The sequence below is a fragment of the Micromonospora phaseoli genome (assembly GCF_900109115.1).
GTDB lineage: Bacteria > Actinomycetota > Actinomycetes > Mycobacteriales > Micromonosporaceae > Micromonospora > Micromonospora phaseoli.
The window spans coordinates 604,151-700,632 of sequence record NZ_FNYV01000003.1; the positions used below are offsets into that span (position 1 = coordinate 604,151).

The window sequence follows — 96,482 nt, forward strand, 5'->3', positions numbered from 1 at the left end:
CGCCGCAGCAGCCACCGGCGGAGGGGGCGGGCGCACCACCGGGCAGGCCACCACCTCGGCCGGTCACCGCGACTGTGGAGAGCAGCTTGACCGTGTCGGAGTGTCCCTGCGGGCAGGCAGCCGGCTCGCCGGCCCGGGCCATCGGACGGTTGACCTCGAAGGTGTCGCCGCAGGCGCGGCAGCGGAACTCGTACCGGGGCATGGCATCAGGGTACGACCGGACCTGACGTTCGCGCCGACATGGGTGATACTCAACGGGTGGCAGACGGCGAAGAGCGCACGACCCTTCGGCCCCTCCGACCGGCCACGCCGCCCGCCGGTGACGGCGTCGACCCGGTCGGACCGGCGAAGAGGCTGCCCCGGCAGCGTCGGCCCTCGCGAGGTTCCGGCGCACCGGCCACGAACGCGCCCACGGCTGCCACTGCGCCTGCGGCCGCCACTACTCCTGCGGCCGCCACGGAGACCAAGGCGACCGAGGCTGTCACGGCGAGCACGGAGCCCACGCCGGAGACCAAGGCGACCGAGGCTGTCACGACGAGCACCGGGCCCACGCCGGACGGGCCGGTGCCGGACGGCTCCAAGCCAGACGGGTCCAAGCCAGTCGGGTCCACGCCGGACGGCACTTCGCCAGACGAGTCCACGCCGGACGGGTCCACGCCGGTAGCCCGGCGCCGCCGGGTGCGCTTCGCACACGCCGTACGTCTGCCGGGGCCACGCGCCGCAGCCCGGGCGACCCGCGACTGGTCGCGGCGGCCCAGCGGACGACTCGCCCTGCCCGGGGTTTTCCTGCTCGCCCTGGTCGCGGTGACCGCCACGGCCGGCGCGCTGCTGGTTCCGGCGACGCTGGGCGCACCGCGCCCGGTGGCGGCGGACGCCTCCGCCGACACCACCGCCGAGGCACCCGGAGGTCTCCCGCCCGCCGGCACGGCACCGCCGTTCGGGGACCTTCCGCCACCCACCGCGACGCATGCACCCGGCGCGACGCCGACCGGCCTGCCCGGCGGCACGGCGCCGGTCGGCGGGCGTCCGTCCGACGCTCTGGCCGGCTGGGCGCGTGAGGTCGGCACCAAGATCGGCATCGACCCGGTCGCCATGCAGGCGTACGGATACGCCGAGCTGGTGCTCGCCGAGACCAACGCCAGTTGCACCCTGAGCTGGACCACGTTGGCCGCGATCGGCCTGGTCGAGTCCCGCCACGGCCAGGCCAACAACGCCCGGCTCGGCGCGGACGGCCGGGCGGTCCCGGAGATCATCGGCCTCCCGCTGGACGGTCAGGGTGGCCGGATGCGGATCGCCGACACCGACCGGGGTGAGATGGACGGCGACACCACCTACGACCGGGCGGTCGGCCCGATGCAGTTCATCCCGACCACCTGGCAGGAGATCGGTGCCGACGCCGACAACGACGGCCGCAAGGACCCGCACAACATTCACGACGCCGCGCTGGCCGCCGGCATGTATCTCTGCAAGGGCGGCCGCAACCTCACCATCCCAGGTGACTGGTGGAACGCCATCCTGTCGTACAACGACGTCCGCAGGTACGCCCAGGAGGTCTTCGATGCCGCGAACCGGTACGGACAGGCGAGCCGCACGTGAAGTGATCGGCCGCGCACATTGGAGAACTGGACACTTCCCCCAGGCTGCCGTTGACGGCAAGCTAGACGGGTGATGGTGCGCGAGTGGGACCCCCGGACCGCGTCGTCCGCCGAGATCGCGTCGCTGCTGGACACGCTCAACGCGGTCCTGGCGGCCGATCTTCCGCAGGATCCGCCGTGGCGGGAGAGTTCCTTGCGGGAATACCTCGCCGAGGTGATGCCGGGCGAACGGCGGATCTCCTGGGTGGCCCAGCAGGAACCGGCCTCCGACGGCACCTCCGGTGCGATCCTCGGCCAGGTGCACGTGCTGTTGCTCGGCAACATCGGTGTCCTGGAGGTGCTGGTCCATCCAGCCTTCCGGCGCAACGGGCTCGGCCGTGATCTCGTCCTACGCGCCGCCCGCCGCGTCTACCAGGAGGGCTTCGAGTCGATCGGGGTGGAGGTGGTGGGCGACACTCCCGCCGTCGCCTTCTACGAGTCGCTCGGCTTCAGCCGGGAATACGTCGAGACCCGCAGCGTGCTCGACCTCTCCGGCGTCGACTGGTCCGAGCTGGCCGGCATGTCCACCGAGGTCGCCGCCGGCTATCAGATCCAGTTCCACCCCGGTGGGCCGCCGGATGAGCTGATGGAGGCGTACGCGCGGTCCAAGGCGGAGATCCGGGACATCGAGGACGGCGAGCTGCGGCCCAGCTCGTACGATCCGCAGCGGCTGCGGGACAGCCTCGACTGCCTGCATCGACGGGGCATGACGCCGTACATCGTGCTCGCCCTGCACGAGCAGACCGGTGAGGTGGCCGGCCTGACCGAGGTGGTCGTCCCGGCCCAGCACCCGACCCGGGCCGACCAGTACGACACCATCGTGGTGCAGGATCACCGCGGCTACGGGATCGACCGCGCGATCAAGGCGCGGATGCTGCTGGAACTGCGCTCGGCCGAGCCACAGCTGACCGAGGTGCAGACCTGGAACGCCCAGGCCAACGAGGCGATGCTCAAGGTCAATGCGGAGCTTGGCTACCAGACCGATCGGGACTGGTGCGAGTACAGCGTCGACGTGGCCGACCTGGTCCACCGGCTCGACGCCGGACGCTGAGCCGTCGGCGGGGCACCTTCAGTACCGGTACCAGGTTCGGGGATCCGGAGGCGGCGGAACATCGGCGTACCTGGCCACCCGCACCTGGACCGCTTCAGTAGCGCTGGCGGAGCAGCTGGGCAGCCTCGACAGCCCAGTAGGTGAGGATGATCTGGGCACCGGCGCGGCGGATCGAGGTGAGGGTTTCCAGCATCGTCCGGTCCCGGTCGATCCACCCGTTGGCGGCGGCCGCCTCGACCATCGCGTACTCGCCGGAGACCTGGTAGGCGGCGACCGGGACGTCCACGGCGGCGCGGACCGCCGCGACCACGTCGAGGTACGGCAGGGCGGGCTTGACCATCACGATGTCGGCACCCTCGGCGACGTCCAACGCGACCTCGCGCAGCGACTCGCGCAGGTTCGCCGGGTCCTGCTGGTAGGTGCGCCGGTCCCCCTCCAACGCCGACTCCACCGCGTCCCGGAACGGGCCGTAGAACGCCGAGGCGTACTTGACGGCGTACGCCAGCACGGCCACGTCGGTGTGTCCGGCCGCGTCCAACGCCCGGCGTGCCACCCCGACCTGGCCGTCCATCATCCCGGACGCACCGACCACCGCCACCCCGGCGGCGGCCTGGGCCACCGCCATCTCGGCGTACGCGGCGAGGGTCGAGTCGTTGTCGACCTCCCCGGCCGGGGTGAGCAGACCACAGTGCCCATGGGAGGTGAACTCGTCCAGGCAGAGGTCGCTCATCACCACGCTGGCGTCGCCCACCTCGGAGACCACGTCACGGATCGCGACGTTGAGGATGCCGTCCGGGTCGGTACCGCCGGAGCCGCGCTCGTCACGCGAGGCCGGCACCCCGAACAGCATGATCCCGCCGACGCCGGCCTGCACCGCCTCCACCGCCGCCTTGCGCAGCGAGTCACGCGAGTGCTGGAGCACACCGGGCAGCGAGGCGATCGCCCGCGGCTCGGTCAACCCCTCCTTGACGAACATCGGCGCGACCAGTTCGGCCGGGTCGATACGAGTCTCGGAGACCAGCCGCCGCATCGCCGCGGTGCGGCGCAGCCGGCGTGGTCGGATCTCGGGGTACGGCATGGGCCCTCCCTGACGACTACCGCAACAACGTGCGACTACCGGAACCTCAGCGCGGTCGGCCCCTGCACCTTCGAACCACGGCGCTGCTTCGCCGGCATCGCGGCGAGCTTCTCCCGCAGCTCGACGGCGTAGCCGGCGAGCGCCTCCACCAGATCGGGGACCGAGGCGTGCGGCGGCTGCACGTCGACCCGCAGGCCGAACTCCGTCGCCGTCTCCGCAGTCTTCGGCCCGATGACGGCAACAACTGTACGCGCGTGCGGCTTGCCGGCGATGCCGACCAGGTTCCGGACCGTGGACGACGAGGTGAACAGCACCGCGTCGAACCCGCCCGACTTGATCGCGTCGCGGATCTCGGCGGGCGGCGGAGCGGCGCGTACCGTCCGGTACGCGGTCACGTCGTCGACCTCCCAACCGCGCTCGGTGAGCCCGGCGGCGAGCGTCTCGGTGGCGATGTCGGCGCGCGGCAGCAGCACCCGGCCGACCGGGTCGAGTACCTCGTCGTGCGGGGAGAACTCGGCCAGCAGCCCTTCGGAGGACTGTTCCCCGGCGGGGATCAGCTCCGGCTGGATACCGAAGGCGCGGACCGCGTCGGCGGTCGCCTCGCCGATACAGGCGATCTTCACGCCGCCGAAGTGCCGGGCGTCCAGGCCGTGCTCGCCGAACTTCTCCCAGACCGCCCGTACCGCGTTCACCGAGGTGAAGATGGTCCAGGCGTACCGGCCGTCGACCAGGCCCTTGACCGCCCGCTCCATCTGGGCCGGGGTACGCGGCGGCTCCACCGCGATCGTCGGCACCTCGCACGGGATCGCCCCGTAGGCGCGCAGTCGGGCGCTCATCGCACCGGCCTGCTCCTTGGTGCGGGGCACCAGCACCTTCCAGCCGTACAGCGGGCGGTTCTCCCACCAGCTGAGCTTGTCCCGCTGGCCCACCCCTGCACCGACGGTCAGCACGACCCGACCGGTGAAGCCGAGTGCCGCCGCGACGAACGAATCCACGCTCGACGTGGTGGTGTACTGCGTCTCGCCGGTGCCGTCTCCGGTCACCCCGACGTCGGTGTTGCCATCCACCCCGGCGGCGAGCAGCCCGTCGCGGATCGCGGCGAGGTCACCGGCGTCGACCGCCAGGGCCAGCGAACCGCGCTGCACCGCCGCGGCCAGCGCGTCGAAGTCCAGGGTGCTGACGTCCTCGACGTCGGCGGCGGTACGCACGCCCGGCAGCGGCACACCCGCGTAGGTGGCCACTCCCTCGGCCTGCCCGACCCCGGGCACCACCTCGAAGTGCGCGGCGGTACGCGCCACCGCCTGGACCTCCTTGACCACCGAGTCGTGGCCGAACGGGTCGCCGGCAACCAGGTGCACCGCGTTCTGCCCGGAACGGGCGGCCGAGATCAGCACCTTCGCCACGTCGCCCGGCGCGCCCTCCGCCGGAGTGAACTGGGCGTCCTGCCTGGCTTCGGCACGGACGACGTCGAGCAACGACTCGGGGACCCCCCGGTCGTACACCACCTGGTCGGCGTCGACCAGGGCGTCGTGCGCCCGGCGGGTCAGCAGGCCCGGGTCGCCGGGTCCAGCCCCGACGAACGCGATCCGGCCTACGGGCTTACGGGTGCGGGTCATTCTGTGCTCCCAAATTGCTGGGTCCCCAGGCCGTCGTGTGCTTGCGGGCCGAGGATCGAGTCGGCGCCGAGTTCGAGGAGTTCGGTGGCGAGTGCCTTGCCGATCTCCGCCGCGTCGGCGGGCGTACCGGTGCGGGACAGCCGGATCTCGCGGGTGCCGTCCGGGCTGATCACCGCCCCGCGCAGGTAGATCTCATCGCCGGTGTCGCCTTCCGCGACCTCGGCGTAGGCGGCGACCGGGGCGGAGCATCCGGCCTCCAGGGTGGCCAGCATCGCCCGCTCCGCGGTGACCGCGGCGCGCGACGGTGCGTCGTCGAGCAGGGCGAGCAGTTCGACCAGGTCCGGGTCGTCGGCCCGGCACTCCACCGCCAGGGCACCCTGGGCGGGTGCCGGCAGCATCATCATCGGGTCGAGCGTCTCGGTGATGGCGTCGGTCCGGTCGATGCGGGCCAGACCCGCCCGGGCCAGCACGACCGCGTCCAGGTCGGCCTCCGGTCCGAGCACCCGGCCCAGCCGGGTGTCGATGTTGCCCCGGATCGGGGTGACCGACAGTTGCAGGCCCAGCGCGTGCAGCTGGGCGATCCGGCGCAGGGCGCCGGTGCCGACACTCGCGCCGGGAGCGAGCTCCGCCAACGTCTTCCCGTCCCGGGCGACGAGCGCGTCGCGCGGGTCCTGCCGCTGCGGCACCGCGGCGATGTGCAGCCCCGGCGCGGGCGCGGTGGGCAGGTCCTTGTACGAGTGCACGGCGAAGTCGATCGTCCCGGCTACCAGCGCGTCACGCAGCGCGGAGACGAACACGCCGACACCGAGCCGGTGCACCGGGGCGTTGGAGCGGTCACCGGCGGTGACCACCTCGACCAGTTCGACGGGACGTCCGGTGCGGGCGGTCAGCGCGTCGGCGACCTGCCCGGACTGGGCCATCGCCAGTTTGCTGCCGCGGGTACCGAGGCGCAGCGGGGCGCTCGTGACGGCACTGGGTTGACGATTCGCTCGCTGCCGCTCGCTCATCGCTCACCTCCGATGGGTGGGGTGATGTCGGGCACGGTGTCGACCGGGGAGGTCTGCGGGACCTGGAGATCGAACAGTTCGCGTAGCAGGGCCGCGTACTGGTCGCCGCCGGGCTCGGCGGCGAGTTGACGGACCCGGACGGTCGGCTGGTGCAGTAGCCGCTGGACCACCCGGTGCACGGTACGGGCCACCTCGGCGCGCTGGTCGTCGGTGAGGTCGGGACGGCGCTGCGCGAGCCGACGCAGTTCGGTGGTGACCACGTCGTCCGCCCGGCCGCGCAGGGCGGCGACGGTCGGTGCCACGTCGGCGCCGCGCAGCCAGGTGAGGAAGGACTCGACCTCGCCGGCCACGATCCGCTCGACGGCGGCGGCATCCGCGGCGACCGGACCGTCGGCGAGCAGCTCCACCATCCGGTCGATGTCGATCACCTCGACGCCGGGCAGCTCGGCCACTCCGGGGCCGACGTCGCGCGGTACGGCAAGGTCGAGCAGGACCAGCGGCCCGCGTCGGGTGTCGCGTCCGGCCACCGCCGCGGCGACCACCTCGCGGGTGAGGACCGGCTCGGTCGACGCGGTGGCGGCCACCACGATGTCCACCGTGGAGAGCGTGTCGGCCAGCTCCGCCATCGGTCGCGCGCCAGCGCCGTATGACTCGGCGAGCCGGACGGCCCGGTCGGTGCTGCGGTTGGTGACGGTCAGCGGGCCGGCGCCGAGTCGGGACAGCGTGGCCACCCCCAACGAGCCCATCGCCCCGGCTCCCACGACCAGCGCGGGACGGTCGGTGAGGTCGTCGTCGAGATGGCCGGCGGCCAGCCCCAGCGCGGCGGTGACCACGCTCTGGCCGGCCCGGTCGATGCCGGTCTCGGAGTGGGCCCGCTTACCGACCCGCAGCGCCTGCTGCATCAACTCGTGCAGCAGCCGGCCCGCGGTGTCCGCACCGCTGGCCCAGTGGTACGCGTCCCGAAGTTGACCGAGGATCTGCGCCTCGCCGATCACCATCGAGTCCAGGCCCGCGGCCACCCGGAAGACGTGATCAACGGCGGCCGAGTCGAAGTGCACGTAGAGGTGGTTGGCCAGCGCGGCCGGCTGGCAACCGGCCTGCTCGGCGAGGACGGCGCAGATGTCACCGAGACCACCGTGGAAGCCGGACACCGCCGCGTAGACCTCCACCCGGTTGCAGGTGGAGACGAGGACGGCCTCACTCACGTACGGCTGTGTGACCAGGCGGTCCAGGGTGCGGTCGAGCCCGCTGGGAGGCACCGCGAGCCGTTCCAGGGTGGCGACCGGTGCGGTGCGGTAGGACGCGCCGACGACGATGAGTTTCACGTGCCGATCGCCTCCTGGCTCTCGGTGACCGCGAGACCGCCGGGCAGGGCGGTGAGGGCGGGCCCACCGGCCGCGGGGAGCGCGGTCAGGGTTGCCTTGCGGTGCTCGTGGAACGACAGGATCTGCAGCTCGATCGCGAGGTCGACCTTGCGCACGTCGACCCCTTCGGGGACCGAGAGCACGCACGGCGCGAAGTTCAGGATGCTCGTCACACCGACGGAGACCAGCTGGTCGGCCACCCGCTGCGCAGCCGCCGCGGGAGTGGCGATGACGCCGATCGCGATGGACTCCTCGGCCGCCACCCGGGGCAGCTCGTCGACGTGCCGGACGATCAGGCCGTTGATCTCCTCGCCCACCCGTTCCTGGTCGGCGTCGAAGAGAGCGGCGATCCGGAAACCACGGCCGGCGAAGCCGTCGTAGCCGGCCAGGGCGTGACCGAGATTACCCACGCCGACCAGTGCCACGGCCCGGCGCTGGGTGAGGCCGAGCACGTACTCGATCTGGTCGATCAACAGCGCCACGTCGTAGCCGACGCCCCGGGTGCCGTACGAGCCGAGCTGGGAGAGGTCTTTGCGGAGCTTGGCCGAGTTCACCCCGGCGGCGTTGGCCAGCCCTTCGCTGGAAACCGTTTCGTGACTGGTTTCGGCGAGATTGTGCAGGGCACGGAGGTACTCGGGGAGCCGGGCGACCGTCGCCTCGGGCAGGTCCGGGAGCGCCGGTACGGCACCGGCGCGGCCGGGCGCGCCAGGGTGACGGTGCTGACTCATGAGACTCCGTGCGGTGCGATCCTCGACCAACTCCACCGGTCGGCCATTTCGGGACTCCCGCTGGCGACCGATATTGCCGGCTGTGCTAGCAGGGCGCGTCGGAATTACAGAGTAGGCGCTTGTGAAGACGTGCACAAATCGCGATCTTGTCGGCACGTCCCGCGCCCCCACCAGCCCCTCCATCTCGCAAGATCGACAAATCCCCTGTCCGACCACCGCGCGATTATGACTCAATTCCGACTTCTCTGACCAATCACACGCGCCCGTCCACCGCCTCCACTGCGGTTGATCATGAGGCTGCTGCCCGGGCCGGCCGGGCGGCACCGCGCCGATTTCATGGTCAACGGGAGGTGGCGGGTGGCGATGGGGTGAGGGGAAAGGTGAGGGCCAGGTGGACGGCCTTGGTGAGGGTTTCGGCGACCGGGTGTCCCGACGCCTCAAGACGGGCCTGGTCGGTGAAGCCGCCGGCGTAGAGGACGGCCCGACCGCCGACCGAGAGCGCGGCGTCGGCGTCGTCGATCGAGTCGCCGATCAGCACCACCGAGCGGCCGTCCACGCCCAACTCGTCCAGGTGCCGGGCCAGCGACTCCGCCTTGCGGTCGCCGCCGACCTGCGCCCGCAGCCCGTCCACCCGGGCGAATCGTCCGGCCAACCCGTACGTCCGGACCGCAGGCACCAGCTCGTCGTGGAACCACATGGACAACAGCGACTGGGTACCCGGCCAGGCCGACATCGCGTCGACGGCGTCGTGGGCCAGCTCACAGGTGGTGAGCCCCACCCGGTACGCGTCATGGAAGACCCGGTCCAGCCGGCCGAACGCCTCGTCGTCCACCGCCCGCCCGAGTACCTCCGCGTAGTAGTCCGCGATCGGCCGGCGGAACCGGACCCGGTGCTCGTCCGCGGTGACCGTGGGCCCGCCCTCGCTGGCGAACACCGCGTTGGTGCAGGCCACCACCAAGTCGAGATCGTTGAGCAGGGTGCCGTTCCAGTCCCACACCAGGTGGGTGCGCGCAGGGGTCATCGCCGCACCCTATCCAGACACCTCAGAGCTGCGGGGTGGTCAGATCCCGCAGCAGTCGTTCCTCCTCGACCCGCCAGTACCCATGCTCCTTGCCATCCAGCAGCACCACCGGCAGCCGGTCGCCGTACTCGCGTTCCAGTTCGAGGTCGCCGCTGACGTCCCGCTCGGTCCACCGGTCGCCGGTGACCGCAACCACTCGGTCGAGCGCCGCCTTGGCGTCTTCGCACAGGTGGCAGCCGGGTCGGGTGATCAGGGTCAGGCGGGGCTCACGCATCGGTCTCCTCCGTCGTGCCGGCCGGTGCCGGCTGCTCGGTCTCGGGTGGGGATGCCGGGGACGGCACGGTGGGCAGTACCCAGTCGGCGGCGTCCGGCCGCGGCCGGAGCAGGGTCTTGCGTACCTTCCCGATCGCCGAACGCGGTAGGACGTCGACGAACTCGACACCGGTCGGGCACTTGAATCTGGCCAGGTTACGCGCGCTGTGAGCAATCAACTCCGGGCCGGTCACCCGGGCCCCCGGCACCGGCACCACGTACGCCCGCACAGTTTCCCCGGTCCGCGGGTGCGGCACGCCCACTACCGCCGACTCCACCACCGCCGGATGCGCCGAGAGCACCAGCTCCACCTCGTGCGGGTACACGTTGAAGCCGTTGACCAGAATCAACTCGCCCAGCCGGTCGACCAGGTAGAGGTCCCCGTCGGCGTCGGCGTACGCGACGTCACCGGTGGCCCACCAACCGTCGGCGTCCGCCCCGCCCATGCCGTCCGGCCAGTAACCGGAGAAGAGGTTCGGTCCCCGCACCACGACCTGACCGGGGTCGGTGCCGGAGGCCGGATCGGAGAGGTCCAGTTCGTCCGGGTCGTCGTCGGGCGCGGCGACACCGTCGCGCCACTGCTCGACCCCGTCCGCCCCGACCAGCCGCACCTGCACCCCGGGCAGCGGCCGGCCGATGGAGCCGGCCTTCGGCTCCCCGCCGACCAGGGTCGAGGTGAGCACCGGCGCGGTCTCGGTCAGGCCGTACCCGATGTGCACCGGCCGCCCGGCGGCCTCGGCGAAACGCGCCGCGTCCGCCGGTTCCAGTGGCGCCGCGCCGCAGACCACGACCCGCACCGCGGCCATCGCCGCGACCAGGGTGTCGGCGGGCGCCCGGGACCAGGCCTGCACCATCGACGGTACGCCGACCAGCACGCTGACCCGGTGCCGGGCGATCTCCGCGAGCGCCGCCTCCGGACCGGGGTCGTCCACGAGCACACCGGTCGCGCCATGCTGGATCACCGCGCCCAGTCCGGTGTTCAGCCCGTACGCGTGAAACAGCGGCAGTGCCAGCAGTACCGTGTCGTCCGGGCCGACCACCGGCGGGGCGATCCGGCCGATCTGCTCGTGGTTGGCCGCCAGCGCGCCGTGCGAGAGCATCGCCCCCTTGGGCCAGCCCGACGTGCCCGACGTGTAGAGCAGCATCGCCAGGTCGTCGGCGCGCCGCAGCGGAAACGCCTGCTCTCCGGCGGCCGTGGGCGGGGTGGTGTGCACCGTGTTCAACGCGGGCAGATCCGCACTGGCCAGCAGGTCGCGGATCCGTTCGGTACCGATCAGCACCGACGCGCCCGAGTCGACCAGGACGTGCCGCAGCTCGCGCGCGGTCAGGCCCGGGTTCACCGGCACCGCCGTCAACCCGGCCCGTAGCGCGCCGAGCAGGCCGATCACGAACTCCGGCGAGTTCGGCAACGCCACGGCGACCCGGGCCGGCGGTTCGGTGGCCGGCACGTCCGACACCGCCTGGGCCAACGCCCGAGCCGTCCCGGTCACCGCCACGTCCAGTTCGGACCAGGTGATCGTCCGGTCCTGCCAGTGCAGCGCGGGCTTGCCGGCGTGCAGCCGCGCCGCCCGACGGAGACGGTCGGCGAGGTTGGGCCCGCTGGCTGCGTCTGGGTCCTGCACCATGGCTGAGTCTGGGTCCTGCACGGTGGCTGAGTCTGGCACAGCGTGACCCGCCCGGCCATGCCCTGCGGCCGTCGGTCGGCGTCGTGGTCCGTCACGCCCGTCCGCGAACCGTCCGGCGACGGCGGAACACAGTCCCGTACACGGAACTTCCGCAGGGTCACCGACGGTGCGGGACGGACGCGGTGCGGCATCGCCGCCAGTGTCGGACCGGGGCGTTCGGCCGACCTCCAGCGACCCCGGCCACAGCTGGTCGATCCCGGCCCCCAGCAGGGCTAACAGTGATTCCACCACGGAACAGCCGGGCGCTCGATTGTCAACCACACCCGACGGACAAGCGGTCCGCCAGGTGTGCGACACGTCGGGAAATACTTTGGCCCTGTGTAACGGACTTGCCACGCGCGGGTGACGTTGGCCCTATCATCACTCGGGTCGGCTCACCCCATTTGCCGTGAGTCGACACCCCTCAGCCCGAGGAGGCCCCCGTGCCGTTGAGCGCATTGGACCAGCACCTCAAGGGGATCTGCCGCCCGCCGGCACATCCCGCCGCCGCTCTGCCCGACGGTCACCCGCCCGGGCAGTCGGTCGTCGCCCGCGCGGCGACGACCGAGGGAACGGAGGCGGCGCGATGACCGCCTTCGGCTTCGCGGAGCGCCCGGTCGGCCTGACCGGTCCGGCCGCCCGCAACCCGGTCAACGAGCGCGGCGGCGTCCACGGCCCGCAGGACACGACGGGCAACCTCACCGTCCGGGGCGAGAGCGCCGCGCGGCGGGTGGGCAGCCGGCCACACCAGAACGAGCCACCACATCGACCATCGGTGCCGGGCGGGAACGCCAAACCCGCCGGCGGTCGGGTCGCCTCCCCCAGCCGGCCGACGATGCCGGCTCAGGCCCGACGCAGCGGAGACGCACCGGTCACCGAGGTGTCGACCACCGAGACCGCGGTGCTCCCGGCCGTGACCAGCCCGGCCGACACGTCCACCGGGTTCCCGAGCCGACCCGACCCGTCCGATCCGGCCACCGAGGTCTGGACCCTGGTCGAACGCGCCCAGGCCGGTGAGGCCGAGGCATTCGGACTGATCTACGACCGCTACGTCGACACCGTCTTCCGCTTCGTCTACTTCCGGGTCGGCAACCGCCAACTCGCCGAGGACCTCACCTCCGACACGTTCCTGCGCGCCCTCAAGCGGATCGGCAGTTTCACCTGGCAGGGGCGCGACCTCGGGGCCTGGCTGGTGACCATCGCCCGCAACCTGGTCGCCGACCACTTCAAGTCCGGCCGGTACCGGCTGGAGGTGACCACCGGCGATGTGCTGGACGCCGACCGCGAGGATCGCGGTCCGGAGGGCAGCCCGGAAGCGGCCGTCGTGGAGCACATCACCAACGTCGCGCTGTTGACGGCCGTCAAACGCCTCAATCCCGAGCAGCAGGAGTGCATCGTGCTCCGCTTCCTGCAGGGCTTCTCGGTGGCGGAGACGGCCCGGGCGATGGGCAAGAACGAGGGCGCGATCAAGGCGCTGCAGTACCGGGCGGTCCGCGCCCTGGCTCGGCTGCTTCCGGACGGCTTCCAGCCGTAGCGCCGACACCGGCACAGTCGCCGCCATCGGCCGCCGCACCTGGCGACCCGGCCCACCTCATGGTCGGAAAGCGATCACTTTGCGTAATTTTCGACACCGGCCCGCCCGTAACCCGCCCCCGGTTTGGCGCGTTTTTCCGGGTGCGACCGGTAACAGGCCGGGAACACCCGGGCCCTCCGGATGACCTGCGACGGAGCCGACGACGGCCTTCGCCGCGGTGTCACGAGGTCATCGGTCGCTGGCGGTAAACGCGGCCAACCGGCCGCGCCCAGCGAGAGGAGGTGCCACGGTGGACAACGCCCTCTTCTCCCGCCGGCGCGCCGAGCGCTTCGCGCAGCTCTTCGACGAAGCCAACGGCGGCCGGCGCCATCACGTCCGATCGCGGGACGACGACCAGCTCGCGCCGCTGGTCATGCTCGGTCAGCGGCTCGGGGCCAACCCGCCCGCGGCCGAGGTCGATCCGGAATTCCGGACCGGCCTGCGGGCGATGCTGCTGGCCACCGCCGTCCGGGAGGGCATCGGTGTTGCACCCGCCGCCGCGTCGGCACCGGAGAAAGCGACCTCCGGACGGGGCTCGCTACTGCCGGCCGTCACCGCCCGCCGGGCCCGCGCCCGCGGCGCGATCCTGGTCGGCATCGCGGGCGGCGCCATCGCTCTCTCCGGCATCTCGGCCGCCAGCGAGAACGCCGTACCCGGTGACGCGCTGTACGGGATGAAGCGCGGCACCGAACGAGCCCAGCTGGCGCTCACCAGCTCCGAGATCAGCCGGGGCCAGCTCTTCCTCGACTTCGCCCGCACCCGCCTGGCCGAGGCGTCCTCGCTGCGGGGCAACGGTGCCGGATACCGGGCAGTGCTGGACGACATGGACGCGGACACCCGGCAGGGGGTACGCCTGCTGACCGGAGCCGCCGCCCAGCGCTCGGATCCCGCGGCGCTGGACGCGGTCGACGCCTTCCTCACCCGGCAGCGGCGCTCCCTCGACGCGATCGTGGACACCGGCTCCCGAGCGGACCGGGTCCGCACCGCGCAGTCGCTGGTCCTGCTGGAATCGGTCGAGCGTCGCGCCGACGCGCTGCGCGCGACCATCGCCTGCGGCAAGCAGGCCACCACGGCCAGCGACGACCTCGGCCCCACCCCCGGCACCTGCCCCTGAGTCAACGACCCGCCGCCGGCCCCGCCCGACACCGTGTGGTGCCTGGGCGGGACCGGCGGCGGTACAGCCGGCAAAGCCCGTCAGTAGTCGTCGCCGCAGGAGTGCCCGGCGTTGCTGCCGATCGGCACGAACGCGATGGTGTCGAAGGCGACCGCGTCGAAGTTCCGAGTGAGCATCGTGCCGACGTTGTTCAGCTGCACCTGCGCGCCCCGGCCCAACTCGTAGGAGCCCAGGTACACCCACTTGTCCTCGCCGAGGTTGGCGGGGTTCGGGTTCGGGATGCCGCCGGGTAGCGCCCAGCCGGCCTCCTCGGCGAGGTTGAGGGCGCAGGTTCGTTGCTCGCCGATCGTGCCGGTGGTGATCAGATACGAGGCGTTGTGGTAGTCGGCACCGTGGCTGGGCACGTGGGCGACGATGTCGTAGCGGGCCCGTTCGCCGGGCACGAGGTCGAGGTTCGGCGTCCACGACCCGACGATCCGGCGTTTCGGGTTGCTGCTGTTCACGTACGTGAACCAGATGTGGCCCTTGTAGCCGGCACCGATCTGGTGCAGGTCGATTTCGGCGTACGGTGCCGTGCCACCGCCGGCCGGGAGGCCCCGCCGGATGGTGAACTTGCCGTCGGTGGCGCCGATGTCGCATCCGAGGTTGTACTGCCCGGTGTCGTTCAGCGAGTAGACCATCGACATCCGCTTGTTCGTGTTGCGGTTGCCGTTCTTGTCGCCGGTGAAGGTCTCGCAGTTGCGCGGGTAGATGCGCTTCACCCCGGGCTCGGCCGCGCCGGCCCCGTAGCTGAGTTTCTCCCGGGCGCACTCCTCGAACAGGCAGTTGCCCGAATTCGCCACGCCGTGCCACCAGCAGACCTCGGAGTCCGCCGGGCAGCCGTTGGTGGCCGGCGAGCAGCTGTTCACATCGGGGTCGCAGAACGCATACCGGTCCGGGATGGACAGCACCTTGGTGAACCGTGCCGGGTAGTTGGGCGAGTTGCTGCTGTACTCCGGATGCGAGTACGCCTCGGACATGATCGGGAAGCCCTTTTGCTGTGGCGTCTCCACCCAGCCCATGATCCGCTCCGGGTACGCCCAGTCGTTCGGCCGCTCAGCGTCGGCCATGGTCGCGCGCAGGAAGGGTTCCCGGTTGGCCGGGTACCTCGGGTTGGCGGGGTTGTTGAACCACCCGATCCCGAACTTGCCCTTCTGCAGGTCGGTGTTGCGCCGGTCGTACGGGTAGTAGCCGCTGTTGTAGGCCCAGACGGCGAGGAACCAGTTCTCCACCCAGGTCGGGTCGTTGTTGTTCATGTAGCTCTTGTGCGCTTCGAGCTCGCTGTTCATCTGATTCCACTTTTCGATCAGAATGTTCAGCCCGGCGGCGATGTTGGCCGCGTAGTCCACCGCGATCGCCCGACGCTGCACGTCGGTGAAGAGGTTGTTCTCCGTCTGCATCCCGTCGGTGACCTGGCCGATCCCGTACCCGCAGTCGGTCTTGCTGTAGTCGATGACGTCGAGGTTGTCCTCGTTGCCGTAGTAACTGGAGATCAGCGGGTTACCGGTGTCGCCGGGCACGACCCGCCACGACGCCTGCGACAGGTTCGTCTCCTGAGCCAGGACGGCGAGCATGACCTGGGCCGGGACCTTACCGCCACCGGCGAGCTGACGCCGTGGGAAGAGGCCCTGCGGCTGGTACGCCGGCAGGCCCGCCTTCAGGTAATTTGCCGGCCGGGTGATGTTGAGTCGCCCGTGTACCGCCTGGTTGACCGCCCACTCGACCATGTCCGGGCTGGGTTGCAGCGGCTGCACCCGGGGATCGTTGCGCGGGACGGCGCAGGTCGGGGTCCCGATGTCGGCCGCGGCCGCGTTGGTGCGAGCCTCCGCCGTACCGGAACCCAGTTCGACGTCGAGTGTGGGTGCCAGTGAGGTGTCCAGCGTGTGCACGGCCGCCTGGCCACTGACCGTCGCCCGGACGGCTACCCGTACGCCGCCGGCGTCGGCCGGGTCCGCCGGGCTCAACGGCTGCCCGACCGAGCGCATGCTCTGCTGGGTGACCACCTCTTCGGCGATCAGATGCCCCTCGGCGGAGAGGGCCCGCACCTGGCGGTCGGCGGCAAGGACGCTCAGCTCTGGCGCGGTGCCACGCATGCTGGCCTTCCCGACCAGCACGTTTCGACCGCCGCGCTGCCCGAACAGCTGGAGCCGGTTCCGAGGACCAGTCGCGGTGACGGCCAGCTTGCCGTCGCGGAACCGCTGGGCGACCGCCTGCTCACCATCCACGCTCACCAGGTCGATGCCGCTGCCTGCGGTGGCCTGCACGGCGAAGGGTTGACCCTGCGGCCGGGCCAGCCGGCTGATCCGGCCGGCGGCGTCGACGCGTACCAGCTGACCGCCGAGGATGCCGTAGTCGCCGTCCGACGCCGGGGCGGGCGTGGTGAGCTGGCCGTCGACGCGGCGGGTTTTGGTCACCCGGCCCTTGGCGGCGTCGACGGTCAGCAACTCGGTGGAGAGGGCGAAGTCGTCGCCCACGGATCGGGTGAGCAACGCCCGGTCGCCGGGACCGCAGGCCGGGTTGAAGTAGGCCAGTTCGACGCCGGTGGCCACGTGGGTGGCCTTGCCGGTGGCGATCTCCACCACCGCGGCCAGCGCGCCGGAACGGGAGAGTTCCGGCTTGTTGGCGGCCTTCTTGGGCGCGAAGACGGCGACCGCGTACCGGCCGGAGCCGGTGACGCAGACGGCACCGGTCCACGGGCCGACGTCGAGTGAACTGGAGGTCAGGGTTGCCAGGGTGGACCAGCCGAAGGCGTCGGACTCCCGGGCCACGTAGAGGTGGTACCCGTCGGTGTCGCCGGCCCCGGTCACCAGCACGTCGGTGGACTTCCGCCAGGCCTTGCCCAGCGCCTCGTCGGGTGCGGTGAAGGCCGCCGGGGCCGCTGGGCGCTCCGGCTCGACCGCACCGGCCGGCGTCGATACCTGCAGGCCCGCGGCCGGTATCACGACCACAGCGGTCGCGGCCGCGATCCAGCGCCGCAATCTTTTCTTCAGTGCACGCACGATTCCCCCGTAATTGCCACTGTGAATTCCCATGGACTGCAGCCGTGGCAGGTCAGCGCCACGAAGTGCACGCGTTGTAGCCCCCGGACGGAAGGTCCATGTCCGGGTCGGTCCCCTTGTGGCTGCCGCAGAACTTGACCGACTGCTCCCAGTCGACCATCGGCGTGGTGTAGTTGCCGGCGCTGCTCATCTGGAAGAAGTCCGCCTGGACGTTGACGCCGCCGTACTCGGGCTGCGTCCAGAGCTGCGCGAAGAGGAACCCGTAGAGTTCGGGGGCGTTCAACTCACCCCACATGGCCTTGCAGGCCGGGCTGAACCACAGGTCACCGCGCGGTGGTTGGCCCACATCCGGGTCGTTGAGGGTGAAGCCGTTGATGGCGAAGGCACCGGCCGTGCAGCCCTGTGCGGCTGCCATCTTGCCGTTGCAGGTGGCTCCGACACAGCTTGCTGCGGCAGCTGCCGGAGCGGCCGGAACCAGGACCAGGAGCCCGACCAATAGAAAGGATAAATAGGACATGTGCGCGCGGAAGCCGCTCACGTTTCCCCCGTGTGATTGACCGCGTACCAGACATCGAAACCCTTGCAGATTTCACTTCCTCACGCAACGTTGACCGCACCCGGACCCAGTGCTAGCTTGGCCCGGCCGAAGGGTCCTCTGTGGCCACGGCCGCACGACGACGGGGGTCACGCATGACAGGCCAGATCGGGGCCGAAGCACGCCGGTCACCGAGATTCGGGCGCGGCGGAACAGCGCTGTTCGTAGGACTGATCCTGCTGATCACAGTCGCACTCGTGCTCGTCGGAGCACGGTGGCTCGGCGACCGGGACGACCAGGCGGGCACCGCCGGGCCGGCATCGTCCACCCCCGCTCCGGCGGCCGAGAACCCGCCGGCGTTGGAACCCACGCCCGCAGCCGAGCCGACCGAACGACCGTCCGCCGCGCCGCTACCGCCCATCCCCGGGACCACGGTGGAGACCGTCGCGGCCAGTTGGCGCAAACGTTGGGACAGTCCGCCGAAGGCCTTCGCCCGGGGCTACGACACCACCGCTGCCATGCCCGGCACCGGCCTGCGCACCCGGTACGGCGTACTGAAGAGCCCCAGCGGCGACGGCACGGCCGTGGCCACCCTGTTCTGCATGGTCGTCGAGGGGAAGGTCACCGTCGATGACCGGTTCCTCAAGGCGGTGGTCGACGCGTGCCTCGCGCCCGCTCTGCGCACGGGGGAACGGGCGACCCTGCTGACCTGGCTGGCCGAGCAGGACTACTCGGACGACGTCTACGCGCAACTGCCGCTCACCCGGTTCGACGCCAGGGTGGTGGCGGTACGGGGCAGCTTCTCGGTACACCTGGAGTCTAAGGGCCGAACGGGTCCGGACGGCGCTCCAGCAACCGGTGCAGGGTCTGCTGGATAGTCTCCCGCACCTGGTCGGCGAGGTTGAACACGACCAGCGGATCGTCCGCGGAATCCACCAGATGAGCCGTCGGGATCGGCGGGCAGAACTCGATCAGCCACTTGCTCGGCAGCGGCACCATGCCCAGCGGCCCGAGCCAGGGGAAGGTGGGCGTCACCGGGAAGAACGGAAGCTTGAGCAGCCGGGCGAGCGGCTTGATGTCGGCGAGCATCGGATAGATCTCCTCGCCGCCCACGATCGCGACCGGGATGATCGGGGTGCCGGTGCGCAACGCCGCCGAGACGAAACCGCCCCGACCAAAACGTTGCAGCTTGTAGCGCTCCGCGTACAGCTTGCCGATCCCCTTGAAGCCCTCCGGGAAGACGCCCACCAACTCGCCGCCGCGCAGTAGCCGCTCCACGTCGGGATTGCAGGCCACGGTGCCGCCGGTCTTGCGGGCGATCTCGGAGACCACCGGCATCCGGAAGACCAGATCGGCGCCGAGCAGCCGCAGATAGCGGTGGGCCGGATGCTCGTGGTGCAGGGCGGTGGAGAGGATCAACGCGTCCAGGGCGACGGTGCCCGAGTGGTTGCCGACGATCAACCCCGCGCCGTCGGCGGAGACGTTCTCCAGACCGCTGACCTCGGTGCGGAACCAGTCCCGGTAGAGCCGTCGCAACAGCGGGTGGAAGACCGCCTCGGTCAGCTCCGGGTCGAAGCCGAACTCGTCCACCTCGTAGTCGCCGGCCAACCGCCGGCGCAGGAACGCCAGGCCACCGGCGACCCGCTGGTCCCAGACGTCGCCCGGCTGGTCCGCCGCGGCCGGCGCGGACGGCCCGGCCGAGCGGTGCCCGTTGCTGCGCGCCGGGTCCGCGTCGGGCACGACCGGCGGCGGTACGGCGTACCGGTCGTCGAGACCTGCCTCGTCACGCTGCTCCTCCGGCTCGGTCACGACCGCTCCCGAACCGCGGCGCGGACCTGGCGGATGCGGTCGAGCACCAACTGCTCGGCGACGGCCAACTGTTCCCGGGTGACCACGGCACGACCGCGGTGCGCGCGAATGAAGTCGTCGAACGCCGCGGCGGTCGAGCGGGGAGTGAAGCCGTACTCACGCTCCAGCCGGGAGATGTCCACCACCCGCCCGTGCACGAAGAGGTCGACCTGGTCGAGGCCGTAGCGGCCGAGGCCCATGGTCCGGGCGAGCGCGACGGCACCGGACACTCCCGGCTCCAGTACCGGCACGGCGATGCGGCCGGCCCGACGGATCGCCTGGGACAGGGCGAGGACCCCGGGCCCGGCCACGTTGTAGGTGCCCGGATGGTCCTCGACGACCGACCGGTGCAGCACCTCCAGCGCGTCGTCGAAGTGCAGGAACTGCAGCCGGGCGTCCCGGCCGAAGATGGTGGGCACCACCGGCTGGGCGAAGTAGCGGGTCAGCGTGGTGTCCGCCGTCGAGCCGATGAACGGCGCGAAGCGCAGCACCGTCGCGGTGACGGCGCTGCGCCGACGGCGGAAGCCGCGGACGTACCCCTCGATGTCGAGGATGTCGCGGCCGAAACCGCCGCGCGGCACCTCGCGCGGCTCGGTCTCCTCGGTGAAGACAGCCGGATCCCGGAACGACGCACCGTAGGCGGCGGTGGAGGAACGGAGCACGATCTTGCGCAGCCGCGGCGCCCGCTGGCAGGCGGCCAGCAGCTGCATGGTGCCGATGACGTTCTGCTCCTTCATCGCCGCCCGGCCGCCGTGCTGCGGGTCCGGGGCGCTGACCAGGGCCAGATGCACCACGGTGTCCACGTCCAGGTCGGCAAGGAGACCACCGACGGACCCGGCGTCGACACGGATCCGTTCGACCTGGTCGAGCAGGCCGCCGACCTCCGGCCCCGGCTCGGGCAGGTCGATGCCGATGACCCGGTCGATCCGCGGGTCGGCGGCGAGCCGGGCGGCGACGTGCGCACCGAGATATCGACTGACCCCGGTCACGACAACAACCCCCGGAGGGCTCTGAGAGCCACCGGGGGTCATGTCTGACGCCTTCCCCGGCAGCTGAGATCGAGCCGGGGCAGCCACGGCCTGATCACTGAGCCTCCGAGGGTCGACAGTTTGGCGAGCGACGGGTGCCGGGCCGCAGCCCGGCGGCCGTCACTTGCCGAGACGGCGACGCTGGACGCGGGTCTTGCGCAGCAGCTTGCGGTGCTTCTTCTTAGCCATGCGCTTGCGGCGCTTCTTGACCACCGAGCCCATACGAAAGCCTTTCGATGCAACGTGCGGCGCGACCGGTAGGACGCCACGAAACCGAGGCGTCGGCGACCGCTTGCGGACAGGAACCGGACCGGCGGGGTGGGCGGCGGAGCGCACCAGCGGTCACGATCAGAGTCCAGCGTAGCGGGGATGGGTCAGCAGGACCAACGCGCCCCCTGCCGATAGCCCTTCACCGGGGCTGCCGCGACCCCGGCCCGCCCCTGGGTCAGGCGGTCTCCTGGAAGGCGCCGCGGAGATACTCGTGCACCGCGTGCTCGGGAACCCGGAACGACCTGCCCACCCGCACGGCGGTCAGCTCACCGCTGTGCACCAGGCGGTAGACCGTCATCTTCGACACCCGCATGACCGTCGCCACCTCGGCGACGGTCAGGAACTTGACCTCCGACAGCCGACCGTCGGACTGCGACCCGGCCATGGCTCACCCGACCCATCCCATGCCCGGCGCGTGCCGCCACACGGGTGTTCCCGCACGGCCGGCGACGCGCGTGTTACCAGTACGGTAGCGGGACGGCTGTGACCGGCGCGATCCCTTCCTGCAACTGATCATGCCTCGAATCCGGTCTGGAGGCGAAAAACCCCTGGTCGGGTGCCTTAGCCGGATTTTCCGGAGCGATCAACCTCGGCCTCGGGTATCGCCGTCGTCACTCAGCGCGCAGTGCGACCACCGGATCGAGCCGGCCGGCCCGCTGGGCGGGCACCACCCCGAAGACGATTCCGACCGCCGCCGACACGCCGAACGCCAGCGCCAGCGACCACCAGGTGACTGCCGCCGGGATCGGTGAGAGGGCGGCCACCAGCAGCGCGCCACCCACGCCGAGCGCCATCCCGGTCAGCCCACCGACCGAGGTCAACAGCACCGCCTCCAGCAGGAACTGCACCCCGATGTCCCGGGGGCGGGCGCCGACCGCCTTTCGCAGCCCGATCTCCCGGGTCCGTTCGCGTACCGAGACGAGCATGATGTTGGATACGCCGACCCCGCCGACCAGCAGCGAGATCCCCGCGATGGCCGCCAGCACGCCGGTCAGGATGCCGAGGATGTCGCCCAGCACACCGAGGATCTGCTCCTGGGTGACCGCGCTGAACTCGGTACCCGGATGGCGGCCGTTCAACTCGGCCACGATCCGCTCGCCCAGCTCGTCGATCCGCTCCCGGTCCGGTGCCTTCACCGCGATCGCGTCGACCCGCTGGGTGCCGTACAGCCGCTGCGCCGCCGTCACCGGGATGTGCACCTCGTCGTCCCGGTCGACGCCGAGGCTCTGCCCCAGGGGCACGAAGACGCCGATCACCCGGAACCGCACCCCGGCCACGTTGATCTGCTGGCCGACCGCCTCACGGTCGGGGAAGAGAGACCGGGCGACCGAGTCGCCGAGCACCGCTACCCGCCGGCCGGTGTCCACGTCGGAACCGGTCAGATATCGGCCCCGGCCCAACTCCCGGGCGAAGACCGTGGGGGTGGTCTCCAGCACCCCCTGCACGGTGGTGAAGTCCTCCCGGTTCCCGGCCCGGACGGTCGCCCCGGAGGCGACCGTCACGGCCACCCGGCTCGGGTCGCCGACCACCCGCCCGACCGCGTCCACGTCCTGCAGGGTCAGTGGCGAGACCGCCGGGGCGGAGCCCACGTCGAGCCGCCCCGGCACGACCAGCAGCAGATTGGAGCCGAGGCCCTCCACCTGCTGTTCGACCCGCTGTTTGGTGCCGGTACCGATAGCCACCAGCAGCACCACGGAGGCCACCCCGATGACCACCCCGAGCATGGTCAGCGCGCTGCGCATCCGGTTGGCCCGCAGCGCGTCCCACGCCACCCGCCACGCCTCGGCGAGCCTCACCGGCCACCCCCGCCGTCAGCCGGCCTCGCCTCGCCCAGGACACTCGCCTCACCCGGGAGAGCTGCGCTGTCGGCGACGACCACGCCGTCCCGCATCGCGATCCGCCGCCGCGCCCGCGCCGCCACCTCCGCGTCGTGGGTGACCATCACCAGCGCCACCCCGGACTCGGTGTTGAGCCGTTCCAACAGCTCCAGGACGGCGGCACCGGTGGTGCTGTCCAGGTTGCCGGTGGGCTCGTCGGCCAGCAGCACGGTCGGGTCGGTGACCAGCGCCCGGGCGATCGCCACCCGTTGCTGCTCGCCACCGGAGAGCTGGTTCGGCCGGTGGTGCAGCCGGTGCCCCAGGCCGACCCGGCCGAGCATCGCGGCGGCGCGCTCGCGCCGCTGTCGGGCACCGACTCCCCGGTAGACCAGCGGCAGCGCCACGTTGTCCACCGCCGAGGTACGCGGCAGCAGGTGGAACGCCTGGAAGACGAAGCCGATGGTCTCGTTGCGCAACCGCGCCAGCTCCGGCGGGGAGAGGGTGCCCACCTCTCGTCCGCCGATCACCAGCCGACCAGCGGTCGGCCGGTCGAGCCCGCCGAGCAGATGCATCAGCGTGGACTTGCCCGACCCGGAGGGACCGATCAGCGCCACGTAGTCGCCGGCCCCGACGGTCAGCGACACGCCCCGCAGCGCGGGCACCGACACCCCGTCCAGTTGGTACGTCCGGGACACGTCGACCGCCTCGATCGCCGGAGCCCGGCTCACCCGACCTCCTGGCCCTCGCGGACCTGGTCGGTGCCACGGATCACGATCCGGTCGCCGGCCTGCACCCCGTCGACGATCTGCACCAGGTCCTGACCCTGGACACCGATGGTGACCACCGCCCGGTCGGCCCGGCCGTCGCGGACCAGCCAGACCGTGTCCCGCCCGTCGGCGGAGAAGACCGCTGACGCGGGCACCGTCACCGCGTCCGCCGCTTCCCGGACCCGCAGCCGCAGCACCGCGTTCATGCCGGGACGCGGGGCCGGCGCGGGCTCGGCCTCACCGAACCGTCCGGCGCCGAGAGCGAGTCGGACCCGGTAGCTCACCCCGCCCCGTGCCGAGGTGCTGGGCAGTACGTCGATCGAGCGGACGGTCGCGTCGTACGTGGCACCGGTCACCGCGTCCAGCTCGACCGTGCCGGTGAGACCGACCCGGACCAGCAGCACGTCCGTCTCGTCCACCTCGGCCAGCAGTCCCAGCTCACCCGTGTCCACCACGGTCAGCACCGGGGTGCCGGCGGTGACCCGGCCACCGACCGGGACGGCGGTGTCCACCCCCGGCGGCGGGCCGGCCGGCGCGGCGCCGAGCGCCTCCGGGCCGATCCCGGCGGGCAGCGCACCCGAGTCGAGCAGTCCGGCGAGCGCACCCGCCGAGGAGCCGCCGGCGCTGACACCGCCGGGCTGCACGACCCCGGGGATCGGGGCGCGCAGGGTCAGCGCGTCGACCGTCGCCTTCGCCAGGTCGTACGCCTGCTGCGCCTGGAGCCGTTGCGCGGTGGCGAGCGCGCCGACCGCGGAGTTCAGGTTGCGTACGCCGCGTTGCACCTCACGTACCGCCCGGTCGGCGGCGCGAGCGGCGGCGGCGTACTGCCGCTGGGCGGCCTCGACCTGTTTGGTCAGCGCCTTCCGCAACTCCGGATCGCTGATCTTCGCCGCGGCGGCGCGGGCGGCGGCGTGCGCCTCGCCGGCCGCTCGGTCGGTGCCCCGTAGGGAACCCGCCAGGTCACCGCCGCCACCTCCACCGCCGGCCCGCTTCGCGGCGTCGAGCGCGGCCCGCGCCTGACGGAGCCGCTCCCGTGCCGACGGTGAGTTGATCACGGCGAGCACCTGGCCACGCTTGACCCGCTGGCCCGGCTCTACCCTAAGGCGGGCCAGCGTGCCGTCGGCCGGGGCGGTGAGGGTCGCCGCGGCCCGGGCCGTGACCGTGGCCGGCGCGTCGATCTCCTCGGCCACGGCGGCTCGCGCGGCCGAGGCGAGCGTGATCGACGGCTCGTCACCGCCACACGAGGCGGCGGTGGTGAGCGTCAGGACGACGACGGCGAGCAGGGCGGTGAGCAGGCGGGGCCGCGTGGCTGCGAGCAGCCGCGGCGAGTCGGTGCGGCGCACCCGACACATGCTACGAGCCCGCGTCGACTCCGACGACGAAGCCCCGCCCGGTCAGCGCACCGCAGCCCGGATGTACGCCACGCACTTCTTGTGCAGGCTGGCCCAGGACTCGTCGAAGATCTCCTCGGAGGTCTGTGCCGGCACCCGCCGGTCGTGCACCACCGCCTTGACGAAGGCGAACAGCCGTTCCTCGCCGAACCGGTCGATGAGGTACTGGGCGGCGAGGTACGCGATGCCGTAACTGCCGGTCACCTGGTCGTCCGAGGTGTCCTCGTCGGGGATGAGGGAGTCGAGCTTGCCGTCCCAGTCGCCCTTGACCAACCGCCGGGCGGAGTCCAACCCCTCGTAGCGGGCGACCGACTGGCCGTCGACCGCCGCGAGTTCCGCCACCCCTTCGACCAACCACCATGTCGAGTCGTCCGAATAGTCCCGCTTCTGCGGCAGCGAGGCTGCGTGTGCCAACTCGTGCCGGAGCACGCTGTCTAGGCCGGTTCCGTAGTCGAAGCTGTCGGGCGCGAGCGCGATCTCGTAGTGGCCGCCGCCGACGTTGATCGCGTACCCGGCGCTCCACTCCGGATGGTCGCCGCCGTACCACCGCTTCCACTCCTGCTGGCCCGCGTAGAAGATCCGGTACCGGTCGGGTGCGGCACCGCTCACCGCGTACCCGTCGGCCACCTTCGCCGCCGCCTCGGCGCGCTTCAGCAGGCCGGGCAGCCGGTGACGGTACGCCGGCACGGTGGCTACCACCGTTCGCCTGCCCACCTTGGAGACCAACTCACTGACCTCCCAGGGGAGGCTGCCGGGTTGTCCGTTGGCCCGGTCGCCGTAGGACGGCGCGGTCTTCGACTTGCCGAGCGAGAGCAGGCGGGGCTCTGCGCCGTCGCGCCACCGGGTGTCGACGATCAGCGGGCTGGGGTTGCAGTCCGGCACCACGAAGCAGTAGCGGAACTCGACCGCCAGCCGCCACTCACCGGCTTTCCCGGCCGACGTGGGCAGGCCGTTCGCCCGGGCCTCCCACTGGGTGACCCGCAGTGCCCGGAGCGAGGCGAAGCGGCGACGCAGGTCGGTACGCACCGCGGCGGCTTCCGCGACCGCCAGGAAGCCGGACCGGTCCCCGCCGAGCAACGCCGCGGCCTGCCGGTCCAACTGCGCGGTGATCCGCTCGGCGACCTGCCGCGCGGCGATGGTGGTCGGGTTCTCCGACGGCGAGGCGGCCGTGGCGGGCGTCCCGACGTTCCCGCCCCGCAGTCGGTCGGCCAGCAGCACCGCGGGCACGCCACCGGCCAGCAGCAGCACGACCGCGACGAGCGCCGACCACAGGGGCCAGCGTCGGCGCCGACGCCGATCGGGCACCGCCGCTGCTGCCGGCACCGTCTCGCCTGCCGTCGCATCGGTCGGCATCCCATCGGTACGTGTCGTGTCGGTCGGCATCGGATTGTCCCCGGCCGCATATCCCCCGTCGGTCACCGGCGCAGGCTACGGCTCCGGCCGGGTCAGCGGAATAGGCCCCTCCGCCGAACTGTCCCGGCTGCCCGGATGTCAGCCCGTACCGCTCAGTGCGGTGGTGGGCCAGGAGCGGAACGCGACACCAAGGGCGGCGACCATCTGGTCGAAGGAGTGGTCCACCGCGCGGGGCAGGCCGAAGTCACCGGTCGCCTCCAGCGAGACGAAGCCGTGCACGGCGGCGCGGAACATCCGGACGGCGTCCACCGCTGCGTCACCGTCGATTCCGTATCCCCGCAGGATGGCGTAGACGACGCCGACCGCGCGCTGCCCCGCGGCCAGGTGCGCCGGGTCGGCCGGGTCCGGCACCCGCTGGGCGGACAAGTATCGGCCGGGGTGCCGGCGCGCGTACGAGCGGTACGCGGCGGCGACGGCCCGCAGCGCGTCCTCGCCGCTGCGGCCGGCGGCGGCCGTGGTCATCTCCTCGGCGAGCTCGGCGGTGGCCAGCGCCGACAGCTTCTGTGCCAGCGCGTCGGCCCCCCTGACGTGCTTGTAGAGGCTGGGCAGCGCGACGCCGAGCCGGTTCGCCAGCGCGGCGAGGGTGAGCCGGTCGTACCCGACCTCGTCGGCGAGCCGGGCCGCCTCGTGCACCACGACCTGCGGGGTGAGCCCGGCCCTAGGCACGATCGGTCACCGCCAGGAAGTCGACCAGTTCGGCCAGCATCGCCGCCGGCCGGTCGGCGTGCGGATAGTGCCCGGCATCGGCGATCATGCGCGCCTCGGCGACCTCGAAGAGCCGTCGGGCGGCCCGGGCCTCGGCGGGCGGATCGGGAAAGTCGGGATCCTTCGATCCCATCAGCACCAACACCGGCTGCCGCACCAGCGGAGCCTGGGCGGTCCAGTGTGGCTGGACCGGGACGATCACGCCGCGCACCGGCGCCATCCGGCCGGGGCGGCGCAACGCGGTCACCATCTGCTTCCGGTACTCCGCGTCGTCGGCCGGACGATGCACCGGGAAGAGCGTGCGGTGGAACATCCCGAACAACCGCGGGCTGCGCAACACCGCTGCCTGGGCCAGCCAGATGAGGGGGTTGAGCTTGCGCTGCTCGACGAACGCGCCGACCAGCACGATGCCGCCGACCCGTTCCGGCGCTTCGGTGGCGGCGAAGACCACGGCGGCCGCGCTGGACGAGTTGCCGACCAGGACGGCCGGACCGTCACCAAGGTCGCGGACCACCGCGAGCAAATCGCCGCCCACCTCCGCCGGGGCGTACGACGGCCAGCCGGCGCTGGAGTCGCCGTGCCCCCGCACGTCCACCGAGGCCACCCGGTAGCCCGCATCGACCAGCAGTGGGATCAGGTGGCGGTAGGAGTGACGGTTCTCCCCCATGCCGTGCGCCAGGACCACCAGCGGCCCCCGCCCGTGCACCTCGTACGCGATCCGCCCGTCGTCCCGCCCCACAAAGCTAATAGCCATAGCCAAGAAGCTAACCCCATTAGCCAAATTCGTCAAGGGCAGGACGTCGGGCCGCCTCCCGCAGGGTCGGCGGCCCGGATCCGGACGAGTTACTTCTTGGACGTGAGTGCGCGGGCGAAGAACGCCAGGTTGGCGGGGCGCTCGGCGAGGCGACGCATCAGGTAGCCGTACCAGTCGTCGCCGTAGGGCACGTAGGTCCGCACCGTGTAGCCCTCACCGCTCAGGCGGGCCTGCTCCTCCGGCCGAATGCCGTAGAGCATCTGGAACTCGAAGCCGTCGTGACCCCGATCGAACCAGCGGGCCCGGTCCTCGCCGATGGCGATCAGGCGCGGGTCGTGGGTGGCCAGCATCGGGTAGCCGTCACCGGACATCAGGATGTTCAGGCAGCGGACGTAGGACTTGTCGACCTCGCGGGCCGACTGGTGGGCCACCGACTCCGGCTCGGAGTACGCCCCCTTGCACAGCCGCACCCGGGACCCGGCCGTGGCCAGCTCGCGGCAGTCCGACTCGGTCCGCCGCAGGTACGCCTGGAGCACCGCCCCGGTCGACGGGAAGTCCTTGCGCAGCTTGGCCAGGATGTCGAGGGTCGAGTCGGTGGTGGTGTGGTCCTCCATGTCCAGCGTGACGGTGGTGCCCGCGGCCTCGGCGGCGACACAGATGGTCCGGGCGTTGTCGTAGGCGAGCTGCTCGTCGAAGCTCTGCCCGAGCGCGGACAGCTTCACGCTCACCTCGGCGGCGGGCGTCAGCCCCGCCTCGGCGAGCATCCGCAGCAGGGCGAGGTACTCGTCCCTGGTGGCGGTCGCCTGCTCTGCCGTGACGGTGTCCTCACCGAGGTTGTCGAGGGTGACTGCGAGACCATCGTCGACGAGTTCGCGGGTTGCGCGCAACGCGTCGGTGGTCTTGGCGCCGGCCACGAACCGGCGCACGACGTCCCGGGAGAACGGGGCCGTCGCGACGAGCCGCTCGACCCGGGATGACCGGGAGGCGGCGAGGATGACGGAACGGAGCATGAGCCGAGCGTAACGCCCGTCCGACCCGCCAGCGCACGCCCGCCCAAGGTGCAAGGAGGGGCCCCCTTTTAACACTTCTGCGTGAGAAGGGAACCCCTCTATACCTGAGGCGTTAACAGGGGGCCCCTGCTTACACCAGCCCGGGGCGGCGCGCCTGGCACGCATCGGTTACAACGATGACGTGGAAAACCGCCCTCGACGCCGACTCCGGTCGGCCTCCGTGCAGCTCGGCGCGCTCACTGCCCTGGCGCTCGCCCTCTCCGGCTGCAACATGACCTCCGACGACGACGATGACGACTGCGCCCTCGGCCCGACCGGTGGCGGTGACACCGTGGCCCTGGCCATGCGAACCCCGGCACTTGCCACCGGCACCGCCACCTACCGGGGCGCACCGGAGCCGGTCGGGGCGACCGTACCCGAGCGGGGCGGCTTCGGAACCCATCTCGCCTCCTGCGGCGGGTGAGCGTGCGCCGCGAGCAGATGACCCCGCGCCCCGGCTGGGACGCCACCATCCGCGAGCAGGGCCTGGTGTACGTCGACACCGAACTGCCCGACGGCGGAGTGATGTCGTACTGGGACGAGAGCGCGGCGTACGCCTTCGAGCTGGACGAGGTGCTGCGACTGGAGGAGGCCACCGAGGAGCTGCACCGGATGTCGGTGGCCGCCGCCGAGCACGTGGTGGCCCGCGACCGGTACGCCGAGTTCGGCATTCCCGCCGTGGCGGCCGAGGCGGTCGCCCGCTCGCTGCGGGAGAAGCCGCCGACCCTCTACGGCCGCTTCGATCTCTGGTACGACGGCAGCTGGCCGCCGAAGCTGCTGGAGTACAACGCGGACACCCCGACCGCGCTGGTCGAGGCGAGCATCATCCAGTGGTACTGGCTGGAGCACACCCGGCCGGAGCTGGACCAGTGGAACAGCCTGCACGAACGGCTGGTCGCCGCCTGGACGAAGATCGGTGCGGGCCTGCACGACCGGCGGGTGCACGTGGTCTGGTCCAACGAAGAGGAGACCGGCGAGGACCACATGACCGCCGGCTACCTGGCCGAGACCGCCCGCCAGGCCGGGCTGGACGTGGAACTGCTGCCGATCCAGGACATCGGCTGGGACGGCCGGCGCTTCACCGACACCGCAGACCGGCCGGTCACCACCTGCTTCAAGCTCTACCCGTGGGAGTGGATGCTCACCGAGCCGTACGGGCCGCTGGCGCTGGAGCCCGGCACGCCGACCACCTGGATCGAGCCGGCGTGGAAACTGCTGCTGTCCAACAAGGCGCTGCTGGCCGTGCTCTGGGAGCTGTATCCGGGCCACGAACTGCTGCTGCCGGCGTACCTGGACTCACCGCGCGGGATGTCGGAGTACGTCGCCAAGCCGCTGCTCGGGCGGGAGGGCGCCGGGGTCCGGATCGTCACCGCAGGTGGGGAGATCACCAATCCGGGCGACTACGGTGACGAAGGCTTCTGCTACCAGGAGTTCCGGGCGCTGCCCGAATTCGCCGGCAGCCGGATGGTGCTGGGCAGCTGGGTCGTCGACGGCGAGTCGGCGGGCGCCGGGCTCAGGGAGAGCGCCAGCCTGATCACCGACGGCTACGCCCGCTTCCTGCCGCACTACATCGACGCGTCACGCCCCGGATGAGTCGTCTACCGTTGGAGGCGTGAACTTCGACGCGTACGCCCGGACCGGGGTTGACCTCGTCAACGCCCGCCTGGACGACCTCGACGACCTGCGGGCCCTCTTCTCCGACGACCACGAGTGGATGCGTGACGAGGTCGCGGAGCGGGACCTGACGACCTTCCGGCGGGCGCAGAAGCGGCTGCGTGACGTCTTCGACTACGGCACCTCCGGGCGGGACTCCCGGGCTGTCACCGAGCTGAACGCGCTCCTGGAAGCGTTCCCGGTGCAGCCGCGCATCTCGGGGCACGACTCCAGCGACTGGCACATGCACGTCACCAGTCGGGGCGCCTCGGTCAGTTCGGAATACCTGGCCGGCGCGGTCTGGGGCCTGTCGGTCTGGCTCTGCGAGTACGGCAGCGCCCGGTTCGGCGTCTGCGCCGACGACCGCTGCGGCAACGTCTACCTGGACACCTCGTCCAACTGCTGCCGGCGGTTCTGCTCGGAGCGGTGCGCCACCCGCTCGCACGTGGCCGCGCACCGGGCCCGTAAGCGGGCCGCCGTGCCCAGCCAGCCGGACCCGCTGACGCCGGTTTCCTGAGCTGCCGCCCGACCGGGCCCGCCGCAGATCAGACGTCGACCGGGGACGGGGTGTTGAGGTGCTGGCGGGCAAAGGCCAACGCCTCGCGCAGGTCCGCCTCGCGCACCTGCTGGCTCTTCGCGCCCCGGGTGGTCACCTCCACCGCCACCGAACCGGAGAAGCCCCGGCCGGCCAGCGAACGCAGCAGCTCGGCGCAGGGCTGGTTGCCGCGGCCCGGCACCAGGTGCTCGTCGCGCCCCTCGCCGGTGCCGTCACCCAGGTGTACGTGTGCCAGCCCGGTGCCCATCCGGTCGGCCATCTCCAGGGCGTCGGTGTGCGAGGCAGCGCAGTGTGACAGGTCCAGCGTGTACGAGGAGTAACCGCTGTCGGTCGGATCCCAACCGGGCACATACGGGACGAACTGGCGACCGGCCATCCGCACCGGATACATGTTCTCCACCGCGAACCGCAGCCCGCCGAACTCGCCGGCCACCCGGTCGAGGCCCTCGGCGAAGTTGCGGGCATAGTCCCGCTGCCAGGTGAACGGCGGATGCACCACGACGGTCGGCGCCCCCAACGTCTCGGCCAGCACTGCCGCCCGGCGCAGCCGCTCCCACGGGTCGGTGCTCCACACCCGCTGGGTCACCAACAGGCAGGGCGCGTGCACGGAGAGCACCGGCACGCCGTAATGGTCGGCCAGTCCCCGCAGCGCGCCGGCATCCTGGCTGACCGCGTCGGTCCAGACCATCACCTCGAGCCCGTCGTAGCCGAGCGCCGCGGCCAGCTGGAACGCCGCCGCGGTCCGTTCAGGGAAGACCGAGGAACTGGACAGAAGGACCGGGACGCGGGTAGTCACACCACCGAGGGTAGCCGGGGATCACACCGGCGCCAGTTGGTCCAACCTGCTGAGGATCACGCCCTCACGCAACGCCCAGGGGCAGATGTCCAGGGAGTCCACGCCGAGTCGGCGCATCACCGACTCGGCGACGACGGCACCGGCCAGCACCTGGTGGGCACGGCCGGCGCTCACCCCTTCCAGCTCGACCAGCTGCACCGGGGGGATGTGCCGGATGAAGCCGAGCACCTGCCGCAGCCCGGCGCGGGTGAGCCGGCGCCGGGCCCACAGCCCGGCGCCACTGGGCGCCGCGCCGGCGAGCCGGGCCAGGGTACGGAACGTCTTGGAGGTGGCCACCGGGCGTTCCCACCCCACCGTGAGCATCCGCTCGACCACCGGGTCGAGCAGGCCGTCGACGTACTGTCGCAGCTCGTCCACCTGCTCCGGAGTGGGCGGCGCGGTGCTCTCCGGATCGATACCGAGCCGGTCCCGGGTCAGCCGGCCGGCACCCAGGGGCAGCGACACCGCGACGTCCGGATCCTCGTCGATGCCGGCCGCGATCTCCAGCGAGCCGCCGCCGATGTCCAGCACCAGCAGCCGCCCCGCGGACCAGCCGAACCAGCGCCGGACCGCCAGGAAAGTCAGCCGCGCCTCGTCGGCACCGGCGAGCACCTCAAGGCGTACGCCGGCGGCGTCCCACACCCGGGCCAGTACTTCGGCGGCGTTGGTGGCGTCGCGCACCGCGGAGGTGGCGAAGGCGATCAGGTCGTCCACCTTCAGCCCGGCGGCCGAGGTGCGGGCCAAGCTGACCGCCTCGACCAGGGCGTCCGCGCCGGCCTCGGCGATCGCGCCGTCCGGGCCGATCTGCTCGGCGAGCCGCAGCACGGTCTTTTCCGAGTGCGCCGGCCACGGATGTGCCCCGCGGTGGGCGTCGACCACCAGCAGATGCACCGTGTTCGAACCGACGTCGAGAACACCCAGTCGCATGGGAGAACCCTAGGCCAACGGGTTCACGCCACTTGCCTACCCGCCAGGCGCACCACGCGTACGCTGGGCCGAGTGACAGCGCAGATCGAACTTCGCGTGCTCGTGGACGACCCGACCGACCCACGCAGCCGTGAGGTGCCGCTGGATTTCCCCCGGGAGTGGATCGAGTTCGTCGACCCGGCGGACGAACGGCACCTGGTCCGGGCCGACCTGACCTGGTTGCTGTCCCGGTGGACCTGCATCTTCGGCAAGGGCTGCCACGGCATCATCGCCGGCCGGGCCGCCGACGGCTGCTGCTCGCACGGCGCGTTCTTCACCGACGCCGACGACGAGAAGCGGGTCCGCGCCGCCGTGAAGCTGCTGACCCCGGCGACCTGGCAGCACTTCCGGCGCGGCGTCAAGAACTGGACCGCCAACGACACCGTGGACGGGACGAACCCGGCGCGTCGCACCGCCACCCAGAGCGAGGACGGCCCCTGCGTCTTCCTGAACGACGCGGACTTCCCGGGCGGGGGCGGCTGCGCGCTGCACGCCCAGGCCCTGCGCGACGGGGTGCACCCCCTGGAGTACAAACCCGATGTGTGCTGGCAGCTGCCGATCCGCCGGGACCAGGATTGGGTGAAGCGGCCGGACGACACGAAGGTGCTGGTGTCCACGTTGGCCGAGTTCGACCGGCGGGGCTGGGGTGCCGGTGGGCACGACCTCGACTGGTGGTGCACCTCGTCCACGGACGCGCACGTCAGCGCCGAGCCGATGTACCTCTCTTACCGTCCGGAGCTGACCGCCCTCATCGGCGAGGCCGCGTACGCGAAACTGGCAGAGCTGTGCGGGGCGCGGACCCGGCAGGGCATGGTCGCCCCCCACCCCGCTGACCCCCTCTGACAGCGACACTTCACCGGGCGCCCGGTACGGCTCGGCTCAGGGCTCGAACTTGTACCCGAGGCCACGCACCGTGACGATGTGACGGGGAGCGGACGGCTCCGGCTCGATCTTCGAGCGCAGCCGCTTGACGTGCACGTCCAGGGTCTTGGTGTCACCCACGTAGTCCGCGCCCCAGACCCGGTCGATCAACTGGCCTCGGGTGAGCACCCGGCCCGCGTTGCGGAGCAGCAGCTCAAGCAGCTCGAACTCCTTGAGTGGCAGCTGCACCGACCCCCCGTCGACGGTCACCACGTGCCGCTCGATGTCCATCCGGACCGGGCCGGCGGCCAGCGTCGGGGCACCCGACTCGGGCGCCTCCGGGCTCTGCCGCCGCAGCACCGCCCGGATCCGGGCCACCAGTTCCCGGGGCGAGTACGGCTTGGTCACGTAGTCGTCCGCGCCGATCTCCAGGCCGACCACCTTGTCGATCTCGCTGTCCCGCGCGGTGACCATGATGATCGGCACGTGCGAGCGCTGGCGCAGTTGTCGGCACACCTCGGTGCCGGACATCTCCGGCAGCATCAGGTCGAGCAGGACGATGTCGGCGCCGGTCCGGTCGAACTCGGTCAGGGCCGACGTACCCGTGGCGGCCACGGACACCTCGAACCCCTCCTTCCGGAGCATGTACGACAGGGCGTCGGAGAACGACTCCTCGTCCTCGACCACCAGAACGCGACTCAACGGCGTTTCCTTTCCATCCGGGCCGGACCGGGCGGAGCCCGGTCTGATCCATTCGGGTCGGACCGGGCGGAGCCCGGCCTGATCCATCTTCGGTCAGCCCTGCCGAGGCTCGGCCGAACCGGCGTCGATCCCAGCAGGTGACAGTGTCGCCAGAAGGTCGTCCGGCGGTCGGGCGGGCAGCCGGAGGGTGAACGTCGACCCGCCACCAAGAGTGCTCGCCACATCCACCCGGCCGCCATGGTTGCTCGCGATGTGCTTGACGATCGCCAACCCGAGACCGGTGCCGCCGGTCAACCGGGAGCGGGCCTGGTCGGCCCGGTAGAACCGCTCGAAGATCCGGTCCACGTCGGTGGGCGCGATGCCGATGCCCTGGTCCGCGACGGCGATCTCCACCTGTTCGCCGGCGGCTCGGGCGGTGATGCGTACCGTCGTCTCCTCGCCCGAGTAGTTGACGGCGTTCTCCACCAGGTTCGCCACGGCGGTGGCCAACTGGCTGTCGCTGCCGTACACGGTCAGCCCCCGCTCGGCCTCGACCGTCACCTCGATCCGGCGGGCCGCGGCGGCGGTCCGGGTCCGGTCGACCACCTCGGAAATCACCCAGTCCACCGGGACCGGTTCCGGAGCCGGCTGCGGTTCGGCCCCCTGGAGCCGGGTCAGCTCCAGCAACTCCTGCACCAACCGCCCCAGCCGGGTCGACTCGTGCTGGATCCGCTCGGCGAATCGGCGGGCGGCGACCAGGTCCTCGGAGAGGTCCGGACGCCCGTCACCGGCCGGTCCAGTGGCGTCGAGCAGCGCCTCGGCGAGCAGTTGCAGCGCGCCGATCGGTGTCTTCAGCTCATGGCTCACGTTGGCCACGAAGTCGCGCCGGACGCGGGCCAGCCGGTGCGACTCGGTCACATCGGCCGCCTCCACGGCGACGTAGCCGTTGCCCAGCCCCATCGCCCGCAGGTGCACGCCGAGCGGGTTCTCCCCGGCGTTGTCGCGCCCCCGGGGCAGGTCCAGCTCGATCTCGCGCCGCACCCCGGTACGCCGTACCTGCCCCGCCAGGGTACGGATCAACGGGTGCGCGGCGATCGAACCCGGCCGGCCGCCGGTGCGCAGCAGCCCCATCGCCCGTGCCGCCGGATTGACCAGCACAGGGACATCCTCGGCGTCGAGCACCACGACCCCCGCGCGCAGCGAGTCGATCGCGCGGCGGCCGAGCCCGACCTGCACTTCGTCGACGATCGCGTGCCTCCCCTTGGCGAGCCGGAAACCCGAAACGATCCGGGGCAGCCACAGGCCAGCGGCCACCCCGACCACCAGGGCCGCGGCCACACCCACTGTCACCGCCCACGTCACCCGGCGATCGTATGGTCATTGTTCACCCGGCTACCGGCCAGAACGGGACGAAGCACTCTCACTTTCAGGAAAGTTCACCTCCGTGTCCGGCGTAGTTCATCCGCGTTCACCTCCGGTCCTCCCGGTAGCCCTAGTTTGAGCGGCGGACCTGCGCAAACCCCTCGCCGGCCAGACAGCCGGCGCCGACGGACAGGACGTGAGCATGCGCGACGAGTTCCGGGCCGAACTTGAAGCCGTCAGCCAGCTACTGGTGGAGATGGCCGAGGGAGTACGGGAGGCGCTACGCCAGGCGACCCGGGCCCTGCTCGCCGCCGACCGCCGGGCGGCCGAGTCGGTGATCGAGCAGGATGCCGAGATCGACGCGCGCTACCGGCAGGTGGAGGAGCGGGTCTGCGACCTGCTGGCCCGCCAGGCACCGGTCGCCGGCGACCTACGTGCCATGATCACCGCACTGCACGTCGCCGCCGACCTCGAACGGATGGGCGACCTGGCCGACCACGTCGCCAAGACCGCGCTGCGCCGGCACCCGTCGCCGGCCGTGCCGGCCGAGCTGCGGCCGGTCTTCACCGACATGGCCAACATCGCCGACCGGATGGCCGAGAAGATCGCCTCGGTGCTGGCCCACCCCGACGCCGACCTCGCCGCCGAGCTGGACAGCGACGACGACGCGATGGACGAGCTGCACAAGGGCCTGTTCGGGGTGCTGCTCGGCGCGGACTGGCCGTACGGCGTGGAGACCGCCATCGACGCCACCCTGCTCGGTCGCTTCTACGAGCGCTTTGCCGACCACGCGGTCAACAGCGGCGAGCACGTGGTCTACCTGATCACCGGTGAACCCGTAACCCCCGCCTGAGGTGCAAGGAAGGGCCCCCTGTTAACGCCTCGCGTATAGCAGGGGGCCCTTCTTAACAACGAACGCCGGTGGGTCAGCGGCCCTGATTCGCCACCGCGGCGGCGGCCTTCTTGGCGGCCTCCGGGTCAAGGTAGGTGCCGCCCAGGGTCTGCGGGCGCAGCAGCGGGTCCAGGTCGTAGCGCAGCGGAATCCCGGTGGGGATGTTCAGCTTCGCGATCGCCTCGTCACTGATCTGGTCCAGGTGCTTGACCAGCGCCCGCAGCGAGTTGCCGTGCGCGGCCACCAGCACCGTGCGGCCGGCCAGGATGTCCGGCACGATCGAGTCGTACCAGTACGGCAGCATCCGCTCCACGACGTCCTTGAGGCACTCGGTACGCGGCATCAGCTCGGTCGGCAGCAGCGCGTACCGCGGATCGCCGACCTGCGACCACTCGTCGTCGTCGGCGATCGGCGGCGGAGGGGTGTCGTACGAGCGGCGCCAGAGCATGAACTGCTCCTCGCCGTACTCGTCGAGGGTCTGCTTCTTGTTCTTGCCCTGCAGGGCGCCGTAGTGACGCTCGTTCAGCCGCCACGACCGGCGCACCGCGATCCAGTGCCGGTCGGCGGCGTTCAGCGCCAGCTCGGCCGTGCGGATCGCGCGGCGCATCACGCTGGTGTGCACCACGTCCGGCAGCAGGTCATGCTCGCGCATCAGCTCACCGCCGCGGCGCGCCTCGCTCTCCCCCTTCTCGGTCAGGTCGACGTCGACCCAGCCGGTGAAGAGGTTCTTCGCGTTCCAGTCGCTTTCGCCGTGCCGCAGCAGGACCAGCGTCCCGACGGTGGGCCCCTCGCTAGCTGTCATGCCGATCATCCTGCCGCAAGGCCCGCCGGGACGCGCGGGAAGGGTCGTGACGACCACCACGTGGAAATCGGGGTGACCCCGATTCCGGCGCACCACTAGGTTGTAAGGATCACCTAGATGACCAGGCATTACGAAACGGGGGCGCCGGCGTGGGCGCGATGCGGGGTTGGTTCCGGGACACCACAGGTGGGCTACCTAGGACCTTCTGGTACCTCTGGACCGGCACGCTGATCAACCGGCTCGGCTCGTTCGTCCTCGTGTTCCTCGCGATCTACCTGACTCAGGAACGCGGCTTCTCCGCCTACCAGGCCGGCCTGGTGCTCGGCATGTGGGGAGTGGGCGGCGCCGTCGGCACCACGGCCGGCGGCACCCTGACCGACCGCTGGGGGCGGCGTCCCACTCTGCTCACCGCCCACCTGGGCGCGGCCGCCATGATGCTCGCCATGGGCTTCGCCCGCGACCTGTGGACGGTCGCGGCGGGCGCCCTGCTGCTCGGCCTCTTCGCCGAGGCGGCCCGACCGGCGTTCGGCGCCATGATGATCGACGTGGTGCCCGAACGGGACCGGCTCCGTGCCTTCTCGCTCAACTACTGGGCGATCAACCTCGGGTTCGCCTGCGCCGCGGTGCTGGCCGGATTTGCCGCACAGGCCGGCTACCTGCTGCTCTTCGTGGTGAACGCGTCCACCACGGTGGTCACCGCACTGATCATCTTCATCAAGGTGAAGGAAACCCGTACGGTCACCGTCAGCATGCCCCGGGGCGGCGCCCCGGCCGGTGCCCTGCGCACCATCCTGACCGACCGGGTGTACCTGGGATTCGTCGCGCTGAACCTGCTCGGCGCACTGGTCTTCCTCCAGCACATCTCGATGCTGCCGATCGCGATGGCCGACTCGGGCCTGAGCCCCGCCACCTACGGCTCGGTGATCGCGCTCAACGGTGTCCTGATCGTGGCCGGCCAACTCTTCATACCCAGGCTGATCAAGGGCCGCAGCCGGTCGCACGTACTCGCCCTGGCCGCGATCGTCATGGGAGTCGGCTTCGGGCTGACCGCGTTCGCCGACGTCGCCTGGTTCTACGGGTTCACCGTGCTGATCTGGACGCTCGGCGAGATGCTGAACTCGCCGTCCAACGCCACCCTCATCGCCGAACTCTCCCCCGCCGAACTGCGCGGTCGCTACCAGGGCGTCTTCTCGCTCTCCTGGCAGCTGGCCGGGGCAGCGGCCCCCATCCTCGGCGGCCTGGTGCGCGAGCAGGCCGGCAACGCGGCGCTCTGGTTCGGCTGCGCCGCGATCGGCGTGGTGATGGCAGTCGGCCACCTGCTGTCCGGGCCGGCCCGGGAGCGACGCGCCGTAGCGCTGCGTACCGCGGGCGCCGCGCCGGTGGTGACGGTCCAGTCGACCGCACCGCAGCCCGCCGCGCCTCAGGCGGCCGAGCCGGTGGCCACCACCGGAGGGTGACACCGCCCCGGCACGCCTGGCCTCCCACCGCTCAGGCAAGATCTGTTAGGTAACCGAACAGATTGGGAGGTCGGAGTGCGGGCCGCAGCGCAGCACGACCGCCCGGCAGCCGGGGGGCCACGGCGCTGGCTGACCGACACCGCGGGCGGGCTGCCCGCCACGTTCTGGTACCTCTGGGCCGGCCTGCTGATCAATCGGGCCGGCGCGTTCGCGATGCTCTTCCTGTCGCTCTACCTGACCGCCAGTCGGGGTGCCAGCGAATCGCTCGCCGGCCTGGTCGTCGGCGCCTACGGCGCCGGCGGGGCGGCCGGCGTGCTGCTCGGCGGCGTCCTGGCCGACCGCTGGGGACGGCGTTCGACGCTGCTCGCGGCACACCTGGTCACCGCCGTCCTGATGGTCGCGCTGGCGCTCAGCCAGCACCTCGGTGTGATCGCGGCGCTCGCCCTGCTGGTCGGCGTCACGCACTCGATGCCGAGCCCGGCCTTCGTCGCGGCGATCGTCGACGTGGTACCCGAGCACCGCCGGTCGCGCGCGTTCAACCTGCAGTTCTGGGCCTTCAACCTCGGCATGGCAGTGGCCTCGCTGCTGGCCGGCCTGCTGGCCGAGGCGAGCTATGTCGCACTGTTCCTGGTCGACGCCGTCGCCACACTGGCCACCGCCGCACTCATCGCCTGGAAGGTCCCCGAGACTCTCGGCACGCGTGGCACGACACCGGCTCCACCGGCGACGACGCCCACCGGCACGCTGCCGACACCACCCAGCGGCACGCTGGTTACCTCGCACATCGACGCACGCCCGGTGCACCGGCGGCCGGGGCTGCACACCGCGTTGACCGACCGGCACTTCATGACCTTCGTGGGGCTGACCTTCATCCTGGCCGTACTGACCATGCAGGCATCGACGATCATGCCGCTGGCGATGCGGGCGGACGGGCTGGGGCCGTCCGCCTACGGCACGGTGGTGGCGCTGGGCGGGGTGTTGATCGTCCTGGGGCAACTCTTCGTACCCCGGCTCATCGACCGTCACCGCAAGGCCCACGTGCTGGCCCTCTCCACCGCGCTGCTCGCCGTCGGCTTCGGTGCGCTCGCCGCCGCCGACGTCCTCCCGTTCTACCTGGTCGCCTGCGTCGTCTGGACGGTTGGCTCGATGCTGGCCGCACCGCCCAACGCGCAGATCAACGCGGACCTGGCGCCGCCTGTCCTGCGGGCCCGCTACCAGTCGGTGTTCTACCTGGCCTTCCCGGCGGCGTCGTTCGTGGCACCCACGCTCGGCGGGTTCAGCCTGCAGCGGTGGGGCGACGGGCACTGGCTGCTCGTCGGTGCGCTGGGCCTGCTGGCCGCCGGCGGACACCTGCTCGCCGGGCCGTCCCGGGAACGGCGGGTGGCCGCCCTGCGCCGCCAGTTGGCGGAGCCGGTCGAGCCGTCGTTGGCCACTCGCGCCTGAGTCGGGTGACACGCCGATGTGCCCGACACGAAGCGTGCCGGGCACATCGGGCCGTACGACCGGCGGCGGCGGGCGGCACTCACCCCCGTAAGCAACGCCCGCTCGCGCCGCCGGTCCAAACAGGTGGGCCACCGTCCCCCAACGGTGTCGGTCCACCCGTCCCCCGACGCCTCACCCGGTGCACGGATCTGATCGATCCGCCGCTCCCCCGAACGGTTCCGAGCGTGGCGCGGTTCAATAAAGTTAGTTCGGCCCGCCGTTCCGATTCAACCTGATCGGCTGTCTCGCCCGTCACAGCGACGGGTTTCGGTCCCGGACGGCCAATCACGGGCCCTCGCTCACCGCCAACAGCGGGTACCCGGACGACATTCCCGCAAACCTCTCACCCGTCCTCCCGATCGGGTGATTCGGTCCGGAAGAAGTTGCTCTGCCGGCCGTCGCGCAGCTGCTCCTGGTAGATCAGGTTCAGCCGGCGGAGATCGAAGGTATGGAACCACTCGTCCCAGGTGATCTCGCGTACCCGGCTGCTCTCCCGATAACCCGGAATGTTGAAGGTGAGCACGCCGGCTCGGCCGTCCCGCTCGGTACCGTTGATCGTCGCCGGCTTGGCGCCCCGCTCCCGGGCCCAGCGCCGGATGACGTCGTGGTTGGTGGTGACCAGGCTGCGGCCGGGACGCTCCGGTCGGTCCTGGACCGAGGAGATCACCTGCGACGACCGGACCGACCGGGAGGTCGACCGGCCGGTCGACGGGCCACCACTGCGGGCCGGCGCCGCCTTGGCCGCACCCCGCGGCGCAGCGGCCCTGCGAGCCGGCGCCGCGCCCGCCGTGGACTTACGGGCCGCCGTACCCGCCGTGGACTTACGGGCCGCCGTGCTTGCCGTGGCCTTCCGCGGGGCGGACTTGCGCGCTCCCGTCGTGGACTTGCGCGCCGCCCTGGTCGTGGACTTGCGCGCCGCGCCCGCCCGCGTACCCGAAGTCTTCGTGGCGCTGGCGCGGCCGGCCGGTCCGCTGCTCCGGCGTCCGGCACCGCCCGACCGGAGCGCCTTCGCCAGCGTCTTCACCAGCTCCGGCTTGCGCAGCGCGGAGATGCCGGAGACCCCGTACCGGCGCAACTGCCCCCTGATGTCGTCCACACGCATCTGCGAGATCTCCGACTCGGAGATCCGCGCCGTGTTCGGGCCTGCGTTGCGGCTCTGCCGCTTGGTACCGGTCGCGGTCCCGCCGCGACCCGAGCTGTTTCGCTGAGCCATCAGTGCTCACGCTCCTCGACACTCGTGTCTCGGCGCGGCGGGTCCCAACGCCGCACCGCGCGGTGCGGCTTACCCGTCAGGGACGGTCCGAACCTCCATCGGACGGCGAATCGACCCCGGGCTGCGACGGCTCGAACAGGTGCGCGAAGGCGGCAAGGTTGGCCGTGGACTCGCCCCGCTTGACCCGCCACTCCCACTCGCGTCGGATCGAGCTGCCGAAGCCGATCTCCAACATCGTGTCGAACGACTCGTCGGCGTAGGTCAGCACCGCGCCGAGCAGCCGATCCAGCTCGTCGGCGTCGACTCCGGCGGGGTTGACCCGGCCGGTGAGGTAGACGTCGCCGACCGCGTCGATGGAGAACGAGACCGCGTACATCTTGGCGTTGCGCTGCAACAGCCAGGCCCACAGCTCCTCGCGGCGCTCGTCCGGCTGGCGCATCACGAAAGCCTCGATCCGCAGGGCGTGCTCGCCCACGATCAGGTTGCAGATCGTCTTGAGCTTGTGGGTGCCGGGCAGGGTCACCGCGTACGCCCCCGGGCCGGTGGACTCGCAGGCGAGCTCCCGCTCCGCGCAGACAGACTCGATCAAGGTCCCGAGGTCGCTCATCCGATCAACTCTACGGCCAGCCCCGCCACACCGCCCGATCGTCGGCAGCCGGCGTTGCCCGGCGTTAACAGGGGGCCCTTCCTATACACCAGGCGTTAACAGGGGGCCCTTCCTTACTCACCAGCAGCGGGAGGTGGCGAGTTCGGCGGCGAAGCGCGCCCGGTGCGCGGCGATCGCCTCGCCGTAGACGGTGAGCAGGCCGGTGGCGGTGCGGTGCCAGGAGAAGTTGCGGGCATGCCGGGCGGCGCCGACGGACAGCTCGGCCCGACGCGCCCGATCGGGCAGCAGACGGCCGAGCGTACGCGCCCAGTCGACCGGGTCGTGGCCGCGCACCAGCACGCCGCTGACCTGGTCGCGTACCGCGGTGACCAGGCCGCCGACGGCTGCGGCCACCACGGGCGTGCCGCAGGCCTGGGCCTCCAGCGCGACCAGACCGAAGGATTCGTTGTACGACGGCACCGCGATCAGGTCGGCCGCCTGGTACAGCAGGGGCAGGTCGGCACCGGTGAGCGGCGGCAGGAAGTGCAGCCGGTCGGTGACTCCGAGCGAGGCGGCCAGCTCGATCAGGGCGGTCGGCCGGTCCAGCCCGCTGCCGCTGGGGCCACCACAGATCACCACCGCGACGTCACGGGCCAGCGCGGGATCCCGCTCGCGCAGCGCGGCGATCGCCCGAATCAGCACGTCCGGCGCCTTCAGCGGTTGGATCCGTCCGACGAAGGCCACCAGGTGACCTCGGCTCGGCAGGCCCAACCGCGCACGGGCGTCGGCGGCGGCGCGGTCCCGGTCGCCGGGTACCGGACGGAACCGGTCCAGGTCCACGCCGGGCTCCACCACCGCCACCCGGGTCGGGTCGGCGTCGTACCGGCCGATCAGGTCCCGCGCCTCGACCCGGGTGTTCGCGACCAGCCGGTCCGCCTCCGCGACCACCTGCTCCTCGCCGATCACCCGCGCCTTGGGTTCCGGCCGGTCTCCGGCGGCGAGCTGCGCGTTCTTGACCTTGGCCAGGGTGTGCGCGCTGTGCACCAGCGGCACCCCCCAGCGATCCTTGGCCAGCCAGCCGACCTGGCCGGAGAGCCAGTAGTGGGAGTGGACGAGGTCGTAGTGGCCGGGTGGGCGGGCCGCCTCGGCGCGCAGCACGCCGGCGGTGAACGCGCAGAGCTGCCCCGGCAACTCCTCCTTGGTCAGCCCTTCCAGCGGACCGGCCATCACGTGCCGGACGTGGACTCCGGGGGTCACCTCCACCAGGGGTGGCAGGTCGCCCGAGGTGGCCCGGGTGAAGATCTCGACCTCGACGTTCGCCTCGGCCAACCGCCGGGCGACCTCAAGGATGTAGACGTTCATCCCGCCAGCGTCTCCGGTGCCCGGCTGGTGCAGCGGCGAGGTGTGCACCGAGAGTGTCGCGATCCGCCGGGGTCGCGGCCACGGCAGGGAGCCTCGCTGACGACCGACACCGGTGTGCTGTTCCGCCACGTCCGCTCCCTTTGCCACGGTTGATGCCGTCTCGCACGACCGGCGCTCCTGCGTAAACCTCCACGCCGGATGTCATCTTCCCGATCGGCCGCGGGAAATACGTCGGCCAGACCCCTGGGCGTGACCGACCTCATGTCGACGGCGCCGCTCGGGGACCGAGGGCGGGGGGTGAGAATGGCCCGATGAGTCGTGTCGCCGTCGTCACCGGAGCGTCCAGCGGAATCGGCGCAGCCACCGCCCGGCGGCTCGCCGCCGAGGGTTTCCACGTCCTGGCCGCCGCGCGGCGTACCGACCGGTTGACCGATCTGGTCACCGAGATCACCGCTGCCGGCGGCGCCGCCACCGCGGTGGCCTGCGATGTCACCTCCGACGAGTCGGTGGCCGGCCTCGCGCGGGCCGCGCAGCAGGCACCCGGGTCAGTTGCACTGCTGGTCAACAACGCCGGCGGGGCACGCGGGCTTGATCCGGTGGAGTCCGGGTCGGTCGCCGACTGGCAGTGGATGTACGACGTCAACGTGCTCGGCACCCTGCGGGTCACCCAGGCGCTGCTGCCGGCGCTGGAGTCCTCGGGCGCCGGCACCATCGTCGTCGTCTCGTCGACCGCCGGCTTCACGGTGTACGAGGGCGGCGGCGGCTACACCGCGGCCAAGCACGCACAGACCGCGATCGCCGGCACGTTGCGGCTGGAGCTGTGCGGACGTCCGGTCCGGGTGATCGAGATCGACCCGGGCATGGTGCGGACCGACGAGTTCGCCCTGGTCCGCTTCCAGGGAGATGCCGACCGGGCGGGTGCCGTCTACGCCGGGGTCGCGGAGCCACTGGTTGCCGAGGACGTCGCCGACTGCATCGCCTGGTGTGCCACCCGCCCGCAGCACGTCAACGTGGATCGGCTCGTCGTCCGTCCGCTGGCCCAGGCCGCCCAGCACAAGGTGCACCGGACAAGCTGAGCCGGATTCCACGATGACCACGCGGACGCCCCGGCCGATCGGGGTGGCGACCCGGGGAACCACCGGCCCCAACCGGCTGCGCCGGGTGGACAACTGGATGGTGGAGAGCTGCGCCGAGGCGCTGCGGTCCGCACCGGACCCGCTGGTGGTCGACCTCGGCTACGGCGCGACCCCGGTGACGGCGGTGGAGCTGCGCGCCCGGCTCGCCGCCCGGGTCCGCGCCGACGTGCGGGTGGTCGGGCTGGAGATCGATCCGGTACGCGTCGCCGACGCCCTTCCCGCCGCCGACCCACCCGGGCTCACCTTCGTCCAGGGCGGCTTCGAGCTGGCCGGTCTGCGCCCGAGGCTGGTCCGCGCGTTCAACGTGCTGCGCCAGTACGACGAGAGCGAGGTGGCCGGCGCGTGGGCCACGCTCGTTGCGGGCCTCGCCCCGGGCGGGCTGCTGGTGGAGGGCACCTGCGACGAGTTGGGCCGCCTCGGCGGCTGGGTGCTGCTCGACGCCGACGGCCCGCGCTCGTTGACCCTGGCCACCCGGCTGGCCTCCCTCGACAATCCGGCCGAACTCGCCGAACGGCTACCCAAGGCGCTGATCCACCGCAACGTGCCGGGCGAGCCGGTCCACGACCTGATCCAGGCTCTGGAGGGGGCCTGGCGGACCGCCGCCGGCTATGCCCCCTTCGGCCCTCGTCAACGCTGGCTGCAGACCGTGGCCGCCGTCCACGCCCAGGGCTGGCCCATCCTCGACCGACCCCGCCGCTGGCGCCTGGGCGAACTCACCGTCGCCTGGCCCGCCATCGCCCCCACCTGACCGTTGTTGACCAAGAAGTTCGCGCCTGGATCCCGCACCCGGTGAGACGCAAACTTCTTGATCAACTCGATCAGCGGGGTCAGAGGGTGCAGTTGATTAGGACGGGTTCGGGGTGGAGGGGGACGGCGAAGCGGGCCTGGACGGTGTCGCGGATCTCGCGGGCGAGGGTGATCAGGGCCTGGGTGGTGGCGGTGCCGGTGGGATTGGTGAGAGCAAGGGTGTGCTTGCTGGAGATGGCCACTCCCTCCGGGCCGGGGTAGCCCTTGCCGAAGCCGGCCTTGTCGATCAGCCAGGCCGCGCTGACCTTCACCATGTCGCCGGTACCCGGCCACGCCGGTGGTTCACCCAGGTCGGCGGCGCGCTGCCGCAACATCTCGTACGCGGCCCCGTCGAGCACCGGATTGGTGAAGAACGAGCCGACCGAGCGAGTGTCCGGGTCGGCCGGGTCGAGCACCATGCCCTTCCCGGCGCGCAACCGCAGCACCGTGTTCCGAGCCTGGGCCAGCGGCACCCGGTCACCGACTCCGACGTCGAGTGACCGGGCCAGCTCCGCGTAGCGCACCGCGCCGGAGCGCGGCGAGCGGGTCAGCCGGAAGTCCACCGAGAGCACCACCCAGCGCTCGCTGTACTTGAAGATGCTGGAGCGGTAGGCGAACCCACAGTCCGCGGCGGCGACCCGCCCGACGGTTCCCGCGGCGCGGTCGTAGACCTGCACACCGGTGATGGTCTCGGCGACCTCCTGCCCGTACGCCCCGACGTTCTGGATCGGGGTGGCACCGGTCGAGCCGGGAATGCCGGACAGGCACTCCACCCCCGACCAGCCGTTGCGCACCGTCGCGGCGACCAGGTCGTCCCACGGCTCGCCGGCCTCGACCCGTACCGTCACGGTCTGCTCGTCCTCGGCGATCACCCGCAGGCCGCGCGAGCGGACGAGGACCACGGTGCCCGGGAAGCCGACATCGCCGATGACCACATTGCTGCCGCCGGCGAGCAGGAGGATCTCGGGGCCCGCCTCGCGTACCCGGGCGACGATCTCCTCGGCGCTGGCGGCGGTGACGATCCGGCCGGCCGGTCCGCCCAGGCGCAACGTGGTGTATTGCGACAGATAGTCCGTGCTGGCGGGTTGCGCGGCGGCACTCGGCTGGGCGTAGACGTCGGACACGCCCTTCACCCTAGGCTGAGGGGTAGCCGTGACACTCACTGGTGGCGCGGTCACCCCCGGGAGGATGGCGATGAGCAGATTGCACGGCACCAAGGACTTCTGGATCGGGGCGCTCCGGGCGGAGGGCCTGGCGTTCGCCGCCGCAGTTGCCGAGGCACCGCCTGAGACACCCGTGTTGTCCTGCCCCGGCTGGACGGTGACCGACCTGACCCGGCACCTCGCCGGCATCTACCAGTGGGTACGCGACGTGGCCGGCGCGGGTGCGGCCACCACGCCCCAACAGAGCCGGTCGCGGCCGGTCGAGCCGGTGCCGGGGGTCGCCGCCGTGCAGCAGTGGCAGCAGGCGTACGACGAGCTGATGGCGCTCTTCGACACCCTCGACCCGGAGGCACCGGCGTGGAACTGGGCGCCACAGCCGAAGAAGGCGGCCTTCTGGCCGCGTCGGATGGCCCACGAGACGGCGGTGCACCGCTGGGACGCCCAGCTCGCCATCGCGGCCGGCGAGCCGATCGAGGCGAAGCTCGCGGTCGACGGGGTGAGCGAGGTGCTGGACACCTGGCTGCCGGCCGGCCGGCGGATCGCGACCGGCCCGTTGCACGGGGTGGTCCGGCTGTCCGCCACCGACGCCGACCAGGAGTGGTACCTGCGGCTGCGCGGCGAGGGGGTGGCCCTGCTCGACACCGGCACGATCCTCGACCACGACGACCACCACGCCCGGGTGCACGTCAGCGGGACGGCGAGCGACCTGCTGCTGGCGCTCTGGGGGCGGGTCAGCTTCGACACCCTGACCGTCGCCGGTGACCGCGCCCTGCTGGACGGCGTCCGCACCGGCTGAGCCGCACACCGGTCCAGCACCTGCTGAGCCGCGCACCGGTCCGGCACCGGTCCGGCACCGGCTGAGCCCTCAACCCGTGGCCACGAGCGGCCCCTCAGGCGAGGCCCGCTCGTGGCCATTCTGTGACCCTCCCGTGAGAGCGCTCTCTTGACACCGGTCCCGGGCGGGCCGCAGGCTACGTGAGAGCGCTCTCAGACTCATCCCACCACCACCATCCGACCTGAGAGGGGTCATCACAGATGGGCATTTTTCCGCGCCACCGCCTCGCGGCGGTCGCCCTGGTCGCCACCGGCGCCCTGCTTGCCACCAGCGGCTGCGGCGGCGGCAGCGAGGACGCCGGGGACGGCACGATAACCCTCACCGTCGACGTCTTCGGGCAACTCGGCTATGAGCAGCTCTACCAGCAGTACATGGACGCCAACCCGGGCGTGAAGATCGTCGAGCGGGGCACCGGCGGCAACCTCGACGAGTACTCGCCGAAGCTGACCCAGTGGCTCGCCGCGGGTAAGGGCGCCGGGGACGTCGTGGCCATCGAGGAAGGCCTGATGGTCGAGTACAAGGCCAACCCGGACAACTTCGTCAACCTGCTCGACCACGGCGCCGGTGAGCTCAAGGGCAACTTCCTCGAATGGAAGTGGAACCAGGGGCTCACCGCCGACGGCAAGCAGCTGATCGGGCTCGGCACCGATGTCGGCGGCATGGCCATGTGCTACCGCACCGACCTGTTCGCCCAGGCCGGCCTGCCCACCGACCGTGAGGAGGTCTCCAACCTCTGGCCGACCTGGGAGGACTACATCACCACCGGCGAGAAGTTCAAGGCCGCCAACACCGGCGCCTCGTTCCTGGACGCAGCCACCAACACCTTCAACACGATCGTGCTCCAGACGGCCGGCAACGCGCAGGGTTACCACTACTACGACACCAGCGACAACCTGGTGGTGGACAGCAACCCGGCGGTGAAGCAGGCCTGGGACACCACCATGAACATCATCAACGCCGGCCTGTCGGGCAAGTACGGCTCCTGGTCGGAGGAGTGGGTCTCCGCCTTCAAGCAGGCCAAGTTCGCCACCATCGCCTGCCCCGCCTGGATGACCGGCGTGATCGAGGGCAACGCCGGGCCGGAGGCGAGCGGCAAGTGGGACATCGCCCGGGTGCCGGGCAACGGCGGCAACTGGGGCGGATCGCACCTGGCCGTGCCCCGACAGAGCAAGAACCAGGAAGAGGCCATCAAGCTGATCAAGTTCCTGACCAGCGCCGAGGGCCACATCGGCGCCTTCAAGGCCAAGGGCCCACTGCCGTCCTCGCCGCAGGCGCTGGACGACCCCGCCATCACCGAGGCCACCAACGCGTACTTCTCCGAGGCGCCGGTCGGCAAGATCTTCGGTGAGGGCGCGAAGACCCTGAAGCCGGTCTACATGGGCCCGAAGAACCAGGCCGTACGCACCGAGGTGGAGAACGCGGTCCGCACCGTCGAGCTGGGTCAGCGCAACCCCGAACAGGGGTGGCAGGACGCCATCACCAACGCCAAGAAGGCCGCCGCCAAGTAGCCGGCCCGATGGTCCCCGACCCCGCCGCCGATCCAGCCCGACCGCGTCCGAGCGACGCAGCCGGTGACCAGCCCTGGATCGGCGCGGGGCGGGGGCGTGGAAAGGAGTCAACGGGTCATGGCGTTGCAGCTCGACACGCGAGGGCCGGCCACGCCGGCACCGCGTGACACCCGCCCGTTCCGGGCCGGCCGGCTGAGCCGGATCGACACGAAGTACTCGCCCTACCTCTACATCGCACCGTTCTTCGTGATCTTCGCGATCTTCGGGGCGTGGCCGCTGGCGTACACCTTCTGGGTCTCGCTGCACGACTGGGACCTGCTCGGCAGCAATCCCACCTTCGTCGGCGTCGACAACTACACCCAGCTGCTGGCCGACAGCGACTTCTGGCACTCGGTGGTCAACACCCTCGGCATCTTCGTCATCAGCACCGTGCCGCAGCTGCTGCTGGCGCTCTGGCTGGCCAACATGCTCAACCGGCAGCTACGGCTGCGCACCGGCTGGCGGATGGCGGTGCTGGTGCCGAACGTCACCTCCACCGCCGCCGTGGCGATCGTCTTCGGAGTTCTCTTCGGCCGCGAGTTCGGCATGATCAACTGGATGCTCGATCTGGTCGGGATCGACGGCATCGAGTGGAAGTCCGACCGGTTCGCCTCCTGGGTGGCCATCTCGGCCATGGTCGACTGGCGATGGACCGGGTACAACGCCCTGATCTTCCTGGCCGCCATGCAGGCCATCCCCCGCGACCTCTACGAGGCCGCCGCCATCGACGGCGCCAACCGGGCCCGACAGTTCTGGACCATCACCGTGCCACTGCTCAAGCCCACGATCATCTTCTGCGTCATCATCTCCACCATCGGCGGGCTCCAACTGTTCACCGAGCCCCGGCTGTTCCACTCCGGCACCAACGCGATCCGGGGCGGGCCGATGCGCGAGTCGCAGACGATGACCATGTACATGTTCGAGAACGCCTTCGCGCCGTACTACAACTTCGGCTACGGCTCCGCGGTGGCCTGGCTGCTCTTCGCCCTGATCGCCATTGTGGCGGCGATCAACGTACTGATCATCCGCCGGCTCGGTGCCGGTGCCCGGCCGGACACCGGCAGGCGCAAGGGAGGTTCCCGATGAGCGAGCGCAGCGAGCGAATCATTCGGCTCAGTGCGGTGGTGCCTCGTCGCGGTGCCGAGCTAAGCGAGGTGACGCGATGAGCCGGCTGTGGCGGGCGAGCCCGCTGACGTACTTCGCACTGATCGCCGCGACGGTCCTGTCGGTCTTCCCGATCTACTGGATGTTCGTGGTGGCCAGCCGCTCCAGTGACGCGATGGGACAGCTGCCGCCACCGATGACCCCCGGCGGCAACCTGGGCGCCAACATCTCCCGGCTCTTCGCCAACACCGACGCGTACTTCCTGACCGGCCTGATCAACTCGGCGATCGTGGCCATCACGGTCACCGTCTCGGTGGTGTTCTTCTCCACCCTGGCCGGATTCGCCTTCGCCAAGCTGCGCTTCCGGGGCCGCAACGGACTGCTGATGATCATCATTGCCACCATGATGGTGCCGACCCAACTCGGCATCATCCCGTTGTACATCCTGATGACGAAGCTGAACCTGAACGACCGGCTGCCCGCGGTGATCCTCCCGGCACTTGTCACCGGCTTCGGGGTGTTCATGATGCGCCAGTACGCCGGCCAGGCGGTCAGCACCGAGCTGATCGAGGCGGCCCGGGTGGACGGCTGCGGCACCGCTCGGATCTACTGGAACGTGGTGCTGCCGGCGCTGCGGCCGGCCGCCGCCGTACTCGGCCTGCTCACCTTCATGACCACCTGGAACGACTTCCTCTGGCCGTACGCGGTACTCAACGACCCGGAGAATCCCACCGTGCAACTGTCGTTGCGGGCCCTGTCCGACGGCTACTACCAGGACATGTCCCAGGTCTTCACCGGTACGGCCATCGCCACACTGCCCCTGTTGCTGGTATTCGTCCTGTTCGGCCGCCAGATCATCGGCGGGATCATGGAAGGTGCGGTCAAGGCGTGACTGAGCTCCGATTTCCCGACAATTTTCTCTGGGGTGCGGCCACGGCGGCGTACCAGATCGAGGGGGCGGCCCGCGACGACGGGCGCGGCAAATCGATCTGGGACACCTTCAGCCACACACCCGGCAGGGTGTACGCGGGGCACACCGGCGACGTCGCCTGCGACCACTACCACCGGTACGCCGACGACATCGCGATGATGGCCGAGCTGGGGTTGCAGGCGTACCGCTTCTCGACGTCCTGGCCCCGGATCCAGCCGGACGGCACCGGGCCGGTCAACCCGCGCGGCCTGGACTTCTACGACCGGCTGACCGACGCGGTGCTGGGCCGGGGCATCGACCCGATCATCACCCTGTACCACTGGGACCTGCCGCAGAACCTGGAGGATCGGGGCGGCTGGACCAACCGGGACACCGCTGAGCACTTCGCCATCTACGCCGCCGCCGTGTACGCCCGACTCGGTGACCGGATCGGCACCTGGACGACGCTCAACGAGCCGTGGTGCTCGGCGTACCTCGGCTACGGCAACGGGGTGCACGCACCCGGGGTGCAGGATCCGGGCGCGGCCTTCAGCGCCGTACACCATCTGCTGCTCGCGCACGGCCTGGCGACCCAGGCGTTGCGCGCGGGCGGCGCCGGCCGGGTCGGCATCACCCTCAACCCCGCCGACGTACGCCCCGCCGACCCGAACAGCACGGCCGATGCCGCCGCGGCACGCCTGGTCGACGGCCTGCACAACCGGATCTTCCTCGATCCGCTGCTGATCGGCGGATACCCGGACGACGTCCGGGAGCACGTTGCCCGGATCGTCGAGCCCACCTTCGTGCAGGACGACGACGAGAAGATCATCGCCGCCCCGATCGACCTGCTGGGGATCAACTACTACGCGCCGACCTACGTCGCCGGGCGGCCGGACGGCGCCGGTGGCGGCGGCGCCTACCCCGGCACCGAGGGTGCGGTGCAGTTCCTGGCGCCGGTCGGTCCGCTGACCGACATGGGCTGGATGATCGAGCCGGCCGGGCTGACCCGACTGCTGGAGCGCATCGCCACCGACTATCCGGCGGTACCGCTGCTGATCACCGAGAACGGCGCCGCCTTCCCGGACAAGGCCGCCACGGACGTGACCAGCCCGGTGCAGGACACCGACCGGATCGCCTACCTCGACGGCCACCTGCGCGCGGCCCACGCGGCCATCGCCCGGGGCGTCGACCTGCGCGGCTATCTCGTATGGTCATTGCTTGACAACTTCGAGTGGGCCGAGGGGTACCGCAAGCGGTTCGGCATCGTGCACGTCGACTACCTCACCCAGCGGCGCACACCGAAGTCCAGCGCCCGGTGGTACCAGGAGGTGATCTCCCGGAACGGGCTGTGAAGAGGTGGTGGTTACGCCGATGACGGGGGCACAGCGGCCCACACTGGAGGCGGTGGCAAGACGGGCCGGAGTGTCCCGGGCCACCGTCTCCCGGGTGGTCAACGGGTCGACCACGGTCGCCGAGCCGATCCAGGAGGCGGTCCGCCAGGCGGTCGCCGAACTCGGGTACGTGCCGAACCTGGCCGCACGTACCCTCGTCACCCAGCGGACCGACTCGATCGCGCTGGTCATGCCCGAGGAAGCCACCCGGGTCTTCTCCGACGACCAGGTCTTCCCCGGGATCATCCGGGGGGCCGCGCAGGAGCTGGAGGCCGCCGACAAGCAGCTGGTGCTGATGCTGGCCGGCTCACCGGCCGGGCACGAGCGGGTCGAGCGGTACACCACCGGCCGACACGTCGACGGGGTGCTGTTCGCCTCGCTGCACGGCGCCGACCCGCTGCCCGCCAGGCTGGCCGCGCTGGGCATTCCGGTGGTGTGCAGTGGCCGCCCGCTCGACGGTGCGGACGTGCCGTACGTCGACGTCGACCAGGTCGGCGGGGTCACCCGGGCCGTTCGGCACCTGATCGACAGTGGCCGGCGCCGGATCGCCACCATCGCCGGCCCACAGGACATGGTCGCCGGGATCGAACGGCTCACCGGTTACCGGGACACGGTGACCGCCGCCGGACTGCCCGAGATGATCGCGGTCGGCGACTTCACCCGCGAGTCCGGTGCGGCGGCGATGCGCCAACTGCTCGCCGCCCATCCCGACCTGGACGCCGTCTTCGCCGCGTCGGACCTGATGGCGCATGCCGCGATGCGCACGCTGCGCGAGGCCGGGCGGCGGGTGCCGGAGGACGTGGCGGTGATCGGCTTCGACGACATCGAGACCGCCGCGTACACCGACCCGCCGCTGACCACCGTCCGGCAGCCGATCGTCGAACTCGGCCGGCAGGGCACCCGGCTGCTGCTCCGCCTCGCCGCCGGCGAGGCGGTCGAACCAGCCCTCATCCTCCCCACCGAATTGATCATCCGCGACTCCGCCTGAGGTGTAAGGAAGGGCCCCCTGTTAACGCCTCGCGTAGTAAAGGGGCCCCCTGTTAACAGCAGCATCGGCTTATTTCGTGGCGATCGGCGGCCGGGCTGGCTAGCCTGCGGCGCATGCCCGAACCCGTCCGGTTGCTGCCCGTACCCGCGCTCACCAGCGTCGCCCCGTACGCCTATCTGGCCAGCGTGGCACCCTCCGCCAGCCTCATCTTCACCGCTGGCGCCTGCCCGCTGGACGCCGAGGGGCGGACCGTCGCCCCCGGCGACCACGCGGCCCAGGCCCGGCAGGTGGTGGCCAACCTGGAGACCGCGTTGCGCGCCGCCGGCGCCACCCTCTCCGACGTGGTCAAGAGCACGGTGTACGTGGCTTCGTCGGAACGGGCCGATCTGCTCACCGTGTGGCAGGTGGTACGCGACGCCTTCGGCGACCACGACGCGCCCAGCACCCTGCTCGGGGTCGCCGTGCTCGGCTACCCCGACCAACTCGTCGAGGTCGAGGCGGTGGCCGCGGTATCGGCCCGCTGATCCAGGGCTGTGATGTTCGGCATTTCATCCGTATTACGCCCCCGCCCCGCCCGACGCGGCCGGATCCTCCGAACAGGAGGCTGCCCCTGCCGTCGGGCCACGCTGACAGCGGTGGATCCCCTACATCGACCACCTCGTCACCGGTAGGGCCGTCGGCCCGGCGTTGTCCAGGCCCATATCCGGTATGTACCGTGGGGCGCGTCATGCGCAGGGTTCGTGGCTCGATCCGTGGGGGAGTCGAACGGTGCCCACCGAAGCAGTGTCCAACGTGGCCGATCCACACCCACGCTTCCCGGGTGCTGCACCGCAGCCGAATCGCTCGACCCGCGGCTGGCAGCTCACCGGAATCAGCACACTGGCCGGCGCGATAGCCCTGACCGCGATCGCGGTCCCGTCGTTGCTGGCCACGGAGGAGCAGCGGCCGGACGGGGTCGCCGTCCCCGCCGCCACGATCACCCCGACGGCGCCGGCGCCATCGGCCTCACCCAGCGCCCCTGCCACCTCGGCGGGCCCGACCAGGCAGAGCACCGGGCCGGCGTCGGATCCGAGTACGCCGGTCAGCGGTCCGGCCGCGAGCACGCCGGCCAGGCCGGCTCCGGCACCACCGCCAGCATTGCCCTCCGGCACTCCGGGCCGCACCACCGAGCCTCCGTCGTTCCGCCCGGTCAGCGTGGAGGCCGAAGACCCGGGCAACGTGCTCAGCGAAGGGGCCGGCATCGCCACCTGCCCCACCTGCGAGGGCGGCGCCCGGGTCCGCTACATCGGCAGGCTGACGGCAAACCTCACGACGGCCGCCGCCGGCCGCCGCACGGTGACCGTCACGTACCAGGTCAAGGGGGACCGCAGCCTGATGATCTCGATCAACGGTGCGGCGCCGACCACCCACCGGCTCAGCGGGACCGACTGGGACACCCCCCGCACCTTCCGGTACACCGCGACCATCCCGGCCGGGCAGGTCAGCATGACCTTCTACAACGACACCGGCCCAGCCCCGGACATCGACAAGATCACCATAAGCTGATCCTGCCTGATGAGCCGATTCGTCGCGTACGTAGCTCTCTGCCGGGCCATGCTGCTCGGCAGGTTAGCGCTAACACTGGCGGCGGTCGGCGTCGGTATCCGGCTCGCCGACGACCCCTGGCAAACCGTCGGCACCCTCTCGCTGATCACCATCGCCACCACCGTGCAGGTCACCGTGTTGAGCCGCTGGCCCAGCATCATCCGATGGCGGTTGGGCTTTCTGGTCGTCGACGCAGCCATCATGATCGCGGTACTGGTGCTCAGCCAGGGCAGCGTCGCCTTCTTCTGCTACGCCGCCGGCTTTGCCGCGCTCACCGGCGCGCTGCTGAGCACCCGCGCACTACCGCTCTGGATCGCCGACGCCGGTCTCGGGCTGGCCGTGGCGACGCATCTGCTCCGCACCGATCCGCCGGCGGACTCCGTCACCGCACCGTTCGTGCTGGCATTCCCGATGATGAACGTCGTCTTCGGGTACGGCGCTGCGGCCCTGACCGCGGCCCTGACCCGCTACCTCGACGCCACCGTCGCCGCGGTGGCCGGCGCGTACCACTCGGCGGCGGCCTCGGAGCGGGCGCGGTTGGCGCGCGAGCTGCACGACTCGGTCGCGAAGACGCTGCGTGGTGTCTCGTTCGCCGCCATCGCCCTGCCCACCCTGCTACGCCGCCAGCCAGACCTGGCCGAGGAGCTCGCCAGCACCGTCTCCGCCGGTGCCGACACCGCGATCCGGGAGGCCCGCGAGCTGCTCACCGGGCTGCGCCGGGACCCGCTGGACCGGCCGCTCCCCGAGCATCTGCGGGAGCTGTGCCGGGACTGGACGCAGCGGGCCGGTACCCCGATGCAGCTCGACGTCGCCGACGTAGAGGAGCCGACCCCGGCGGCCCGGTACGAGTTGACCCAGATCACCGCCGAAGCGTTGGAGAACGTCGCCCGGCACGCCGAGGCCACACTGGTCCGGGTGAGCCTGCGCGAATGGGAGGGGCACGTGGAGCTGACCATCTCCGACGACGGTGCGGGTTTCGCACCGCCCGTCGAACTGACCGCGCTCTCCACCACGGGCAGCTTCGGCATCATCGGGATGACCGAGCGCGCTCAGGCGGTCGGCGGCACGTTGCGGCTCGACTCGCAGATCGGAACGGGCACCAGGGTGGTGGCACGGGTACCGCTTCCGGCCACCGCCACCATGGCCCCATCCGGCGGACGACGACCGTGATCGAAGTCATGATCGTCGATGACAATCCCATCGTCCGGATGGCCCTGCGCGGCTATCTCGCCAGCGCCGAGGACGTGACCGTGGTCGGTGAGGCACCCGACGGACGGAGCGCGGTGACCATGGCAGCGCGGCTCCGCCCGGACGTGACCCTGCTGGACCACCGGATGCCGATCGCCGACGGGCTCAGCGTGGTCAGCCAGCTCACAGAACACTCGCGCATCCTCGTCCTGACCAGCGACGACGCCGACGAGCTGATCGCCGGGATGCTCCGCGGTGGAGCCCGCGGCTATCTGGTGCACGGTGAGTTCGACCCGGCCGAGTTGCTGCGCGCGGTCCGGGCCGTGGCCAGCGGACAGGGCTGGCTCTCGCCGCGCAGCGCCTCGGTCACCATCTCGGTACTCCGCGAACAGGCCGCCCGCGACGAGCAGGACGCGGAACGGATGCAGCACGCCCAGGCCCGGCGTGCCGGCTTCGGGCTGACCCCGCGCGAGCAGGAAGTGATGGCGCTGCTCTGCGCCGGGAACTCGAACGCGGCGATCGCCCGCCGCCTGCTGTTGACCGAGAAGACAGTGAAGAACCATCTCGCGAACATCTTCACCAAGTTGCACGCCACCAACCGCACCGAAGCGGTGGTGCGCTGGACGGGCCGCCAGTAGGCCCACAAATATCGCCCATCCGGTGTCCGCCGGCTGAACGTCGTGGGGTACGCCGCCGTCGTATGGACGACGGGCCCTTCCGCCCGGCAACATCGCCCGGATGGGGTAGCCATGAGGGAGCGATCGGCGACCGGCCGATGAGGGACGCCAGGAACCAGCCAGGTAGCCACACCGGCCGCGACACCGAGCTGGTCACCGCGCTGATCGCCCATCCCGGCGCGGCGGAACGGGCCACGCTCGGCGCGGCCCTCGACTCCGACGAGCGGATCCGGGTCGTCGCCGGTGCCGGTGCCGGCGACAGCGACGCCGCGATGACCCTGACGCGCCAGCTGCGCCCCAGCGTGGTCCTGCTGGACGACCGGGTCACCGCGCCCGGGGACCGGGAGTTGGTCCGGACGCTGGCCCGATGGTCCCAAGTGATCATCTTGACCGCCGCCACCGAATGCCCGGCGATCACCGCGCTGCTCCGCGACCCGGTGCGCGGCTGTCTGGTGTACGGCCAGTTCGAGGCCGCCGACCTGCGCGGTGCCGTCCGCGCGGTCGCTGCCGGACTGGGCTGGCTCTCACCGGTGGCGGTCGCCGCCGCGAGCTGGCAGCTGCGCGGCGGTCGGCGGACGACTGCCGCGACCCTCACCAACTGCGGTGACCCTCGCGGACCGGCCGGTCACGGGTGAGGCGGTCAGGACACCAGCTCGTCGACCCGGTCGAGGACTCCCCGCGCGGCCCGCAGCGCGTAGAACGAGCGCGACCGCACCGTCCCCTCCGGGATGCCGATCCGGTTGGCTGTCTCGGCGACCGAGGCGCCACCGTAGTAGAGCTCGACCAGCACGGCCCGGTGCTCCGAGGTGAGCTGCCCGAGCGCGTCAGCCAGGGCGAACCGGTCGACAATCTCCTCGAAGGCGTTCTCCGGCGACGGCATCCAGGCCACGTCCACGCCGTAGATCTCCGTGGGTCGGGCAGCACGGGCCCTGGCCGCGTCGATCACCAGGTGCCGGGCGACGATGAAGAGCCAACGGCGTACGGTGTCCGGCTCAGCCGGCAGCTCCGCCAGCCGGCGCCACGCGCGCAGCATGGTCTCCTGGAGCAGATCCTCGGCGAGTTCACGCTGCCCCCGGGTCTGCCGCAGCAGAAAGGCGTAGAGCGGTTGCGCGTTCGCCGCGAAGATGGCCCGCATCCTGCGCACGGCGTCGACATCGCCGTCCGCGTCGGCGGCGGTGTCGTACGGCGGGCGTACGTCGATGGTCACGGCGGTCGCCCCCTCCGGGCCCGGATGATCTACGCGGTGCAGTGAACGCTAGCGACCGCCCGGCCCGGTACGCCTGAGGCGAAGGGCCCAGTACCACCCGGCGTGGTCCCGGTGCGCTCGGTTGACCGAGGACCCGAGTTCCCTCACCGCCGACCGCCCGACCGCCCGACCGTCGATCTCAGTCGACCGGGAAGTGGTCCTCGACCTCCGGTCGCTCCTTCGGTCGGTGCGACCCGGTCTTGCAGCCCGCGAAAGGACCGTTGGGGCTACGCAGCGTCTCCATCGTCGGCCAGAGGTAGCTCTGATGCCACGTCGCCGGGTCGGACGCCTGCGCCTTCGGGCCGGTCCGCTCCTGCCAGGCGAGCCAGAGCCCGTGCAGGTAGGCGATCGCTTCCTGGTGTTCCCACCAGCGGGGGCACCAGGGCGAACCGGAGCTGACCTCCCCGCCGTACACCGGCAGGAGAAGGTCCTCCACCCAGCTCGAAAGCCGGCGAAGCTCCTCGGTGTACTCCGCTCCGTCGAGGTAGAGGATGAAGAAGGGCAGGTCCTGCCCGTCGGGCTCCGGCTCGTCCTGCGGGGCCGGTGGAGCCGGTATCCGGTCCAGGTCCGGCTCACCGGCCACCATCGGGTACGTCATCGCAGCTGCTCCACTTCGTGCCTGGGTCGGTGTCCAACTCGTTCGGCTCGGCCGGGGAACCCCGACGCGGGGCCTAACATCGCAGGGAGCTCTCGGCGCCGGGATCGACGCCCAGCCGGGCGGCGAACCGCCTGTACGCGTCGACCCGAGCCTGAACCTGAGCGGGGTTTCCGCCGCCGCACTCCAGAGCACCGTTGATGCTCCGGATGGTCTCGCCGAACCCCCCGCCGCCGGTGATCGCGTCGTGCGCGGTCACCGTGCCGGCGCCGCGCTGGGTCATCCAGAACCAGAGCGCGGTCTGCCAGGCCACCGAGGCATCGTCCTTCACCAGATCCGGCTCGTTGAGCAGGTCCAGACCGAGTGCGTCGCCGGCGGCCTTGTAGTTCGTGTTCCAGCTCAGCTGGATCGGCCCGCGGCCGTGGTAGGCGGTCTGGCCGGCGGGGCATCCGTACGGCTGGCCGGTGTCGCAGTAGTTACCCCAGGCCGCCTGGTTGATCTCCTCGACGTGCACCAGGCCACCCGACTCGTGGTCGATGTTGGCGAGGAAGGCGGCCAGTTCCCGCTTGCGGGTCTGCTCGTCGCCGGTGCCGGCGAAGGTGGGGAACTTGCGCATCGCGTCGGTGAGGCCGGCGTAGCTGTAGAAGGAGTTCCGGCTGGGAAACATGGCGTCGAACGCGGAGGCGCTCAGCAGCGCTGCCCCGTCGGCGTCCGTGTCATCCTCCGAACCGTCCTGCGCCGGCAGGGCGGTGGCGGAGGCCGAGGGCTCCGGATCGTCGGCGTCGGACTCGCCGTCGCCGGTGTACTTCGCGAAGAGGCCACGAATCTGGAACGGGTAGCTGCCCAGGGCGAGCACGGGCATGCCGCCCTGGGCCTTGACGGCTTCCAGACCCATCTCCCAGGCCATCAGGGTCAGGGTGAGGTGGTCGCCGACCACCTCCTTGTCGTCCAGCAACCGCCTGATCTCGTTGGCCAGATGGCAGAAGTACCGGGCGTGGGCGTGGATCGAGTCCTCGGCGTCGAGCACGGATGCTTCGCCGCTGTCGTCGTCGTCCTCGCCGTACTCGTCGAACACCTCGGACGTCAACTGGGAGAGCCCCTTGCGGCCCTGCGGGCCCTCCTTGTCCGCGTCGAATGCGGACGCGTAGTCGATCTGCGCCGCGATGATCACGGGAGTGAGCAGGTCGCATTTCCTGGCGGCGGCCCTGATCGGTGCGACCAGGTCCTGGTCCGGCACGTTCGTCGCGTCGAAGGTGCCCCGGCCGTCTCCGCCGGCCAACTCGATCAGCGCGTTGGTGCTGGTGGGCGACTCGCTGCTCTCGGAGGAGTCGGGCGCGGACGAGGTCATCTGGGACCCGCCGGCCATGGCGAAGATGATGAGCAGGATGATCAGGGCCAGCGTCGCCAGCACCACCAGCGGGAACATTCCGACCACCGAGATGACCAACCAGAGCAGCTGCGCCGAGTCGGGCTTGGTCAGCGACTTCGTCGCCTGCCCGGCAGCCTGCATCTTCTTCAGGGCCATGACGCTCAGCCGAACTGGCGTGATTCGCGGCGGCTCCATCTCGCCGCGGCGCGTTCGGTGATGGCCTGCACCTCGGCCCTGGCCGCTGCGGAGATCACCCCGGCACCGGGCTCCTTGTACCAGGGCCGCAGCCGGATCAGCGCGGGCCGCACGCCGGTGGCCAGCAGCAGGGCGGTGCCCTTGGGCAGGGCCCGGATCTTGTCCGCCGGCAGCACCTGCTCCTGCCGGTACGACACCGACCGCGACGAGCCCTCCTTGGACCGCGAGTAGCTGGGGGTACGCACGTCGTGCTGGCCAACCAGCTTGGCGACCTTGTCGACGAAGTCGGCGTCGTCCAACCCGGCACCGAGCAGCTTGATGGTGGCGGCGCTCCACAGCGCGTCCATCCCCGGCTCGCCCCAGACCCGCACCCCCTGCCGGTAGCTCTGCAACAGGGTCACCACGCTGATGCCCCGCGAGCCGAGGTGGCTGTAGAGGTCGGGCAGGTCGGAGATGCGGCAGACGTTGGCCGCCTCGTCCAGGATGGCGGTCATCGGCGGATCCAGCCGGCCGCCCATCCGCTCGGCCGCGACCACCCCGGCGCGGATGATGGCGTCGGCCAGCCCGGCGATCACCCCGGCGGCGGAACCGCCACCGTCCTTGGAGAGCAGGTAGAGGGTGTCCCGGCCGAGGACGTGCTCCTCCGGAATGAACTCCGGACGATTCGGGTCGGGGCTGACCCAGGCCAGGATCTCCGGATCGAGCAGGCAGGCTACGCACTGCCGGGCGGTCTCGTAGATGCCGTCGCGGGTCTCCACGGCACCGCGTACCGTGCCCTGCAACTGGTCGGCCATCGCCGTCATGTCGACGTCGCGGAGCAGGTCGACCGGGGTGCGGTCGGCCGGGTCCGCGAGCCAGGACAGCAGCTCGTGGATGGATGATCCGCTGCGTGAGGCAGCGAGGAAGAGCGCGGTCAGGGTGTTCTGGGCCGCGGCGATCCAGAAGTCCTTCTTGGATGAGTCGTCGTTGACCGAGCTGACGAAGTGCCCGGCCAGTCGACGGGCGCCTTCGATGGTGTCGCAGCCGCTGAGCATGTCCCACCACATCTCACGTTCGGTGTACGCGATTCCCTGGGGGTCGAAGGTCCACACCCGGCCGACCTTCGCGCGCTCCTGCCGGGTCACGGTGAACACGTCGGACTTGTTCGAGGTCAGCAGGACCGCCCCGGGGGCACGCAGCACCCGTGGAATGGCGATTCCGGTGGACTTGCCGGCCCGAGGTGCCATCAGGTCGAGTTCGACGTCCTCGTAGGAGGAGCGCAGCTCCGGCCCGGCGGGCATCAGGTCGCCGAGCAGGTTGCCGGTGTCGTCGGCGCTCAGCCGGGCCACGTCCTTGAGCGACGGCCGCAGCTCGCGGGCGCGGGCCTCGCGCCCCTTGCCCATCATGCCGCTGAGTTCGGTCGGGCGGGCGAGACTGCGGGGCTCCCGGAGTCGGCGGACGATGCCCCGCACGAGCATGACCAGCGGGCTGCTGCCGAGCAGGACCAGCGTCACCGTCGCCCCGTAGACCAGGTACGGCGGCACCCCGGGCCAGAGCCTCCCGGTGTTTCCGGTGACCATGCTGCCGTAGGCGTCCAAGGTGAACGGCGCGGGTTGCCAGCCCTGCCCGGTCAGCGCGGCAGCGAACGCGCCGCCCAGCCAGAGCAGCCCGAAGACCACCAGGTTGAGCAGCGCGAAGCCGGGAATCAACCAGGGCAGGTACTCGTTCCCGATCCCACCTTGGCGGCTCATCGCTGCCCCGCCTCGTGGTGCTCCTGCTCGGCGCCCTGGTGCGGTGCCACGCCGACTGTGTTGGGCAGGTCGCCTCCGGTCACCGCGCGCACCACTGCGGCCCGTTCGGCCCGCAGCCGTTCCGCCTCACCATTGGCGACCCAGCGGGTGTTCGTGTCGTGCAGGTGGCGCTCGGCATCGGTGATCGCGACCCGGATCGGGATTCCGGGACGACCACCGACCTTGATCAGGAATCGGCCCCGGCCCGGCGGCTCCTCGTTCCCACCCTCCTGGGCCCAGCCCGGCGGCGACGACCAGGACGAGACCAGCTCGATCTCGCGCCGGGACAGCCCGACCACCCGCCCCAGATCCTCCATCTCCGCCTTGGGCAGCCCGGCGCAGGCCACCATGCCGGCGCGCTCCACGAAGCCTCGGGCCTTGGCCTTGTCGGCCTCCGACCCCAGCGCCTCGGCGTCCTTCAGGGTGTGGGTGATCTTCGCGTCGGCGAGACCGAGGGAGCGGTTCAGTCGGGTGAGCGCGTCGATCCGGTCGACGATGCCGGAGGCCGCGCGCAGCGGTCGCCACAGCTCGTCGAGGACCGTGAAGAACCAGCGCCGGGGCGCCAGCCCGGCGTCGGCCAGGGCATGCGAGGCGGCCACCGTACCCAGGCCGTCCGACCAGGCCGCGAGCATCGCCGCGGCGGTCAGCTGGCCGTCGGCCTCGCCGATGCGGGAGATGTCGATGCAGACGGCGGTGGCGTCCGGGTCGATCCGGGTCGAGGTCTCCGAGGCGAAGGTGTCGCCGAGCGGACCGTCGAGGATGCCCAGCAGCGACCGGTGCAGCGGATCGACGGCGTCGCGGTAGCGCGACTCCTGACCACGGTCGAGCGTCACCTGCCGTACCCGGGGCGGCCCCTCCTGCAACACGCTGAGCAGTTCGGGCAGCCGGAACGTCTGCCCCTGCGGGGTACGCTCGCGCAGGTGCCGCAGACAGGCGGAGAGCACCGACTGCTCGTGGTCGGTGATCGGCACCCCCCGGACGATGGTGAGCAGCGCCGCGACCATGTTGAGGACCCGACCGTGGGTCTCGGCGGCCAGGGCCTGCCCCGCCTGGCCGCCGATCTTCGCGGCGGCCAGGCCCATGGCGCCGGGGTCCAGGATGTTCAGCCCGCCGACGCCACGGGCGATGGAGATGACCTGCCCGCCGAGGGCACGGACAGTGTCCGCGTAGTCGGGTTTGAGGTCACCGAGCACCAGTGGCACGACGCCCTGTGCGCTCAGCCCGATCAGCATCCGGTTGATCAGCGTCGACTTGCCGAGGCCCGGCATGCCGAGCATGAACAGCGACGGGTTGGAGATGTACCGGGCCCGGGTGAACCAGTTGAGCGGGTCGCCGCAGACCGTGGCGCCGGTGTGGATGTGCTGGCCGAGCGGGACCCCGGTCATCGGTGCGCCGGAGCCGGAGGCGAAGGGCCAGAGTCCGCAGGCCTGCACGGTGGTCGCCCGCCACATGGTGGGCGGATCCAACGCGGCCACCCGACCACCACCGAGGGCGTACGAGCCGCGGTGCGGCACGTTGTCGTCCGCGTTGGCCCGGGCCAGCCGCCGCAGGTACCGCTGCTCGGCCGCCTCCTGCTGGGCCTGCCGCCGACGCGCCCGCCGCAGCGCCCGGGGAGTCTGCCTGCCCGTCTCGTCGGTCTCCCGGTCCTGCGTCTCGGCCGCCGGCACCACCAGATCCGACATCGCGGTGGCCGCTCCGGAGGCGCTACGCGGCCAGCCCGCACCGAGGTCCAACAGGCGGGTACCGTCGGTGGGCGTCACAGCGCCTCCTTCAACTCGTGCGGCACCATCGTCTGCTCCCAGGGCAGGATGCCGACCGGAAGTGCGCAGGAGAACGCGGCGGCCTGCATCCGGTCGGCCGGACGCATCGCGATGCGGGTGGCACCGAGCAGGTTCCGCATCGTCACGTCGGCGTCACGTACGTCGGCGACCGAGTCGACGGTCAGCGTCACCAACATCGAGAACTCCACCAGGCCCGCGCCGGAAGCCTCCTCCGCCGCGGTCTGCTCGGCGGCCTCGATCTCGGAGATCGCGCGGGCCCGGACCAGGCCACGGGTCGAGTTCGCCATGAACTGGGCAGACCGGCGATCCGATTCGACGATCTTGGCGGAGGTCGCCGGGTCGATCGGGCGGTAGACCAGCGCCACCCGTTTGCGGCGGATGCCCAGCGCCGGGTCCAGCAGGCTGCGCAGCACGCCGGATCGCACGGTGCCGCGCGGCGCCAGGGTCAGCAGCCAACTGCGGGAGACCCCGGAGTCGTGCTGGTAGTGGGTTACCGTCTCGACGGTGGCCGCCGGCCCGGCGTCGGCCCACTCCAGCCCGGTGCCGCCGTGCTGGGCGCGCACGTCGAGCACCTCCGCGGCGACGTCCGGATCGTAGGCGACCCGGACGACCTCGGCGATCCGCTCGGCCGACAGCGGCTCCGCCGAACCGCCGCCCGCCGCGACCAGCCCACCCAGTACGCCCGGTAGCCGCAGCGCCAGGTCGGCGAGCATCGTGTCGTGGTCGCGCCGGGCACCGCCGGGTGCCGAGTAGGTGAGGGTGAGGAAGGTGTTCATCTCCGACGACGCGTCCGGGTACGTCAGCACCACCTCCTCCATCACGGCGCGGGCGGCGGGTGGAGCGTCCGGGGAAATGCGAGCCAGCACCTCGGTGGCGAGGCGGGTGCCCGGGTCCGGCGCGGTCTCGATGACCACGGATGCCCCACGCAGCCCGGGCTCGTGCGACAGCCGGGACAGCCACTCACCCCAGAGCGCCACCCAGGTGTCCACCTGGTCGGGGTCGACGAGCGACCCGCCGTCCGGCTCGCAGCTCAGCACGATGGTGTACTGGTTGCGGTTACGGTGGTAGAGCACGCCGAAGGGCCGGTCGTACGGGTCACGCCCCTCCATCATGGTCACCCGGCTCAGCAGTCCAGGCGGCCGGAACCGGCCACCCGGCCGCGTCGACAACGGCCCGGAGGCGTACAGGTGCTGTCCCTTGGACTTGCGGCGCAGCCAACCGATCCGGACGGCGGCCATGTCGTAGACGTTGCGGCCGTCGGCGGTGCGGATCGCCAGCGGTCCCAGCATCACCGCGAACGGGAGCCCCACCACCAGGGCCGCGTTCAGGGAGACCATGGAGGAGATCAGGACCAGCACGAGCGCGCCGAACAGGCCGACGGTACCGACCAGGCCCAGCGAGCCGAGCCCGGCCTTACGGGGGCGACGCCAGTTGCCGTACGTCGGTGTCTTCATGGATTCCGCGGTCGTACTCATGATGGTCTTTCTCCTTGTCCCAGCATCAGCTAGTCACGGTCGGGATCGGGGAGCGCACCGCTGGCGATGTTCCCGGCGTGCTGGTGGGTGCTGGCCGCCACCTTCGCGCTCTTCTGCACCACCGAGGCCGCGACACCGACTGTCGAGGCCACGACGCCGGCCGCGCCCCGGGCCAGTTGTCCGGATCTCGACCCGCCACCGGAGCCACCGCCGGACCCGCCATCGGACCCGCCGCCTGACCCGCCACCGGAAGCGCCACCGGAGCCGCCGGCGGATCTGCCACCGCTGCTGGATGGCCTGCCCCCGGAGCCACCGGCCGACTGGCCGCCGCCCGCCGGTGAGCCGCCTCCACTCGGGCCTCGGGACTTGCCGGCCGACGCGGCCGAGGCGGCACCGCCGGCGATCCGCTTGGCTCCACTCGCCACCGCGCCCGCGCCGGCGGCACCGGCGGAGACGCCCGCGCCCACTCCGTCGCGTGAGCCCAGGCTCGCCATCGCCGGTACGACCAGCCGCATCAGCGCGGGCAGCGCGACGGCGGCCATCAACAGGACCGCGGCGCCGGCGAGCTTGTAGTGCTTGGAGTTGTCGGTGCCGTCCATCTCGCCGGTGGCACCGATCATGGCCGCGCCCGAATACATGATCAGCCCGACCACCGGTTTGAACGCCAGCCAGGCGACCATCCAGGCGATGTGCTTACGCCACCAACCCCCGCCCCACTCGGACATCGAGGCCGCCGCCGCCAGCGGCAGAGTGCCGGTGAGCAGCACCATCACCCCGAGCCGGATGTACATCAGGATGACGTGGATGCAGCCGGCGATCAGCAGCAGCAGGCCGATGATGATCAGCAGGAAGGCGGTGAGCCCGTCCGTGCCGCAGTTGGCGATCAGCTTGAGCTGCGCCTTGATGCCCTCTTCGTAGAGGTGGTCGGAGTAGGCGTCCGCCTCGCTGGCGAGCCAGTTGGCCACCCACCACGCGGCACTCACCGTCAGCACCATGCGGACCAGGCCCATCAGCGCCACGACCATCGGCTGGCCCTTGCGTTCCAGCGCCATCCGGAAGGCCGCCGCGAGCAGCGACGCAACCGCGATCGTCACGACCAGCCAGTTGGTCTGGAGCTGGATGCTGTCGTTCAGCGTCTCGTCACCGATGGTGGGGATGTCTCCCAGGTTGGCGAAGAGTTCGACCGCCGCACCCAGGATGGCGCTGGCGATGTCGCTGAGAATGCCGTCGATTCCCCGCTCGAAGAAGCCGACGACCTGTCCTATGGTGCCGATGTAGACGGCGTCACCGGTGGCGCACTCCACATCACACCTCGTTCCACAGCACGAAGCCGACGAGGGAGACGACGGGGTTGACCCGGCTGTACAGGCCACCGGAGTTCAGCGGCCGGAGCTGCCAGTCCACCCCGTTCCAGTCGACGATGTAGTCGAGGGACACGTAGACCACGCCCGCCTGCCGGACCAGGACCCGGACGGTGGCGGTCTTCGGCGAGTACTTCAGCACGAGGAACCCGGCCAGCGCGTTGGCGGTCTGCACCGGCCCGGTCTCCGGCATCGACGCCCGCATCGCGTCGAAGTAGTCCCGCCCAAGGCCGGGGACGAGTTGCTGGTCGCTGACCGTACGCCAGTCGGGGCCACTCATCTGGCGGCTGATGGTGTGCGCCGCCATGACCGCCCCCATCGGGGTGTGCGCGAAGCACCAGAGCAGCGGACCGGTGGTCTTCAGCGGCCCCGCCGAGGCGGACAGCGGGGTTTCCGCCCCGTTGAGGGGTCGCCAGGTGACATCCCGTGGCGCCTCGCTCGGGAGCCGTTGCCCGGAATCATCGGTGCGGCAGCCCTGTGGCCGGGATCCGTCCGGGTCCAGGGGGCCGATCACCGGCCCGGCGGCGGCTGCGGCGCCAGGGGCGTCCCGGCCGCCACCGAGCGCCGCGACCGTCCCGGTGCAGAGCGCGAGAGCGAGAAAGGCGGCCGACAGCTGCCACCGGCGGTGCTGCCAGAACGGCCTCTCCTCGTCCACCTCGTCGTCGGTGGCGAATCTCAGTCTCATGGCACCTCCCTGTTTCGACGGCCTGCAACCGGTCAGCGGATCAGTCAGAGCCGCCCTCTTCGGAGGGGAAGATCCAGGTGACGATCGGTCCAGCCATGGCGACCAGGATGCAGCCGCCCAGCACCATGCCCAGCCGGCTCATGTGCTCCGAGCTCTCGCCGCGCTTGTGCGAGATGGCCATCACCGCGCCGGTGATCAGGATCCCGACGACACCGGCGGCCGTACCTCCCCACGAGATCAGACCAAGCACCTGGGAGACCCGATCGGCGAGACCGTCTGGCAGTTCGCCATCGGTATCCGGCGTCGGCACCTCGACGCCCAGGTTGCCCGGCGCTCGGAGCACGGCAGGAATCCGCAGGATCGCGCGGTAGTAGAGGTCGGAGGGGATCATGTGGGTCTCCTTCGGAGATCGGGGCGATCGTTCTTCCACTCGGGCCGGCATTCGGCCCGGTCGGGTGTCAACCGGTGAGGTCGAGCCAGGCGATGAGCGGGCCTGCGGTGGTTGCGATCAGGCAGGCCGCGAGGACGAGGGCGATGTGCTTCATGTACTCGGTCCGCTCTTCGAGCGCACCACGACGCAGCTGCGACGCCAGCGTCGCGCCGGTGATGAGCACGCCGGCCACGGCGGCAGCACTCACCAGCCACGCCATGAAGTCGAGCAGCTTCGAGACCGCCTTCTTCTTGTTGCTGTTGATCGTGTATTCCTCGATCGCCGGCGGAGAGAACTTGAGGCTGTTGATCGGAGAGTCACACTCGAACTTCCCGGCGTGCACAGCCCCCGAGATCGTGCAGCTGGTCGCCCCGGTGATATCGACGTTGTCCTTGGTGACCGACTCGCCGGTGAGACCGGTGTGCATCTCGATGTCGATCTTCACGGTGTCACCCGACTTGTACGGGGCGGACAGGTTGAAGGATCCGTTCGGCGAACCCTTCTTCCCGCTGCATATGCGGTCGCTGCCGTTGCCGCGCGGTCGCGCCATGGTGGTGGTGGTCTTCAGGCAGAGCGTGTATAGGTAGGCGGCGCCGCCGCCGTGGATCCGCACGGTGTAGCTGTCCTCGGCCGCCATCGCCGCCGAGGGCATCGTCATGCCCAGCCCCAGCAGGGCGATGACGACGGCCACCGCGCTCCGGACGGCCCTGGTCACGGCGCTCTCCGTCGCTCGACACGCGGGCCCACCACCGTGGACAGACGGGAGAGTTGCCGAGGCGGTCGCTTCGGCTCCTCGCCCACCCGGTACGACGGGATCCACGGCAACCGGTACACCGGGGCGATCGACCGCAACAGCCGGATCCGGCCGAGCAGCGGCGACGGAAGCCCACCGGGAGCATCGGCGATCAGGACCACACCGACCAGCCGCATCCCGGCCGGATGCCGGCCCTCCCGCAAGGCGTTCAACGCACGGGAGACCGCCCGCAACCCGTCCAGGTTCGTCCGCCCGACCACCATGACCCGGGCAGGTTCGGCGAGGGCCGGGTCGGGCCAGCGGCAGCCGATGTCGGTGCCGCCCAGCAGCCGGGTCAGCGTGGTGGCGCCGGCACCACCGTGGGCACCGATCCAGCCGATGCCGTCCTCGGAGAGGCTGTCGCGCCGCCAGGCCCGGCCGTCGTCGTACGCCCGTACGCCGACCAGATCGCCGGGCAACGACCTTCCGACTGACACCCCCGGCTGCGGTACCGCCACGGAGCCCCTGCCCATCTGCCTCGCCTCCTTCCCTGCTCGCCGCTGCGGTCACCCGGCCGTACCACCGGCCACTGGTGACGGCCGCTTAACGGCGCTGTCGGGCCCTCGGTTCAGGACGAGTTCCGAGTTTTTTCTTGGCCCGCCCGGCGAACCCAACGGCGTCGCGCCCGTAGAACCGGTGGACCCGACCCGGAGGAGACCGATGCGCCCACCACCAGCACGCCAGCACGAAGCCGTACGCAGTCCGACCTCCCGACGTCGGCCGTGGTCGAACACGACCCCACCGCCCGCGGTGATCGCGACAGCCGCGGCGCTCGCCAGCGTCGGTCGCGCGCAGCGCCCGGAGCCCACCGCGGCGCTGACGCCGGCCAACGAGAGTCGGCTGGTGGCGCAGCCACCGATCCGGGACGCGGAGCCGTCCAACGCCGAGCGCGATTCCGCCTGGGCCCGCGCCAACCAGGCCCGCGGCCTCGCCGCGAAGGAGTACCTCGACGAGCGGGCCACCCCGACCGGGCATCCCGCCGCCGGGAAGGAGTCACGCGAGCGGCACTGGACCGCAGCAGATCACTCTCGCTGGCGAAGGTTGGCCCTGGCCACCCCGGACGTCCCCCGGTTCGCCTCGGCGGCGCGACTCACCAGCGTGCGCAGCGCCGGGGCGAGAGGCCAAAACGGCCCGGTCCCTTCGCCCGCCGCAACCCACCGCCGCCAGGCACGCGTCCGGTGAAGCCGGTGGTGCGTGCCTGCGCAAGGCCCCCGGATGCCGGTGAACTGGCATCCGGGGGCCTCGTTGGGTGGATGTGCTCCCCGCCGGGTGGTCGTGAGCGGACCGCAGTCAGGGGTTCCGGTCCGTCGTCACTTACGCACCTTCTCCTTCTTCTTCTCCTTTTCTTTCTCCTTCTTCGGCACCGGAGGCGAGTTCCGCGACGAGCTGGCGATGGCGGGCGGGGCAGAGCGCGCACTGCGCACCGATTCCAGCGAAGCCGATCTTGCCGATACGACCGAGGCTGCCTGTGACACCTGCGAACGAAGCGATTGGAGCTCGGCAGTCATGGCAGCGTGCTCGCCGCCCTTGGCCTTCGCCGCCGAAGGCTTGGTTCCCCATTTGGCGACCTGGACCGCCATCTGCGCCACGTCGATCGCGAACTTCGCCTTCATCATGTCGTCGCCGGACGTACCCACCAGGTCCAGCGCTGTCCGGCCGACCGAAAGGGCGAACCCCGCCATGTTGGCCGCGATGTAGGCAGGGTGCTTCACCTCCCCCTTCCGGTACGCATCGAGGCCCGAGTACGCCGCAGTGCCCAGGTTGGTGATGGCGTTGGTGATGTCGATTCCGTACTGGGCTTTGTCGCTCTGGAACTCGTAGTCGTTGATCGCAGAGGTGAAGGAAGTGACCGTGGTGATGAAGTTGCTGATGTCCTCGACCGTGTTGGTCGAATCCGGATGGGCCTTTTCCAGCAGGCCCTTCACGCTGTCTCTTAGCCACTTCGACCACGCCCGGGTCTCCTGCGAGACCGGAGCCTGCGCCTCAAGATCTTGGGTTTCCATTGACCTACCTCTCGATCAGGGCGGATCCTCGCCCGATTGACGGGTGCAGGTGGCGTCGACGAGCGTCGACAATCCTCGAGGCGCGGAGACTTCCCTGTTTCGATCCGGCTGCTCGCGCCGCCTCTTGCCGCGATGACGGACGTGCCACCGTCCCGGTTCACCGGTCCGGCAAACTTTCTTTGCGCGCCGGCCGCGATGGTCAGCAGGTCTCCACGGGGAGCCGAGGCAGAGCAACTGGGTGCGACGGCCCTGCGGCGGTCAGCGCGGCGAAGCCGGGCCCTGGGCGATCGGTGCGGTCACGATCGCGGAGCCGTCGACCAGCCCGACCGTGATGAACGACAACTGGTCGACCGGCAGGGACGTCTCGCCGGCCACCTCCTGCGGCCCGGCGGAGGCGGTCCAGTCCCGCACGACGTGCGTGGCGCCGTCGCGGGTCACCGCGAAGAGGCGGTACCGAAGGCCCTGCCGTAGGCCGGTGGCGGTGATCCGGATCGTGGCGCTGCCCTGGTCGCCGACGGTGATGGTGACGGAGAGGCTGGCGCCGTAGCCGGGCGCCTCCCCCGAGGCGGTCAGCACCGGATCGGGCGACGCCGTCCACTGGTTGACCGCGACCACGCCGCCGGCCAGCGCCAGGACCAGCGCTGCCGCGCCAGCCCAGACGGCCCGGCGGCGGCGCCACGAGGCGGCCGTCGATCCCGGGCGTGAGTTGGTCGGACGCCGGCCGGGCGGGCGGCTGCCGGCCGGACGGACCGGGCCGGCGTCAGCAGTGGACGCGGGACCACCAGCGGTTTCAACGGCTCCGGGCGCGGTGTCGGTGACATCCGCCGAGGCCGACGCGCCGGATCCGGAGACGTCCCGATCCACGGCGGGCGACGGCGCCGGCAGCACGGAATCCACGGCAGGCGACGACGCAGGCAGCACGGGATCCACGGCGGGCGACGGTGCCGGCACTATCGGATCTGAGGTGGGCAGCGCCCAGTCGGCGTCGCCCAGCCCGGCCAGCCCGGCGACCGAGGGGCCGATCGCGGCCGCCTCGTCGAGGCAGTGCCAGCAGCCGGCGAGGTGTTCCTCGAACGATTCGCGCTCAGCGTCGTCCAAGGCCCCCATCAGGTAGAGGGCCAGCCTCTCCTGCTCGGCCGTGGCGTGATCCCCGCCTGCGCGCATCCAGCCCTCTCCTCAACGGGTCGGCACCACGCGGTGTTCACTGGTCTGGGGCCCGGGACGGCCTGGCATCAGGACGACTCGGTAGAGCCGAGCGCGGCGTGTAGTGCACGCACCGCGTAGAAGGCTCTGGACTTCACCGTACCCTCGGGTATCCCCAGACGCACCGCCGCCTCGGCGACGGATGCACTCCGGTAGTACATCTCGTGGAGCACCGCACGGTGCTCCGGGCTGATCTTCGTCAGCGCGAGGCGGACCGCGTGTACGTTCACCACCCGATCCATCTCGTCGTCCGTGGTGGGTACCCGGTTGAGGTCCGGCAGGCTGACCTCCGGCGGCCGGGCCTGCCGGGCCCGCATCGCGTCGATCGCCACGTGCCGGGCCACCGTGTAGAGCCACGGCGCGATCTTCGACGGGTCGGCGGCGAGCTTGTCCGCGTGCCGCCAGGCGCGTAGAAACGTCTCCTGCACCAGATCCTCGGCGAGATCCTGCTGCCCGAGCAGCAGGCGGGTGAGGAAGCGGTGCAGGGGCCGATGGTATTCGGCTACGACCTGTCGCAGCAGGGTCGCGGCGGCGGACGACTCGACGGTGGCACTGTCCGAGCCAGCCGACTCGTTGGGCACCACCGACACAGACCGCCTCCCTGCCGGACGGATCGCACCCCACCGGCCGAGTGAGCACGACACATCCCTGCCCCCACGGCCCCGACCCGCAGCATAGCCGCACTGTGGACATGCTGCCCCTGGCAGGGCGGCCGTACGCCCACCAGCCAGCCGGTCATCGCGGCGGCGGGCACCGGCCCGCGCCGATCGCTCCTGGTCAGCACCACGAGCCTCCCTTGTCGACAGTGTCCTCACCCGGGCTGTCCCCGATGCTGCATCGGGAAGCCGCGCGTTGCCCCATTGACGGCCGGCCGACCCGGCCGGTTCAGTCTCTGCTGGAATATCCCAAGAAAACCGCGGCGGACCTGAACGCCGGGCGGTGGAGCAACGTCACGAAGGTGTCGCCACGCCGAAAGGGATGGCCCGTGACAACCGACCTCGTACCCAACAAGTTCACCTTCGGGCGGACGCCACGCAGAGTACTGGCGGCCGTCCTGGCCGCACTGGCGGTGCTCTCCGCCGTCCTCGCCACCATCAACTGGAGTGTCGCCTCGGCTCGCGACGACACGATGGTCGGCGATCCGGTGAGCCAGACGCAGATGACGGCCATCACTGCCGCCGCCCGGTCCTGTCCGATGCTCGAACCGGCCAGGATCGCCGGGCAGCTGATGGCCGAATCGGGTCTGAACAACCGGGCGCGGCAGACCGCCTCCGGCGGCAAGGGCATCGCCGGCCTCGACGACGAGGACTGGAAGGCGTGGAAGCCCTGGCCGGACGCCCGGCGAGCGGACATCTCAGCGAGCATCCTGGCGCTCGCCCACCAGATGTGCGACCTGAGCGGTCAGCTACGCCTGGCCGGCATCAACGATGACCCGTGGCGTCTCTCGGTGGCCGCCTTCCACACCGACCTGTCCACGGTCATCGAGGCCGAGGGGGTGCCCGCCGGTGCGGTCGAGTACGTCGACCAGGTAAGCGGCTACGCCGGGTACTACGGCAAGCTGAAGCAGTTCGGCGGCAGCGGTGAGCTCACGCCGACGCCGCAGCCGGCCAACGACGCCAAGGGCGTACCCGCCGAGTACGTGCCCCTCGTCGTGGCGGCGGGATCGGTGTGCGAACAGGTGACCCCACCGATGATCGCCGCACAACTGATGGCGTTGTCCGGATTCGACGCCAACCTGCTGGGTCCGGCCGGGCAGCGGGGTGTCGCGCAGTTCCTCTCCGAGGTGTGGCAGGCGTACGGGCCGGCTGACGGCTCGGCCTGGGATCCGGCGGTGGCGGTGCCGACCGTCGGCGTCGCGATGTGCGCTCTGGTCTCCGAACTGTCAGGTCTCGACGGTGACCCGTACCTGCTGGCGCTGGCCGCCTACCACAACGGCCCGACCGCCGTACGGCAGACTGCCGGCAAGCTCGACCAGCCGACCGAGAGGTTCCTGCGTGCGGTGAAGGCGCTCACCGACCTCTACGTGCTCGACACCCGGCTCGGCAGGCCCACAGCGCCGGCACCCGCGCCGACGACCACGGCTCCCGAGCCGAAGAAGAGCGAGTCGACAGCCACGCCGACCACCAATCCGGCACCGCCGACCGGTGGCCCGAAGCCGACCACCGCCGCACCCAAGCCGGCCACCGCCGCACCGAAGCCGACCACCGCCGCACCGAAGCCGGTCCGGCCGTCCGGCATGAAGCAGATCTACCACCCGCGTACCGGGCGATGCATCAGCTCCGGCAAGACCGGCGACGGGACGCGGCTGTTGTTGAAGCCCTGCACGGAGGACCCGGCCCAGTGGTGGGACTTCCGCACGGACGGCACGATCCGCGCCCGTGGGCTCTGCATGGACATCGCCTGGGCCGGTTCCACGGACGGCACCGCGATCCAGGTCGCCGTCTGTAGCGGCAACCCGGCCCAGTCGTGGCAGTTCAACGACAAGGGCGGCATCATCAGCAAGCTCAACGGCAAGTCCGTCGACGTCGACATGACCGTCAAGAGCGCCGACAAGCCACTTGAGCTGTGGATCTACGTCGGGAACGCCGAGCAGACCTGGCGGAAGCGGTAGCCGAAAGCGCAGCACGGAAACGGGGTACGGGCGCTTCGCCCGTACCCCGTTTCCGTCGGTTCCTCAGGTGCCGGTCAACCGAGGGCTCGACGACGCCGGAGCTGGAGCGTCAGGAATGCACCGCCGCCGATCATCGCCAGGCCGAGCAGGACCAGCGCGCCCATGCCGCCGCCTCCACCGCCGCTGTCCGCACCGACGCCGACCGGGCGTTCGTCCTCGATCGGGCGGGCGACCGACGCGGCCGGGTTGATCATGCCGGCGCCGTACCGGTCGTCGGGGGCGTCGCCGCCCACCGCATCGGCGGTACCGTGAATCCGCTGTTCGACCTGGACGGCGTTGAGCTCCGGGTAGGCCGCCCGGACGAGCGCGGCCTGACCGGCCGCGAAGGCGACGGCGAAGCGGGTACCGGTGTAGCTCAGCGGACCCGCGTCACTCTGCCCCACGGTGGTCACGTCCGCCCCCGGCGCGACGACCTCCACGGTGTTCGGTTGGTACTCCTCGACGAACTGGTTGTCGGCGCCGACCCCACCGACCAGCAGCAGCGCACCGGTGGCGGACGGCTCGCCGGGCGAGGGGAGGGTGACGGGCTTGGTCGGCGCACCGGCCACCACGAGCACGTCGTGGTTGAGCGCGGTGGTGAGCGAGGCGACGACCGCCGGGGCGGACAGGTCCACATGGGAGCCCAGCGCCACCACCGTGGCGCCCGCGCTCACCGCCACCTCGATGGCGTTCGCCGCGTCGGTGTCCCGGCTCTTGCCCGACGCACCCACCATCCGTACCGGCAGGATCGTGGCGTCCGGTGCGAGACCAGCGGGGGTCCGCTCGGCGCTGCTGTTCGCAGCGATGATGCTCGCCATCGCGGTGCCGGTGCCGTGGCAGTCGGTGTCGCCGCGCCCGTTTCCGACGGTGACGTCGGCACCGACTGCGATACGGCCACTGAGCTGTTCGAGCCCACCGTCCACTCCGGAGTCGACCACCGCCACCATGACGCCGTTACCCCGGCTGAGGTCCCACGCACCGTCGGCCGCCATCCGCAGCTGGGCCCAGTCCGAACGGCTGCTCGACGCGGCGACGGCGGTGCAGCCGGCACCCGCCTTCGTGCCGGTGGGCGACGGGCTGGCGCTGCTGGGGCTGGGACTGCCGCTGGGGCTGGGGCTACCGGACGGTTTCGCGGTGCCGGTGGGGGCCGGGGCCTTGGTCGGTTTCGTGCCGGACGGCACCTGCCCGTACTTGACTCCCTCACCGGCTGCGTCCCACGGCAGCACCAGGTACCAGCCGCGGTTGAGCCGGGCCGGGTCGGTCAGGCTCGCTCCGTCCGGCTGCACCCGCCCGGCGTTCAGGTTGTAGATCTCGGCCGATCGCTCGCCGCTACCGAGGAACCGGTTCGCGATCTCGGCGAGGTTCTCCGGCTGCCCCTGGTACGTCGCCGCGACGACGTAGTACTTGACGTAGGCCTGCGGGTCCGGCGGGGCCTTCTGGGCCGCCGACGCACCGGCCGTCGCCACGACCAGGCAGCAGGCAACCGCCACGCCCGCGAGCAGACGTCCAACGTTCGCCAGCACTGATCTTCCTCCTTCAGTAGCCTGCGGCCGATCGACCGCGCCGACACCCTCTACAGCGGATCCGGGCAGATTACGTTCAATCAGATCGGGAAAAACGTTCGAGTCGAACTGAACGAGTCCCCGATGATCCTCGTGGTGAAGGCGTAAGGCCCGGCAGCCGCTCCAGGCGGAGGCCGGGCACCATGGTTCAGGTCGAGGGCGACCGACCAGTGGACGCCGAGCCGAACGGACGGTGGTGAGAGCGGATGTACGCCATACCCGGCAGGACAGACGCGGGCATCGACGAGCCACCGGCCACGCAGCGCTTCGATCCCCGCCGGCACCGTCGGATCACCGGGCTCTTCGACCTCTGGCTGGAACCCGGCATACACGGCGGTCTGGTGGTGCCGCACCGGCCCGACCGGCCGCTGACCGCGTCCGCCATCACCGACCTGGTCAGGCGCTCCGGCGAGACCGCGAACGACGTACGGATCCTGACCCAGGACGGCGCCCGGCACACCGAGCTGTTCAGCGAGGTCGCCGGGCTGCTCGCGCACGACGTCCTGGTCAGCCCCGACAATGCGGTGATCCGGCATCACGACCAGCAGATCGGGGCCGGGCCGCTGCACGCGGTACCCCTGGACCGGACCACCCGCCAGGTCCAGGACTGGATCGTGATTCAGCCGCCCGAGCTGGCCACCCCGCTGCCCGGCTGGTTCACCGTGGACCACGGTCTGGTCCGTCCCCGTACCGGCGTGGTGGGCCTGCCGCTGCACGGCGGGGTCGTCCTGGCCACCCGGGCCGACTTCGTCACCCGGCGCGCCACCGCACACCGCCTCGGCGCGGCCTCCGACGGGCTGGTGACCATCGCGGTCACCGCCCGCTCCGGCGGTTTCCTCGTCGGCGACTACGGCGGAACCCAGCGGGTGTACGACGGCGGCCAGCTCGCCGCCCTGCTGGGTGACCTACCGCTCTACGGCAGCGAGCTGCGGCTCTGGCTCACCTGGCCGTCCGACCCGGACGAACAGCAGCGCCTCGGCGCACAGGCGCAGGAGCTGGCCGAAACGACCGGCGCCACCGTCTGGACACCACCGCCGGGCGGCAGCGCGGAGCTGGTGGACGGCCGGCAGGATCTGCGCGCACTCGACCACGCGGGGAAACCCGTCGAGTGGCAGGCGTTCCGGCCACGCTTCGCTCTCGGCCCGCCGGCGCTGCGCGCAACCTCGACCGGCCTGCTGGTGCCGGTCTCCGCCGAACTCGTCACCACGACAGCTCCCTCGCAGCCCCCGCCGGAGACCGACTCGCCGGAGGCAGATCAGCTACCGGCCGCCCTCGCGGCGCTGCCGCTGCCCCGTCCGGCGCTGGTCACCGAGAGCCGCCGGACGGCGTACGGCCCGCCGTGGCTGTCGGCGGCCCAGCAGGTCAACGCCGAGAAGTTCGAGGCCCTCGTCGCTTTGCCGGTCGAGGGCCGGTCGGTCGCCGACGGCATACCCAGCGCCGAGCTCTTCCTGCTCGCGTTCCTGGACCCCAAATCGGTGCCGGAGGGCAGTCGACTGCTGCGGGTCCGGGTGGAGCCGGGGGGCGCGATCCCAATGGGGGTGCTCCGGGCGTCCCTGCCCGCACGCCTACAGCACCTGCGTGGCCTCCGCGAGGCGTACCTCCTGCCGGCTGCGCGTCTGGACCGGGCCTTCGCGGTGGACACCTTCGACGTGGACCGCACCGGTCGGCTCACGCCGGCCGGAGAGTGCACCGGCGAGGGCGAGCCGCTGCGGATTCGCTGCACGTCCCGGGCCCGCTCGATCGGCGGCCTGCCCAACGAGGTGCGGCGCTGGCCGGCCTTCGGCACCCGCCGGGCGTACGCACTGCTGCCGGCGAAGCGTCTCCGCCTGCCGCGTAACTGGCTGCGGCTCTACCGCCGACGGCCACCGGTCCAGCCGGGACGGGTGCTGCTGGAGATCCAGGTGCCGAGGGGACGCGCGATCGATGTGACGTCGACGGCCGACCTGGTCGCCCCACTCGGCCAGGTCCGTTCCCAGGCGCAGCCGCTGCGCGACGCGCAGGTGGAGCTGATCGTCGGCAGCCGCTCCTACCCACGCGTGCGGGTACGCCGCGCGTACCGGGCCGAATCGGACGCCTGGGTGCGGGTGCCCCGGCTGCCGAAGGGGCCGCTACCGGACGTCGTGCCCCGGCTTCAGCCCCCCGAGCCCAGCTGAGCCGACCACCGGCCGTCCGGCACCGGACCGATCACCATCGGTATGCAGCGACCACCGGTGGCGGCGGCGAGGCCGCGTATCCCGGCCCCCTTCGGCAGGCCGGCGGTGATGACGACGTACCGGTCGGTGTCCAGGTCGCTCGGCTCGGGCAGCTGGCTCAGGCGACGGCAGCCGTCGGCGGTCTCGGCACCGAGTGCGTCGTCGACGACCCCTACCCCGATCCCGGCCGCGTGCAGCTGCCGGGCGTAGACGGCGGCCAGCCGGCGGCATTCGTCCAGGTCACCGACGAGGGTGAAGACGTCGGGTGCCCGACCGAGGTCGACCTGGAGCCGCCATGGCCCCATGCGTCCGAGCACCAGCGGCACCGCCGCTTCGGTCGCCGCTTCGCCGTCGCCGAGCCAGGCGTAGGCGGGCGTGCTCGGACCGGTCGTGACCCCGATCAGACGTGCCAGGATCGGCCCGGCCTCGGTACGCACCTCGGCCCGGACGTACGGCACGTCGCCGTCGACCGGCAGCGTCGGCCGGGGCAGGTCACTGGCCTCCACCTGCCCACCGTCACCGACCTGCCCATCAACACTGGCCTGCCCAGCGTCACCCGCCTGCCCAGCTTCACCCGCCGCACCGTCCCTTGTCGGCGTCGGCGTCGGTGACGGTGACGGTGACGGTGACGGTGACGGTGACGGCGTCGCGCCGGACAACGGAGGCCAGTGCGACGGCGGCCCAGACTCCGGCGGCACGGGTGGCACCGGTTCTGCCGGCACCGCCAGCGTGGCAGGCCGCGGCACCGGCTGGTTCGGAACGGGCTGGTCCGGGACGGGCGGTCCTGATGGGGGTACCCCGCCCGGCGGCCCCACCGGGGCAGGTGCAGCCGTCGACGGGGTGGCCGTCGCGCGAGCCGCGAGCTCTGCCGGTGTCGGCGTGTGGTGCCGCTCCGGTGGCCACGGACCGTCGTCGAGTGTGACCGAACGCATCTGGTGAATTCGGCGGGGCAGCACCAGAAGGGCGACGACGGCGAGGAGCACTGCGAGCACCGCCGCGCCGATCCGGATCTGGTTGGAGTTCAGGTGCACCGGCCCGGACTTCGGCGCAGGGGCGGCCACGACCGGGGTGGTCGGGGCGTCCGTGGGGGGCAGCGGGTCGGCGCTCGGGGATGCCGGCGCTGTCGTGACGCTCGGCGAGGGGGATGGTGGCGCCGTACTCGGGGACGGCGCCACGCTGGTCCGGGACGGCCGGGGCGTCGGCGGACCGATCGGCGGAAGCGCGCCGGTCCGTACGCCCGGTCCGTCGGCATCGGCGGGCAGCACCAGCAGCCAGCCGGGCCCAAGCTCGACGCCGTCGGTGAAGGTCGCGCCGTCCGGCTGCTTGCGGCCCCGGTTGAGATCGATGATCTCGCGGAACCGGTTGCCGTTGCCGAGGGTCAGCAGGGCGATGCTGTAGAGGTACTCCCGTTGACCGTCGACCGGCGGCCCGACGACGTAGTACTTGCCGGTCTCGTCGGGCGCCGCAGCGGCGGCCGGGGCCGCCGGAACGAGCGACACGAACAAGATCACCAGCAGCAACGGCAGCGCCCACCAGTGCCCCGCCGTCCGTCGACCGCACCCTGACTGCATTCGTGTCCTCTCGTTCCCGCTCCGTTCTACACCGGCACCGCGCGACCGGCCGCCGCCAGGCAGCGCGGTGCGATCCAGCGCGACCGGTCAGCTGCCTGATCCGGTACGCCGTGGTCGCTCAGCGACCTACCGCCCGCCAGGTCTGGTTGCCCTGTCCGGGGTTGCACTCCCAGATCTGCAAGGGAGCGCCGTCGGCGGCGTTCCAGTCGCGCACGTCGACGCACTTGCCCGAGTGCGGGTTGCGCAGCATGCCCCGCTCGGCCACCCAGATCTGCGCCGGCCCGCCGCTGCAGTGCGCAAGCTGCACCTTCGTGCCGTTGTCCCGTTTTGCCCACGCGACATCCATGCACTTGCCGAGCACCACCATCGAGCCGTTCGGGCCACGCTTGAACCGCTGGGCCGGGGTGCCGTTGCACCGCCAGAGCTGCAACTGTGCACCGTCCGCCGAGACACCACCGGGCACGTCGATGCACTTGTTGACATATCCCCGCAGCGCGAACTCGGATGAGGACGAGTCCGGGGTGTCACGCCTCGCGGCGGGAGGAGCCGCCGCGGCACCGCCGTTGCGGAAGGTGACCGTGAAGTCCGCGCACCCGGGGCAGTTGAAGACGGTCTGGTTGCCCGGAACCTTGTCGTGGGTCGACCACAGGTATGCCCGCGGGCCGAAGGGACGCAGCGCGGCGGTGTAGGCGCTCTCCGCGTCCCGGTTGGGGTTGACGCAATTTATCCTGTCGCCACGCCGGGGATCACGCACGGCATGGGCCTCGGGGCAGGCGGCGAGCAGCTGTCCACCGGAGCAGTCCGTCCTGACGCAGCTTCCGGCGAGTGCCGGGTTCGGCGCACCGGGCGCTTCGATCGTGATCGTCGTCGACAGCGCGTCGACATAGCTGACGTTGTACCAGGGAGCAGCAGGGTTGTTCTGGTCGAAGTTGAACTCGGCCAGACTCACCGGCTCCGCGCCCCGCACGCAGTGGTCCAGGTGCGGACCGCAGTCCCCGACCAGGCACTTGAACGTGCTACCGGGTTCTCCGCTGCACCGTTGCCGGGCGAAGAACCTGCCACGCCAGTGACCCGGCTGGCCGCCGTCCGGGATGACGATGCTCTTCGACTCGCCCGGCCGCAGGACCGGCATGCCGCTGATCCTGCGCGAGCCGTCCGCACTCTCACCCGAGCCGACCCACAGCGTCTCGCCGGTGGCGTTGACGAACTTCACCCGTTCGCCGGCGACCGCGTCGGAGCTGCTCGACATCACCACGATCAGGCCGGCAGCGAGCACCGTCACGACGACCAACGCGGCTCTCGTGCTCGTCCAGAAGCGGCGGATCGAGAACGAGGCGGTACTCATAGTCATGTAGCCCTCCATGGCCTGACAGACAGACGGACGCATCAGGTCCGCGCACCAGTTCGGCACACGCACCCCCGCATGACGACGCGAAACCGCCGCTGGTTCACCGATCGCTGCTCCGGGTTGGAAAACCCGCCGACTGGCCCGAAAAGCTGTTTGTTCCACGACGCTGCCGGACACCGCGCCGTTCAGCCGGACCGGCGAAAAGGCGAGCAGCGGTGCGGCCACGCGGCTAGCCTGCCGCGCATGCCGAATCCCAGAAGACGGCCGTCCGCGCTGGTCCGCCCTGCGCACCCCGACGACGCACCGTCCGTGGTGGCGCTGCGTACGCTCGTGTTCCCCTTCCTGGTACGCGGGGTCGCGTCCACCCGGCAGCTGATCGCCACGCCACCGGCGGACCAGCACTGGGCCGGTTTCGTCGCCGAGGTCGACGGACACGCCGTGGGCTGGGTGTCGGCGTCGCGCAGTGAGCGCACCAGCGAGGCCGTCGGCGAGGTGTCGCTGCTACACGTACACCCCGACCAGCGGCGGCGCGGGATCGGCGCCGCGCTGCTGGCCAGGGCGCTGGAGCACCTCGGCCCGCTCGACCTGACCCGGCTGCGCGGGCGGGCCCTGCCGGAGGCGCTGCCGTTCGCCCGTCGGCACGGCTTCACGCCGAGTCGCCAGGAGCGCTTCTCGGCCCTGGAGCTGGGTGCACTGCCGCCGCTGCCGGAGCCATCCGACGGCGTCCGGCTGGTCCCGCTGACCGATGTCGACCCCCGTCGGGTGCACGAGGTGGAGGCGCTGGCCAGCGCCGACGAGCCGGGCGACGTGGTCGCCGGCTCGATCGGTTACGACGGTTGGCGCGCTGTCACGTGGGACAACGTCGGCCTGGACCGGGAAGCCAGCACCGGCGCCGAGGTCGATGGCGTGCTGGCCGCGATCAGCCTGGTGAAGCGGGACGGTACGCGGATGTGGTCGGACTACACCGGCACCGTGCCCCGGCTCCGTGGGCAAGGACTGGCCCGGCTGGCGAAGCTCGCCGCGCTGCATCGGGCGGCGGCCCGTGGGGTCACCGTGGCCTACACCGGAAACGACGCGGCGAACGCCCCGATGCTGGCGATCAACGCCCGGCTCGGCTATCGGCTGGTGGCCACCCAGTGGTCCTGCGTACGGGAGCTGCGCCCGGCTAGCCCGAGCGGACCGGAACCCAGTCCGTGAAGCGCTTGTGCAGATTCGCCGGGCGCTCCCCGGAGTCCAGCTCGGCGAGCTGTTCGGCGGCCTCCTCGCGCAGCGCCACAAGATGGACCATGAGTGCCGGCAGGTTGCCCCGATACTCCGCGAGCAGGCGCAGCTTCGCCGGAGAACACGGCCACGCCGCCCCGCACGCCGTGCAGCGCCACAATGGACGACATGGGACGTGCGCGGCGAGGTCCCCGCTCACCCGCCGCCGCCGACGACGGTGGATCTCGGCCGGCAGCGACGCTGCGCGTACGGGACGGGGGTGACGGTCACCGGGCGCATCCCCGCCGGCATCAGGAACAGCGACCGCCGGACGGTCGCGTCCCCGTGTCTGTCGAGCTGGTAGACCTCGACCCACGCCCACCCGTCGTACGTCGGCCGGTCCAACTGCCGGATCACCCGGACCACGATCGGCTCGCAGAACTGCGGGGACGCCTCCCGGGTCAGCAGGTACGCCCCGGGACAGACCCGAGGCGTCCCGTCCACCCACCGGCTCACCGGCCATGGGGGCAGCCGAGCTGGGCGAACCAGCGCGAGGCGGATAGGGCGTTCATGGGCATCGGCACAGGCACGGCGGGCCTCCTCGGTCAGTGCGGAAGTTGGAGGGAGCCGCCCCCCGTGGTGCTCGCCGGCGGGGCGGCCCCTGACAGCAAGGCGAGCGGGATTGCCGTCCCATCGACTCGCGCGTGCCGTCTTGTCGAACACCATCATCCAGCGCATGTGGACGGCTACACCCTGTAGATATAGGTTCAGAAGACGTTAAGGACGTCCATTCGGAGGCGGGCATGAATCAGGCGCTCCGCGCAGCCATGGCCGACACCGGCAAGACCGTCGAGCGCCTTGCCGAGCAGGTCGGCGTAGATCCGAAGACGGTCGGGCGCTGGATTACGCCGGGACGGGTGCCTCACCCTCGCCACCGCGCTGCGGCGGCTGCGGCGCTCGGGCGCGAGGTCGGAGACATTTGGCCGGACGTTTTGAGACGTCGAGAACCGACGTGGCTGCAACCGTGGGTGGAGACAGAGCTTCAGGCGACCGCGCTGCGGTCCTTTCAGGTTGCGGTCATCCCGGGCCTGTTGCAGACACCTGAGTACGCGACGGCGGTCCTCAGCAGTGGCTCACTTGATCCGGAAGAGGTCGCGGACTACGTCGAGACCCGGATGCGGCGGCAGGCAGCGGTGCTCGACAGGCGCAGGCCGCCGCTCTTCATCGCGGTTATCGACGAGTGTGCCCTTCGCCGCGGCGTCCCCGAGATCATGTACTCGCAGCTGGACCACCTGGTCAGGATGGCCCAGCGGCCCAACGTGCTGCTGCACGTGCTGCCGTTGGACGCCGGCCTGCATCCTGGTCAAGCGGGACCGTTCGTCATCGCGACAACCGAGGATGGGGACGTCGCGTACCTCGATGACCAGGCCGCCGGACGCTTGACAAAGGACACCGCACCGCTGTGGGTCATCTGGGATACCCTTCGGTCGGTGGCACTTCCGCGCCGCCAGACCATCGACTTTCTAGAGGCTCGATCATGGCTGACCTGACCGGCGCCACCTGGCGCAAGAGCACCCGAAGCAGCTCCAACGGTGGCGACTGTGTCGAGGTCGCCGACAATCTTCCCGGCGTCGTCGGCGTACGCGACTCGAAGGACCCGGCCGGTCCGGCGCTGGCCTTCGGGCCGGCGGCGTGGCGTGCCTTCGTCGCCCAGGTCGCCCAGCGGGCCTGACCCAGACGCGCGAGAGCGCCCGTCCCTGCATGGGGGCGGGCGCTTCATCGTGTAACGGCATGACCCACCGCAAGTACGGCGGCATCTCTTGGAGAGACGTGATGTCACAGAGACACAAGGATGTCTGTGTGGCATCACGCTCGTGACCACAGGTGCTCCCCCCTCCGGAAACCCCGAAACGGCCGTGCCACCGCCGCGTCAGCCGGCCGCGTACACCCGCGAGGCGGTGGCGTGGGTGTCGGCGCCGAAGAGGACCAGCCGGGCCTCGGTGACGCTGGTGGGGTTCGCCGCGCGCAGCACCGTCAGGGCCTGGCCGACCGCGTCGGCGACCGGCCAGCCGTAGATCCCGGCGGAGATCAGCGGGAAGGCGACGGTGGTCGCGCCCAACTCGTCGGCGATCGCCAGGCTGTTGGCGTAGCAGTCCCGCAGCAGCGCGGAGCGGTCCTCGGTCGCCGAGAAGACCGGGCCGACCGTGTGCACCACCCAGCGGGCCGGCAGGTCACCGGCGGTGGTGGCCACCGCCTGCCCGGTCGGCAGGCCCCGGCCGTACCGGGAGGCGCGTAGCGCGCGGCACTCGGCGAGGATCGCCGGGCCGCCCCGGCGGTGGATCGCGCCGTCCACTCCCCCGCCACCGAGCAGCGACGAGTTCGCGGCGTTTACGACCACGTCCACCCGTTCGGCGGTGATGTCCCCCTCGACCAGGGTGATGTCCATGTCAGCCCGCCGTGATGGGTTGGCCCAGCGAACGCCGGGCCAGCAGGGTGGCGCCGGCCACCGCCGCCGGCATCAGCAGGACGGCACCGAGCGGGATCAGGAAGCAGACGAAGACGGCTACCCCGAAGCCGAGCGTGGTGGGACGGTCCACTTTGAGCGCCGCCCGGCGGTCCGGCAGCCGTTTGCCCCGCCGGTAGAAGGGGGAGCCCACCAGCTCAACGGCGAGCAGCCAGCCGCCGACCGCCGCGCCGATCACCGGTACCACCGTCTGGCCGATCAGCGGGATGAAGCCGGCGGCGAACAGCGGAACGCCGAAGACCGCCGCCAGGGCCACCAGGCGGAGCGAGTCGGCGGCGCTGCGGCGCAGCGACGGCCAGAACGGCACCTCGACGGTGTCGGGCGCGCCGCCGTACCGCTGCTCCACCCGCTCGGAGATCTTCTCGTAGAACGGGTCGCCGATGACCAGGGTGACCGCGGTGAAGGTGAGCACCGCGAGCAGGCCACCGAGGCCGAGGAAGGCCAGTGCGGCGATCACCCGGACCAGGCTGCGCGCCGTCGCCGGCCAGTCGTCGGCGTACGGGGTCACCGCGACGGCCAGGTCGTTCACGAAGAACACCAGGACGGCGTACGCGGCCACGAAGATCGCCCCGGAGATCAGTGCCGGTACGACGCCGAGCAGCATCAGGCCGGGGCTGCGTACGTACAGGCCGATGCCCCGCAGCAGCAGCGCGGCCCCGCCGGCGAACCGACGGGCGGCACCCACGGCGGTGCCGGGAATTTCGGATGCGTTCACGCCGAAGAGCCTAGGGCCTGGCCGCCGCATCAACCGGTTGACGGATCCGTCGGGTCAACCGGTGCCGGCGAAGATCACCTACAGCTGGTCGATCCGCTGCCGACGCGCCACCGCGAGCCTGGAGAGGTACACGGGACGCGGCGGCGAAAGGCGATGCCATGGCGGTCATCGAGGTGACCAACCTGCACAAGCGCTACGGCGAGACCGTAGCGGTGGACGATGTGTCGTTCAGCGTCACGGCCGGCGAGATCTTCGGGGTGCTCGGCCCGAACGGTGCCGGGAAGACCACCACTGTGGAGTGCGTTGCCGGGCTGCGCGTCCCCGACGGGGGCGGGGTGTCGGTCCTCGGGCTCGACCCCCGCCGGGACGCCACCCGACTCCGCCAGTTGGTGGGGGTGCAGCTCCAGGAGAGCCAGCTGCCCGATCGACTCCGGGTCACCGAGGCGCTGGAGCTGTACGCGTCGTTCTACCGCAACCCGGCCGACCCGGCCCGGCTGATCGACGAGTTGGGGCTCGGCGCGAAGCGGAACACCCCGTACGAGAAGCTCTCCGGCGGCCAGAAGCAGCGGCTCTCCATCGCGCTGGCGCTGGTCGGCAACCCGAAGATCGCGATTCTGGACGAGCTGACCACCGGGCTGGACCCGCAGGCTCGCCGGGACACCTGGGGCCTGATCGAACGGGTCCGCGACAGCGGGGTGACGGTCGTGCTGGTCACCCACTTCATGGAGGAGGCCGAGCGGCTCTGCGACCGGCTCGCCGTGATCGACCAGGGGCGGGTGGTGGCGCTGGACAGCCCGGCCGGGCTGGTGTCGGCGGTGGCGCCGGAGCAGCGAATCCGGTTCCGGCCGTCCGCCCCGGTGGACGACCGGCTCCTCACCGAGCTGCCGCAGGTGACCGCGGTGACCCGCAGCGGCACCCAGGTGGTGGTCACCGGCACCGGTGACGTGCTGCACGCGGTCACCTCGGTCCTCGCCCGCAACCAGATCATCGCCGCCGACCTACGGCTGGAGCAGGCCACGCTCGATGACGCGTTCGTCGAACTGACCGGGCACCGACTCAACGACTGAGGGGAACACCATGCACGCCTTCGGCCAGATCCTCAAGACTGAGACGAAGCTCTACCTGCGGGACATCCCGACGCTGGTGCTCACGGTCCTTCTGCCCACCCTGGTCCTGGTGGTGCTCGGGCTGATCCCCACGCTGCGCGAGCCCAATCCGGATTTCGAGAACCAGTCCTTCATCACCTACTTCACCCCCTCGCTGCTGGTGATCTCGCTGGCGATGGTCGGAGTGAACGCTCTGCCCACCGTGCTGGCCACCTACCGGGAGCGGGGCATCCTGCGCCGGCTGGCGACCACCCCGGCCAGCCCGCTGGCGCTGCTGGCCGCCCAACTCGTGCTGTCCCTGGCCGGCATCCTGGCCAGCGCCGTGCTGCTCGCCGTGGTCGCCCGCTTCGCGTTCGACACACCACTGCCGCAGCACCCGCTCGGGTTCGCGGCGGCCCTGATCCTGGGTACGGCGGCGCTGCTCGCGCTGGGCCTGCTGGTCGCCGCGGTCGCTCCGACGGCCAAGGCGGCTCAGGCAATGGCCATCCCCGTGTTCATGGTGATCATGTTCTTCGGCGGGGTGTACCTGCCAAGGGTCCTGCTGCCGGACTTCCTGGCCGAGATCGGCGCGTACACCCCACCCGGCATCCAGGCGCTGCTCGATGCCTGGACCGGCACCGCCCCACAGCCGCTGCACCTGGGGATAATGGCGGTCATCGCGGTAGCCGCCGGTGCCGGGGCGGCGAAGCTGTTCCGCTGGGAGTGAGCGCATGGTGAGCGGGGACGGGATGACCAGCAGCGGATGCGACCGGACGGCCGGCCTCGCCGGGCAGACGCCCAGTGAAGACGACCGGATCGCCAGCTGGCGGGCACGGGAGGCGCACCTGCACCGGATGCTGCCCTACGCCGGGCTGCTCGTGGGGTCGCTGCTGGCCACCGCCGCGCCAGCGCCCGGCGGCCTGCCGCTGACGCCGACGCTGGTCGTCGCCGTGGCATCCGCCGGGTGGATCGCCTGGTTCCTCACCCTGCACCCGCAGTGGCAGGGGCGACGGAGGTTGATGGCCGTCTACTACGTGGGACTGCTCGCCCTCGCCGCCGTCCTGGTGAGTGCGAGCCCGTGGTACGGATTCTTCGCCTGGATCGGCTTTCTGCACGCCTTCCATCTGCTACAGGGAGGGTGGCGGTTCGTCGGGATGTGCTGCTCCGCCGTGCTGGTCGCCACCGCGCAGAGCGGTGGCCTGCCGCGGTCGTGGTCGCACTGGTCACTGTGGCTGGTGCTGGTGCTGTTCAACCTGGTGATTGCCGGCGCGGTGAGTTGGCTGAGCTATCTGGGCGAGCGCGAGGACACCAAACGCAAGCGGCTGGTGGTGGAGCTCGCCGCCGCCAACAGCCGGCTCGCCGAGACGATCCAAGAGAACGAGGGTCTGCACGCCCAACTCGTCACCCAGGCCCGGGAGGCCGGTGTGCTGGACGAGCGGCAACGGATGGCCCGGGAGATCCATGACACCCTGGCCCAGGGGCTGACCGGCATCATCACCCAGCTGGAGGCGGCCGAGCAGACCCGGGACCGCTCCCCCGACTGGCGGCGGCACGTGGACAACGCGCTGGCCCTGGCCCGGGAGAGCCTCACCGAGGCCCGCCGCTCGGTACGCGCCGTCCGCCCGGAGCCGCTGGAGACGGCCCGGCTGTCCGACGCGCTCACCGAGCTGGGCGGGCGCTGGTCGGCCCTGCACGGGGTGCCGGCCAGCGTCAGCACCACCGGTTCGCCCCGCCCGCTGCACCCGGAGGTCGAGGTGACCCTGCTGCGGGCCGCCCAGGAGGCGCTGGCCAACGTGGCCCGGCACGCCGCCGCCTCCCGGGTCGGTGTCACCCTGTCGTACATGCCGGACGTGGTCACCCTGGACGTCCGCGACGACGGGGCGGGCTTCGAGGCCACCAACGGGTCGGCGGCGCCGAAATCGGACGGCGGCTACGGGCTGACCGCCATGCGGCAGCGGGTCACCCGGGTCGGTGGTCAGCTGGCCGTGGAGTCCGAGCCGGGCGGCGGCACCGCGATCTCGGCATCCGTACCGGCGCTGCCCGGGGGTGCCGGTTGACCGACCCGGTACGCCTGCTGATCGTCGACGACCACCCGGTGGTCCGGGACGGGCTACGGGGCATGTTCACCGGCGACCCCGGGTTCGAGGTGGTCGGCGAGGCGGCAGACGGTGCCGAGGCGCTTGCCCTGACCGCGACGCTGCACCCGGACGTGGTGCTGATGGACCTGCGGATGCCCGGGATGGACGGGGTCACCGCGATCGGCCGGCTGGTGCGTTCGGGCAGCCCGGCGAAGGTACTGGTGCTGACCACGTACGACACGGACGCCGACGTGCTGCCGGCGATCGAGGCCGGCGCCACCGGCTACCTGCTCAAGGACGCGCCCCGCGAGGATCTGGTCCGGGCGGTGCGATCCGCCGCCCGGGGCGAGTCGGTGCTCTCGCCCAGCGTGGCCGGCCGGCTGATGGGCCGCCTGCGGGATCCCGGGCCGGCCGAGGAGCCGCTCAGCCAGCGCGAGCTGGAGGTGCTGACGCTGGTGGCGCGCGGCTCGTCGAACCGGGAGACCGCCGCCCGGCTGTTCATCAGCGAGGCCACGGTCAAGACCCACCTGCTGCACGTCTACGCCAAGCTCGGGGTCAACGACCGGGCCGCGGCGGTGGCCGCCGCGTACGACCGGGGGCTGCTAACGCCCGGCGGACGGTGAGCGCGGGTGCGAGCGGCACGGCTGATCTCGCTGCTGCTGTTGTTGCAGGCCCGGGAGGTGATGACGGCGGCGGAGCTGGCCCGGGAGCTGGAGGTCTCCGAGCGGACGATCTACCGCGACGTGTTGGCCCTCTCCGCCGCCGGGGTGCCGGTCTACGCCGACCGGGGGCGGACCGGCGGCTACCGGTTGCTCGGCGGCTACCGGACCAGGTTGACCGGGATGAGCCGGGACGAGGCGGAGGCGCTGTTCCTCGCCGGGTTGCCCGGCCCGGCCGGCGACATGGGGCTTGCCGACGCGGTCGCGGCGGCGGAGCTGAAGCTCCTCGCGGCGCTGCCGCCGAGCCTGCGGGACGCTCCGACGCGTGCCGGGCAGCGTTTCCATCTGGACGTGCCGGGCTGGTACCGCGAGACCGCGCCGCCGCCCTGGCTGGCCGAGCTGGCCGGCGCGGTCTGGCAGGATCGGGTGATCACCCTCCACTACCGGCGCGGGGAGCGGGAGGTCACCCGGCGGACACTCCCCTACGGCCTGGTGCTCAAGAGCGGTATCTGGTACCTCATCGGTCGGGTCGGCGACGACTTTCGCACCTACCGGGTGGACCGGGTCAGCGCGGTCGAGCCAGACGAGGAGACCTTCGACCGGGAGCCGGGCTTCGACCTGGCCGGGTACTGGCGGGCGCAGGCCGAGGCGTTCCTGCGGGGGATGCTGCGGGCCGAGGTGACCCTCCGGCTGAGCCCCGCCGGCCTGCGCCGGCTCCGGCACCTCGCCGAGATCCCGTTCGGGTACGCGGAGGCGGTCGCCGCCGCCTCCGAACCCGACGGGCAGGGCTGGGTGACGACCCGGCTGCCCGTCGAGTCCGTGGAGGTGGCGTACACCCAGCTGCTCGGGCTGGGCCCGGAGGTGGAGGTGCTCGACCCGCCCGAGCTGCGGGCGCTGATGGCCGAGGCGACGGCGCGGACCGCCGCGCTCTACGCCGACGGTCAGCGGGTAGGTGGCGACGGTCAGCGATAGCCGGTGACGTCGGCGGGCTTGCCGGCGTCGACCACCTCGGTGATGTAGCGGTACGCGTCCGGCTGGCTGCCGTCGACGTCGGTGAAGCCGTACACCTTGGCCAGGTCGCCCGCCGAGACCGACTGGCCGCTCCACCGACTCCGGTCGCGGTCGGCGGCGAGCGCGGCGACCGCCCGCCCGACGAACGCCGGGGTCTCCGAGATGAGGAAGTGCGGATCCTTGGCCGCACCGTCGCGCCAGTTCTCCTCGGTGACGCCGAAGTGTTCCAACATCGCCTCGGAGCGCAGCCACCCCGGGCTGAGCGCGACGGCCGTGCCGCCATGGGCCTTGAGTTCGTGCGCCCAGCTGAAGGCGAGCCGGTTTACCGAGGTCTTGGCCAGGTCGTAGAAGACCGAGAGCCGGTAGTTCTCGTCGTTGTACGCCTTCGTGCCGTCGCCGATCTCCACCACCAGGCCGCCCGGGTGGCGGATCAGCAGCGGCAGCGCGAAGTGGCTGGTGATCACGTGGGTGTCGACGGCCAGCCGCAGCGTACGGAAGCCGGCGTCCAGCGGTTGTTCCCAGACCGGCTTCTCCCAGGTGATCAGCGGGTCGGCGCCCCACACGTCGTTGACCAGCACGTCGAGCCGGCCCTGCTCGGCGTCGATCCGCGCCACCAACGCCCGCACCTCGTCGGGCACCAGGTGGTCGACTCGGACGGCGATCCCGGTGCCGCCCGCAGCGGTCACCAACTCGGCGGTCTCCTCGATGGTCTCCGGCCGGTCCAGTTCCGAGCGACCGGCGCGGCTGCTGCGGCCGGTGGCGTAGACGGTGGCGCCGGCAGCGCCGAGCTGGACGGCGATCTGCCGGCCGGCGCCCCGGGTCGCCCCGGCGACCAGCGCCACCCTTCCGGTGAGCGATTTCGTCATGGGACCCACGCTGCCAGGAATACCTGACAACCGAGGTCAGGTATCGCAGGCCCATCGGCGCGAAAATCCCGTGAACCAGGCGGCGGGCTCGTACGTCATGCTGACATGTGGGTACATGGCCAGGGCCTGCCTCTCAAGATCTCCAACGACCGGTTGCGAGATGCGCAGCAAGCGCTGGACAGGGATTTCCGTGCCGCGATAGCTCACAATCGCGCGGATCGCCGTGCCGGTCGCGTCCCGGCCAGCGACATCAGGGCACCGATCACCGAGGATGCCATCAGGAATATTCGTCGCAGCACGGTCGACCTGGTCAACGATGGCTTGAGGGCAGACCGCTTCGGGCGGTTGCGCGTCGCCTGGTACTCGCTTCGGCGCCTGTTTCGCCGAGCGAGGGGCGACGGATCGAGGAGCGACGGGTCGGGGTCTGGACTCGGCGAATCGGCCCCCGAGCCCCAGCACCCCAGCGCCCGGCAACCCGAACCTGAGGCACAACCCACCAGGCAACCCGAGCCTGAGGCACCCTCCACCTGGCAACCCGAACCACGAACATCGATGGCCAGGGAAGCCGAGCCCCGGCCACCCATCACGCAGGAGCAGGTCGAAACGTGGGTGCAGATGCTCCGCGGCCAGACCCTGAGCAAGGCCGACCGGCGCTCCTGCGAGAGGGCCATCGCGATAGCGTTCTTCGTATTGCAGGATCCAGACCTGCAACGGCTCTACCAAGAGCCTCGGGAGATGCAGGATGCAGCGAGAATCGTCGCAACTGCTGACCGCATCGCCGAGCGATACCACAACGAGGCGGAGCGCCAGTACGGTTCGCCGAACTGGCGCCTTCACCCCCAGGGGGAAGTGGACGACAGGCTTCCCGGCGACCAGTCGAGAACATCTCAGCTGCCTCCGCCCCCGCCGCCGCCGGAGCGCAGCTTCGTGCATACCACTCACCCCCCCTCGCCGAACCGGCACCACCCGTCGCCGGAGACGCCTTTCGCGACATCGGCGCCTCCCGTGACACCGGCGACGCCGGAGCCAGCCGAGCGCGAATACTCGGCGGAGGAGTTAGATCGAATGCTTCCCCGGCAGCGCGACTCGCTGGTGCGGCCGAACCCGGAACTGGACCGGGTCAGCGCCGCGAATTCGAGGGCGTTCAGGGCTGCCATGATGCGGTCGGTGAATATTCCTGGCCACGTCCCGGGGGCTCGAATGGACCCAGGGCTGACCGGTGGGCAAGCTCGCAGGAGCGGCAAACGCGCTAAGTGAAGACGTAGGCGAGGACTGAGTCAGTCGGCGAGGCGGATGCGGACCCGGCGGTTGGCCCGACCCTTGCTCTCCACCTTGACCACCCGCACCGCGCCGATCTGCGCGGTGGAGGCGACGTGCGTCCCACCGTCGGCCTGCACGTCCAGCCCGACGATGTCGACGATGCGGACCTCCGACTCGTCGGCCGGGATCAGGTTTGACTGGGTACGGATGATGTCCGGTAGCGCCAGCGCCTCCTCGCGCGGCAGCACCCGGGTGGCGACCGACCGGTCGGCGACCACCTCGGCGTTGACCAGCTCCTCGATGCGGGCCTTGAAGTCGGCCGGCACCTCGGGCAGGTTGAAGTCCATTCTGGCCTCACCGGGCTCCATGTTGCCCCCGGTGACCAGCGCGCCGAAGTCGCGGAACACCACACCGCAGAGCACGTGCAACCCCGAGTGGGTACGCATCAACCGGCTGCGCCGCTCGTCCTCGACCGCGCCCACGACCGTGGTGCCCGGCGGCGGCAGCGGGTCGTCCTCGGCGGGGATCAGCCAGAGGTCGTCGCCCTTGCGGGTGCCGACGATCCGGGTCTGCACCCCCTGCCAGAGCAGTACCCCGTGGTCCGGCGGCTGGCCGCCACCGCCCGGGTAGAACGCCGAACGATCCAGCACGATGCCCTGCTCGGCATCGGCGTGCAGGACCGTGCACTCCCACTCGCGCAGGGTCGGGTCGGCGAGGTCGAGTCGGTGCGTACGGCCGTGGTGTGTGACGCCCATGACAGGGCAGGCTACCCGTTGAGGAAGTCGGAGATCCGCCCGCGCAGGTCGGCGCGTTCGGTCCACAGCACACCAGGGCGGGCGTACCGGTGCAGGGTCGCCCGGGGCAGCGCGGCGGCGAGTTGCTCAGCCACCTGCACCGGGTGCAGGTCGTCCCCCTCGGCGGCGATGACCAACGCCGGCGCGGTCACCTTCGCGAGCGCGGCGGCGTCGGGCAGCGGCGCCTGGTCCGGCAGATCCGCCAGCCCGGCGGCGAGCCCGTCGCGCAGCAGGTGGTCCAGCCGCTGGCGGAGGTACGCCCAGCCGGCCGGGGTGTTGCATACGGCCGGCGGCATCTCGGTCGAGACGACCTCGGCCACCGCGGCGGCGTCCCCGCTCTCCACCGCGGCCAGCAGCTCACTCAGCCGGGCCCGGGCGACCGGCCCCCGCGGCCGGTCGAGAGCTGCGGGCAGGAAGAAGACGACCCGCTCGAAGCGCTCCGGGCTCTCCACCAGCAGGCGTCCCAGCGCACCCGCGCCGAGGCTGGCACCGAAGGCCCGGGTCGCGCCGCTGAGATCGGCGACCGCCCGCAGGTCGCGGGCGAGGTCCAGGTAACTCCACGGGCCGTCGGGCGCGTCGGAGCGGCCATGGCCCCGGAACTGGAAGAAGACCCTGCGGCCGGTGACACCGCTGCCGAAGGGCCGCGTGGTGGCGATGCCATTGCCCAGGCCGTGGGCGAACACGGTGACCGGGTCACCGGTGCCGGTGACCAGTTGCTCCAGGCGTACGCCGTGCGGGGTGGTGACCAGTTCGGTCTCCGGCTCGGGCAACGGCGGCCGGCCGGTACGCGGCCCACCCGGGCCGGGACCGCAGGTCCTCGGCCCGCCGTCCGGTGGTGGTGGCCAGCGGAAAGCTCTCACCACGACCCTCTGTTGTCGCCCAGGTCGCGCAGGCCGACCCGGACGTCGAGCAGGTAGATGAGAGCCGCCGCGACCCCGATCAGCCCGAAGATGCTGAGCGTGGAGCGGGTGAGCAGGGTCAGTAGGAGGGTGACCGCAAGGATCGCGATCCAACCGCCCTTCGGCAGGGTGCCGATGGCAGGGAACGCGTCGGAGCGCTGCGTGATGGCGTGCACGAGGGCCACCCCCTGCACGATCAGCGCGAAGACGAAGAGGATCAGTTCGATCACGTAGCGGACGTCGAAGACGAAGATCGGCGCGGCGTTGGCCATGAGGGCAAGCTTATGCCGGCGACCCCGGATCCGTGGCGACCGGACGGTCCGGGGGCGCCGGCAGTCGCGTCACTCGCCGGCCGGACGGCTCCGCTTGGTAGCCCGGGGCAGCTTCGCCGACGGGGTGGTGGTCTGCTTGGCGGCGGGCTGCCGGGTCGTCGCCTTGGACCGGGTGGTCTTCTTCGCGGCGGCCGGCTTGGCCTCCACGATCTCGGCGACCTCGGCGGGGCTCGGCACCTCGGCCGGCTTCGCCGGCTGGGTCTCCTTGACCGCCGTGGTGGTCGGTGCCGGCGTGGTGGCGGGCTCCACCGTGGCCTCGGTGGCCTCGATGTCGGCGTTCACGGTCTCGGCGGCTTCCAGGACGCCCGCGCCGACGACCCGCTCCCCGCGCGTGACCAGCGCGCCGTAGACGGCCAGCGCCCGCTCCTGTGCGGCGTGCGCACCGGCCACGACCACGGCGGCGTTGCGGGTGGCCAGTTCCCGCAGCCGGTCCAGGTCGGTCGCCTGGCGGAGCTTGTTGAGATCGGCGGCGTCGCGGAGCCTGTTGAGATCGGCGGCGTCGCGGAGCTTTGCCAGGTCGGCGTGCTCGCGCAGCCGGTTGAGGTCGGCGGCCGGGGTGGCCCGCTGCCGCAGCGACTCGGCGGTCTGGTTGGCGTTGCGCAGCGTGTCGTTGGCCTTCTGGCGCAGCTCGAACCCGGTGACGACGGCCTTGCCGCCGAGGTCGGTGACGACCCTGCCGCCGTCGGCGACGACCCGATCGCGCAGCTCACCAACCACGGTGGGCAGTTTGCGCAGCTGCTCCAGGGCCAGTTCACCGGCGCCGGCGGCGGCGTAGATCGGGGCAGGGATGCGATTGGTCTTCGGCTGGGTCATGACTACTTCTCCTCTTCGGCCGCGGTCGCGGTCTTACGGACCACCTTGCGGGCGGCTTTCCTGGCTGGGGTACGGGTCGGCGGGGGCGCCGCACCCGCCTCGGTCACGGCGACCGACTCGATGACGGCCTCCGTCGGAGTGCCCGCCGCAGTGGTGGGGCCCGTCGCGGCCAGATTGGCCAGGTCGGGCGCGGTGACGTCGTTCGTACCGGGCGTGTCGGTTGCGAGGTTCGTACCGCTGGTGGCCTCGTCCGCCACGTCGGGCGTCGAGGTCGCCTCCGCGAACCGGGCGTTCTCCCTGCGGAACGTCTCGTAGATCTGGGTGAGGGACTGTCGCTGGGCCATCGTCAGGTCGGGGTCGACCGCGATGGCCGCCAGCACGCCCTGGCCCTCCTTGTCGTCCAGCAGCCCGGCCCGCAGGTACATCGCCGGGGTGGAGACCCGCAGGGCGCTGGCCAGCTGCTGAAGCACCTCGGCGCTCGGCCGGCGCAGGCCGCGCTCGATCTGACTGAGATAGGGGTTGCTGACCCCTGCCTGCTCAGCGAGCTGCCTCAGTGAAATCTTCGCATTCCGCCGCAGGTCACGAATGAACCCGCCGACGTCGGGAAGGTCCTTGGGAGTGGCCATGAGTCAACGCTAGCCCGGGGCTGCTAGCAGCTGCAAGCAAAACGCTTGCCAAAGTTAGCAAGGTCTCACCGACCGGTTGCGCGCCCCTCCCACCCGGCCGTAACGTCCTGCCGTGACCAAGATCGAAGTAAATGGCGCACTGCTGGCGTACGACGAGGTCGGCAGCGGATCCCCGGTCGTCCTGCTGCACGCCGGCATCGCCGACCGCCGCATGTGGCGCGAACAGGTCGACGCCCTCGCCACCCGGCACCGCGTGATCAACCTCGACCTGCGCGGCTACGGTGAGTCCGAGCTGCCGCCCACCGCCTTCGCCCACCACGACGACGTCGCCGGCCTGCTCGACGCGCTCGACCTGGCCAGCGCGGCCCTGGTCGGGTGCTCCTTCGGCGGGGCAGTGGCGATCGACACAGCGCTCGCCCATCCGGATCGGGTGAGCGCGCTCGCCCTGCTCGGCGCCGCCGTCTCCGGCCACGACTGGTCGGAACAGACCAACGAGTTGTGGGAGGCCCTGGTCGGCGACGTCGACCCGGAGGACTTCGCCGCCACCGCCGCGGGCGAGGTGCGGTTCTGGGTGGTCGGCCCGGAACGCGACCCGGCG

General features: G+C 71.4%; 96 protein-coding genes (1 of these 96 cut by a window edge). 38 read left to right on the forward strand and 58 right to left on the reverse strand.

The features are described 5' to 3' along the window. On the reverse strand, positions 1-202 hold the 5' portion of the coding sequence (locus BMY89_RS11045) for an FmdB family zinc ribbon protein (RefSeq protein WP_092378882.1). Its footprint begins 17 nt before the window's first position; only the first 202 of its 219 coding nucleotides appear in the window; the start codon lies at positions 200-202; its stop codon lies off the left edge, out of view. A 56-nt stretch (positions 203-258) separates the two neighbouring features. Here BMY89_RS11045 and BMY89_RS11050 point away from each other — a divergent pair, with 56 nt between their 5' ends. Together BMY89_RS11050 and BMY89_RS11055 are read left to right on the forward strand one after the other, a co-directional pair. Beyond that, entirely contained in the window at positions 259-1,596 is a 1,338-nt protein-coding gene (locus tag BMY89_RS11050; protein WP_092378886.1) for a lytic transglycosylase domain-containing protein, read from the forward strand. Between the two features lie 72 nt (positions 1,597-1,668). Further along, entirely contained in the window at positions 1,669-2,685 is a 1,017-nt protein-coding gene (locus BMY89_RS11055) for a GNAT family N-acetyltransferase (protein ID WP_092378889.1), read from the forward strand. Between the two features lie 94 nt (positions 2,686-2,779). Here BMY89_RS11055 and hemB read toward each other — a convergent pair whose 3' ends face one another. From hemB to BMY89_RS11095, 8 genes are all read right to left on the reverse strand, one after another. After that, entirely contained in the window at positions 2,780-3,763 is a 984-nt protein-coding gene (gene hemB / locus BMY89_RS11060; RefSeq protein WP_092378893.1) for a porphobilinogen synthase, read from the reverse strand. A 35-nt stretch (positions 3,764-3,798) separates the two neighbouring features. Beyond that, positions 3,799-5,379: a bifunctional uroporphyrinogen-III C-methyltransferase/uroporphyrinogen-III synthase gene (locus BMY89_RS11065; RefSeq protein WP_092378896.1), complete on the reverse strand. Its 1,581-nt coding sequence runs from the start codon at positions 5,377-5,379 to the stop codon at positions 3,799-3,801. After that, positions 5,376-6,386 (reverse strand): hydroxymethylbilane synthase, encoded by a 1,011-nt coding sequence (gene hemC, locus BMY89_RS11070; protein WP_092378899.1) that lies wholly within the window; start codon positions 6,384-6,386, stop codon positions 5,376-5,378. Before hemC ends, BMY89_RS11065 begins: the two co-directional genes overlap by 4 nt. Continuing rightward, positions 6,383-7,711: a glutamyl-tRNA reductase gene (locus BMY89_RS11075; RefSeq protein WP_092378900.1), complete on the reverse strand. Its 1,329-nt coding sequence runs from the start codon at positions 7,709-7,711 to the stop codon at positions 6,383-6,385. The genes hemC and BMY89_RS11075 overlap by 4 nt, the downstream gene beginning before the upstream one ends. Further along, positions 7,708-8,478 carry a redox-sensing transcriptional repressor Rex gene (locus BMY89_RS11080; protein ID WP_092379320.1) on the reverse strand — a complete coding sequence of 257 codons (771 nt, stop codon included), beginning with the start codon at positions 8,476-8,478 and terminating at the stop codon, positions 7,708-7,710. Before BMY89_RS11080 ends, BMY89_RS11075 begins: the two co-directional genes overlap by 4 nt. A gap of 340 nt (positions 8,479-8,818) precedes the next feature. Further along, positions 8,819-9,499, reverse strand: coding sequence for an HAD family hydrolase (locus BMY89_RS11085; protein ID WP_092378903.1), 681 nt, complete (start codon positions 9,497-9,499; stop codon positions 8,819-8,821). A 22-nt stretch (positions 9,500-9,521) separates the two neighbouring features. Further along, on the reverse strand, positions 9,522-9,773 hold the full coding sequence (locus tag BMY89_RS11090) for a glutaredoxin family protein (protein ID WP_092378906.1): 252 nt from the start codon (positions 9,771-9,773) through the stop codon (positions 9,522-9,524). Further along, entirely contained in the window at positions 9,766-11,436 is a 1,671-nt protein-coding gene (locus tag BMY89_RS11095; RefSeq protein WP_092378910.1) for an AMP-binding protein, read from the reverse strand. Before BMY89_RS11095 ends, BMY89_RS11090 begins: the two co-directional genes overlap by 8 nt. Before the next feature lie 482 nt (positions 11,437-11,918). On the opposite strand from BMY89_RS11095, the gene BMY89_RS30330 reads away from it, so the two are divergent. The 3 genes from BMY89_RS30330 to BMY89_RS11105 all read left to right on the forward strand — a co-directional run bounded on the left by BMY89_RS30330 (position 11,919) and on the right by BMY89_RS11105 (position 14,162). After that, positions 11,919-12,065, forward strand: a complete 147-nt coding sequence (locus BMY89_RS30330) for a hypothetical protein (protein WP_170147627.1) — start codon at positions 11,919-11,921, stop codon at positions 12,063-12,065. Continuing rightward, entirely contained in the window at positions 12,062-13,009 is a 948-nt protein-coding gene (locus tag BMY89_RS11100; protein ID WP_092378914.1) for an ECF subfamily RNA polymerase sigma factor, BldN family, read from the forward strand. Before BMY89_RS30330 ends, BMY89_RS11100 begins: the two co-directional genes overlap by 4 nt. Before the next feature lie 289 nt (positions 13,010-13,298). Then, complete coding sequence (locus BMY89_RS11105) at positions 13,299-14,162, forward strand: DUF5667 domain-containing protein (RefSeq protein ID WP_092378917.1); 864 nt, start codon at positions 13,299-13,301, stop codon at positions 14,160-14,162. A gap of 80 nt (positions 14,163-14,242) precedes the next feature. On the opposite strand, the gene BMY89_RS11110 is transcribed toward BMY89_RS11105, so the two are convergent. Continuing rightward, on the reverse strand, positions 14,243-17,200 hold the full coding sequence (locus BMY89_RS11110) for a hypothetical protein (RefSeq protein WP_232521182.1): 2,958 nt from the start codon (positions 17,198-17,200) through the stop codon (positions 14,243-14,245). A gap of 52 nt (positions 17,201-17,252) precedes the next feature. After that, positions 17,253-17,615 (reverse strand): hypothetical protein, encoded by a 363-nt coding sequence (locus BMY89_RS11115; RefSeq protein WP_092378920.1) that lies wholly within the window; start codon positions 17,613-17,615, stop codon positions 17,253-17,255. Between the two features lie 377 nt (positions 17,616-17,992). Here BMY89_RS11115 and BMY89_RS11120 point away from each other — a divergent pair, with 377 nt between their 5' ends. Further along, positions 17,993-18,613, forward strand: coding sequence for a hypothetical protein (locus BMY89_RS11120; RefSeq protein ID WP_092378922.1), 621 nt, complete (start codon positions 17,993-17,995; stop codon positions 18,611-18,613). Here the strand turns inward: BMY89_RS11120 and BMY89_RS11125 are convergent. The 11 genes from BMY89_RS11125 to BMY89_RS11175 all read right to left on the reverse strand — a co-directional run bounded on the left by BMY89_RS11125 (position 18,555) and on the right by BMY89_RS11175 (position 28,738). After that, positions 18,555-19,364 carry a lysophospholipid acyltransferase family protein gene (locus tag BMY89_RS11125; RefSeq protein WP_232521221.1) on the reverse strand — a complete coding sequence of 270 codons (810 nt, stop codon included), beginning with the start codon at positions 19,362-19,364 and terminating at the stop codon, positions 18,555-18,557. The genes BMY89_RS11120 and BMY89_RS11125 overlap by 59 nt on opposite strands. 176 nt (positions 19,365-19,540) lie before the next feature. After that, complete coding sequence (locus BMY89_RS11130; RefSeq protein ID WP_092378928.1) at positions 19,541-20,614, reverse strand: NAD-dependent epimerase/dehydratase family protein; 1,074 nt, start codon at positions 20,612-20,614, stop codon at positions 19,541-19,543. Positions 20,615-20,731: 117 nt separating this feature from the next. Then, positions 20,732-20,833, reverse strand: coding sequence for a 30S ribosomal protein bS22 (locus BMY89_RS11135; RefSeq protein ID WP_007465623.1), 102 nt, complete (start codon positions 20,831-20,833; stop codon positions 20,732-20,734). A 223-nt stretch (positions 20,834-21,056) separates the two neighbouring features. Next, complete coding sequence (locus BMY89_RS11140) at positions 21,057-21,266, reverse strand: helix-turn-helix domain-containing protein (protein WP_007465625.1); 210 nt, start codon at positions 21,264-21,266, stop codon at positions 21,057-21,059. 226 nt (positions 21,267-21,492) lie between these two features. After that, a complete protein-coding gene (locus BMY89_RS11145; RefSeq protein ID WP_092378931.1) occupies positions 21,493-22,677 on the reverse strand; it encodes an ABC transporter permease in 1,185 nt (394 codons plus the stop codon). Continuing rightward, positions 22,674-23,426 (reverse strand): ABC transporter ATP-binding protein, encoded by a 753-nt coding sequence (locus BMY89_RS11150; protein WP_092378934.1) that lies wholly within the window; start codon positions 23,424-23,426, stop codon positions 22,674-22,676. The genes BMY89_RS11145 and BMY89_RS11150 overlap by 4 nt, the downstream gene beginning before the upstream one ends. Continuing rightward, positions 23,423-24,817, reverse strand: coding sequence for an efflux RND transporter periplasmic adaptor subunit (locus tag BMY89_RS11155; RefSeq protein ID WP_092378936.1), 1,395 nt, complete (start codon positions 24,815-24,817; stop codon positions 23,423-23,425). Before BMY89_RS11155 ends, BMY89_RS11150 begins: the two co-directional genes overlap by 4 nt. Positions 24,818-24,859: 42 nt before the next feature. Beyond that, on the reverse strand, positions 24,860-26,275 hold the full coding sequence (locus BMY89_RS11160; protein WP_232521183.1) for a hypothetical protein: 1,416 nt from the start codon (positions 26,273-26,275) through the stop codon (positions 24,860-24,862). 72 nt (positions 26,276-26,347) lie between these two features. Beyond that, entirely contained in the window at positions 26,348-26,935 is a 588-nt protein-coding gene (locus BMY89_RS11165) for a TetR/AcrR family transcriptional regulator (protein ID WP_092378939.1), read from the reverse strand. Then, positions 26,928-27,728 carry an alpha/beta fold hydrolase gene (locus BMY89_RS11170; protein ID WP_092378942.1) on the reverse strand — a complete coding sequence of 267 codons (801 nt, stop codon included), beginning with the start codon at positions 27,726-27,728 and terminating at the stop codon, positions 26,928-26,930. The genes BMY89_RS11165 and BMY89_RS11170 overlap by 8 nt, the downstream gene beginning before the upstream one ends. An 89-nt stretch (positions 27,729-27,817) precedes the next feature. Next, entirely contained in the window at positions 27,818-28,738 is a 921-nt protein-coding gene (locus tag BMY89_RS11175; RefSeq protein WP_092378947.1) for a proline dehydrogenase family protein, read from the reverse strand. Between the two features lie 220 nt (positions 28,739-28,958). On the opposite strand from BMY89_RS11175, the gene BMY89_RS11180 reads away from it, so the two are divergent. From BMY89_RS11180 to BMY89_RS11190, 3 genes are read left to right on the forward strand one after another with little or no spacing between them, the layout of a single operon-like run. Beyond that, positions 28,959-29,201 carry a hypothetical protein gene (locus tag BMY89_RS11180; RefSeq protein ID WP_092378951.1) on the forward strand — a complete coding sequence of 81 codons (243 nt, stop codon included), beginning with the start codon at positions 28,959-28,961 and terminating at the stop codon, positions 29,199-29,201. A gap of 2 nt (positions 29,202-29,203) precedes the next feature. Continuing rightward, on the forward strand, positions 29,204-30,370 hold the full coding sequence (locus BMY89_RS11185) for a glutathionylspermidine synthase family protein (RefSeq protein ID WP_092378953.1): 1,167 nt from the start codon (positions 29,204-29,206) through the stop codon (positions 30,368-30,370). A gap of 19 nt (positions 30,371-30,389) precedes the next feature. After that, complete coding sequence (locus BMY89_RS11190; protein ID WP_092378956.1) at positions 30,390-30,947, forward strand: CGNR zinc finger domain-containing protein; 558 nt, start codon at positions 30,390-30,392, stop codon at positions 30,945-30,947. Positions 30,948-30,975: 28 nt separating this feature from the next. Here BMY89_RS11190 and BMY89_RS11195 read toward each other — a convergent pair whose 3' ends face one another. After that, positions 30,976-31,782 (reverse strand): sugar phosphate isomerase/epimerase family protein, encoded by an 807-nt coding sequence (locus BMY89_RS11195; protein WP_092378959.1) that lies wholly within the window; start codon positions 31,780-31,782, stop codon positions 30,976-30,978. Positions 31,783-31,803: 21 nt separating this feature from the next. Next, positions 31,804-32,748 (reverse strand): Ppx/GppA phosphatase family protein, encoded by a 945-nt coding sequence (locus BMY89_RS11200; RefSeq protein ID WP_092378962.1) that lies wholly within the window; start codon positions 32,746-32,748, stop codon positions 31,804-31,806. Positions 32,749-32,820: 72 nt separating this feature from the next. Here BMY89_RS11200 and BMY89_RS11205 point away from each other — a divergent pair, with 72 nt between their 5' ends. Further along, the gene (locus BMY89_RS11205; RefSeq protein ID WP_092378965.1) at positions 32,821-33,630 is read left to right on the forward strand and encodes a DUF3109 family protein; all 810 of its coding nucleotides are present in this window, start codon (positions 32,821-32,823) and stop codon (positions 33,628-33,630) included. A 36-nt stretch (positions 33,631-33,666) separates the two neighbouring features. On the opposite strand, the gene BMY89_RS11210 is transcribed toward BMY89_RS11205, so the two are convergent. After that, entirely contained in the window at positions 33,667-34,350 is a 684-nt protein-coding gene (locus BMY89_RS11210) for a response regulator transcription factor (protein WP_092379331.1), read from the reverse strand. 93 nt (positions 34,351-34,443) lie between these two features. Next, positions 34,444-35,643, reverse strand: coding sequence for an ATP-binding protein (locus BMY89_RS11215; protein WP_372433244.1), 1,200 nt, complete (start codon positions 35,641-35,643; stop codon positions 34,444-34,446). Between the two features lie 250 nt (positions 35,644-35,893). Between BMY89_RS11215 and phoU the strand changes: the two genes are divergently transcribed. Continuing rightward, positions 35,894-36,544, forward strand: coding sequence for a phosphate signaling complex protein PhoU (phoU, locus tag BMY89_RS11220; RefSeq protein ID WP_092378968.1), 651 nt, complete (start codon positions 35,894-35,896; stop codon positions 36,542-36,544). A gap of 73 nt (positions 36,545-36,617) precedes the next feature. On the opposite strand, the gene BMY89_RS11225 is transcribed toward phoU, so the two are convergent. Next, positions 36,618-37,385: a phosphoglyceromutase gene (locus BMY89_RS11225; protein WP_092379339.1), complete on the reverse strand. Its 768-nt coding sequence runs from the start codon at positions 37,383-37,385 to the stop codon at positions 36,618-36,620. Between the two features lie 149 nt (positions 37,386-37,534). Between BMY89_RS11225 and BMY89_RS11230 the strand changes: the two genes are divergently transcribed. Then, entirely contained in the window at positions 37,535-38,842 is a 1,308-nt protein-coding gene (locus BMY89_RS11230; RefSeq protein ID WP_092378971.1) for an MDR family MFS transporter, read from the forward strand. Positions 38,843-38,917: 75 nt separating this feature from the next. Beyond that, the gene (locus tag BMY89_RS11235; protein WP_092378973.1) at positions 38,918-40,285 is read left to right on the forward strand and encodes an MFS transporter; all 1,368 of its coding nucleotides are present in this window, start codon (positions 38,918-38,920) and stop codon (positions 40,283-40,285) included. 382 nt (positions 40,286-40,667) lie between these two features. Here BMY89_RS11235 and BMY89_RS11240 read toward each other — a convergent pair whose 3' ends face one another. From BMY89_RS11240 to mshA, 3 genes are all read right to left on the reverse strand, one after another. Beyond that, positions 40,668-41,537 (reverse strand): hypothetical protein, encoded by an 870-nt coding sequence (locus BMY89_RS11240; protein ID WP_092378976.1) that lies wholly within the window; start codon positions 41,535-41,537, stop codon positions 40,668-40,670. A gap of 76 nt (positions 41,538-41,613) precedes the next feature. Further along, positions 41,614-42,144: a type III secretion system chaperone family protein gene (locus BMY89_RS11245; protein ID WP_092378980.1), complete on the reverse strand. Its 531-nt coding sequence runs from the start codon at positions 42,142-42,144 to the stop codon at positions 41,614-41,616. A 117-nt stretch (positions 42,145-42,261) separates the two neighbouring features. Beyond that, positions 42,262-43,614 (reverse strand): D-inositol-3-phosphate glycosyltransferase, encoded by a 1,353-nt coding sequence (gene mshA, locus BMY89_RS11250; RefSeq protein ID WP_092378983.1) that lies wholly within the window; start codon positions 43,612-43,614, stop codon positions 42,262-42,264. Positions 43,615-43,796: 182 nt separating this feature from the next. On the opposite strand from mshA, the gene BMY89_RS11255 reads away from it, so the two are divergent. Both BMY89_RS11255 and BMY89_RS11260 read left to right on the forward strand, forming a co-directional pair. Continuing rightward, on the forward strand, positions 43,797-44,561 hold the full coding sequence (locus BMY89_RS11255; protein ID WP_092378986.1) for an SDR family oxidoreductase: 765 nt from the start codon (positions 43,797-43,799) through the stop codon (positions 44,559-44,561). A gap of 13 nt (positions 44,562-44,574) precedes the next feature. Further along, complete coding sequence (locus tag BMY89_RS11260; RefSeq protein WP_092378989.1) at positions 44,575-45,369, forward strand: class I SAM-dependent methyltransferase; 795 nt, start codon at positions 44,575-44,577, stop codon at positions 45,367-45,369. Between the two features lie 79 nt (positions 45,370-45,448). Here the strand turns inward: BMY89_RS11260 and BMY89_RS11265 are convergent, their stop codons facing one another. Continuing rightward, on the reverse strand, positions 45,449-46,531 hold the full coding sequence (locus BMY89_RS11265; RefSeq protein ID WP_092379342.1) for a UDP-N-acetylmuramate dehydrogenase: 1,083 nt from the start codon (positions 46,529-46,531) through the stop codon (positions 45,449-45,451). Between the two features lie 70 nt (positions 46,532-46,601). Between BMY89_RS11265 and BMY89_RS11270 the strand changes: the two genes are divergently transcribed. The 11 genes from BMY89_RS11270 (at position 46,602) to BMY89_RS11325 (ending at position 57,429) form a co-directional block, all read left to right on the forward strand. Next, on the forward strand, positions 46,602-47,366 hold the full coding sequence (locus tag BMY89_RS11270; protein ID WP_092378992.1) for a maleylpyruvate isomerase family mycothiol-dependent enzyme: 765 nt from the start codon (positions 46,602-46,604) through the stop codon (positions 47,364-47,366). Between the two features lie 239 nt (positions 47,367-47,605). Then, a complete protein-coding gene (locus BMY89_RS11275) occupies positions 47,606-48,913 on the forward strand; it encodes an ABC transporter substrate-binding protein (RefSeq protein WP_092378995.1) in 1,308 nt (435 codons plus the stop codon). A gap of 117 nt (positions 48,914-49,030) precedes the next feature. Beyond that, the gene (locus BMY89_RS11280) at positions 49,031-50,038 is read left to right on the forward strand and encodes a carbohydrate ABC transporter permease (RefSeq protein ID WP_092378998.1); all 1,008 of its coding nucleotides are present in this window, start codon (positions 49,031-49,033) and stop codon (positions 50,036-50,038) included. 76 nt (positions 50,039-50,114) lie between these two features. Beyond that, positions 50,115-50,948: a carbohydrate ABC transporter permease gene (locus BMY89_RS11285; protein ID WP_092379001.1), complete on the forward strand. Its 834-nt coding sequence runs from the start codon at positions 50,115-50,117 to the stop codon at positions 50,946-50,948. Continuing rightward, complete coding sequence (locus tag BMY89_RS11290) at positions 50,945-52,318, forward strand: GH1 family beta-glucosidase (protein WP_092379004.1); 1,374 nt, start codon at positions 50,945-50,947, stop codon at positions 52,316-52,318. The genes BMY89_RS11285 and BMY89_RS11290 overlap by 4 nt, the downstream gene beginning before the upstream one ends. A 19-nt stretch (positions 52,319-52,337) precedes the next feature. Continuing rightward, positions 52,338-53,345 carry a LacI family DNA-binding transcriptional regulator gene (locus tag BMY89_RS11295; RefSeq protein ID WP_092379007.1) on the forward strand — a complete coding sequence of 336 codons (1,008 nt, stop codon included), beginning with the start codon at positions 52,338-52,340 and terminating at the stop codon, positions 53,343-53,345. A gap of 113 nt (positions 53,346-53,458) precedes the next feature. Further along, positions 53,459-53,869 carry a RidA family protein gene (locus tag BMY89_RS11300; protein WP_092379010.1) on the forward strand — a complete coding sequence of 137 codons (411 nt, stop codon included), beginning with the start codon at positions 53,459-53,461 and terminating at the stop codon, positions 53,867-53,869. A gap of 244 nt (positions 53,870-54,113) precedes the next feature. Next, positions 54,114-54,890: a carbohydrate-binding protein gene (locus tag BMY89_RS29845; protein WP_139217928.1), complete on the forward strand. Its 777-nt coding sequence runs from the start codon at positions 54,114-54,116 to the stop codon at positions 54,888-54,890. 9 nt (positions 54,891-54,899) lie between these two features. Next, positions 54,900-56,099 carry a sensor histidine kinase gene (locus tag BMY89_RS11315; RefSeq protein ID WP_092379019.1) on the forward strand — a complete coding sequence of 400 codons (1,200 nt, stop codon included), beginning with the start codon at positions 54,900-54,902 and terminating at the stop codon, positions 56,097-56,099. Then, complete coding sequence (locus tag BMY89_RS11320) at positions 56,096-56,755, forward strand: LuxR C-terminal-related transcriptional regulator (protein ID WP_092379022.1); 660 nt, start codon at positions 56,096-56,098, stop codon at positions 56,753-56,755. Before BMY89_RS11315 ends, BMY89_RS11320 begins: the two co-directional genes overlap by 4 nt. A gap of 137 nt (positions 56,756-56,892) precedes the next feature. Continuing rightward, on the forward strand, positions 56,893-57,429 hold the full coding sequence (locus tag BMY89_RS11325; RefSeq protein WP_092379024.1) for a response regulator: 537 nt from the start codon (positions 56,893-56,895) through the stop codon (positions 57,427-57,429). 5 nt (positions 57,430-57,434) lie between these two features. Here BMY89_RS11325 and BMY89_RS11330 read toward each other — a convergent pair whose 3' ends face one another. The 11 genes from BMY89_RS11330 to BMY89_RS11380 all read right to left on the reverse strand — a co-directional run bounded on the left by BMY89_RS11330 (position 57,435) and on the right by BMY89_RS11380 (position 68,966). Continuing rightward, entirely contained in the window at positions 57,435-58,001 is a 567-nt protein-coding gene (locus BMY89_RS11330; RefSeq protein ID WP_092379027.1) for a sigma-70 family RNA polymerase sigma factor, read from the reverse strand. A gap of 178 nt (positions 58,002-58,179) precedes the next feature. After that, positions 58,180-58,638: a DUF4913 domain-containing protein gene (locus BMY89_RS11335; RefSeq protein ID WP_232521187.1), complete on the reverse strand. Its 459-nt coding sequence runs from the start codon at positions 58,636-58,638 to the stop codon at positions 58,180-58,182. Between the two features lie 73 nt (positions 58,639-58,711). After that, complete coding sequence (locus BMY89_RS30335) at positions 58,712-60,160, reverse strand: glycoside hydrolase family 19 protein (protein ID WP_175510342.1); 1,449 nt, start codon at positions 60,158-60,160, stop codon at positions 58,712-58,714. Between the two features lie 5 nt (positions 60,161-60,165). After that, positions 60,166-61,929, reverse strand: a complete 1,764-nt coding sequence (locus tag BMY89_RS11345) for a type IV secretory system conjugative DNA transfer family protein (protein ID WP_092379030.1) — start codon at positions 61,927-61,929, stop codon at positions 60,166-60,168. Then, complete coding sequence (locus BMY89_RS11350) at positions 61,926-63,728, reverse strand: ATP/GTP-binding protein (protein ID WP_232521189.1); 1,803 nt, start codon at positions 63,726-63,728, stop codon at positions 61,926-61,928. Before BMY89_RS11350 ends, BMY89_RS11345 begins: the two co-directional genes overlap by 4 nt. Continuing rightward, positions 63,725-65,224 carry an SCO6880 family protein gene (locus tag BMY89_RS11355; RefSeq protein ID WP_092379033.1) on the reverse strand — a complete coding sequence of 500 codons (1,500 nt, stop codon included), beginning with the start codon at positions 65,222-65,224 and terminating at the stop codon, positions 63,725-63,727. The genes BMY89_RS11350 and BMY89_RS11355 overlap by 4 nt, the downstream gene beginning before the upstream one ends. A gap of 29 nt (positions 65,225-65,253) precedes the next feature. Continuing rightward, complete coding sequence (locus BMY89_RS11360; protein WP_092379036.1) at positions 65,254-66,528, reverse strand: hypothetical protein; 1,275 nt, start codon at positions 66,526-66,528, stop codon at positions 65,254-65,256. A 1-nt stretch (position 66,529) separates the two neighbouring features. Next, positions 66,530-67,270, reverse strand: a complete 741-nt coding sequence (locus BMY89_RS11365) for a DUF8175 domain-containg protein (RefSeq protein WP_092379039.1) — start codon at positions 67,268-67,270, stop codon at positions 66,530-66,532. A 40-nt stretch (positions 67,271-67,310) separates the two neighbouring features. Continuing rightward, positions 67,311-67,661, reverse strand: a complete 351-nt coding sequence (locus BMY89_RS11370; RefSeq protein ID WP_092379042.1) for a hypothetical protein — start codon at positions 67,659-67,661, stop codon at positions 67,311-67,313. A gap of 67 nt (positions 67,662-67,728) precedes the next feature. Then, positions 67,729-68,391, reverse strand: a complete 663-nt coding sequence (locus tag BMY89_RS11375) for a hypothetical protein (protein WP_232521191.1) — start codon at positions 68,389-68,391, stop codon at positions 67,729-67,731. A gap of 20 nt (positions 68,392-68,411) precedes the next feature. Further along, entirely contained in the window at positions 68,412-68,966 is a 555-nt protein-coding gene (locus BMY89_RS11380; RefSeq protein WP_092379048.1) for a hypothetical protein, read from the reverse strand. A 277-nt stretch (positions 68,967-69,243) separates the two neighbouring features. Here BMY89_RS11380 and BMY89_RS11385 point away from each other — a divergent pair, with 277 nt between their 5' ends. Further along, on the forward strand, positions 69,244-69,675 hold the full coding sequence (locus BMY89_RS11385; RefSeq protein WP_092379051.1) for a hypothetical protein: 432 nt from the start codon (positions 69,244-69,246) through the stop codon (positions 69,673-69,675). 128 nt (positions 69,676-69,803) lie between these two features. Here the strand turns inward: BMY89_RS11385 and BMY89_RS11390 are convergent, their stop codons facing one another. The 3 genes from BMY89_RS11390 to BMY89_RS11400 all read right to left on the reverse strand — a co-directional run bounded on the left by BMY89_RS11390 (position 69,804) and on the right by BMY89_RS11400 (position 72,289). Then, positions 69,804-70,496, reverse strand: coding sequence for a hypothetical protein (locus tag BMY89_RS11390; RefSeq protein WP_139217929.1), 693 nt, complete (start codon positions 70,494-70,496; stop codon positions 69,804-69,806). 258 nt (positions 70,497-70,754) lie between these two features. Then, the gene (locus BMY89_RS11395; RefSeq protein WP_092379057.1) at positions 70,755-71,660 is read right to left on the reverse strand and encodes a zf-HC2 domain-containing protein; all 906 of its coding nucleotides are present in this window, start codon (positions 71,658-71,660) and stop codon (positions 70,755-70,757) included. A 68-nt stretch (positions 71,661-71,728) separates the two neighbouring features. Continuing rightward, positions 71,729-72,289, reverse strand: coding sequence for a sigma-70 family RNA polymerase sigma factor (locus BMY89_RS11400; protein ID WP_092379060.1), 561 nt, complete (start codon positions 72,287-72,289; stop codon positions 71,729-71,731). 395 nt (positions 72,290-72,684) lie between these two features. Between BMY89_RS11400 and BMY89_RS11405 the strand changes: the two genes are divergently transcribed. Continuing rightward, the gene (locus BMY89_RS11405) at positions 72,685-74,310 is read left to right on the forward strand and encodes a ricin-type beta-trefoil lectin domain protein (protein WP_232521192.1); all 1,626 of its coding nucleotides are present in this window, start codon (positions 72,685-72,687) and stop codon (positions 74,308-74,310) included. 74 nt (positions 74,311-74,384) lie between these two features. Here the strand turns inward: BMY89_RS11405 and BMY89_RS11410 are convergent, their stop codons facing one another. Further along, complete coding sequence (locus tag BMY89_RS11410; RefSeq protein WP_092379065.1) at positions 74,385-75,872, reverse strand: S8 family serine peptidase; 1,488 nt, start codon at positions 75,870-75,872, stop codon at positions 74,385-74,387. 245 nt (positions 75,873-76,117) lie between these two features. On the opposite strand from BMY89_RS11410, the gene BMY89_RS11415 reads away from it, so the two are divergent. After that, positions 76,118-78,064 (forward strand): hypothetical protein, encoded by a 1,947-nt coding sequence (locus tag BMY89_RS11415; protein WP_092379067.1) that lies wholly within the window; start codon positions 76,118-76,120, stop codon positions 78,062-78,064. On the opposite strand, the gene BMY89_RS11420 is transcribed toward BMY89_RS11415, so the two are convergent. Both BMY89_RS11420 and BMY89_RS11425 read right to left on the reverse strand, forming a co-directional pair. After that, positions 78,043-79,674, reverse strand: coding sequence for a hypothetical protein (locus BMY89_RS11420; protein WP_139217930.1), 1,632 nt, complete (start codon positions 79,672-79,674; stop codon positions 78,043-78,045). The two genes, BMY89_RS11415 and BMY89_RS11420, sit on opposite strands and share 22 nt — an antisense overlap. A 118-nt stretch (positions 79,675-79,792) precedes the next feature. Beyond that, positions 79,793-81,025, reverse strand: a complete 1,233-nt coding sequence (locus tag BMY89_RS11425; RefSeq protein ID WP_092379351.1) for a ricin-type beta-trefoil lectin domain protein — start codon at positions 81,023-81,025, stop codon at positions 79,793-79,795. Between the two features lie 240 nt (positions 81,026-81,265). Here BMY89_RS11425 and BMY89_RS11430 point away from each other — a divergent pair, with 240 nt between their 5' ends. Next, entirely contained in the window at positions 81,266-82,219 is a 954-nt protein-coding gene (locus tag BMY89_RS11430; protein ID WP_092379073.1) for a GNAT family N-acetyltransferase, read from the forward strand. Here BMY89_RS11430 and BMY89_RS31310 read toward each other — a convergent pair. Together BMY89_RS31310 and BMY89_RS11440 are read right to left on the reverse strand one after the other, a co-directional pair. Then, entirely contained in the window at positions 82,188-82,310 is a 123-nt protein-coding gene (locus BMY89_RS31310; protein WP_269766858.1) for a hypothetical protein, read from the reverse strand. The genes BMY89_RS11430 and BMY89_RS31310 overlap by 32 nt on opposite strands. A gap of 128 nt (positions 82,311-82,438) precedes the next feature. Beyond that, on the reverse strand, positions 82,439-82,726 hold the full coding sequence (locus BMY89_RS11440) for a hypothetical protein (RefSeq protein ID WP_092379354.1): 288 nt from the start codon (positions 82,724-82,726) through the stop codon (positions 82,439-82,441). 299 nt (positions 82,727-83,025) lie between these two features. Here BMY89_RS11440 and BMY89_RS11445 point away from each other — a divergent pair, with 299 nt between their 5' ends. Then, positions 83,026-83,772, forward strand: a complete 747-nt coding sequence (locus tag BMY89_RS11445) for a DUF5753 domain-containing protein (protein WP_092379078.1) — start codon at positions 83,026-83,028, stop codon at positions 83,770-83,772. Then, on the forward strand, positions 83,760-83,954 hold the full coding sequence (locus BMY89_RS11450) for a DUF397 domain-containing protein (RefSeq protein WP_092379081.1): 195 nt from the start codon (positions 83,760-83,762) through the stop codon (positions 83,952-83,954). The genes BMY89_RS11445 and BMY89_RS11450 overlap by 13 nt, the downstream gene beginning before the upstream one ends. Positions 83,955-84,152: 198 nt before the next feature. On the opposite strand, the gene BMY89_RS11455 is transcribed toward BMY89_RS11450, so the two are convergent. Together BMY89_RS11455 and BMY89_RS11460 are read right to left on the reverse strand one after the other, a co-directional pair. Further along, a complete protein-coding gene (locus BMY89_RS11455; RefSeq protein WP_092379084.1) occupies positions 84,153-84,668 on the reverse strand; it encodes an O-acetyl-ADP-ribose deacetylase in 516 nt (171 codons plus the stop codon). A 1-nt stretch (position 84,669) separates the two neighbouring features. Next, on the reverse strand, positions 84,670-85,461 hold the full coding sequence (locus BMY89_RS11460) for an EI24 domain-containing protein (protein ID WP_232521196.1): 792 nt from the start codon (positions 85,459-85,461) through the stop codon (positions 84,670-84,672). Positions 85,462-85,619: 158 nt separating this feature from the next. On the opposite strand from BMY89_RS11460, the gene BMY89_RS11465 reads away from it, so the two are divergent. The 5 genes from BMY89_RS11465 to BMY89_RS11485 are packed head-to-tail and all read left to right on the forward strand — an operon-like array spanning position 85,620 to position 90,255. Further along, positions 85,620-86,528, forward strand: coding sequence for an ABC transporter ATP-binding protein (locus BMY89_RS11465; protein WP_092379089.1), 909 nt, complete (start codon positions 85,620-85,622; stop codon positions 86,526-86,528). A gap of 10 nt (positions 86,529-86,538) precedes the next feature. Further along, positions 86,539-87,273: an ABC transporter permease gene (locus tag BMY89_RS11470; RefSeq protein ID WP_092379092.1), complete on the forward strand. Its 735-nt coding sequence runs from the start codon at positions 86,539-86,541 to the stop codon at positions 87,271-87,273. Between the two features lie 4 nt (positions 87,274-87,277). Next, a complete protein-coding gene (locus BMY89_RS11475; protein ID WP_232521197.1) occupies positions 87,278-88,603 on the forward strand; it encodes a sensor histidine kinase in 1,326 nt (441 codons plus the stop codon). Further along, positions 88,600-89,247 (forward strand): response regulator, encoded by a 648-nt coding sequence (locus tag BMY89_RS11480; protein WP_092379095.1) that lies wholly within the window; start codon positions 88,600-88,602, stop codon positions 89,245-89,247. The genes BMY89_RS11475 and BMY89_RS11480 overlap by 4 nt, the downstream gene beginning before the upstream one ends. A 6-nt stretch (positions 89,248-89,253) precedes the next feature. Beyond that, positions 89,254-90,255: a helix-turn-helix transcriptional regulator gene (locus BMY89_RS11485; RefSeq protein WP_092379098.1), complete on the forward strand. Its 1,002-nt coding sequence runs from the start codon at positions 89,254-89,256 to the stop codon at positions 90,253-90,255. On the opposite strand, the gene BMY89_RS11490 is transcribed toward BMY89_RS11485, so the two are convergent. The 6 genes from BMY89_RS11490 to BMY89_RS11520 all read right to left on the reverse strand — a co-directional run bounded on the left by BMY89_RS11490 (position 90,246) and on the right by BMY89_RS11520 (position 95,884). Continuing rightward, positions 90,246-91,160, reverse strand: coding sequence for an SDR family oxidoreductase (locus BMY89_RS11490; RefSeq protein WP_092379101.1), 915 nt, complete (start codon positions 91,158-91,160; stop codon positions 90,246-90,248). The genes BMY89_RS11485 and BMY89_RS11490 overlap by 10 nt on opposite strands. Positions 91,161-92,437: 1,277 nt before the next feature. After that, positions 92,438-93,175: an alanyl-tRNA editing protein gene (locus tag BMY89_RS11500; RefSeq protein ID WP_092379107.1), complete on the reverse strand. Its 738-nt coding sequence runs from the start codon at positions 93,173-93,175 to the stop codon at positions 92,438-92,440. A gap of 11 nt (positions 93,176-93,186) precedes the next feature. Beyond that, a complete protein-coding gene (locus BMY89_RS11505; RefSeq protein ID WP_092379360.1) occupies positions 93,187-94,074 on the reverse strand; it encodes an alpha/beta fold hydrolase in 888 nt (295 codons plus the stop codon). Continuing rightward, positions 94,071-94,385, reverse strand: a complete 315-nt coding sequence (locus tag BMY89_RS11510) for a DUF2516 family protein (RefSeq protein ID WP_092379110.1) — start codon at positions 94,383-94,385, stop codon at positions 94,071-94,073. The genes BMY89_RS11505 and BMY89_RS11510 overlap by 4 nt, the downstream gene beginning before the upstream one ends. A gap of 69 nt (positions 94,386-94,454) precedes the next feature. Beyond that, positions 94,455-95,258: a hypothetical protein gene (locus tag BMY89_RS11515; protein WP_092379113.1), complete on the reverse strand. Its 804-nt coding sequence runs from the start codon at positions 95,256-95,258 to the stop codon at positions 94,455-94,457. Positions 95,259-95,260: 2 nt separating this feature from the next. Further along, positions 95,261-95,884, reverse strand: coding sequence for a helix-turn-helix domain-containing protein (locus BMY89_RS11520; protein ID WP_092379116.1), 624 nt, complete (start codon positions 95,882-95,884; stop codon positions 95,261-95,263). A gap of 112 nt (positions 95,885-95,996) precedes the next feature. Here BMY89_RS11520 and BMY89_RS11525 point away from each other — a divergent pair. After that, a partial coding sequence (locus BMY89_RS11525; protein ID WP_139217931.1) for an alpha/beta fold hydrolase occupies positions 95,997-96,482 on the forward strand: 486 nt, incomplete at its 3' end.

Bases quoted from the DNA above. Each gene is read 5' to 3' on its own strand.
- BMY89_RS11295 (WP_092379007.1), top strand. From the start codon at position 52,338: ATGACGGGGGCACAGCGGCCCACACTGGAGGCGGTGGCAAGACGGGCC.
- BMY89_RS11140 (WP_007465625.1), bottom strand. From the start codon at position 21,266: ATGGCCGGGTCGCAGTCCGACGGTCGGCTGTCGGAGGTCAAGTTCCTG.
- BMY89_RS11315 (WP_092379019.1), top strand. From the start codon at position 54,900: ATGAGCCGATTCGTCGCGTACGTAGCTCTCTGCCGGGCCATGCTGCTC.
- BMY89_RS11455 (WP_092379084.1), bottom strand. From the start codon at position 84,668: ATGGACATCACCCTGGTCGAGGGGGACATCACCGCCGAACGGGTGGAC.
- BMY89_RS11365 (WP_092379039.1), bottom strand. From the start codon at position 67,270: ATGAGACTGAGATTCGCCACCGACGACGAGGTGGACGAGGAGAGGCCG.
- BMY89_RS11095 (WP_092378910.1), bottom strand. From the start codon at position 11,436: ATGGTGCAGGACCCAGACGCAGCCAGCGGGCCCAACCTCGCCGACCGT.
- BMY89_RS11445 (WP_092379078.1), top strand. From the start codon at position 83,026: ATGAATCAGGCGCTCCGCGCAGCCATGGCCGACACCGGCAAGACCGTC.
- BMY89_RS11245 (WP_092378980.1), bottom strand. From the start codon at position 42,144: ATGAGCGACCTCGGGACCTTGATCGAGTCTGTCTGCGCGGAGCGGGAG.
- BMY89_RS11475 (WP_232521197.1), top strand. From the start codon at position 87,278: ATGGTGAGCGGGGACGGGATGACCAGCAGCGGATGCGACCGGACGGCC.
- BMY89_RS11080 (WP_092379320.1), bottom strand. From the start codon at position 8,478: ATGAGTCAGCACCGTCACCCTGGCGCGCCCGGCCGCGCCGGTGCCGTA.
- BMY89_RS11355 (WP_092379033.1), bottom strand. From the start codon at position 65,224: ATGAGTACGACCGCGGAATCCATGAAGACACCGACGTACGGCAACTGG.
- BMY89_RS11115 (WP_092378920.1), bottom strand. From the start codon at position 17,615: ATGGCAGCCGCACAGGGCTGCACGGCCGGTGCCTTCGCCATCAACGGC.
- BMY89_RS11395 (WP_092379057.1), bottom strand. From the start codon at position 71,660: ATGCGCGCAGGCGGGGATCACGCCACGGCCGAGCAGGAGAGGCTGGCC.
- BMY89_RS11130 (WP_092378928.1), bottom strand. From the start codon at position 20,614: ATGACCCCCGGTGGCTCTCAGAGCCCTCCGGGGGTTGTTGTCGTGACC.
- BMY89_RS11225 (WP_092379339.1), bottom strand. From the start codon at position 37,385: ATGACAGCTAGCGAGGGGCCCACCGTCGGGACGCTGGTCCTGCTGCGG.
- BMY89_RS11370 (WP_092379042.1), bottom strand. From the start codon at position 67,661: ATGATCCCCTCCGACCTCTACTACCGCGCGATCCTGCGGATTCCTGCC.
- BMY89_RS11515 (WP_092379113.1), bottom strand. From the start codon at position 95,258: ATGACCCAGCCGAAGACCAATCGCATCCCTGCCCCGATCTACGCCGCC.
- BMY89_RS11470 (WP_092379092.1), top strand. From the start codon at position 86,539: ATGCACGCCTTCGGCCAGATCCTCAAGACTGAGACGAAGCTCTACCTG.
- BMY89_RS11100 (WP_092378914.1), top strand. From the start codon at position 12,062: ATGACCGCCTTCGGCTTCGCGGAGCGCCCGGTCGGCCTGACCGGTCCG.
- phoU (WP_092378968.1), top strand. From the start codon at position 35,894: ATGCGCGACGAGTTCCGGGCCGAACTTGAAGCCGTCAGCCAGCTACTG.
- BMY89_RS11490 (WP_092379101.1), bottom strand. From the start codon at position 91,160: ATGACGAAATCGCTCACCGGAAGGGTGGCGCTGGTCGCCGGGGCGACC.
- BMY89_RS11170 (WP_092378942.1), bottom strand. From the start codon at position 27,728: ATGGCTATTAGCTTTGTGGGGCGGGACGACGGGCGGATCGCGTACGAG.
- BMY89_RS11065 (WP_092378896.1), bottom strand. From the start codon at position 5,379: ATGACCCGCACCCGTAAGCCCGTAGGCCGGATCGCGTTCGTCGGGGCT.
- BMY89_RS11090 (WP_092378906.1), bottom strand. From the start codon at position 9,773: ATGCGTGAGCCCCGCCTGACCCTGATCACCCGACCCGGCTGCCACCTG.
- BMY89_RS11240 (WP_092378976.1), bottom strand. From the start codon at position 41,537: ATGGCTCAGCGAAACAGCTCGGGTCGCGGCGGGACCGCGACCGGTACC.
- BMY89_RS11520 (WP_092379116.1), bottom strand. From the start codon at position 95,884: ATGGCCACTCCCAAGGACCTTCCCGACGTCGGCGGGTTCATTCGTGAC.
- BMY89_RS11280 (WP_092378998.1), top strand. From the start codon at position 49,031: ATGGCGTTGCAGCTCGACACGCGAGGGCCGGCCACGCCGGCACCGCGT.
- BMY89_RS11055 (WP_092378889.1), top strand. From the start codon at position 1,669: ATGGTGCGCGAGTGGGACCCCCGGACCGCGTCGTCCGCCGAGATCGCG.
- BMY89_RS11325 (WP_092379024.1), top strand. From the start codon at position 56,893: ATGAGGGACGCCAGGAACCAGCCAGGTAGCCACACCGGCCGCGACACC.
- BMY89_RS11345 (WP_092379030.1), bottom strand. From the start codon at position 61,929: ATGAGCCGCCAAGGTGGGATCGGGAACGAGTACCTGCCCTGGTTGATT.
- BMY89_RS11300 (WP_092379010.1), top strand. From the start codon at position 53,459: ATGCCCGAACCCGTCCGGTTGCTGCCCGTACCCGCGCTCACCAGCGTC.
- BMY89_RS11420 (WP_139217930.1), bottom strand. From the start codon at position 79,674: ATGCAGTCAGGGTGCGGTCGACGGACGGCGGGGCACTGGTGGGCGCTG.
- BMY89_RS11270 (WP_092378992.1), top strand. From the start codon at position 46,602: ATGAGCAGATTGCACGGCACCAAGGACTTCTGGATCGGGGCGCTCCGG.
- hemB (WP_092378893.1), bottom strand. From the start codon at position 3,763: ATGCCGTACCCCGAGATCCGACCACGCCGGCTGCGCCGCACCGCGGCG.
- BMY89_RS11415 (WP_092379067.1), top strand. From the start codon at position 76,118: ATGTACGCCATACCCGGCAGGACAGACGCGGGCATCGACGAGCCACCG.
- BMY89_RS11335 (WP_232521187.1), bottom strand. From the start codon at position 58,638: ATGACGTACCCGATGGTGGCCGGTGAGCCGGACCTGGACCGGATACCG.
- BMY89_RS11390 (WP_139217929.1), bottom strand. From the start codon at position 70,496: ATGGAAACCCAAGATCTTGAGGCGCAGGCTCCGGTCTCGCAGGAGACC.
- BMY89_RS11510 (WP_092379110.1), bottom strand. From the start codon at position 94,385: ATGGCCAACGCCGCGCCGATCTTCGTCTTCGACGTCCGCTACGTGATC.
- BMY89_RS11275 (WP_092378995.1), top strand. From the start codon at position 47,606: ATGGGCATTTTTCCGCGCCACCGCCTCGCGGCGGTCGCCCTGGTCGCC.
- BMY89_RS11285 (WP_092379001.1), top strand. From the start codon at position 50,115: ATGAGCCGGCTGTGGCGGGCGAGCCCGCTGACGTACTTCGCACTGATC.
- BMY89_RS11380 (WP_092379048.1), bottom strand. From the start codon at position 68,966: ATGGGCAGGGGCTCCGTGGCGGTACCGCAGCCGGGGGTGTCAGTCGGA.
- BMY89_RS11430 (WP_092379073.1), top strand. From the start codon at position 81,266: ATGCCGAATCCCAGAAGACGGCCGTCCGCGCTGGTCCGCCCTGCGCAC.
- BMY89_RS11135 (WP_007465623.1), bottom strand. From the start codon at position 20,833: ATGGGCTCGGTGGTCAAGAAGCGCCGCAAGCGCATGGCTAAGAAGAAG.
- BMY89_RS31310 (WP_269766858.1), bottom strand. From the start codon at position 82,310: ATGGTCCATCTTGTGGCGCTGCGCGAGGAGGCCGCCGAACAGCTCGCC.
- BMY89_RS11200 (WP_092378962.1), bottom strand. From the start codon at position 32,748: ATGCGACTGGGTGTTCTCGACGTCGGTTCGAACACGGTGCATCTGCTG.
- BMY89_RS11155 (WP_092378936.1), bottom strand. From the start codon at position 24,817: ATGTGTCGGGTGCGCCGCACCGACTCGCCGCGGCTGCTCGCAGCCACG.
- BMY89_RS30335 (WP_175510342.1), bottom strand. From the start codon at position 60,160: ATGGCCCTGAAGAAGATGCAGGCTGCCGGGCAGGCGACGAAGTCGCTG.
- BMY89_RS11425 (WP_092379351.1), bottom strand. From the start codon at position 81,025: ATGACTATGAGTACCGCCTCGTTCTCGATCCGCCGCTTCTGGACGAGC.
- BMY89_RS11260 (WP_092378989.1), top strand. From the start codon at position 44,575: ATGACCACGCGGACGCCCCGGCCGATCGGGGTGGCGACCCGGGGAACC.
- BMY89_RS11500 (WP_092379107.1), bottom strand. From the start codon at position 93,175: ATGGGCGTCACACACCACGGCCGTACGCACCGACTCGACCTCGCCGAC.
- BMY89_RS11085 (WP_092378903.1), bottom strand. From the start codon at position 9,499: ATGACCCCTGCGCGCACCCACCTGGTGTGGGACTGGAACGGCACCCTG.
- BMY89_RS11255 (WP_092378986.1), top strand. From the start codon at position 43,797: ATGAGTCGTGTCGCCGTCGTCACCGGAGCGTCCAGCGGAATCGGCGCA.
- BMY89_RS11450 (WP_092379081.1), top strand. From the start codon at position 83,760: ATGGCTGACCTGACCGGCGCCACCTGGCGCAAGAGCACCCGAAGCAGC.
- BMY89_RS11175 (WP_092378947.1), bottom strand. From the start codon at position 28,738: ATGCTCCGTTCCGTCATCCTCGCCGCCTCCCGGTCATCCCGGGTCGAG.
- hemC (WP_092378899.1), bottom strand. From the start codon at position 6,386: ATGAGCGAGCGGCAGCGAGCGAATCGTCAACCCAGTGCCGTCACGAGC.
- BMY89_RS11465 (WP_092379089.1), top strand. From the start codon at position 85,620: ATGGCGGTCATCGAGGTGACCAACCTGCACAAGCGCTACGGCGAGACC.